This window comes from Arthrobacter sp. CAN_A6, from assembly GCF_015751715.1.
Taxonomy (GTDB): domain Bacteria; phylum Actinomycetota; class Actinomycetes; order Actinomycetales; family Micrococcaceae; genus Arthrobacter_D.
The window spans coordinates 1-111667 of the sequence record NZ_JADOUV010000002.1; the positions used below are offsets into that span (position 1 = coordinate 1).

Here is a 111667-nt window from a genome sequence, read left to right on the forward strand (position 1 = left end):
CATCACGGAACGCGGGGTCGTACGTCTTCTTACTATGAGCGGTCATCTGAAACGGAGGCTCCAATCAAGCTGTCTCACAAAACCATACGACCGCACAAGTCATCATCAACACCGCACGAGGCGACTACAACGGAGTCACCCTCAAACTCGCCACAGCGCAGATCTACCGGGAACGCAGGGCAACCGCAACGACCGCATACCAGCGCGAAGCCGTCCAGCCAACCAACCGCAAAGTCTTCGTCATGTAGTCCCTCGCGCCCGCGTGACAAAGGTTTGAGTTCTATACGGGCAGGCAAGCCCTATGCCGCTAGTGCAAGAGCGAGGGGGAGTGGAAGGGGCTACGGGGCCACGCATAAGTGCCACACGGCCTCAACTCACGAGCCATGGACCACCTCCAATGTCAGATAGGGCCTTCCAATGTCAGACCCGAGGGCGATGCACACACATTTGCCGCTTTGCCACGGGATGAACTGATGGCGGGGGTCACGCCCTCCCCCCACCCCCATCCGTCGCCCGTGGCAAAGACGGATTTCTCTCCCCGAACGTCAAACGGTTTGACATTCGGGATGGTTCTGACATTCAGGAGGTGTGCGGACCGTCCAGCAGTAAGCACCACAGAGGTTCAGCACGACAAATTTAGGGCCGTCACTTCCGGTGGTCCATCAAACTCAAATGGCTTAGGAGGCCACGAATGACGACTCGCACAAATCCCTATAACCTCCCGATCATCGCTACGCCCTATTACCTCACGTATAAGGAGGGAGTCGAGCAGGGTTTATATGGGCCGAACGGCTACCAGCCGCCCGGCCCTGGGGTCTTTGAGGTGCAGGAGAACATCAATACGCTCGCCAGGGCAACGAATGATGCCTTGACGGCCGAGTACGCGTTGAAGCACCAGGTCCGGGAGCAGACGGTGAAAGCGGTAGCGGGTGGCTCGTTGGGTACGGGTGGGCTTCCGTTCATCGTGTTGCGTTTCGATGACTACCATGCGGCGTTCCGCACCAAAGTGGTGGGTGTTCTTCGGGCCAACAACCTGCCCTGCATCATGGGTTGCACCGTCGATGGCATCGTCGCGGACTCCACGTACGCCGAAATTCAGTCGTGGCATATCAATGACGGGTTTCAGGTGGTGGGGCATTCCTACACGCATGGACCTGCCTCGACGGACGCGGAACTTGCCCGGGAAATTGTGGAATCCGCCGATGTCATGGAAGCGAACATGAACCTCCGGGTTCACGGGTGGGTGATGCCAGGGACCGGGACGGGGGTTCCTTACGGCGGGTACTACGGGGCCGAGGAAAAAGACTTCCACGGCACGACCGCCGGCAAACTCCTCATGTCCCGCTACGGAATCATCTACGGGGCACGCGGGGGACACCTCGCACCGCAGGGTGGCCACGTCCTCGGGCAGGGCCACTTGACCTACGAGAAATCAACACTCACTGCTTTCCAGGCTTCCGTCAACGCTGCGAAGAAGGGCGCGAACAGCCTTGTGATGATGCTGCATCCCGGCCAGCTCGACAACACTGCGGCCGGGTACATGACGACGGCGACGTTCACCGCGTGCATGGAATGGTTGGCCGCCGAACGGGACGCCGGGAGAATCAGGGTCGGAACAGCGAACGCAGTGCCGGCGCTGACCCCCGGGTCCACGTACCGTCACAACCTCCTGCCAGGGGCGTTCACAAGCCTTACCGGGTGGTTCGGTAGCGGGTGGACGGCTGCCGGCGGCATCGCGACTTCACCGGCCAGTACGGCGGCGCTGTCCACCAGTGCACGCTGGGACGCATCGAAGGCGTTGCAGGGCGGGACGCGGGAAACCCATTTCGTGGTTCGGTCCACGGCGGCTAATAGCGTGAAGGTACGTCTAGCGAGCGGGTCGATTATCACCACGGAAAAGACGTTCAGCGTTCCGGGGGACGGGGCGTGGCATGACGTGCGCAAGTTTTTCACCATCCCCGCCACAGGGCTAAATGGCGTCGATGTGTTCATCAACTCCGTCACAGGGATCGCCTTCGATGTCCGCGAAGCCAACATGTGGGCATCATGACAGGTTAGATGCTGGGCAAGCACGAAACTAGAAAGACCCCACTTTTCGAAGGTGTGGGGTCTTTCTAGCGCTTGAGCCTAGGCCCTTAGGCGCGGGACGCGGTGCCGGATCTCACTACACGGGCACCGAGCGGGGCGCGTGGCTGCCGGCGGCGTAGGGCCGCGTAATGCAACCCGCGAGGATGATGCATTTCATCCTGACCGACCGGCCGGGGTGCTTCCGCCGTGCAGTCCTCGCAGAACACTGCTTCCGCCACTTCGCCGCAACACTGACGTTTGTGCTCTGTATATCCCATAGAACAACGCTATGAGGGTGGCTGGCTGGCGTCCTGAGTAGTCACTACCTGTTCTCCCCAAGGCGAAAGCAAGTAGTCAGAGCCGGCGCTTACCCTGAGCCCATGGAACGCGACTACCCGGGATGGCACGGCATCCCACCATCAGCCGACAGGTTCATCCCACCAATACAGCTTGACGAGCCCGCCGAGCCGATCCACTGGACGAACGGGGACGCCCCCGCGGTTTGGTGTGACCTCACCTACCCGGACGGCGCCGAGGCTACGGCCAAGGGCTTCGCCAAAGCATGGACCACGGAACGGGTACTGGTGCATTGGGTGGAGTTCTCCGGCGCCAGGGAAGCATGGGTGAGTGCTAGTGCGTGCCGGCCACGGGAACTACCGAACCGGGCGCGCCACCGCGACGGCTAGTACGCCCACTCCCAACCGTGCATCGAGAACAGGTCATTGAAGACGAGGATCCCGCTGGGGCTTTCTACATCCAGGACTACTAGGCCGGTCGCTTTTTCGCCTGGTCCGATGCTCGATGGAAGCATCTGCGCTTCCTCATAGCAGTACATGGCCGCTATTGAGCTTGGGTCTGCGTTCGATGTTGTGCCGTTCGCGGCGATGGGCTTGAAGTTGTAGGGGTCCATGGAGAAGGACGACAGGCCGTCGTCCGTACCGACCGCGGGCGTGGTCTCTACGGACACGTCCAGTGTCACGAAATGCCCATTCTCGGGAAGCTCAGCATCCGGGCTCGTGCATGGTGCGTCAACAGTGATCGAATTGACGACGAAAGAAGCTTGCAATTCTCCCTCACCGTTTTCAATGCCGGTTCCCTCACCTGGAGTGAGGACGACATTGCCACGGGGAGACATCTCACCCTCAGGCGTAGCTTCCGCAGTTGGCGTGGCTGAGGTTTCGTCTGGCAGCGGTGACGGCTCTGACACGACCGGGGTTTCCGACGCTTCGGATGTGGCTTCTTCAATGATTTCGGAGGACGCTGATTCGCCGCCTGCGGGTTCAACGCTTGGGGCGTCGGTTGCGACTGGTTGGCTACAGCCGGCGAGCAGCAGTGCTGCGAGGCTGAGAGGTGCGATGTACTTCTTCAATGGTTCCCCCAGGTACGTAGTTTGAGATGAGGAAACTATGTCATACCCGCTGGGTGAAAGTAGCCCCTGCCGTCGTAGAGAACTACTTATGCGGGAGCGCCACGTTTACACCGTGGATGTCATCGGTTCGATCAGTGGATGATGTCCCAATGAAAACCAACGAAAAAGACCCTACCGGCGCAGACGCGGCAAGAGATCCGTTGAGAATCCTCACCGCGCAGGAAGCCGCGGCGATCCTCCACTGTTCACCTGCCACGTTGAAGGGCTGGCGGTACAAGCAGCTCGGCCCAAAGTTTGTTCGCTTGGGTTACCGGACGATCGGCTACCGGCCGGCAGACCTCGAAGACTTCATCAACCGGCCGACAGACTAACCCGTGCCCACATTTTGCCCACACTCGCCCATAAAACTACCTGATACGGCGCGATTTACAGTGATGTACTTTCCCTAGAATCTAGGATTTTCGTCGCTGACCTGCACCTTTGAGAGGTTTCGAATCCCTCATCTGCCACATCGCCGGAATAGCAGCGAAGTAAGACCCATCGGAACTTAGAAATAGGTCCCGGTGGGTCTTTTTTTGTCTCCTGTCGGGGAAAATTGTTGAGAAAGTGCATCGGAGCGTGCCTACAAGGCCGTCCCATCCTCCTCGCGCGGGTGGGTGCCTGTCGCGCTCAAGCGGCGCGTGGTGTTCCGAGGAAGACTTGGGAGAGCGGCGTCCGGTTCAGGATCATGGCGACTGCCCAAGGTAGGGCCACCGCGGCGATCAGCACCCAGTAGGATCGCCCCGTGTCCGGAATCGCGAGCAACCATAGAACGTACGTGTGGGTCAGCACTACCATCAGGCACCCGGCGGCGAGCCTCGTGGACATCGCATGAACCCATCCGGGCAGCCGGGAGAACACGCCCTCGAGAATCAGGAGGAGACCAAAGCCGATCAGCACCGCTGCGACAACACTGAGCACAGGTGTGCCGAGCTCGCCGTACTTCATGTCCAGTGGTGCTGACGTCCTGGCGAGGATAGGTGCGGTACCCACAAGGAGGCACGCCGCCCCGATCCGGATCGGCGCCTGCACCAGGGCACGGAAGTGCTGCAGTCCGTGACCCGCGAGCATGAAGATGAGCGCGGATCCGGCGACCCCGAGTGACATGGGCAGCAGGGCGAGAGCGTCCCCGAACAGGTGGGTGACGACTGTGATCCCGCCGATGATCGCTACCCGAGGGACAAGGGGAACACGCTCGACTGCCCGGAACATGATGGCCGAAATGAACAGTGCAGGCATGAACCAGTAAGCCCCGAAGGGCCCCGCATTGAGGGACCCGCCGATAAGAGGCAGGGTCACAGCTTCCGGAGTGAGCGTGCCGCGGTGGCTGTGGATGGCGACGTGAGCGAGGAGGGTCACGACCAACCATGCGACGTAGGGCGTCATGATGGTCCGGAATCGCTTTTTCGCTTCCGCTGCGACGGCCCGTCGGGCGTCCGGTTTCCTGCTCTTCCAGAGGTACCCGGATAGCAGGAAGAACGCGGGTACGTGCCACGTGTAGAGGCCGGCGTCGATGATGGGCCCCGCCCAGACGTGCCCGGTAACGATCCCGACGACAGCGACGACGCGGAGGGCATCGATGGCTCCGGATCGGGCCGCTGTGGCGGTTGGTGTTGTTGCGTGCAGGGTCGCCAAGCGTTCCTCCCAGGTCGAATTGGTCCGTATCAAGGGTATGCGAGGCCCCTTGGGTGATTCTTCGAACCTGGGTAGTCTCTTGAGTCTGCCTTTTGTCTGCCTATCGGGGAGGCCCTCTTCCGGTGCCCCGTCCCTTGCCCACATTCGCCCACACGTGCCGATGAAACAGCATGACTGAACGGAAGTAGCAGTGGACCTCCCCAGAATTCGGGAAGCGGCGGAGAACGGCGCCGCTACAGCTTCTTCGGACAGTCCGCGCAGGTGCCCACATACTGGTGGGGACAGGCTACTTGCTCGCCGACTTCGACGGGGAGGGTGATGATCACAATGTGTCTCCTAGCACTCGCGTCATTTCAAGGACGGTAAAAGGAGGGGTCCGCCCCTGTCTCCAGCACCGGACGGACCCCCCTGTTACTTCCTCGCACATTTCAGAGACCCGAAGCAGTAACAGCTGCCACATTATCCCCATCCGTAACGGCCGACAAGAGCGGAATCCGCAGTTTTGGGGCAGTTTTCCGTACAGACTTCCAGCCGATCTGCAGTGACTGGCCGGCCCGAGAAAGTTTCCGATTTCTCCCTTGGCGTACGCCGCCCGTGTGGGATTGACTGCTGTTAATGCTAAGCGCACTGTTTAACCGGGAGTAGTTCCCGCGGCGGCTACCCCAGCACCGCAGCGGTCGAGCTGCTCCTAGGCGGCTATAGACGCCGGATGGTCCCCCTGCCTCTTGAGACCGGGTTAGGGGGACCATTTCCTGTTGCAGAACACCTAGGCTGAAGAGCAAGAGCAAGAGGAACGGGCCGACGACGGGGAAGTGCGATCAAAGCAGCGACGGGCACGAGAATCGGTTGGCTCGACAGCCTGCGCGGAGCAGCGATCCTGCTGGTGGTCGTCCTCCACGCCGGAGAGGCACTGCGGTTCACGGAAGGGGGCATTCCCGCATCCATCGAGGCCTTCAACCAGTTCCTTGAACCCTTCCGCATCCCCGTGCTCATGTTCCTTTCCGGGCTCCTCCTGCCACGGTCCCTGAGCAAGCCTGCCGGTACCTACTTCGCCGGCAAGGGCGCCAGGGTCGGTTGGCCCTACCTCATCTGGTCGGTCATCATCCTTGGGGCAAGTGCCAACCTCACGCCGGCCAACCTTGCGGAAATTGCCTACTTCCCTCCCACATACCTCTGGTACCTCTGGTTCCTCCTCGTGTTCTACGCGGGTGCCTTCCCGCTGCGGAGAATTCCACCGCTGTACCCATCCTTCGCTGCTTTCCTTGCCTCCCTGGTGCTGCCGAACGGCGGAATGTTCGGGATGCTGATGTTCCTCCTCGGTTTTTTCTTCCTTGGAGCCTGGACTTCCCAGCACTGGGACGCGGCGCTGCGGTTCACCCGGAGCTGGTGGGTGGTCGCACTTTCCGCAGCGGCCGCCGCAAGCGTCGCGTGGCTCAGTACCATGGAGGTGGGGGTGCTGTACCAAACGCAGTTCGCCTGGGGCGTGGTGGGCGCGTTGGTGCTCGCAGCATGGCTCTTCCCCCTGATTCCTCGTGGCCGCGCAGTGCGCTGGCTCGAGTTCGTCGGCAGGAACTCGATCGTCTTCTATGTCACGCACCTCGCGCCGATCATGATCACCGTGGCACTTGCCGACGCCGTCGGGCTGTCCAGCCCCTGGCTGCTGTACCCGTTGCTGCTGATCCTGGGAGTCGGTATCCCGCTGGGCGTCGCCTACGTCTACAGCCGGGGCGATCATGCGTCGGTCACCCTGCTGTTCGAGTTCCCGCGTGTTCTGCGGTTCCCACGGGTGGGACGGGGCACGCGACGGGCCAAGGCCTAACCGGGCGGAAGCAGGTCGAGAACCGCCCGGGCGAAGGCGTCCGGCGCCTCCTGGGGGATGTTGTGTCCCACACCGGGTAGGTTCCGCAGTTCGTACCGTCCGCGGAAGTGATGCCGGTCCTCGGGGCTGGTCGCACCGCCGACGCCGTCGTTCCCGGCCTCGAGCACGATGGTGGGCACCGGAATGGCCGGCTGTGCCGCGATCCGATCCTCCAGCTCCTGGTAGCGGGGATCACCCTCGACAAGGCCGTAGCGGTGCCGGTAGGAGTGGATGACCACGTCCACGAAATCCGGATTGTGCAGACTCCGGGCGCTCGCGGGGAACGACGACGACGCGCCCCGCCAGTCAGGCGACCAGGTTCGCCACAGCAGTTCGCACAGTGCATCGCGATTCGCTTCGAGGCCGCGGCGGCCTCGCTCGGTGGAAAAATAGTACTGGTACCAGTAGGAACGTTCAACCTCAGGGTCCACCGGTTCCATGGCCCGGGCGATGTTCTGGACGTTGTAGCCGCCCGCGGTCACCAGCCCTGACGCGCGCTCCGGGGAAAGTGCGGCGACGATGCACGCCGCACGGCCGCCCCAGTCGTAGCCTGCCAGGACGGCGCTTCCGATCCCGAGGGCGTCCAGGAAGTCGAGGAGGTCCTGTGCAAGGGCCGCCTGTTGTCCGGACCGCGGGGCGTCCCCCTCCGGGACGTCTTCGTGGAAGTGCGTGGCACCGAATCCGCGGAGGTAGGGGGCCAGGACCCGGTGGCCGCGCTCCGCGAGGAGCGGGGCGACGTCGTCGAACGCGCGAACGTCGTAGGGAAAGCCGTGCAGCAGGACCACGGGCGGGCCGTCCACCGGCCCCGCCGTCTCGTACGCGATCTCAAGGACCGGTGTGGACACCCGGTCGGAGGCCTCAAAGCTCATGCGGCGGCGCTGGTGGATTCCGACGACGGAGCACGGTGGTCAGCAACTGGTCCTTCGCCGGCCCTTGGACATCCCAGGAGTACTCGACAACGTCCGGCGTGCGGACGGTGAAGCGGATCCGGTAGGCGTCCGGTGAACACCAGTGTTCCGCAGTGCAGGAGCCTGTTGAAAGGTCCAGGTCGTGGAACGGCCGCCTGTCGGGAAACAGTACGCGGAGGCTGGAAGGCACAGTTCCCGCTTCCAGAAGGTACTCCCGGAAGGCGGGTCCCCGGAAATCCTGCCAGGAGACCGTACCCGTTTCGGCCCAGGACAGGCAGCCGGCGTCGTCGGGCGTGAAGGTTGTGGTGCCGGTGAAAGTTCCATACCGGCCTCCCCAATTGTCCATCAGGGTGCGCTCGGCTTCCCAGGTGCCGAGGAGGAACGCTGCGGCATCGGCGACCGGGAAGCAGCGCTGCGTTTCGACGGGCAAGGGCGTCCTCCTGATCCTCGGCCCCCTTCATCCTCAGCGAACAGAGGGCGACATCGACGGGCATCTTCGCTAGCGTTAAAGCATGTCGACAATCAATATCACCGAAGCAAGCTTCCCCGAAACCATCGAAGGCAACGACATCGTGTTCGTTGACTTCTGGGCAGAGTGGTGCGGCCCGTGCAAGCAGTTCGCGCCGGTGTACGATGCCGTTTCCCAGCAGCACGACGACGTCACCTTCGCCAAGGTCGACACCGAAGCGGAGCAGTCCCTCGCCGCGGCAGCGGGCATCACCTCGATCCCCACCCTGATGGCTTTCCGAGAGAAGGTGCTCGTGTTCTCGCAGCCCGGAGCCATGAACGCCAGCCAGTTCACGGAACTCGTCGACGCCGTCAAGGGCCTCGATATGAAGACAGTCCACGAACAGGTTGCCCAGCAGGCGACAGCCGGCAATGGACAGGCCGCTCCTTCGCAGGAGAACTGAGCCGATTTCGAGGAAGCCCCTGCTGGTGAGCGGGGGCTTTCTCGTTCCTGGGCGGAACTGTCGTTCGCGGGCGGAACCGCCGTTCGCGGGCGGAACCGCCGTTCGCGGGTGTAAATCAGGAGTGTTCGTCCGAGCGCGTGACCTCGGCGGGCCTGGCCAGCAGCGCGCTGAGTGACTCCCCGAGGTCCTGAACCGCAGGGCCCCCGAGGTGCAGATCAAGCAGTTCCGTCGATTCCCACTTCTCCGTCAGCACGATGCGGTCCTCGGCGGCGTCGGTGATTTCGTACCGGATGCAGCCGGGTTCCTCGGCGACCCGCTCTACGGCGATCTCGAGCGCGAGTTTCACGCGGAAGAACTCGCCCTCGTTGGGGGTGAACACGGCAAGGACATCGACAGGTTTGCTCATTCCACGAGCTTAGCGGGAGTGATCCCTCACCTTCGCCGGTGGTCCTCCGGGGACAGCCTCGGGCCGAAGGTGGGCTTCCGGAAACCGCTTGCATACAGCATCCGCACCACGCGTTGCCGCTCGCCGGCCCACGGTTTCAGCAGGCGGACCATGCCGGCGTCATCCGTCCGTTTGCCGGTGAGGGCAGCGCCGACGTAGGCGGCGAGGTGGAAATCACCCACTGAAATCGAATCGGGGCACCCGTGTGTCCGCTGGAGCACTTCAGCCACCGTCCAGACGCCGATGCCCGGAACCGAGCGGAGTCCGGTTCGAAGTTCCTCCGCATTGGGAAGGCCCGCGAGCCGTTCGAGACCGGAGGCCACCAGCGCGGCTTTCAGGATGGTTCCCGAGCGCTGGGAGTCCACGCCTGCCTTGTGCCACTCCCACGAAGGGATGCGGCGCCACTGATCGGCGGTCGGGGGGAGCCGGAGCCCGGTCGGAGCGTAATCGCCGGCCCCGGGAGCGGGATTGCCGTAATGGTTCAACAGGTACCGCCACGACTGTTTCGCTTCGAGCGCGGTCACCCTCTGTTCGAGAACCGAGCGGGCGACGGCGTCAAGCATCCGGCCTGTCGTGGGCAGGCGCAGGCCGGGGTTGAGGTAGCGGCCCTTGCGGGCGAGCGCGGGCAGGGTCTCGCGGTAGGCGGGATCGTCGAACTGCGACCAATCGTCTACGGCTCCGAGGAGCCGGGGGAGGCTCTCCAGAGCGAGCTCCGATCCCGGGCCCCATGCCGCCGCTTCGATCCGCGCGGAGTTGAGCGTACCGCGCGGCAGCAGCCGGAGCGTGGTTGCGCCGTCGTCGTTCCGGAAAGCGAGCCAATGCGCGCCCCCGGTGATGATGTACGCCGGGTCCTGCGCTCCACATTGGAGGATCCCGATGGTTCGGGCGAGGTTGTACGCACCCTCCGGCTCCCACACCGCGGACAGGCCGGCGGCGCGGATGGAGGTGGGCAGGACGGTCACCCGTTAATCGTCCCACGGGATTGCGGAACAGGATCGGTGCTGCCGCAGGGCTTGCGGCCCCCCGCTCCGGCTCAGTCCTCGCTGACCTGGTGCCGGAAGCGGTCCCGTCGGATGTGCAGGTCCCACAGGATGCCGGCGAGGACGTCCGGATCCTTCTCGGGATCGCCGGCGATGATGCGCCCGCCGATGATGAGCTGGGACACCTGGATGCCCTCTTCGCCCAGCACCTCGTGCAGGAGCTCCGCGTAGGCGGCCTGCCCGGCGAAAGCCACCGAGGTGCCGGTCACGTTGCGGCCGGGCTTGACAGCCGAGCCGCCGTTGACGAAGAGGATGGTGCCGCGGTTCTCGCCGAGGAAGCGCATGCCCGGAACCACCTGATGCACCGCGGCCACGGGCCCGTAGATCGAGAATTCGATGGGTCCCACGAGATCCGCCGGCGTCGTTTCGAGCACGGGGCGCATGAAGTCCTTCTGCGGCAGCGGGCTGTACTGCAGCACCTCGATCGGGCCGAGGGTTTCGGTTGCCTGCTCGAGCGCACTGGAGATCGACGCCGGATTCCGCACATCGGCGGTGAAGCCCTTCGCGTGGACGCCGTCCTTCCCCAGTTCCTCAGCCAGCGCATCGAGGCGCCCCTGGTTCCGGGAAATGAGGGCCACAGAGAATCCTTCGGCGCCGAACCGCCGTGCTACTGCTGCTCCGAGACCTGATCCTGCTCCGATAATCGCGATAGTAGTCATAGTGGGTGCAAGTCGGCCGGGCGCCGTCGTATTCCACCGGTCCGCCTTATGGGCCGGTGGAATACGGCCGGCAGCCGCACCGGAAGTTGCGCGTTTCCCGGGAGGGCGGTCCGTGAAACGGTGTGTCTCGGAGGACACGCCGCGCATTGGCGGCAATGGCGTGATATGTCATGCAGCACGGCAGCCGGTGGCGGGAACGCGCCCACGTGCCGGCAGGCGTTTGTACGAATAACGGCGTGTTTCACTCGGCACGCCGAGGGGAGCGCGAATGGCATGAAAAGCGATGCAGGAGGCGCCGGAAAGGCCCGGAAACGTCCTCCGGCGTAACCTGTGGATCCCTGACATCGTGCCGCTTGGTAACTTTGTAGGCATGAAGTACGCAAATTCGATAGTCGACCTGATCGGCAACACCCCACTGGTCAAACTCAACACCGTGACCGAGGGGATCGCCGCAACGGTTCTTGCGAAGGTCGAGTACCTGAACCCGGGCGGATCGGTGAAGGACCGCATTGCATCGAAGATGATCGATGCAGCCGAAGCCGAGGGCAAGCTCAAGCCCGGCGGCACCATCGTGGAACCGACCTCCGGGAACACCGGCGTCGGCCTTGCCCTCGTCGCCCAGCAGCGCGGCTACAGGTGCGTCTTCGTGGTGCCGGACAAGGTGGGCGAGGACAAGCGCAACGTCCTCAAGGCCTACGGCGCGGAGGTCGTGGTGACCCCGACCTCCGTTGCTCCCGAGAGCCCTGAGTCGTATTACGGCGTCTCCGACCGGCTGACCCGCGAAATCCCCGGCGCCTGGAAGCCCGATCAGTTCTCGAACCCCAACGGACCCCTGAGCCACTACGAGACCACGGGTCCAGAAATCTGGAATGACACCGATGGGCGTCTGACGCACTTCGTCGCCGGGGTCGGCACCGGCGGAACCATCAGCGGAACAGGACGCTACCTCAAGGAGGTATCGGCCGGCCGCGACGGCGGCGCCGTGAGGATCATCGGCGCTGATCCGGACGGCTCCGTGTACTCCGGCGGTACCGGGCGCCCCTACTTCGTGGAGGGCGTCGGGGAGGACATGTGGCCCGATGCCTATGACCGCACTGTCGCAGACGAGATCCTCGCCGTCACCGATGCGGAGAGCTTCGAGATGACACGACGCCTTGCCCGTGAGGAGGGGCTTCTGGTCGGCGGATCATGCGGCATGGCCGTGGTGGCCGCCCTGCGGGTGGCCAGGAACCTGACGGCTGACGACGTCGTCGTGGTCCTCCTGCCCGATGGCGGCCGCGGCTACCTCGGCAAGATCTTCAACGATGACTGGATGAAGTCACTTGGCTTCTCGAACGGGGATGGCGGCGACAACACGGTGGGGAAGGTACTGGACTCGAAAACGGGGACCACCCCGGAACTGGTGTACGCCCGGCCGTCGGCAACGGTGCGCGACGTCATCGCCATGATGGGCGAGTACGGGGTATCGAGCATTCCGGTCCTCTCGCACGAGCCACCGGTCAAGATGGGTGAGGTGCTGGGCTCGGTGGATGAGCGCTCGCTCACCGCGAGAATCTTCCAGGGCACAGCGAAGCCGACAGACGTGATTTCGGAGCACATGGATGGCAAGCTTCCGCTGATCGGTTCATCCGAGGCCGTGGACGCGGCCCGCGAGAGGCTCCAGCACCATGACACCCTCATGGTGACGCAGATCGGTTCGCCGGTGGGAATTCTCACGCGCCAGGACTTGCTGACCTATATGAGCATCCAACCACCCCCATTCTCAGGAGCATCGTGACGCATTCTGACGCCCAGGGCTTCAACACCCGCGCCATCCACGCCGGCCAGACACCGGATCCCACTACGGGAGCGGTCATCCCGCCGCTCTACCAGACCACCACCTTCGCCCAGGACGGCATCGGCAAGCTGCGCAACGGCTACGAGTACGGCCGCGGCACCAACCCGACGCGCGATTCGCTGCAGACCCAGCTTGCCGCCCTCGAGGGTGGCAAGCACGCCTTCAGCTTCTCGTCGGGACTGGCAGCCGAGGACGCGCTGATCCGTGCAGCCCTGCGGCCGGGGGACCATATCGTGCTCGGCAATGACGCCTACGGGGGGACCTACCGGCTGATCGACCGTGTGCTGTCCGAGTGGGGCATCACCAACAGTGCGGTGGACATGGCCGACCTCGACGCCGTCAGTGCGGCGATCGCGAATGGCAATACGAAGATGGTCTGGGTCGAAACGCCGTCGAACCCGATGATGAAGATCACCGACATCGCCGCTGTCGCACAGCTCGCTCACGACGCCGGCGCGCTCCTCGTCGTGGACAACACCTTCGCCTCGCCCTACCTGCAGCAGCCGCTGATTTTCGGCGCCGACGTCGTGGTGCACTCGACCACCAAGTACATCGGCGGGCACTCGGACGCCAGCGGCGGCGCCGTCGTGGTGAACGACGACGATCTCGCCGAGAAGGTGGGTTTCATCCAGTTCGCCGTCGGTGCGGTGTCGGCGCCCATGGAAGCGTGGCTCACCACGCGCGGCCTCAAGACGCTCGGCGTCCGCATGGACCGCCACTCCTCCAACGCGACGGCAATCGCGCAGTGGCTCCTGGAGCAGGACGAAGTGGAGCAGGTGTACTATCCGGGCCTCGCCGACCACCCGGGCCACGACCTCGCCGCGTCCCAGATGAAGAGCTTCGGCGGCATGATCTCGGTGACGTTCAGGGGCGGAGCCGAGGCGGCGAAGAAGGTGGCCGAAGCCACCTCCGTGTTCACGCTGGCTGAGTCCCTCGGCGGCATCGAGTCGCTGATGAACTATCCGTCGGACATGACCCACGCGTCGGTCAAGGGCACGGAACTTGCCGTACCCGAAAACCTGATCCGGCTGTCGGTGGGCATCGAGGACGTCGAGGATCTCCTGGCGGACCTCGAGCAGGCGCTCACCGCACTGCGCAGCTAGGGCGATCCTCCGGAGCGACGGCCGCGAACTGTCGGGACAGCTCCGTCGCGACGGCTCGTTCGGTCACATCGCGCAGGGAAGGCGGTGAAACGGTACGCCGCCGGGGTCCTCCTCGATGGCGCCCCGGCCGTCACCGGCGTTTTGGCCGGTGCACCTAGTGGCTGAGTTTGAGCCCCACGACGCCGCCGACGATCATGGCCAGGAACACGATCTTCATAAGGGACGACGCCTCGGCGCCGGTGACCATGGCATACACGACGGTCAGGGATGCGCCGATGCCGACCCAGACGGCGTAAGCCGTTCCGGTGGGCAGGTCCCGCATCGCGTAGGCCAGACCAGCCATGCTGGCCAGAATCGACGGAATGAAGACGAGGGTGGGTCCGAGTTTGCTGAAGCCTTCGGATTTACCGAGGGCCGTGGCCCATACGGCTTCCAGCACACCGGAAATGACGAGAACGATCCATGCCATGACTTTTCTCCCATGGGCCGTCTTGTCGCACACCGGGTACGGCACCCATCGTCCGGGAGTTCCCTGATCAGGGACTCACCGCAATTTTTTCACGCATCGTGCGGGAAGGCCAATGAGGGCGGCCCACGCATGGCTCAATCACGAAAAGGGTGACTGCCGGTAGCGTTAGTGAGCCGGTCGGCGCGTCGGAACCGCGTCAACCCCGCTTCCACGGCAAGCGCAGTTTCTTCTTCGCCTTCGGCTCGGTGAGCTGGAAATAGTCGCTGCTCTGCGGCAGCCACATCAACAGCACCGCCACGAGCATCGCAACGGCGATCGCTGATAGGCCGGGGGTGCCGCGCACCAGGACGGGCACGCCCGCGATGATCCCCAGCGTGCTCAGGAGCTCCCGCGCGTTGCGCTTCCCCCGTCGCAGGCGCAGCAAGAGCGCCAACTGCACGACGGCGAGCACCGTGAGGACCGCCCCCAGGCCGAGGAACCCTGCGCGGTCCTCCTCCTGAGCCGCCGCGGAGAACAGGAAGGTGCCTCCCGCCACGAGGAGTAGGACGCCTACCACGAGCCACACTGCGAAGGCTGCGCGCAGTGTGAAAGGCTTCGGCGGAAGTGCGGGCCTGCGGCTGGGCATGATCGCTGTTAATCCCGGGCTGCGACGACGCCGCTGCGGGTGGCGGAGTCATAGCGGTAGACCTCACGGCCCCCGATCCAGACCTGCAGTGCGCGTTGCATGACATCGAGCGGGTCACCGCTCCACAGCACGACGTCGGCGTCCTTGCCCACGGCCAGCGATCCGAGGCGCCCGTCGAGACCCAGTACCTTCGCCGGGTTGATGGTGATCGAGCGGAGCGCCGTTTCGCGGTCCAGCCCCTCCTTGATGGCGAACGTTGCCTGGTGCACCAGGAAGTTGATCGGGATGACGGGGTGGTCGGTGATGATCGAGATCTCGACGCCGGCCGCCGCGAGCTTGCCGGGGTTGGCGATCGAGCGCCCGCGCAGTTCCACCTTGGACTTCGTGGTGAACAGCGGGCCGATCAGCACGGGCGTGCCCCGCTCGGCGAGCACATCGGCGAGCAGATGCGCTTCAGTGCCATGGTCGAGCACCAGGTCGTACCCGAATTCGTCAGCGAGACGGATGGCGGTGGCGATGTCGTCCGCCCGGTGGGCGTGCTGGCGCCAGGGGATCTCCCGGCGGAGCACCATGGCCAGTGCCTCGAGTCTCGGATCGCGCGCGTTCTCGTCGGCCTTGCCCATGTAGTTCTGTGCTTCCATGAACGCCTTGCGGATCACCATCGCGGTGCCGAGGCGCGTGGACGGGGTCTGCTTCTTGTCGCCGTACACACGCTTTGGGTTCTCGCCCAGTGCGGATTTCAGGCCGCTGGGGGAGCGCAGCAGCATCTCCTCGATATACCGGCCGTGGGTGTGGATGGCTACGGCAAGGCCACCGATGGGGTTGCCGGAACCCGGGTTGACGTTGACGGTGGTGACGCCGCCTGCGAGCGCGTCGTCGAAGCCGGGATCGTAGGGGTTGATGGCGTCGAGGGCACGCACACCGGCGGTATTGGGATCGGTCATCTCATTGGTGTCGTCCCCCGCCGAGCCCTCGCCTTCCTCATGAGTACCCAGGTGCACATGAGCGTCGACGAAGCCGGGCAGCAGCCATCTGCCGTCGGCATCGATCACGGCTGCACCCTCGGGCACCTCCACGTCCGCACCGAGCGCGGTGATCGTGCCGCCGTCGAACACCACAGTGCCGTCGAAGGGATCCCCATCGATGGGTACCACGTGCGCGTTGACGACTGCGGTCAGGGGGCGTGCGGCGGATTTTCCGAGCGGGGACGTGGTCATTGAGGAGGGCCCTTTCGCAGTAGGTGAGGAATTTCCAACATACCCGCTTGGTCGCGACCGCCGGGTGCCTGGCTACACTGGATGAGCCGCCGGGCGATGAATCGGATCATCAGGAGGGTCCCGCGGCAACCCGTCGACGAAGGATTATTCATGCGTTCGAGCAGCAGCCCACCGGTGGTCCGGGTGCTCACCCTCATTGCCGCCGTCGTCGTTTTCGCGGCACTTGTGCTGTGGTCGCTGGCGTGGGCCAACTTCATCGGCCTGGATTTCCGTGTCTACCGGATGGGCGGCCAGAGCGTGGCGGACGGCGACGGTTCGCTGTATACCCGCTCGTTCGGTGAGGGTGAGGGATCGCTCCTTTTCACCTACCCACCCTTCGCCGCCCTGCTGTTCACTGCGCTGACCCTGGTGACTGCCGAAACCGGCGCGGCGATTTTCGTGGCGCTCTCCGTCCTCACGGCGCTCACGACGGCGGTATACGTGGCCCGTTACCTGACGGGCCTTCCCGGCGTGCGTGCGGTGCTGGGCCATCCCGTGGCGTTGCCGGCCGCCATCGCCGGCGCCGGACTGATCTGCCTGCTGGGGCCCTGGCGCGAGACGATGGCCTTCGCGCAGGTCAACATCCTCCTGTTCGCGTTGATCATCGTGGACCTGCTGTCGGGGCCGCACCGCAGGTGGCCCACGGGGATGCTCACCGGAATCGCCGCTGGCATCAAGCTGACCCCGCTGGTCTTCGGCCTCTACTTCCTGATGCGGGGCGAGTGGCGCGAACTGCGGAACATGGCGGCCGGGTTCTTCGGGACCATCGGGCTCGGCTTCCTGCTGCTCCCCTCGGAATCCCGAATCTACTGGCTGCAGATGCTGCGGGACACGGGCCGGATCGGCGGGGAGGGGTACGTGGACAACCTGTCGGTGCGTGGAGCGATCCTGCATTTCGGTGGCCCTGATTTCCCGTCCTTCCTCCCGTGGCTCGCTGTGTCACTTGTGCTCGTCGGCGCGGCCGCGTACGTGATCCGTGGTGCCCGTGCGCGGAACGACCGTTTCATGGGGATGATGGCGACGGCGCTGCTCATGCTGCTCATCTCGCCCATCTCGTGGTCGCACCATTGGGTATGGATCGCGCTCATCCTTCCGGTCCTCGCTGCCCAGTTCTTCTCCCTGCCGGAGAGCCGGAAGGCATACCGCTACGCCGCCGGTGTGTTGTTCGTGGTCACCTTGCCCGTGTTCGTCTACTCGCCCAAGACCATCGGCACGTTGCTCGGTGCCGAGGACCTCAACTCCCAGCTGACCACCGGGTGGCTCATGGCTTCCAGCGCCGGCGTCTTCTGCGGCCTGGCGATTCAGGTGTTCTGGGTGCTGCTGACGCGGGCGCTCCGTCCAGCGGCAGACAGTTCCGCAGCCGACAAGCGGGCCACGGCGAGCACCGCCGGTGGGAACACCGGTGCGGCCCACGCGGCGCGTCCGGCACCGGTACCGACCACTCCGGCGCCATAGGATATCGGCATGACGACTGGTTCCGTGGTGGCAGTATGCAGAGTGCATGAACTCCTTCCCACGCGTGATTCCACGGGGGTCACCGCCATCGACAAGCGGCCGGTGAACGGCGAGGTGAACGTGCACGCCCTCGGGCTGACGGGTGATATCCAGGCCAGCCGCAAGCATCACGGCGGCCCGCTGAAGGCCGTCTACGCCTATTCGCAGGACGACGCCGACTACTGGAGCGCCGAACTCGGCCGCACCGTGGATCCCGGCCTCTTCGGGGAGAACCTTCGGGTAGCCGGCGTCGAGGCCAGCCGCGCGGTCATTGGAGAGCGCTGGCTGGTAGGGGACACCGTGATCCTTGAAGCCACCATGCCCCGGACTCCATGCGTGAACTTCGCGCGCCGCCTCGGCGAGAAGAATTGGGTGAAACGGTTCGCGGAGGCCAACCGGCTGGGCACCTACCTTCGAGTCGTCCAGCGGGGTGCCATGGCAGCGGGGGACAGCGTGCAGGTTCTCAGCGTGCCCGCCCACGGCATCACTGCCGCCCAGGTTTTTGCCGGGCTTGATGCGGTCTCCGCCCAGCGACTGCTCGACGCCGATGCGGCGAGGGAACCGGCCCTGTCGCCACAGGTGCGCAAATCAGCGCTCCAGGCCCTCCGGACCGGCTGAATCCCACCCTGCGGCTCGCTGGATCCGACCGAGTGACAGCCGACGTGGGGAAGGTCACCCGCCGTCGTCGGGCTTTCGAATGGTCCACGCGCCTTGCGTACAGTAGACTTGGAATATCCCCCACACCGGTATTCCCTTTATTTTCGCCCCTTCAAGGGCTGGATAGGTTGTGTTTGGGGCCCGCTGCAGAACAGGCGGGCAGATTCATCAGGGAGCGCCGGCTAGAAGAAAACGTCACACATCACTGCTGAGAGAGCAGCGAACCAGTTGTGACGAGAAGTCCTGCCGCGGGATTGAAACAGTGCCGGATTTCTATGTACATACGGCACCTGTAGGCTCCCGCCATCCGGGCCGTCCGGCATCTATCTGAAGGTTCTTCCCTCATGCCTGAAAATCTGTCCCTGGAAAACACCGAAAACAACTCAGCAATCGAGGCCCCGGCCGCTGCTGCCCCCGCAGCCGAGGCCCCCGCGGAGGACGACGGCGTCGACATCCGTTTCGCTGACCTCAACCTCGACAGCCGCGTACTCGCCGCACTGACCGACGTCGGCTACGAAAAGCCGTCACCCATCCAGGCCGCCACCATTCCGGCGCTTCTTGAAGGACGCGACGTCGTCGGTCTGGCCCAGACCGGTACCGGCAAGACGGCAGCATTCGCTATCCCTGCACTGTCGAAGATGGCAGAGCTCGCCGACATCAACGGCGGCCCCAGCAAGCACACGCAGGTCCTGGTGCTCGCACCGACCCGCGAGCTCGCGCTCCAGGTCGCCGAGGCATTCACCTCCTACGCACGCCACATGGACGGCTTCACTGTTCTTCCGGTGTACGGCGGATCACCGTACGGGCCGCAGCTCGCCGGTTTGCGCCGTGGTGCCCAGGTAGTCGTCGGTACTCCCGGCCGTGTCATCGACCACATCTCCAAGGGCTCGCTGGACCTTTCGAACCTCGAGTACGTAGTGCTCGACGAGGCCGACGAGATGCTCCGCATGGGCTTCGCCGAGGATGTTGAGCAGATCCTCTCATCGACGCCGGCAGAGAAGCAGGTTGCACTGTTCTCGGCCACCATGCCCGGTGCCATCCGCAGGATCGCCAAGAAGTACCTGAACGATCCCGCCGAGATCTCCGTCAAGGGCAAGACCACCACCGGCACCAACACGCGTCAGCGCTACCTGCAGGTCATGGGCCCCCACAAGCTCGATGCCATGACCCGCATCCTCGAGGTCGAGGAATTCGACGGCATCATCGCCTTCGTGCGCACCAAGATGGCGACCGAGGATCTGGCGGACAAGTTGCGTTCACGGGGCTTCTCGGCGGCAGCCATCAACGGAGACATTCCCCAGCAGCAGCGTGAGCGCACGGTCGAGGCCCTGCGTGACGGCAAGATCGACATCCTCGTGGCTACCGACGTCGCAGCCCGTGGACTTGATGTGGAGCGGATCTCGCTCGTCGTGAACTACGACATCCCGCACGACACCGAGTCCTACGTGCACCGCATCGGCCGCACCGGTCGCGCGGGCCGTTCGGGTGACGCCATCCTCTTCATCACCCCTCGTGAGAAGTACCTGCTGCGCTCCATCGAGAAGGCGACGCGCCAGCCCGTCGAGCAGATGCAGCTTCCCTCCACGGCGACCATCAACGAACTGCGCATGGTCAAGTTCGCGGGCAAGATCACCGAAACCCTGGCGGGCGAGGACGTCTCCGAATTCCGCGACCTGATCGCGAACTACGAGCAGGAGCACAACGTTCCCGCAGCGGAGATTGCTGCCGCGCTGGCCGTCATGGCTCAGAACGGCAATCCGATCCTCGTCAAGGACATCCCGGTTGCGCCGGCAGGACAGCGTGAGCGCTCCGAGGGACGCAAGGATGCCTTCGGTTCACGCGGACCGACACGCACCCTCACCGAGGGCAATGCCACGTACCGCATCGCCGTGGGACGCCGCCAGCGCGTGATGCCCGGTTCGATCGTGGGTGCCATCGCCAACGAGGGCGGACTCTCTTCCGCGCAGATCGGTGGCATTGATATCCGCGCCGATCACACCCTGGTCGAGCTCCCCGCGGATCTCAGCAAGGACCAGCTGCGTGCACTGTCGAAGACCCGCATCGGTGGCGAACTGATCCACCTCGAGCTCGACAAGGGCCGTAAGCCTGCCGGGGCCCGCGGTGCAGGCGAGTTCAAGAAGCCCTTCAAGAAGGACTTCAACAACGACTCCAAGAAGCGCGACGGCGACACCCGATTCAGCGGAGACGGTGCCCGCAAGGCCCGTACCGGAAAGGGTGCCGGAGCCGGCGCCGGACGGTCGAGTGCACAGACGGACCAGTGGTAGGAATTAGCTAGGCCGACCCCTCCGGATCCCTGCCATAGCGGGGATCCGGAGGGGAATCGGGATGTCGCCGACAAGGGCGGCTTTCGATTTCGCACCAGCGGTCGGGAACTGGTAAAGTTTCTTGCTGTTGCCCCCCTAGCTCAGTGGTAGAGCGCGTTCTTGGTAAGAACGAGGTCACCGGATCGATTCCGGTGGGGGGCTCGAAAATGAGGGGCCCGCATCCGGTAAAATGGTGGTTGCGGGCGAACTCATTTATGGCGGTGTAGCTCAGCTGGTTAGAGCGCACGACTCATAATCGTGAGGTCCCGGGATCGAGTCCCGGCACCGCTACAAATGAAAACCTCCGGAAGCCGATGGCTTCCGGAGGTTTTGCTTTCGGTTCCCGTTATGCCGGCTTCGCTGGTTGGAGTCGGCGGGGGTTCATCCCCTTCCGCTCCTGGCGCGGTTCGACCCTGAGCGGTGGGCTTCGATGTCTCCGTAGGACGTGCGGGCGCGGACCTCGACCGTCTCCTTCGATTCTCCGGGCCCCTCGGACGCGCTCAACGAGTTGCGTACCTTCCCGTACTGGGTGCTTGCATCGAGCCATGCCGCAGTGCCTTCCGGAATACCCACCGCCACATTCCCGGCGGCCGTTTCAAGGACGACGGAGCCGCGGACGACCTCGCCGACCCGGACGTTGCCGTTGGCGGACTTCGCGGCCACGGAGGCCTGTGCTCGGCCGACCGAGATATTTCCGTTCGCGGCCTTGATGGCGAGGTCCCCGGTGATCTCGCCCACATGGATGTCCCCGTCGGAGTTCTTGATGGTGGCAGAGCCGTCCACGTTATGAATGGTGATCTCACCCGACCCGGTCCTGGCCTCGACGTCGCCGACTGCCTGGGCCACGGTGATATCGCCGTAGCCGGTCTGTGCCCGTACCGCGCCGGTGCGGTCGAGCCGGATTCGGCCCAAGCCTGTCTTGAGGTCACATCGCCCAAGTGCTCCTTCGCATTCGAAGCGGCCCATTCCGGCGTCGCCCCGAATCTCGGAGTGGGAGGGCAGGTCGACTGTGACGTCGACGGAACCGTTCTCCCTCAGGATCACATACCGTTTCCGTTCTTTCGGCCCTTGGATGATCAGGGTGCCGTTGGAGAATTCGACGTGTGTCTGTTCTGCGGCCCTGATGTCGGACGCCCTTGATTCGTTGCTCGGCCGTACGTCGACGACGGCGTCGCTGCGGTCACTCGCCGTGATCCGGACCTCTCCGACGTTGAGGTCGACGATGAGGGAGATCGGCTCGGGGGTTGAGAAGATCGACATGGAAGTTCCCCTGATCGGGTTGGTTGATGCCTGGATGGAGGACGGGGGAGCCGCAGGGTCTGGCATCACTGCACCCATCCGCTGTACCGGCGTCCGCTGGACGGCTTCCGCTCACCTGCCCGCGAACCGCGGCCGGCCTGGTCGAGGGACGCGGTGACGGAACGGACGAGCCATGAGTTGACCGAGAGCCTCTCCCGGGCGGCGGCTTTCTCGATCCGCGATTTGAGCTGGTCCGGCAGTCGCAGGGTGAACCTTGACGTTCCTGTCTCCTCGGCGCCGGCTGCGCTGGGAGAGGAGGCATCGGAATCGTGGGAGGCGCCGTCGAAATCCGCGCTCGTTGCCGCCGGCGTCACCACGAACTCGGGGTTGCGTCCGCGGAGACGGACATCGACGGAGCCCGGCGCCAGTTCCCGTGTGATCTCACCTGCTGCCGCGGCCAGCGCCTCCAGCAGGACCAGCCGGGTCGCTGTTTCCAGCGGCGCGGTGAGGCGGTCGGCGAGCTCGCGTGCCTGCTGGCCGCCTGCTTCGGCCGCGACGCCCAGCTGTTGTTGAAGGTCTTCGACAAATCGCTGTAGATCCATGACACCACAATGACGTCACGTTGGTGTCATGTCAAGCATTCTTCCGCGGTGGTGCAAGCGGTGGGACAGTGGGCGGTCAGGCGAAGTACACGCCGATCCGGTTGCCGTCGATCTCCTCGATCCGGATGTCGATGTCGTAGATATCGTGCAGCACCTCCGGCTGCATGATCCGGGCCGGAGGTCCCTGATGGATGATTCGTCCCTCGCACATGGCGATGATGTCGTCGGAGTAGCAGGACGCGAAGTTGATGTCGTGGATCACCAGTACCACGGTCTTGCCGAGGTCATTGGTGAGGCGGCGCAGCAGGCGCATCATCTCCACCGAGTGCTTCATGTCCAGGTTGTTCAGCGGTTCGTCCAGGAGCAGGTAGTCGGTGTCCTGGGCGAGCACCATGGCGATGAAGGCACGCTGGCGTTGGCCGCCGGAGAGCTCGTCGACGAACCTGTCCGCGAGGCCCACCAGATCCACGTAGTCCATGGCCTGCTCCACCAGTGCCCGGTCGCCCGGTCCGGGGCGCCCGCCGTGATGCGGGTAGCGGCCGAATCCCACGAGGTCGCGGACGGTCAACCGGACCGTGAGCTGGTTGTCCTGGCGAAGGATGGCCATCTTCCGGCCCAGTTCCCGGCCCGGGGTGGCGGTGACATCCAGGCCGTCCACCGACACGACGCCGGCATCCATCGGCAGCAGCCTGCTGACCATGGACAGCAGGGTCGACTTGCCGGCTCCGTTGGGTCCGATGATCGAGGTGACGCCGCCCTCCCTGATCTCGCAGTTCACGTTGTCCACCACGGTGGAGGTTCCATAGCGTTTGGAGACGCCGGTCACGGAGATCATGCTCGAAGGCCTTTCTGGAGGCGGTGGGAATGCCCAGCAGTCGTGGTTGAACCGTGCCGCATCACTTCACGGCGCCCCTCAGCAGCAGGATGAGGAAGACGAGTCCGCCGACGAATTCGATGACGATGCTGAGCGCGGTATCGAACTCGAAGATGCGCTCCAGCACCAGCTGCCCGCCCACCAGCGCAATCACGCCCAGCAGGACGGCGATAGGCAGGACTGCGGCATGGCGGAAATTCGAGCACAGCTGGTAGGCAAGGCTGGCAACCAGCAGGCCGAAGAACGTGACGGGACCGACAAGCGCCGTCGAGACGGCCACCAGCACCGAGCAGATGACCAGGATGGCCGTCACCGACCGTTTGTGGTCCACCCCCAGATTCACCGCGGTATCACGTCCGAGGGCCAGCACGTCGAAGGAGTGCCGCATGCGCCAGGCAACGCCGCTGACCAGTGCGACGGCGGTGCCGGCACAACCCAGCAGCATGCCGTCCACGTTGTTGAAACTGGCGAAGAACAGGTCCTGCAGGATGAGGAATTCGCTCGGATCGATAAGCCGCTGCAACAGCGATGAGAACCCGCGGAACATGGTGCCGAAGACTATGCCCACCAGCAGCATCAGATGGAGCGACTTCCCGCCGCCGGTGAACAGCCACCGGTAGAGCAGGAAGGAGAATCCGATCATCAGCACTACTTCGATCCCGAACCGCAAGGGGTCACTGAGGGAGAGCAATGCGCCGCCGCCGAGCGCGATGACCAGCATCGTCTGGATCAGCACGTAGAGCGCGTCGAAACCCATGATGGAGGGGGTGAGGATGCGGTTGGAGGTGACCGTCTGGAACAGGACCGTCGAGACGCCGACGGCGTAAGCCACCAGGATCATCGAGCCCACTTTGATCGCCCTGCGCGGCAGGACGTAGCCGACGTCGCCCTGCAGCCCGATGGTCAGGGACGCTGCCACCAGGGCAGCGGCAAGAATGGCGAGTCCGAGGATCCAGGTCCGGGGAGGAATGCTGCGGACCGGGCGGCGGCGGTGCTGGCTGAGCGCGGGAGGAAGGGCTTCGGTGGACACCCCAGACTTAGGAATCCTCGGCATGGGAATCCTGGCCACGGGAATCCTAGGCATGGGAACCCCGCCGGCGAAGTAGCAGGTAGAGGAACAGGACGCTGCCGACGGCGGAAACGATCACGCCTACCGGGATTTCGTAGGGGTAACGGATGGTCCGGCCGATGATGTCGCAGACCAGGACGAAACCGGCACCGAAGACGGCAACCCAGGGTGCTGACCGGCGGACGTTGTCGCCGATCAGCAGGGAGACCAGATTCGGCACGATCAGGCCGAGGAAGGGAATGGAGCCGACGCTCACCACCACCACGGCGCTGATGAGGGACACGATCACCAGTCCGAGAGCCATCACGCGGTTGTAGTTCAGGCCGAGGTTGGTGGTGAAGTCCTGCCCCATACCGGCAACCGTGAAGCGGTCAGCGGCAAGGTAGCCGATCAGGGTCAGTGCGCCGACGATCCACAGCAGTTCGTAGCGGCCGCGCAGCACGCCGGAGAAATCACCGACCATCCAGCTGTTGAGCGTCTGCAGCAGGTCCGTACGGTAGGCGAAGAAGGTGGTCACGGCGGATATGACACCGCCGAGCATGATTCCCACGAGGGGGACCACCAGCGTGTTGCGCAGTGGGATCCGCCGCAGCACGAGCAGGAACAGTGCTGTTCCTGCGGCGGCAAAAACCGCCGCCGTGGTCATCTTCGTGAAGAGTGAGGCGGCCGGCAGGAATATCGTCACGACCAGGATGCCCAGCGATGCCGACTCCACCGTGCCGACGGTGGAGGGTTCTACGAATTTGTTGCGGACCATGAGCTGCAGGATGAGCCCGGCAACGCCGAGGGCCATTCCGGTCAGGATCACGCTCAGGGTGCGGGGTACCCGGCTGATCCAGAAGACGTCCCAGGCTACGGGGTCGCCTGCGAGCAAGGTGCTGACCGAGACGTCGCTGACGCCCACGAACATGCTCACCACGGCGAGGCAGAGGACTGCCGTAGCGGCAGCGGCCAGGCCGGCGGCGCGGGAGAAGCGCCGTCGTTCATCGGGAACGACGGCGGCGGTTCCTGAAGCCGGACTTCTGGTCGGCGCGGCGGTGGCTGTCATATCTCTGTCCGTTCCCCCGGAGTCGGCGCTACGGCGCCGACTCCAGGGCTGGGGGCCGTTAGGCCGTCGCGTCCTGGACAGCGGAAACCATGGCGTCCACGTTGTTCAGGCCGTATCCGACGATGTACCAGGCGGTGGAGTCGAGCATGGTGATGTTGTTATTCCTTGCGGCCTTGGTGCCGTTGACGAGGTCATTGTTCAGCACGGCAGATGCCGCTTCGCCGGCCTCGCCGACGGCGACATCCCTGTCGATGATGAACAGGTGGTCCGGATCCTTCTCAGCGATGAACTCGAAGGAGATGGACTCCCCGTGCCTGCCGTCCGCTGCAATGTCGGCGGCGGTTGCGACGCCAAGGACGTCATGGATGAGGCCGAAGCGCGAACCCGCTCCGTAGGCGGTCATTTCTCCACCGCTGGTCATCACGATCAGGCCGGTTCCGGCGTTGGCGGCGGCGGTGCTGGTCTCCTCGATGCGCGAGTCGAGGGCAGCCAGCTTTTCCTCCACCTCGTCCTCCTTGCCGAAGATGGTGCCGAGGGTGGTGGTGACTTCCTTGAAGGAAGGCATCGGCTCCGCAGCATCGACACTGAGGTCGATGGTCGGGGCGATGTCGCTGAACTCCTCGTAATAATCCGCGGTGCGGCCCGAAATGATGATCAGGTCGGGGTTCCCTGCGCTGATCGCTTCGAAATCAGGTTCCTGGAGCGTGCCGATGTTGGCGATGTCTTCGGAGCCGTACTGGGAGAGGGATTCGGGCAGGCTGGCCTGGGGGACGCCTGCCACCGGGACCGCGAGGGCATCGAGGGTGTCCAGCACGCCGAGGTCGAAGGTGTAGACGGTTTCCGGGTCGGAGGGGACCTCGGTGGTCCCCTGTGCGTGCTCCACCGAAATCGTCGATTCGGAGCTGGATCCCGCTTCCGCCTCCCGGGCGCACGCGCTGAGCGCGAGCATCGAAGCAGCGGCGGCGCCCGCCATCAGGCGGGACTTCAGGGGGGTCTTCATGATGTTGCTCCAGTTTTCAAGGGCCATCCCGCAGCAGGCGGGTACTTCGGCAAATAGGGCATGAAAGTGTTCTCTAATTCTGCGCGCCCTTGAAAACTATCTTGTTAGGTATGCCTTACACAACTCGGCCGACTGCTTGCGGAACGACAGCCCTGCAGGATCCCCGCGGTATCAGCTCTGGCGGGCTCAGGGGATGAGGTTGTCCGCCCGGTAGCGGTCGAACAGGTTGGTGAAAGAGTCGAGGGTTCTCCGGTACCCGGTGAATCCGGCCAGGCGGCTTTTACTCATGTCCGTCACCACCTCGATGTTCCGGCCGAGGTCGCCGTCAGTGTGCCACCACGACGCCACTCGGTCCAGGCGGGATTCCTCGAGTCCTCCGGTCTCGGCCAGTTGGTGCCATAACTGCTCCGTCCCGGCCATCTGGCCCTCAAGCGGCCTTGGCGCGTCCAGGTAACCCTGGGGCTCGACGCCGAAATACGCGGCAAGGCGCGGCCACATCCACCGCCACCGAAAGATGTCGCCGTTGACTATGTTGAAGGCCTCGTCGGCTCCGGCGGGAGTGGTCGCAGCCCACAGCATGTGGTCCGCGAGAAGGCCGGCGTCGGTCATGTCGGTCAGGCCGTTCCATTGGGTTTCCGACCCGGGAAAAATGAACGGTCGCCCTGCCGCCTTGCAGAGGGAGGCCTGAGCAGCGATGGTCAGGCCCATGTTCATGGCGTTGCCGATCGCGTGTCCGATCACGGTGTGGGCGCGGTGCACGGACCACGTGAAGCCCTGGGTGGCGGCCGCTGACCACAGTTCGTCTTCCTGGGCGTAATAGAAGTTCCGGACGGGCAGGCGGGGTTCCTCCTCGTGAAACGGCGTGTCGGCCATCTCTCCTGCTGCATAGGCCTCGAAAGGACCGAGATAGTGTTTCAATCCGGTCATGAGCGCTACGTGGGCGACCTGCTTGTTTTCGAGAGCTGCAAGGAGGTTCCGGAGCATGGCCGCATTGACCCGGATGTTCTCCTCCTCCGTGTCCTGGCGTGCCCACGCCGTGAAGAAGACGTGGGTGGGTAATTCAGGAGCCAGCGCCTCAGCAACGGATCGCGGGGATGAGAGGTCGGCCTGGACGTAGCGCACGTTCTTCCTCGGCTGACCGGCACTGCGCGACATCGCCAGCACCTGCCAGCCTTCACCTGTGAGCTTGTCCACCAGGGCCGAACCTGCAATACCGGACGCACCGACCACCAGCGCGGTCGGCTCCCCTCGATCGTCGGATTCCATGGTCGATTCAACCGAACTCACTGGCGTTCTCCTCACCGGTTCCTTTTGGCAACTTCATGCCTGTCCTACGGAAGCAAGCTTGCGGTGCCCCGAAAAATTCCACCTCGTTCGGCCGAGCCCTGAACTCCCGGACTTACCCGGCGCCACGGCCCCGGCTCCGGAATCGCGGTGTGGCGCAGCTACCAGGCCATTGGGTAGTGTCGCGTTGATGAACACTTGCACTCTTGTCACGGGAGCGGGCCGCGGTATCGGTGCCGCTGTGGCACAGGCCCTGGCCGCGATAGGGCACACGATAGCTGTGCACACCGGATCCGATGAGGCGGCTGCGATGCGCGTTCTGGCGAGCTTGCCAGGGGCGGGGCACGCTGTGGTGGTAGGGGACCTGAGTTCGCCCGAGGCATGCGAGCGGATCTTCGGCGAGGCGGTCGCCGAACTCGGGAATCTCGATGTCCTGGTCAACAACGCCGGGGTCTTCGAGGCACATCCTGTGGACAGCACCACCTATGCGGACTGGCAGCAGGCGTGGCGCCGCACCCTGGACGTCAATCTGCTCGGGCCGGCGAACCTGTCCTGGTTGATGGTCGATCACCTTCGGCACCGCACACGCGGCCCCGCAGGCGGCCGCCTGGTCAGCGTCGGCTCGCGGGGAGCGTACCGCGGAGAGCCGACCACCCCGGCCTACGGCGCAAGCAAGGCGGCAATGCACGCGATGACCCAGTCCCTCGCGGTTGCACTCGCCCCCTCCGGGATCTTCGCGGCCGCCGTCGCTCCCGGCTTCGTCGATACGGACATGGGCCGCTCCGTACTTGACGGGCCGGACGGGAATGCCGTTCGGGCCCAGAGCCCGTTCGGTCGGGTCGCCGAGCCGTCCGAGGTCGCTGCGACCGTCGCCTGGCTCGCAACCACGGCGCCGGAATGGGTCAGCGGCACGGTCATCGACGTCAACGGTGCATCCTACCTGCGCTGACCTTTGGCGTTCCCGGATGGACGTCCGCCCGGACAAGCGGGACCCGCCTCCTCTGCGGACGAACGGTGAAGTACAGCGCGGCTGTGCTTGCGAGGACAAGGACCGCAACGAGGACGGCGGTCAGTGGATCGTCGGCCAGAAGCCGTGGAATGAGCCGGTCGGGCAGGGTGGCGGCGAAGACGAACGCAATCAGAATGCCGAGGTAACTGCCGATCATGTTGAAAAGATGCCCCCGGACGTTCCTGCGGATCGCAGCGGCGAGGCCGAGGGACACCGTCACCAGGGTGAACGCGGACAATCCGTGGAGCCAGGTGAAGTGTCCGGAAGGGACAATCCAGAAGCTGCTGAGACACACGAAGAGCATGCCGGCAACCCAGGTGTAACCAAGGATGCGGTGCCTTCGGTCGCGACGTCGTCGGAGAATATTCACCGGCCCCAGCGCGAGCACGTACAGGGCGACGATCACATGGCTTGCCAGTAATGCGTTCCATTCCATGCTTGTAGGATAGGAGTACTATCCAATGGTTGTATATCTGGATATCGAACCACTGATGCGCTATCCAACCGGAAGGGCAGTACCTGGTGCAGCTAGCTGAACTCAGCAAGGCGTCCGAGGTCAGCGCGGCGAGCATCAAGTTCTACCTGAGGAGTGGGCTCCTGCAGCCGGGGGCGCGGCTGAACCCGACCCGCGCTGCCTACGGCCCGGAGCATCTGCAGCGACTCCGGCTCATCCAGGGGCTGCGGCACGTGGTGGGGCTGGGGCTTCGCGAGATCACGATCGTCGTGGACGTCCTCGACAAAGCCGACGGTTCGGCGGAGCAGACGCTTGAACTGCTGGGGGTTATCCAGTCAACCGTGCTGAAGCTCCAGGGCCCTGAGGTGCACACGGTTGAAGGTGATGCGGTTGTCGCTGAGCTGGGGTGGCCCGACGAGCCGAGCGAGGCGCGGAACGCCCTCAACGCGCATCTCACCGCGATGACCACGGCGGGGGTGTCGCTGGATCCAGGAACGCTCAGGACTTATGCCGCTGCCGCTGATTCGATCGCCGGCCTGAACCTGGACATCACGGGCTCGAAACCGACACTCGATGAACTGGCGCTCACCGCCGCTGTCGGAATGCACATGCATAGCCAACTCGTGCTGAAGATGCTCGCCCTCGCGCAGGCCAGCCATGCCATCCGGCGGTACGGCGGGCGTGATCTCCTGCGCGGGACCGAGGAATGAGCAGGACCGCGGCTAGCCGTGCCCGGTGCCGCCGCTCTCCGCTCGCGCAGTTCGGGTGGCGCCCGGTTGCCTGGCGACGGCTGCTTCGGGAGGGCTCTCCAGCGTGCGTGAATCGGTGTTCGCTCCGCAGATGACCACTGCTACGCGTTCCCCTGCGGAGGGAATGTAGGCTCCGGACGTGAGGGCGGCGAAAGCCGTCGCCGCTCCGTATTCGGCGGGGATGCGGTACTCGCTCCACAACTGCGACCGGGCGGCGACGACGGCTGTGTCATCGACGAGCACCGAGGCCGGTGGTATCCGCGACGCCATGCCGAAAGCGATCTCACCGACTCGTCGGGCACCCAGGGAGTCCGCTGCAATTCCGGACACGGGTACGTCGACCGGTCGACCGGCCTTCAGGGCCGCGTGCAGGGTGGGGATGCTGAAAGGTTCGACCGCGACGACGCCCGCCCGGCCCTCGGCCGCTGCCGCGACGCCCGCATACAGCCCGCCCCCGCCGACGGCGACGATGATCGTGTCGATGCCGGGCTCATCCTCGAGAATCTCCTCGGCAATGGTGCCCGCGCCCGCTGCGATCTCGAGCTGGTCGTAGGCGTGGCAGAACAAGGCCCCGCTCGCTTCGACATACTGCATCGCCGCTGTGTAGGCCTCCGCGTATTCCGCACCGACTTGACGGACAGTTGCCCCATACCCGAGGAGGCGATCCACCTTCACGCGAGGGGCAGTGGCCGGTACGAACACGGTTGCCGGAACACCGAGAGCCGCCGCGGCATAGGCATTGGCCAGGCCCGCGTTGCCGCCGGAGGCTGCCACCACCCCGACTGCGGGGTCGAGTTCGCCGCGCTCGCGTGCTGCCAGGAGCCGGTTGAAGGCCCCGCGGGCCTTGAAAACACCGGTGTGCTGAAGAAACTCGCACTTGAACCACAGCGGCACAGCCGCTGTGCCCGCGCGGAACAGGGGCGTGCGCCGAACATAGTCGCTGATGCGCTTCTCTGCCTCGAGTACGTCGCTTCGGATGATCACGGATTCTCCCTCTGCGTGCTCGTTGGTGCGATTCGTAAGAATAGCGCGTAGCTGGAGGGCTCGTTGTCCAAGGGCAAGGGAGATCCGATTCCGGCATGCGGACGACGGAGCGATGATCGTGGCCCGTTCGGACAGCGGAAGGCACTAGGTTGTCGCATAGGGAACCCGGGAAAGGGAACTGGTGATCGAGCCCGAGCGCACAGCAGTGATCATTGGAGGCGGCATTGCCGGCCTGACGGCCGCGGCGTCCCTTCTTCGTCAGGGCTGGGCCGTGACAGTGCTTGAGCAGGCGGACCGGATCACCGAAGTCGGGGCCGGCCTCAGCATCACCTCCAATGGTCTGTCCGCTCTTGCATCCCTCGGCATCGATTCCGCAGTTCGCAGCGCAGGTTATCCGCTGCGCCTTGCCGGAACGATGGACCACCGCGGGGACTGGCTGATGCGCATCCCCCGGAACCGCTCGGGGGAGCCTGCACAGGAGGTCTACGGGATTCACCGGCAGCAGCTGCATCGGCTGTTGCGGAAAGCCACCGACGGTGCATGCCTCGTGAGCGGGGCACAGGTATCGAGGATCTATCCCGGCGACCCGGACGGAGCCAGAGCCTCGGTGCAGTGCAGCACAGCACACGGCACCAGGAACTACGAGGCGGACCTTGTGGTGGGAGCCGATGGTTTGCGCAGCACGCTACGGAATCAAGTCGCACCTGCAACTTCGGCCCGCTACAGCGGTAAATCCGCGTGGCGGGGCATCGTCCAGGACGACTCCCTCGTATCAGGCGATTTCGCGGTGATCTGGGGGCCCGGCACCGAATTCGGCGCTGTCCGCATCAGCGCGGACCAGGTGTATTGGTATGTGTACACCCATACCGCCGAAAAGACGCGATGGCCGAACGAGAAGTCCGCGGCCGGAAACTACTTCTCAGGATGGGCGGCCCCGGTTCCCTCACTCATCGACGCCACGACGGCGGACCAGGTTCTGCGGCACAACGTCTACTCGCTCGCACCGCGACTCACGACCTACGTCCACGGACGCACGGTGCTCATCGGCGATGCCGCCCATGCCATGGTGCCGACCATGGGACAGGGCGCCAACTCCTCCCTGGAGGATGGGGTCTGCGTCGGCCTCCTGATCGGCCGTGCGGTCAATGCGGGTACACCGCTCGCAATCGCGCTCCAGCGCTTCGACGCACAACGCCGCCCCCGCACGCAGCAGATTGCGCGTCGTTCCCATGCCGCCGGACTGCTGGGAGCGGACGTCCGCGGGCGGTTCGCCGTCGCTGCCCGCAACGCCCTGATGAAGTCGGTCCCCGCCGGCCCCGCGGCCGCCGCAGGGGCTAAGATCCTGTCCTGGAGAGTTCCGCTCTGAAGGTCGAACCGTCGATGTCCAGCTAGATCAGCTCGAGAACGCCCTTGACAACCGCGGCTGCCCCGCCGAGGCCGGCGAGGGTGATCGCCAGCGTCCGGGCCACGGCGGGCGAAACCTTCCGCTCAAGCACGGTTCCGGCCAGGATCCCGGCGGCAACCACACCGACGACGGCGGGGACCACCCACCAGGGCGGAAGGGCGTCGATGCCTGTTCCGCCGATCGCGGTCTTGGCGATAACGGACATCGCCCCCATGCTCATGTAGATCGGCTGCAGGGACGCAGAAAAGGTCCGCTGCTCCCACCGGGTCAGCTGCGCATAGATCACCATGGCCGGGGCCGCGACACCGGCAGTCGCGTTCAGCAGCCCTCCGAGGGCGCCGGCAGTGAAGGTCACGCGTTTGCCGATCAGGTACGGCAGTCGCGGTGCGCCCAGCGTCAGCGCGAGACTGGCGAGGACCACCGTGCCGATGATTATCTGCAGCCAGGCGGCGGGGATGATCGCCACCAGACCCGCGCCGATGACGATGCCGACGGCCGCTGACGCGATCAACGCCGATGCCCGTCGCCAGACGACGCGCCGCCGCACGGAGAGCAGGATGAGGAACCCGGTCACGGTGGTCGTGGCGTTGGTGGCAAGGACCCCGAGGGATGGGCCGAGGAGCAGCGCGAGGACAGGGGAGACCACCAGCCCCACCCCCGTGCCGGAAATCCGCTGCAGGACGGTGCCGATGAAAATTGCCAGCCCCGCGATGACGGGAATCTCCATGCCGTCCTCCTTGCGCTGGATCGAAGCGGGATTCTCATCGTGGCACAGTCCGCGCCGTCGTCGTCGGTTATCGATCGGCTCCACGGAGACGGGACAATGGCCCGATGAGCGATCCTGCAGACTTCGTGGATGCCGCGCTGCAACGTGAGGGGTCGGAGGAGCGGGCGGCAGAGACGGAAGCGGAGCTCGGAAGCGGCCTGCGGTTCTATGGTTCGTCGGTCGGAGCAGTCCGGGGGACCGTCCGGGACGCCCTGCGCCGCTACCCGCGCTTGATGCACGACGAGGTGACGGCGTTGAGCTCCGAGCTATGGGCGGCCCCGGTGTTCGAACGACGCCTCGCGGCCGTCGTCCTGCTGCAATCGAATCTCCATCTGCTGAGGAACTCCGACCTGACGCGGATCGAGGGCTTCGTCCGCGAGGCTCGGCTGCAGGTGCTGGTCGACCCGCTCGCCGTCGATGTCACCGGGCCCCTCATGGAAAGGCTGGATCCACCCGCGCGGGCACGCGCCGACGTCGTCCTGGACCGTTGGGCGCACGACGACGACGCCTGGCTGCGGCGCGCCGCCCTGCTCGCGCCGCTTCGTGCGCTCCGGACGGGCGGCGGGAACTGGACGGCGTTCACCCGCTCCGCCAACGCCGTTCTTGCGCGGCCGGTCGACCGGGAAGATGACGGCGGTGGCGGCGTCGACCGCACGGCGGTCTCCCTGGTGCTCACGGAACTGGAGAGGACCAGGCCCGAACTGAAGCTGCCCTTACGGGACCGCTGACGGGAGGGTCTCAGTCGCCCTTCACGTTCACGATCTGCCGCAGCGTATGCCGGATGCCCACCAGGTCCCGAGCATCCTCCATGACCACGTCGATGTCCTTGTAGGCCCCGGGTATCTCGTCGAGGAAGGCATCGGTGTCGCGGAATTCGATGCCCTCCATCGCTTTCCGGAGCTGGTCCTGGGTGAAGTGTTTCCGTGCCGCGTTGCGCGAGTACTCCCTGCCCGCTCCGTGCGGAGCAGAATTCAGCGAGGGAGCGAAACCCTTGCCCGTCACCACATAGGACCGCGTGCCCATGGAACCGGGAATGAGTCCGGGGCGGCCCGCGTCAGCGGCGATGGCACCTTTTCGTGACAGCCACACCTCCTTGCCGAAATGGGTCTCCTTCGCCGTGTAATTGTGGTGGCAATTGATCCGTTCCCGTTCGTCGACCGGTCCGCCGACCCATTCCAGGAACTGATGGACCACGCGGTCCATCATCTCCTCGCGGTTCAGCAGTGCGAATCTCTGGGCCCACAGCAATTCCTTGATGTAACGGTCGAACAGTTCGCTTCCCTCGACGAGGTAGGCGAGGTCGGGGTGCGGCAGCTGGATCCCGTGCTGCCTGCAGTAGGCCTGGGCCGCCTTGATGTGATGTTGCGCGATCCGGTTGCCGATCCCGCGGGACCCCGAGTGGAGGAAGAACCAGACGTCGTCGTTCTCATCCAGCGAGACCTCGATGAAGTGGTTGCCGGACCCCAGCGTCCCGAGCTGCAGACGCCATCTGCCGACATGCGCCGCGGGGTCGAAGCCGGCCGCTGCGGCCTTTTCCTCCAGGATTCGGATCCGCGGTTCGGCCGTCACCGCCACCTTGCGGTTGTTGTTTCCCGCGGAGAGCGGGATGGCGCGCTCAATGGCCTTCCGCAGCGCCCTCCGGTCGAGGTGCTGAATGTCGCCCGCACTGTGGCCGGTGCGGACCGCGACCATGCCGCACCCGATATCCACCCCCACGGCTGCAGGGATGATGGCGCCGAGGGTGGGCAGGACCGACCCGACGGCGCAGCCTTTCCCGAGGTGAGCGTCGGGCATGGAGGCGAAGTGCGGGTAGATGAACGGCATGGTGCTCGTCATCCTGTTCTGCTCGAGCGTCAGCTTGTCGATTCCGCTGGCGAAGTTGAGGTACCGCTCGTTGACCTGTTCCATGGGTGGAGCCTATCCAGGGCGCCTGAGTCGGGGATTGGGCCGGTGTTGCGACAAACGTTCATCCTTCCCCCCTTGAGGCTTTCAGGCGGGCGCGCCGGCCCGCGAAGTAGGGCTCGAAATCGAGAACCCGCACCAGCTCGATCGCAGCGGGATCCGCACCCCGTACCTCGAGAACCAACCCGTACCCGTCGTGCGAACCCGCCGCCCACCAGCCGTTGCGTTCCTGCCACACCGTGAAGACGGTGCGGGTGCCGTCAACTGGAAGAACGACGTCGTCGCTCTTCTCCTCGCGCAACGCCTGCAGCCGGGCAGTCAGCTCCGGCCCGCTGCCGGGAAAGCGGCCCCTCATCCGCTTGAGGCATGCATCAGTCACGGGGTCCTGGGTGGTGGTGCGGACCGTTCCGTGCGGCGTTCCGACGTCCGGGCCATGGACAAGCGTGACGACCGATGGGGGAGTGGACCCGACATCCCACTCGCCGGCAGCTTTGTCTCCTCCGGGCCAGCCCGCCAACCCGAAAGCGGTGGCGCCGGCAGCTATGCGGCGCACCTGCTGTTCGCCGCCGTCGTACATGGCCCAGAATTCGTCCGGAGACAGCCGTTCGGGAAGATCCATGGCGCCAGTATGCCAGTGCGGTCAACTGCGCAGGGCCACCAGCACTGAATCGTGGATGGTCACGGATTCTCCTTCGGGGTCGGTGGTCGGGCGGGGGCGTGCTTCACACTCCGTGACCGTCCAACCTTCGTCGAGCAGTGAGGCAATCTCCTCGGGAGGATAGAACAGGTCGGCAGTTCGGGGCCGGTGCGCCGTCGTCTGGAGATCCGAGGGGTGGTGGCCCACGATCAGGAGCATGCCGCCGGGTGCCACCGACGCCGCCAGCCTTCGGAACAGGGGAGTTCGGGCCGCTGACGGAAGCTGCATAAACTGCACTGACACGAGATCGTAGGCGCGGGGCTCGGGTTCCCAGGACAACAGGTCCTCGGCGCGCCACTCGATGCGCAGTCCTCGATCGACCAGGTCCGCCTGTTCCCGTGCCCGGGCCAGGGCGACGGGGGAGATGTCGACGCCGGTGACCTGCCAGCCGCGTCCCGCGAGCCAGATGGCGTCGGCGCCCTCTCCGCATCCGACATCAAGTGCACGGCCCGGGGGCACCTCTTGGGCTTCGGTCACGAGTTGGGGATTCGGGTTTCCGCTCCACACCCGGTGCTGGCCGGCATACCGCCGATCCCAGAATTCCTGGTCGAAGACAGCGTGCTCGAACTCGTCGTGCTGGGATTCAGGATGCATGGTGCTCCAGGGTAGGGGTGAGTACAGTCTCGAGGCCGTGGCGCTTGTTGCCAAGAATCAGCTTCGAAATGCGCGCCTCGGTGGCTGCCGGAAAGCCGTTCTTCCGGGCCTCGACGGCGGCGGTGGTCTCCTCATCGATCAGGTCGGCATTGATGGCCGCACCGGCCGCGACGCCCCCTGCCGCCGAGCTGATGACCTGGGCGACAAGGTCGGTTGCGTTCCCCGCCGCCCACACCCCCTTGACTGCCGTAGCTCCCCGGGCGTCAGTCTCAAGGGAGGCGCCTACTCCCAGGGGATGCTCTGTGGTCAGCAGCCCGAGTGAGGCTGCCACGGCCGAGCGGGCGGCGAACCGGGGCCCGACCACCAGGGCGCCGAGCGCGAAAGCCCTGCCCGATTCCAGAACCACTCCGGTAACGCCATCCGCGTCGGCCTGGACTTCCCGCACGGCTCCTTCGACGACGCGGATCGACCGGGCCGCCAGCTTCTCCCACTCCTCTTCAGTAGGAGTTCCTGCGTCGTTGAGGAACAGGGTGATGTCGGTGCTCCACTGACGGAACAGCAGCGCCTGGTGTATTGCCATGGGCCCCGAGGCGAGGACTCCGATGGGTCGGTTCCGCACCTCCCAGCCATGGCAGTACGGGCAGTGCACCACACCATGCCCCCATTGTTCGCGGAGCCCCGGGATGTCCGGCAGTTCATCGACCAGCCCCGTCGTGAGCAGCAGGCGCTGCGCCGTGACGGGTCTGCCGTCCTCGAGCAGCACCTCGAATCCCGATTTCGATGGCTGTAGCCCGCCGGCCCGCGAATCCAGCGCTCGAGCGGACACGGCAGTTCCCTGCCGGATCACGCCGCCGTAGGTCGATACTTCCTCCCGGCCGATCGACAGTAGTTCCAGGGGGCTCATGCCGTCCCTGGAGAGGAATCCGTGCACGCCCGCGGCGGGCGCGTTTCGCGGTTGTCCCGCGTCAATCACGAGCACCGAGCGGAGCGCCCTGCCCAAAGTCACCGCGGCGCTCAGTCCCGCTGCCCCTCCGCCGATGATGACGACGTCGTACTGGAACTGTTGGTCCATCTCGATCTCCTGTGTGCTGATGCGGCAGTGGTGCCGACAGGATCAATTCTTGGCCGGCGGTAGTGGCGCTGGCAAACATTGTTGCCGGTATGGCAAACTAGGACAATGATTCCCAGTTACGACAAAGTGCTCGACGGCGTCGGGCCGCGGCTCCGAAGCGCCCGCCAGCGGCGCGAATTGACGCTTGGCGAAGTGTCCACTGCCACCGGAATCTCGGTCAGTACGCTCTCACGGCTCGAATCGGGCCAGCGGCGGCCGAATCTCGAGCTTCTCCTGCCACTCGCACAACTCTTTCGAACCCCGCTGGAAGAGCTGATCGGCGCTCCGTCGACCGGTGATCCCCGCATCCATCTTCGTCCGGTGAGCCATTCCGGCGCGACCGTCATTCCGCTCACGCGCCGACCGGGCGGGGTGCAGGCCTTCAAGATGGTCCTTCCCGGACGTGTCGGCAACGAGGCACCGACATTGCAGGTCCATGAAGGCTATGACTGGGTATACATCCTGAACGGCCGGCTTCGACTCGTCCTGGGGGATGAAGACTTCGTGCTGGTGCCGGGTGAGGCCGCGGAATTCGACACCCACACCCCCCACTGGTTCGCGAGCGCCGATGAGCATCCCGTGGAGCTCCTCAGCCTGTTCGGACACCAGGGCGAGCGCATGCACGTCCGGGCGAAACCGCGGGCCTGATTACCGTCACCATCTGGTCGGCTTGCCTGGAACCGGGGCGCTTCCTAGGCTTGCTGAATGCCGCCCTCCCCCCAGTACCTGTGCAGTGGCGTGACCTGGCGGGAGAACACACCCTTCCTGGCCCTCGAGGGTCCCGGCGGTGAGTCCGAGGATCTTCCGCTGCTGCCCGGAGCCCGCCTTGCCTACCGCATCGCCTCGCCTCCTGATGTTCGGTATTGCCTTGGCCACTACCGCGTGCACGACGCCGAAACGCGCACCCACTTCCGCTGCCCCGCGCAGGCAGCAGCCGAACGCGGATACCAGTGCGGGCAGTGTTTCGCTCGCGACGACCTACGGTTCATGCACGACATCCACCGCTCCGGGATAGCGCCCGAAGGGCTCAAACGCTATCTGGACCAACGCCATTGGCTTTATGTCGCCACTTTCGCAGGCGGTGCCACGAAGGTGGGAACGGCGTCGGACCTGCGGAAGCGCGCTCGCCTCGTGGAGCAGGGAGCGGTCGGCGCGCGCTACGTCGCGACGGCCGAGAACGGCCGCGTCGTGCGCATCCTCGAGGATGAGGTGACGCTCTCACTCGGATTGCAGCAGGCAGTGCGGTCCTCGGCCAAGGCGGCCGCCCTGTGCGCGCCGCTGAGCGCCGAGCGGATCGATGTCCTGAACAGGGAGCATGCAGACGCGACCCGGACCCTGTTGGCGAGCGGCATGGACATCGGGGGCTTCACGGTGGTGCAGGAGACGTTTCTTCCACCGTCTTCGTGGACTGCTGTGTTGACGGCCCGGCGGCCGCAGCTGTACCCGGGGGCCCTGAACACCGGTGAGCACGGGTTCACCATCGGGCCGATGATCGGTTCCTGCGTGCTCGCCACGCTTGACGGAACTGCGGTGCCGTTCCTTGCGGATCTGTCCCTGCTCAAGGGTCGGCGGATCGAGCGAGGAAGCTTCACGACAGCAATCCCCGCTGTGCAGGAGTCCCTGTTCTGAGCTGCGAGGTTCCGAAGCTTCCGCAAGGGCACGCGCCGGAACCAGTAGGCTTGGATCATGCTCAATACCCCGTGGGAGACCGGCTCGGCCCTGTACCGGAGGCTTCTGGTCGCCGCACTGGTGATCACCGGCGCCGGTATCCTTCTCGCCGTTTCCGGCTCGGCCTCCGGATCGAATGTGCTCGTCTTCGCAGCGATGCCCGTCATCGTCGCAGGCCTGGCATGCCACATCGCCGGCATGGTGGTGCGCGCAAGGGACGCGCGGCGCCGCTCGGGCGCCCGCCGCTGACCCCGTCGCTCGACTACCCTTGAGGCCTCGGCTTCATCACGCCCCTTTGGAGGAAATCCATGACCATCAATCCAGAACTGCAGGGGCGGAGCTACCCCACCGGGGACAGCTTCACCGTCGGGCGGGAAGCCATCCGGGACTTCGCCAGGGCGGTGAAAGCGGGCAACCGTGCACACTACGACGTCGAAGCCGCGCAGGCGCTCGGCCACCGCGATCTCGTCGCGCCCCCGACCTTCGCCATCATCGTGGCGCAGCGGGCGGATGCCCAGCTCATCGCGGATCCGTCCGCAGGTATCGACTTCACGCGCGTGGTCCATGCTGACCAGCGCTTCGTCCACCACCGCCCCATCGTCGCCGGTGACGAGCTCGTCGCCGAGCTGCACGTGGACCAGGTCCGCGCGATGGGGGGCGGCGCGATGATCACCACGCGCGCCGAGATCTTCACGGTGGACGGCGAAAAAACGGCCACCACGACGTCGTCCCTCCTGGTGCGCGGAGAGGAGCAGTAGCCATGACTATTCAGATCGAGACCCTTGAAGTGGGCCAGGAGATCGGGTCCGCCACCATTCCCATCACCCGTCAGGACCTCGTGAAATACGCGGGTGCATCCGGCGACTTCAACCCCATCCACTGGAACGAGGCCTTTGCGACGGGCGTCGGGCTGCCCGGCGTGATTGCGCACGGCATGTTCACCATGGGCGCCGCCGTTCAGCTCGTCAGTGACTGGATCGGCGACCCGGGCGCCGTCGTCGACTACCAGACGCGCTTCACCAAACCGGTGATCGTGGAGGATACGACGGCCGAGCCGGGCACGCCAGGAGCCGTCGTCGAGGTCCGGGGAGTCCTCGGAGCCGTCAATGCGGAGGAGAAGACCGTGCGGGTGGACCTCACGGTGATGTACGGGGGCCAGAAGGTACTGGTCAAGGCACAGGCAGTCGTGAAGCTTCCATGACGGAGCAGGTTGCAGGTGTGAGACTCGGTTCCCTCACCACTGCGGGCGTGGGCGGACCGGCGAGGAAGCTCGTCGAGGCCGGTTCCGAACAGGAGATCATCGACGCCGTCCGCGCGGCCGATGAGGCTGCGGAGCCGCTGCTCATTCTCGCGGGTGGATCGAATCTCATCATCTCCGACGAGGGATTCGAGGGCACGGTGGTCCGCATCACCTCCTCGGGCTTCACGGTGAACGACGACGACGCCTCGTGCGGCGGGGTGATGGTCAAGGTGCAGGCGGGCCAGGACTGGGACGAACTGGTGGAGTACACCGTCCTCCACGCTTTCTCCGGCCTCGAGACGCTGTCAGGCATTCCCGGTTCCACCGGGGCGACTCCGGTGCAGAACGTCGGCGCCTACGGTTCGGATGTGTCCCAGACGATCGCCACCGTACGCACCTGGGATCGCGAGACCCGCACCATCCGGAGCTTCACCAATTTCGAGTTGGAATTCGGCTACCGGACCTCGTTGCTGAAGCGCAGCACGGTGAACGGATCGCCCCGCTACGTTGTGCTGAGCGTCGAGTTCCAGCTCGGACTGGGACGAATGGGCAAGCCCATCAAGTACGCCGAGCTCGCCCGTGCGCTTGACCTCCCCATTGGCGGCCGTGCCTATGCGAATGATGTGCGGCGCGCGGTGTTGAAGCTGCGGTCCGCGAAGGGGATGGTGCTCGATCCACCGGACCGCGATACCTGGAGCACGGGCTCGTTCTTCACCAATCCCATTGTTCCGGAGTCGGTCGCGTCAGCCCTGCCCGTCGACGCACCGCGGTTCCCGGCCGGTGAGGAAGGAAAGGTCAAGCTCAGTGCTGCCTGGCTGATCGAGAATGCGGGGTTCGCGAAGGGCTTCGGCCTGGAAATTTCCCGGGACGAAAGTCCGGCCGCTCGATCGGACCCCCACGCCCGCCTCGCCGCGGTGGGCGGTCGGGCGTCGCTCTCCACGAAACACACCCTTGCAGTGACCAACCGTGGGGAAGCCAGTGCCGAGGACCTGCTGTGCGTTGCGAGGCTCGTGGCCGACGGGGTGGAGCGGGCGTTCGGGATACGCCTGCATCCGGAGCCGCTGCTGATCAATTGCTCCCTCTGAAGCCTGTCCGCCCACCTCACCGCGCCAACCCGGGCCCCGCTTTGTGGCGGTACGGCCAGGACCGTCATCAGCCGAGCAGGTGGTTCGGCAGCCGGTTCCCCGGAGCTCGTCCACGGATCTCGAGAAGCTCCCGGGCATGCTCCGCCAACCGCTTGTCCTCCTCCGAGCGGGGCGACCACGCCGGTATGGGAACAGCGGTGCCGCTGTCATCGCGGGCAACCATGACAGTGAGGCAATACGTGGTGAGGTGCATTTCGGTCCCGGTCGCTTCGCCTGACCGGACATGCACGGCGATGTGCATTCCTTTGTTTCCTGTATAGACAAGGCGTGCTTCGACTTCCACGACGTCGCCGATGAGCAACGGCCGGTAGAACCTCACCCCACCGGAGAACACCGCTACGGTGTGCCTGGCGGAGTACCTCGAGGCGCATACGTATGCCGCTTCGTCGATCCATGCCATCACTGTGCCGCCGTGGACTTTTCCACCCCAGTTGACGTCGGTGGGAGCGGCGAGGAAACGGAGGGTGACGCGTTCCGCTGTTCCTTCCTCGGTGTATTCCTGCTTGTTCATCGCCGCCACGATCTGCTCGCGGACCGCGATCCGGGCGACGGCGCTGTCCCTGCGCTGGATCTCCTCCGGCGTGGAGGGCTCGAAAGGCTGGACGGGATCCGGTTTTCCATCGGGACCCACTGCTACGAAGATCACCAGGCACTGGCTGCGCATGGTTGCCTCGTCGCCCTTGACGTCACCCGAGGAGACCACCGTCTGGATATGGATCGAGGACCGCCCGGTGTGGACGATGGTGGCCTGCACTTCCACCATGTCACCCACTTTGACGGGATCGGCGAAGTGGATATTGCCGACGTAGGCAGTCACGCAGTAGGACTTCGCCCAACCGACGGCCGCCGCATAAGCAGCCTTGTCCACCCACTCCAGCACCGTGCCGGCGTCGACCGATCCGCTATGGCCAAGGTCCGTTGGCGCAGCGAGAAAACGAAGGGTAACCGACTTGTTGGGTGTTTCTGTCATGGTGTTGTCTCCAATGGCAACGGACCCTGCTGGTGCGTCTCGTTACATTCCTACCACCGTTCAGGCGTCGCCTTCGATTGTTGCGCACCCCGTCCATTCCCGGGTGTGGATGGAAGAGGCCGCATGGTCGCAAGCGGAGCGGTGGCCCGTCCTTCAGGGCAGGTGCTGGCCTGGAGATTCTGGAATTCGGCAATTGGTGGCAACGACGTCCGGTCCGGCTTTGTAGGGTCGATCCCAGTCCATGCTTCAGTTCGACCGCGTAAGAGTCGGAAAGAGCAGCGCCGCAGCGCCTGCCAGGGAGAGCACGGTGCGTAGGTGGTTTGCCGTGGTCCATCGTTGTGCGTAGTCCAGCCATCTTCCGTCCCCTTCGGAGGTGCCGTGACGTGCGAGCCGGTTGTTGAGAGGCACGTTGATGGCCATGGTGGATGTCCACCCGACGAGGTAGGCGACGGATCCGATCATCTGGAGTGGCGTCTGGGGTTGGGGCTCCAGGATGGCCGCAAAAGCTGTCCCTCCACACGCGGCTGCTGTCCCGAAGAACATTGTCATGAAGGTCGGTCGCAGGGCTGCCTCGTTGATAGCGATCATTGCGGTGCATGCCTCATTCGCCTGTCGGTCGCGGAGGGCCGGCATGACCACAGCCGAGAATGCCAGGTAGAAACCGCCCACGACGGCAGATCCTGTCCCCGCGATGACTGGCAACCAGGGCATCATGCGCCGACCCCGAAGATTTCCGAAGGTGCACACCGGCGCTGGTCGTTCCCGTCGAAGGGTGTTGGTCCTTGCCTGGAAGCGATCTGAACGGGCACTTGCCGCTCGATGGGATGGCGAACCAGGCGGCAAACCGTGCGGTCGCTACCGCCGGTGGGAAGGACAGGGGTGCTGGAGGCGAGAGAAATCATGAACCCAGCCTGCGCTTCAAGACGTGGACGCTGAATACTTCAACGTCCACTTCTGATCTCTCATCGTCTACGTTGGTAGAAATGGACCCCCTGACGCAGTTCCTGGCCGGACCCCGAGCACGGAGTGCCTTTGCCCTGCGTGTCGTCATGGATCCGCCGTTCTCGATCGATGTGCGCGATGGGGCCGCTTTGACCCTGATCATTCCAGTGCGCGGAACCTCCTGGTTGGTGCACCACCAGGAGCCACCCCAACCGCTGGTTGCCGGGCAGGCTGTGACCGTTCGTGGTCCCGGCACCTATCGGGTGGCAGACACCCCGGAGCGGCCACCGACAGTGGTGATCGGGGCAGGCCAGGTCTGCAGCACCCCCTCCGGGAATCACCTGCCGACAACGATGAACCAGGGCGTCCGGACGTGGGGCAATGCTGCCGAAGGAAGCAACATCCTGCTGATCGGCACCTACCAGTCCGACGCTGCGGTCGGACGGCTCGTCACCGCCGCCCTTCCGGCCGTAGCTGTTTTCACGGCTACGGAACTGGATCCGGTGCTGTTGGAATTGCTTGAACGCGAGCTTGGCCGCTCTGCAATAGGACAGCAGAGCGCGCTGGACAGGATTCTGGACCTGTTGCTGCTCCATCTTGTCCGCGCCTGTGCGAATCGGACCGAGGTGCAGGTCCCAAGCTGGCTGGCGGGAGCTGGTGACCCGATCATCTGCCGGGCGTTGGCCCTGCTCCACGATGATCCACGCCATCCATGGACTGTCGCGGAACTGGCCCGGCACGTTCATCTCTCCCGCGCCAGCCTGGCCGCCCGGTTCTCCGCCTGCGTTGGACAACCGCCGATGGCCTATCTCACCGCCTGGCGCATGGCACTGGCGGCAGACCAACTTCTGGCTGGCACCGAAGCCACCTCGGTTATCGCCGCCGACGTGGGATACAGCACGGCGTTCACCTTCAGCAACGCTTTCAGCCGGGCCTACGGAACAAGCCCTACCGCCTACCGTCGGCGAGGGAGACCAGACGCATAAGCTCCTCACACTCAACGCCGGGCCCCACGTTGATCACGTGATCGATTCTGCAGGCGGACCCGAACGTGTTGCTAGTTCCTGTTCAGCAGCCAGTTCAACCCGTCGGTTTCGGAGGTGAAGTAGCGGGTGGTCACCGGAGAACGGTGGGAGAACGCGGCCATCACCTCGTCGACCTGATCTCCGCCGATCAGGGCGACATGGGAGAACCTCTTGTAGTTCATCATGCCCTCCCGCGCCTCAGGCGTCACCATGCTGATGCCAGTCATATTCACCAGCAACGGGAGTACCGAAGGGCCGTGAAGATCCGCGAGCGCCGAAGCGGCCGAGACACCGATTGCGTGGGTGATCACGGTTCCGGGCATCCAGCGGAGCCGAAGGAAATCCTCCTCGCGGGAGACACTGAACGGTTTTCCTGGTTCCTGCGGCACGGGCGTTCCTTCGTCGAACGGGGTGGGGTGAAGCTGAGGATACTGGCAAATGACCGCCGGGACTTCACGTCACCGCTGACCTGCGCGCGCGCTCCGCTGCTGCCCGGGTGAGGACCACATCCTCCCAGGACGACGTGCGCTCCACCAGTTGCCGGGAGCAGAGCCATTGGGCAAGCCGGGATGCCAGGCTGATTTGCGCCAGCCGGTCGTGGAAGTCGGGCAGCAGATGCGGTGAGGTGAGGAACGTGGGGAGGGCGTGCAGGAGCTCTTCAGCACCCATCACGCGCGCGTAGACCGAATCGGTCTGGAACTGCGCCTCAAGTTCGAGAAGCTGTGCGCTCGGGGTGTTGAGCAGGGCAACGCCGTCGTTCTCCAGGAAGGACCGCAGATGCTTCTGTACCCGCGCGTAGCGCAGCTGTGTTTCCGGATGCCTGGTCTGGCCGCTTGCGGCGAAAAAGCGCTTGAGGATCGAATCTACGTTCGCGGGGTCCATGCGCACATCATCCCTGCGCCCTCTGACATTCCGGGATCCTCCGGTGGAGGCCGACGCGGAACCGGCGGGCGGACTGGATCGGGCTCGGATGCAGAAAGAGTCAGAGGTTGCCCGTGGCGATCAGCAGCATGCGGCGCAGCGGCTCCGCGGCACCCCAGAGCAGCTGGTCGCCGACGGTGAAGGCACTGATGTACTCCGGTCCCATGTCGAGCTTGCGGATCCGGCCGACCGGGATGTCGAGGGTTCCTGTCGCCGCAACCGGTGTCAGCTTCGCCACGGTGGCTTCCTTGGTGTTCGGCACCAGCCGCACCCATTCGTTGTCCGCTGCGATGAGTTGCTCGATCTCGCTCACGGGAAGGTCCTGGGTCAGTTTGAGTGTGAGCGCCTGCGAGTGCGAACGCATCGCTCCGACCCGCACGCACAGGCCATCGAACGGAATCCGCCCGCCGGTGAGATCCGTGCCGAGGATCTTGTTCGTCTCACTGCCGGCTTTCCATTCCTCCTTGGATTGCCCGTTCCCGAGGTCGGCGTCGATCCAGGGAATCACTGATCCGGCCAGCGGAACGCCGAACTGGGTGGCGTCCAGCTCCGGGTGCCGCTGCTGCGCCAGCACTGCGCGGTCGATATCGAGGATGGCAGACGCCGGATCGTCGAGGTTCACCGCTACGCTCCGGTGGATGGCCCCGAACTGGGTCAGCAGTTCCCTCATATGACGCGCGCCGCCGCCGGATGCGGCCTGGTAGGTCATGGACGTGCCCCACTCGACGAGCCCGTTGCGGAACAGTCCGCCGAGGCCCATCAGCATGCAGGAAACCGTGCAGTTGCCTCCGATGAAGTCCCGAACCCCGCGGGCGAGGCCGGCGTCGATGGCATCCCGGTTCACGGGGTCGAGCACGATGATGGAGCTCGGCTCCATCCGCAGCGTCGACGCCGCATCGAGCCAGAGGCCGTCCCAACCGGCGTCGCGCAGCTTCGGGTACACCTCAGCCGTGTAGTCGCCGCCCTGCGCCGTGACGATGATGTTCAGTTTGGCGAGGGTTTCGACGTCGTACGCATCCTCGAGCGGCCCGGCGCCGGCGGCGAACGACGGCGCCGCTCCGCCGGCGTTCGACGTCGAGAAGAAGACGGGGTTGACGAAGTCGAAGTTGCCTTCGTCCTGAAGCCGCTGCATGAGGACCGAGCCCACCATGCCGCGCCAGCCGACGAACCCTACTGAGGGCAGGAGCGAGGGCAGGGAGGAAAGTTCTGCTGAAGTCATGCCTCCAGTTTACGGGGGGTGGTCCGGCGGGCCGGAGTTCATGACGTTCCCTCGTCCGGCGGACGAAACTAGGAAGCCCGCGTCCAGAGGCTGATCCGGTATCGCGTCCCGTTCTCCGCGGTGAGCCAGCCCGTCTCGGGCGTCAGTGCACTGAGCTTCCAGTCGGAGTCGAGCAATGGAGCGAAGGTATCACCCTCCACCTCGGCTTCGATCACCGTGACGAAAGCCGCATTGGCGCGGGCGAGAGCAGCCTCGTACACCTGGCCTCCGCCGATGATCCACACTTCCTCCCCGCCGGCACTTTCCAGCGCAGTGTCGATCGCGTCGTCGACCGAGTCGACGACGACGGCGCCCCCGATGGCACCGGCGCTCGTCACCACGATGTTCGTGCGTCCGGGCAGCGGCCTGAACCGATCGGGGAAGGATTCCCAGGTCCGCCGTCCCATCACCACGGGATGACCCGACGTCGTGCTCTTGAAATGTGCCATGTCCTCGGGGACGTGCCAGGGGATTCCGCCGCCCCTGCCGATCACGCCGCCCTCGGTCTGTGCCCAGATCATGCCGATGACAGGACCCGAGCCCACCACGTCCCGTGCGTTCAGTTGCCCGCTCATACGGCGATCGGCGCCTTGATGGTGGGGTGGTGCTGGTAGTCGATCACGTCGAAGTCCTCCAGTGAGTAGTCGAAGATGCTGTCCCGCTTGGTCCTGATGCGCAGTCGCGGGTAGGCGTAGGGCTCCCGTGACAGCTGCTCGTTCACCTGGTCCACGTGGTTGTCATAGATGTGCACGTCGCCGCCGGTCCAGATGAATTCACCAGGCTCCAGGCCGGTCTGCTGGGCCACCAGAAGGGTCAGCAGGGCGTAGGAGGCGATGTTGAAGGGAACGCCGAGGAAGGTGTCGGCGGAGCGCTGGTACAGCTGGCAGGAGAGTCTGCCCGGGCCGCCGTCCTTCCCGGGGGAGACGTAGAACTGGAAGAACGCGTGGCACGGGGGCAGGGCCATGTCGGAGAGCTCTGACACGTTCCATGCCGAAACCAGGTGGCGCCGGGAATCCGGGTTGGTCCTCAGGCCCTCGATGACCTGGGCGATCTGATCGATGTGGCCACCGTCCGGGGTGGGCCAGGACCGCCACTGGACGCCGTAGACCGGACCGAGTTCGCCGTCGTCGTCCGCCCACTCGTTCCAGATGGACACGCCCTGGTCCTGGAGCCACGACACATTCGATTCACCGCGCAGGAACCACAGGAGCTCGAGGGCCACGGACTTGAAATGGACCCGTTTGGTGGTGATCAGGGGAAAGGATTCACTGAGGTCGAAACGCAGCTGCCGGCCGAAGACGCTGCGCGTCCCCGTTCCCGTGCGGTCGCTTTTCGCTGCACCGTTCGCCAGAACGTCGCGCAGCAGGTCTTCATAGGGGGTGGGGAAGGAATTGCTCACCCTGCCAGTCTAATGACGGTTGTCCTCAGTCGTCGTAGGCCCGGAACTGCTCCAGCGAGACGATCCGCCCCTGGTTGGTAACGCTGACCTGGCAGATGATGGCTTCCCCGGGGGACAGGTAGGGGTCCGCGGTGGGAAGGAGCGCCGAGAGCCGCGCCGGCATGCGGGTGCGAAGCACCTCGAACACCAGGGGCAGCACCGGGCGGTGGGTGCAGATCGCCACGGATTTCCGCTTGTCGAAGATCTTCTCCACGGCAGCGCGCGCCCGTCCGGGCCTGCGGGCGGCATCACTCTCGGTGAGGGCGTCCACCAGTTTCAGCTTTGCCTCACGCTTCGTGACGTAGGGCGAGACGGTCTGGACGCAACGCACCCAGGGGCTGCTGATCACCCGTTCGGGACTCCACGCCTGAAGCAACCGGCTGACCGCCACCGCCTGACGGCGGCCGGTGGCGGCGAGCGGCCGCTCACCCTCCGCCCGGCTCCAGGAGGACCGTGGTTTGGCCTTGGCATGCCGCACCACGAGGAGGGGCCAGGTGAGGAGATCCTTGCGGGTGTGCGCGTCCACGAGCGCTTCGAGCGGCTCGACGTCGGACGGGTTGCTCAGCAGTTCGCGGGCGTTGTCGGGAGTGCACCACTGGATCTCGTCCACTTCACTGCCGTCGGGCACCGGCATGGAACGGTCCGCACGGGCAGCCCAGTAATGCACCACCTTCAGGCCGGATGGAACGGCGTACCAGATCGAGGGCAGCGGAATTCCGAGCTGGACCTGCAGCCCGATCTCTTCAAAGGTTTCACGGACCGCGCACTCCGGGGTGGTTTCGCCCGGGTCCAGCTTTCCCTTCGGCCAGGACCAGTCCTTGTACCGGGGACGGCGGATCAGGAGAACCTCCAGCCTGCCCTTTTCGGTGCGCCAGCAGAGTGTTCCGGCAGCGACGACGTCGGGGGTCCCCCGGGGCGTCGCGACCGCCGGCCGGGCCTGCTCCGAAAGCGCCATCAACGCCGGGAAATCGCGCGCTGGCGCGAGCGGGACGCCAGCAGCCAGGACTGGACGTCGTTCAGGGCCGAGCCGTCCTCGTTCTTGTGGTGGCGGGACCAGCACCCGGTGTCGTCGAGATGCCAACTCGACGTCATCGGATCCATGTACCGGTCCATCAGTGAGATGAGGTACGCAATGTCCTCGGGAGCGCTGAGCTGGACCAGGGCCTCGACGCGTCGGTCGAGGTTGCGGTGCATCATGTCGGCGGATCCGATGAACACCGCGGGGTCCCCGCCGTTCGCGAAGGCGAAAACGCGGGAGTGCTCGAGGAAGCGGCCAAGAACCGACCGGACGGTGATGTTCTCGCTGAGCCCGGGAACACCCGGGCGGACCGAGCAGATACCGCGGACGATCACGTCGACCCGCACACCCGCCTGCGAGGCGCGGTACAGCGCGTCGATGATGGCTTCGTCCACCATCGAGTTCACCTTGATGACCACACGGGCGGCCAGCCCCGCATTGCGGTTCGCGATCTCCTTCTCGATGCGGTCGATCAGCCCCGAGCGCACGGAGCGCGGCGCCACGAGGAGGCGCTTGAACGTGGACTTCGGCGCGTAGCCGGACAACTGGTTGAACAGGCGCGAGAGATCCTCGCCCACCTGGTCGTTGGCGGTCAGCAGCCCGAGGTCCTCGTAGTACCGGGCGGTGCGCGGGTGGTAGTTGCCGGTTCCGATGTGGCAGTAGCGGCGCAGTCCGTCGATTTCTTGGCGCACGACGAGCGAAAGCTTGCAGTGCGTCTTGAGGCCCACGATCCCGTACACCACGTGGACGCCGGCCTGCTCGAGTTTCCGTGCCCAGGAGATGTTGGCCTGCTCATCGAAACGGGCCTTGATCTCCACCAGCGCAAGCACCTGCTTGCCCGCCTCGGCCGCATCGATCAAGGCATCGACGATGGGGGAATCACCCGAGGTGCGGTACAGCGTCTGCTTGATGGCCTGCACCTTCGGGTCATTGGCGGCCTGCTCGAGGAACGCCTGCACCGAGGTGGAGAAGGAATCGTAGGGATGGTGCAGGAGGATGTCCCGCCGCCTCATTGCAGCGAAGACATTGGCGGCCTTGGAGGTTTCGCTCTCATTGAGGTGGCGGCTCGTATGCGGGACGTGCTTGGGATAGTGCAGGTCTCCGCGGTCGATCTTCCCGATGACGCTGAGGCCGCGGAGGTCGAGGGGCGCCTGCAGGTTGAAGACCTCGTCCTCCTCCACACCCAGCTCCCGGGACAGGAGGGCTCGGATGCTCGGGTTGATGTCCGTGGTGACCTCGAGGCGCACGGGCGGTCCGAAACGGCGCCGCAGCAGCTCCTTCTCGAGCGCCTGCAGGAGGTTCTCGGCGTCGTCCTCCTCCACCTCGAGATCCTCGTTCCGCGTCACGCGGAAGGTGTGGTGCTCGAGTACTTCCATGCCGGGGAACAACTGGTCGAGGTGGACGGCGATGATCTCCTCGAGCGGGATGAAGCGGGCGGTTCGGCCGGCCACGTTGCCGGCACGCGGGCCATCCACCGAGACCAGGCGGGGAAGCTGGTCGGGAACCTTCACCCTGGCGAAGAACTCCTTTTCGCTGATCGGGTTGCGGACCACCACGGCCAGGTTGAGGGAGAGTCCGGAGATGTAGGGGAAGGGATGGGCCGGGTCCACGGCGAGCGGCGTCAGGATGGGAAAGACCTTCTCCGCGAACAGCCTGTGCAGCTCTTCCCGGGCCGGGCCGTCCAGTTCCTCCCAGGTGGTGAGGTGGATTTTCTCCTCGGCCAGCGCCGGCCGGATCTGGTCGGCAAAGACTGCCGCGTGGCGCTGCTGGAGGCGGTAGCCGTCGCCCATGATCTTCTCGAGCTGCTCGATCGGGCTGAGGCCGCCTGCCGAGGGAACCGCTAGCCCCGTGGCGATGCGCCGCTTGAGGCCTGCCACGCGGACCATGAAGAATTCGTCGAGGTTCGAGGCGAAGATCGACAGGAAACCCACACGCTCCAGGAGGAAAAGATCAGGGTCTTCGGCCAGCTCGAGGACCCTCGCGTTGAAGTCGAGCCAGCTGATTTCCCGGTCGAGGAAGCGATCCGGGCCGATGTCGCCGGAGGGCAGCAGGCTGGGAGCGAAGTCGGGGATGTCGATGCGGTCCTGGGTGGCTCGCGCCGGTGACGTTTCGGAGGAACCGTAGCGTGAGGGGACTCGGACGGTGATCTCGGATTCCATGCTGTCTCCTGCGATTCTCAACTTGCCTGTTGCGGTGTCCGTGGCGGGCTGAGGCGGGCATCCCCAGCTCGAACCAACCTTACAAGCTGGGGATGCCTTCGCCGCCTGCGTACATGACGTCGACGTCCCAGCGGGTGAAACCCAGCCTGCGGTAGAGGGCGACGGCGGCAGTATTGTCGGCGTCGACGTACAGCATGATGGCCTGGAGTCCGCGCTGGTGGAGGTGGTTGATGCCGGCGACCGTCAGTGCCTTCCCCAGACCGATGCCCTGGGCCTCCGGTGCAACCCCGACGACGTAGACCTCGCCCATCGACGGATGCGCGCCCACCACCGGGTGCACCTTGGTCCAGTGGAAGCCGAGCAGGCCGGGAACGCCCGGGCGCTCGGCAAGCAGGAACCCTTCCGGATCGAACCAGTCCTCGGCCATCCGGGCGCGAAGATCCGCCAGTGTGGTCGATCCCTGCTCGGGATGGTGGGCGAACGCCGCCCGGTTCGTCTCGAGCCACGCTTCCTCGTCCTGGCCGGGAAGGAAGGCGCGGAGGCGCACGCCGTCGGGGAGGGTGAGTTCCGGTGCCGCTTCTTCGAGGGCGGCCCGCGTCAACCGCATCCGCCACAGCTCCCGGACGGGCGTCAGTCCGAACCGGGCCGCCAGGTCCACTGCGGCAGGATGGCTCCCATGGGACCACGCCTTGAGCCCAGGGATGTTCTCCGCATGGACGGCCTCGGCCAGGGCGGTGCCCACTCCTTCGCCGCGGCAGTCAGGGGCGACCACCAGTTCCATGACCCCGGAGTCCACGGTGCCGCCGGCAATCCCTGCGAGGCTCAGGACCGCGACCCCCGCGAGTTCGCCGTCGTCGTCGGTGCCTCCGGCGCCTGCCGCACCGGGCCGGGCGGTGAAGACCATCACACGCGATGCCTCGCCGGCGTGGGCGCGGAGATTGACCAGGGTCTGCTCCGACAGGGGCGGGTTGCCGTCGGCCTCCGCCGATGCCGAGGCGAGCGCAAGGATTTCCTCGAGTATCCGGGATCCGGGTACCCCTTCGTTCCGGGTGACGGTCCAGGTGGGGTTCGAAGCAGTGGCGGTCATGCGCCCAGCCTAGTGCCCCTCACGGCGCCGCAGCGGGCCGGTTTGGAAGAGGCTGAACATCTGGGGTAACGTGGCTTCTCGTTCAGGGGGGATGCACCAGTGGGGTGCCCGCGATACGTTCGACCCGTATGTCCTCCACCAAGGCCGCAAGGCAACAGAAGAACCCCTCCACCCCCGGTGGAGGGGTTCTTCTGTTGTTCAGGACCTCGGGTCGTCAGGCGTTGACGTTGGAGTTCCGGCCCTCCGGGGTACGGGTCAGGGTGAAGCGGTATCCGACGTTACGCACGGTGCCGATGAGCTGCTCGTGATCGGTGCCGAGCTTGGCCCGCAGGCGCCGGACATGGACGTCGACGGTCCTCGTGCCTCCGTAGTAGTCATAGCCCCACACCTCGTGGAGCAGCTGGTCCCTGGTGAAGACCCGTCCGGGATGCTGCGCAAGATACTTCAGGAGCTCGAATTCCTTGTAGGTGAGGTTGAGCGGTTCACCGTTGACGCGTGCCGTGTAGCTGGCCTCGTCGATCACGACGCCCGACGCGTGGATCTCGGTGCTCACCTCCCCACCCGCGGCGGACCGCGCGATGATCAGGCGCAGGCGCGCCTCGACCTCGGCGGGACCCGCGGAGTCGAGGACGACGTCGTCCGCGAGCCAGTTGGCTGCGACGGCCGCCATTCCGCCCTCCGTGAGGACGAGCAGAAGCGGTGCACTGAGGCCTGTCGCCTTGAGGAGCTGTGTCAGCGAGCGCGCACCCACGAGGTCGCGGCGTGCATCGACCATCACGACGTCGCAGGGCGCCGCGTCGAGGAGTGCCGTCGGCTCTGCCGCAAGGACATGGACCTTGTGGTTGAGGAGCTCCAGGGCCGGCAGAATGTCCACCGAGGATCCGGTGGTATTGGTCAACATCAGGATGTGCGGCATGAATCCTCCACTTGTCGGAAAACGCGCATCATCGGGCGATGAATTCCTCCGGGCGGTTCGGGAACACCCGGCTAAGAATTTGACCAAGTATACCCGTAGCCTTCCGACACTTCCGGGTAGCAGCAGTCCTCCGGGCCGGGGGAGTGTGCCGTCAGGTTTCCCAGGGGTTCCCGCGATAGGGCAGTATTGCAGGGTGGAGATGCGGAGTGCGGCCCTGGCGGCAGGGGCGGCTGGGCTTGCGGTCGTCGGGCTGGTGGGCGCGTCGTACGTCTCGGCAGTGTCGGTTGCGGTTCTCTCCGGACTGCTCTGCGTGGCCGCAGCCATCGGATGGCCGCACGTCCTGGGAGTCCCCGCCAAGAAGAGCCAATCTGCGGCAATCGGCCTGAGTGCCGTGCTTGCCGTCACCGCGGCCGCGTCTTCTGCGGGCCCGAACTACATGGTCTGGTTCCCGGCAGCGGTGGCCCTCGGGGTGGGGGCCGTCTTTCTGATCCAACTCCTCCGCGGAACAGGGCAGAGCCTCCGCCTCGAATCCACCTTCGGAGCCAGCTCCGGTGTCTTTGCCATCACGCTCGGCTCGGGCTGGGCTGCGGCCGACCGGTTGACGGTCAATTCGACCAACTCCGGGATGATGCTCGTCACCGGGATCAGCATTCTGGCGGCGCTCGCCGTTTCGCTGCTGCCCTGGCCCGACCGGCTCACTGCGCCGCTGGGCCTTGCTCTCGCCGTCCTGGCCGGACCTTTGGGCGCACTGCTCTTCACCAGTGTGCCTGCAGTGCCCGCGGCCGTGCTCGGCGCTGTGTGCGGCGCCGTGATCGTCAGTGTCCGACGCCTGCTGGTGGTGCGCGATGCACCGTTGAACGCACTGGCCGCACTCTCGGTGGGGCTCACCCCGGTCCTCTCGGTGGGTGCCATCGTCTACTTCCTCGACAAACTGCTGTTCGCCTGAGCTTCTCTTCGCCTGAGGCAACCGGCTCCGTGTCTTCCCGGGCCCGGCGGCGGGATAGGATGAGGGTATGTCGATCCTCGCACTCGAAATCTTCTTCATCGCCCTGCTGGTCGTGGCGGGCCTCGGCATGGCCGGGTTCGCCGCGCTCGTCGTCACGCGCCTGTACAAAGGCCAGAAGTAGCCGGTCGGACCAGCCAGACCGATGTCGATCGAGCTACCCACCGACCTGACCCCCGAGCTTGTTCCCCTCTCGTGGCTTCTGGGCACCTGGGAAGGAACCGGGATGCTCGGTGAAGGCACCGCCGACTCCGAACGTTTCGTCCAGCAGGTGTCCTTCGCCCAGCACGGCCTTCCCTACCTCCAGTACACGGCCGAAAGCTGGCTCGTCGACGAGCAGGGCGCCCGGCTGCGCCCCCTGTCCGTCGAGACCGGTTTCTGGGCGCTCGACCGCAGGCTCAACGACGCCGACGTCGGGCCCGGTCTGTCGCCGGCCGACATCGTCCCCGCGCTCAAGACCGCGGACGAGGTGGAGCAGTTCCGTAACGCGGCGGGCGGTTTCGATATCACCGCGACGATCGTCCACCCGGGCGGGATTGCCGAGCTGTACTACGGCAGCATCAAGGGCCCGCAGATCCAGTTGTCGACCGACCTCGTGATGCGCGGCCAGAACTCCAAGGAATACACAGCTGCCACCCGGCTCTTCGGGCTGGTGGAGGGCGATCTGTACTGGCGCTGGGACGTCGCCTCCAACGGCAAGGCGCTCGAAGCCCATGCCTCGGCCATCCTCAAGAAACTCTCCTGATCCGGATGACATACACCAGCCCCCTGCTCGACCTGCCCGGTGCCGTTGAAGGCGGAGGTCCCGATGCGGGCGTGGCCGCCCACTACGGCGACCCGTTCCGTGAGCAGCGGAGCCTTGCACAGGGCACCGCGGTCGTGGACCTGTCCCACCGTGGTGTCGTCACCGTCTCCGGACCGGACCGCCTCAGCTGGCTCAACTCCCTCACCTCCCAACTCCTGCTGGACCTTCCGCCCGGACGCAGCACCGAGACGCTGCTGCTCACGGTGCAGGGACGCATCGAGTACGGCGCACGGCTGCTCGACGACGGCGCCACCACGTGGCTGATCGTCGAGGGATCCGAAGCGCAGGGGCTGGCCGAATGGCTCCAGCGGATGAAGTTCATGCTGCGTGTCGAGATCGCCGATGTCTCGGCCGACTGGGCAGTGGTCGGATCGGTGGGGCCCGCCGCCGGACTGGCTGACCACGCCGTCTGGGTGGACCCCTGGCCCGACGTCACTGGCGGCGGATTCCCCTATTCGGCGGTGCAGGAAGAGGCGCACCCCGGACGGGATCGTCCCTGGTCCGAATACCTCGTCCCGCAGGACTCCCTGTATGCGGCGGTCACCTCCCTGGGGAATGACCGACCGGCCGGCACCATGGCATCCGAGGCGCTTCGGGTGGCCGCCTGGCGCCCCCGGATAGGGTTCGAAACAGACGACAAGGCTATCCCGCACGAGCTCGACCTGCTTCGAACGGCAGTCCACCTCACCAAGGGCTGCTATCGGGGCCAGGAGACCGTGGCCCGCGTCCACAACCTCGGGCACCCGCCCCGCCGGCTCGTTTTCCTCCACCTCGACGGCAGCCAGCACACGCTTCCGAAGGTGGGTAGCGCCGTCGTCCTCGACGGCCGGGTTGTGGGCCGTGCGACGTCGGTGGCCCACCATTGGGAGATGGGGCCCATAGCCCTCGCCGTCATCAAGCGGTCGGTGGATCCAGCAGCCACCCTGATGGTGCAGGACGACGATGAGTTGTATGCGGCGGCGCAGGAGGTCATCGTTGCGCCCGATGCCGGGCAGGTGGTGGGCCGTGCCACCGGCTTCCTCCGGGGCCCGCGATGACCGCGGATGAGCCCGGTGCGGAGGCCGCGTTCGCCCTTGCCTCAGTGCTGTTCGATGCCGCCCGCGAGGGTGACGCCGGAACGCTGAAGCGATATCTCGACGCCGGAGTGCCGCCCGAACTGACGAATTCCGCCGGGGACACGCTGCTTATGCTGGCCTCCTACAACGGACACCCGGCCCTGGTGAGGGACCTCGTCGACCGCGGTGCGGACGTCGATCGGGAGAATGACCGCGGCCAGACCCCGCTTGCTGGCGCCGTCTTCAAGGGGCACATCGACGTCGCGCGCATCCTGCATGCCGCGGGAGCGGACCCCGATGCTGGAACGCCGACGGCCCGCGCGGCTGCGGGGATGTTCGGAAGGACCGAACTGGAGCAGCTGTTCGGCTGAGCGGCCGTTCGAACGCCCGTTTCGCGCCGGCATGGCCGGATGCGCCGACAGCGCTATGCGCCGAGAATCACCGAGGTCTGCGTGCCGGCAAAACTGAAGCCCGCCCGCCGCGCAGTCCGCTGGGACGCAGTGTTGTCCGTCCGCACGCGCCACTGCGGAATGAGCCCTGAGGCCATGGCCTCCTCCACCGCCACCGCCACGATGCGCTGGGCGAAACCGCGCCGGCGGTGCTCCGGAGGAGTCAGGACGCCGAGGTGGGCGAGGATCCCGCTCCAGACGTCGTACCCGGCTCCCGAAAGGGGCGCCGGGTCCCCGTCACCCGAGTCGTCCACGAGGACGAAGGGATGCTCGGCGGAGGACAGCCCGGCCTCGGCGGAGTCATCCGGCGGACACATGCGTTCCAGCTGCGCAACGAACGCGGGCTCGCTGGACACTGCGGCCGACGGGTCGGGTTCGAGAGCGGGAAGCGCATCGCAGAAGAACAGCTGCGCCTCGCCGAGCCCGCGCCCACCGTACGCGTGGCTGAGCGTGAGGAGGGTCGAATGCTGCCGGAGGACCGTGCCGGGCAGGTCCTGTGCGGCCGCCACCGCCCATTCGGGGCCGACCAGGGCTTCCTTGCCAAACAGCGTCACGAATGTCAGCACCGGCGCGTCATTGGTCGATCGGTACATCCGCACGGTCGCTTCGTCGGCGAACGCCGTGTCCTCGAAACCGAGCACCCTCGACCACGCGAGCTGGATGATCGCGACGGTTCCGGGATCAAGTTCGGCCGGTTCCATCAGCCGAAGAGGATCGCGGCTTCGTCATACCGGTGCTGCGGCACGCACTTCAGGTTCCCCAGTGCAGCCTCGAAGCCCACATGCGCGATCTCGGTACCGTTGAGCGACACCATGGTGCCCCACAGTTCGTCCTTGACCGAATCCACGGCTGCCATGCCCAGCCGGGTGGCAAGAACGCGGTCGAACGACGTCGGAACCCCGCCGCGCTGAATGTGCCCGAGGATGGTTGCCCGGGTCTCGATGCCGGTGCGTGCTTCGAGTTCGGGGGCGAGCTGGTCCGATATGCCGCCGAGGCGCGGCCTGCCGAACGTGTCGAGACCCCGCTCGGAGTGGGCCTGCTCCATGTGCAGCGGCACGAAGCCCTCCGCCACGACCACCAGGGGCGCGCGGCCGCGCGCGTTCGCCTCCGACACCCAGGCGGCGATCTGCTCGATGCTCGTCTGCTGTTCGGGAATGAGGATGGCGTGGGCGCCGGAGGCCATTCCGGCATGGAGGGCGATCCACCCCACGTGACGGCCCATGACCTCGGCGATCATGCAGCGGCTGTGGGATTCACCCGTGGTGCGCAGGCGGTCGATCGCTTCGGTGGCGATCTGCACCGCGGTATCGAACCCGAAGGTGTAGTCGGTGGCGTCGAGGTCGTTGTCCACGGTCTTCGGGACTCCGACGATCTTCAGTCCGGCGTCGGTCAGGCGTTTGGCGGCTGCCAGCGTCCCCTCGCCGCCGATCGCGATCATCGCGTCGATGCCCAGCCGGGCCAGCGTGTCCTTGATCGCATCGGGCCCCCCGTTGCCGTCGAACGGGTTGGTGCGTGATGTTCCGAGGATCGTTCCACCCTGCTTGGAGATGCCACGGACAGCGTGACGCGGAAGGTCGATGATGTTCCCCTCCACCACCCCGCGCCAGCCGTCACGGAATCCCACGAACTCCTGATCGTGGGTCTTGATGCCCTTGAGCACCGCACCGCGGATCACCGCATTCAGACCGGGGCAGTCGCCTCCGCTGGTGAGAATTCCGATCTTCATGGGGGGATACGTTCCTTCAGCGTTGGTGGACAAGTGATCGCTGAGCGCTTCGTCGGGCCCACGTATGATTCTAGACACATCCTCCCTCCTGGCCGGTTGGGCCCTGGCCGCCGGGCCTGCACGTAGGGTTGCGTTACCAGTGTTGCAACCGACACTCCGACTTCGATTCCGGGAGGAACGCCGCCGTGCCCCAGGCAGGACTAGTGCCAGCAGCCCGCCGGATGGTCCATATCTCCCGGCCGGTCCTCTGGATCAACACCCTCGGAACCGGCGTGGTGGGCATGTGGCTGACGGGCAGTCTCTGGCAGTGGGAGGCGGCTGCCCTGCTGATCTGGCTGACCCTGCCGTTCAACCTGCTCATCTACGGCGTCAACGACATCTTCGACCAGGACACCGATGCCCTGAACCCCCGCAAGGGGTCCCTTGAAGGCGCGCGCATCCGGTCGGCGGAGGTACGGTCCATCTGGTGCTGGGTCCTCGCCACGAACCTGCCGTTCCTCCTCTACTTCGTGATGACCCTTCCCGCAGCAGCACTGCTGTGGATCGCCCTGTACGTGCTGGTCTTCGTCTTCTATTCGGCGCCGCCGTTCCGCTTCAAGGCCCGTGCCTACCTCGACTCGATCAGCAACGCCGCCTACGCGTTTCCCCTGGTCTTCCTGCCCTATGCGCTGGGTGCGGGGCCCGTCTGGCCGGCGGCCCTGGGACTCATGGCGTGGAGCGCCGCGAAACACACCTTCGACGCCGTACAGGACATCGAGGAAGACCGGGAAGCGGGAATCACGACGACGGCGGTGCGCCTCGGTGCCCGCGGCGTCGTTGCCTGGAGCGGAGCCTGGTGGCTTCTTTCCACGGTGTGTTTCGCGCTGGTGAACCTGCCCGTCGCCGTCGTGAATGCGCTGATCGCCGGCTGGCTGCTCGTGTCGCTGCTGCGCTCGCCGTCGCCCGCGACCGGCCACCGGCTGTACCGGTACTCGATCGCGTTTCCCTACGTAGCGGGAACGGTCGCGGGTATGCAGCTCGTCATCGCGCTGACCCTCGGACTGTACCCATGAGCCGGGTAGTGGTGGCAGGGGCGGGCATCGGAGGGCTGGCCGCTGCCGCGCTACTCGGTTCCGCGGGCCACTCGGTCATCGTCATCGAGGCGGAGGACCACCTCGGCGGAAAGAGCCGGCGCATCGAGAGCGCGGGTCAACGGATGGACACGGGGCCCTCGCTGTTCACCTTCCCTGCCGTGTGGGATGAGCTCCTGCGCCGTATCGATGCCGTTCGGGCGGACCCAGGCGTCGATGCGCGCCGTACCGCCGGTCTTGAACTCGAGCGCCTTGAGGAAGTGGGCACCTACTACTACCGCGGCCGTGAATGCTCCCTTCCCGTTCCACCAGGCCATCCCTGGCATGCGGCCTGGGAACGCTTCGCTGCCCTGCACGGTGGACTGGGCGCCGACGTCGCCCGGCTGCTGACCACCGGTCCGCTCGAGAGCGCGTCCCGGCCGGCACTGGCGAAACTCGCCGGGCTGTACGGCCCACGGCTGACGACGAGGAGCTACCTCGACAGCCTGCCGTGGCTGCCGGAGGGCCTGCGGGAGATCATCGCCATCCATACGCTCAATGCGGGCGTGAGTCCCACTCGGACGCCGGCGCTCTACGCCAGCATGCCCGCGGTCATGGCCGAGGACGGCGTATGGGTGCCGAAGGGTGGCATCTACGAGCTGGTGGAGGCGCTGCAGAGGCTCGCCGTCGCTGTGGGCGTGGAAATCCGCACCGGAGAACCCGTCACCCGGATCCGGGCACACAGCGTCACGACACCGCTGGGCACCTACCCGGCCGACGCCGTCGTCAGCGGCCTCGACGCGAACCGGCTCGGCGCGCTGCTCAGCGGTCGGCCGCCGCGCAGGCCGCGGAAACTCACGTGTTCGGCCATCGGCGTGTACGCGGTGCTGAAGCGGGAGCTTCCCGCCGGAACGCCGCGGCACGGCGTCCTGCTGCCCGACGAACCACAGGAACTGTATTCGAGCCTCGAGGCGAACCGTGAACCGGAGCAGACCATGGTTTTCGCCAACTACTACCCGGCCGGCCAGGTGTATCCCAACAGCTCCGGGACACTGGCGTTGCTCCTGACGGCGCCACCGAACGGTCGGGCGTATTCGCTGAAGGATGCCTTCGTGGAGCGAGAGCTGGACCGGGTGACGCGGGTGATGGAACTCCCGGAGCCGCTCGCGGACTACTTCTCGAGCTATGAGATCCTCGATCCTGGCTACTTCAGCGAGGCGGGATCAGCGGGCGGTGCGCTGTATGGGGCCATTCGTCCGTCGTGGATGAGCGGGCCCTTCCACGCTCCGGCCCACACCAGCCCGCTGCGGCCCTGGCTGTGGCGCGTCGGTGCGTCGGTGCATCCTGGGGGAGGGCTTCCGGCAGTGCTCGGCGGGGCGATGATGTCCACGGAGAAGCTGCTGCAGTACTTGGCGCGCACCCCGGTCTAGGCTTGCGTCGCCTCAATGGCCTGCTGAACCGGCTACGGAGTTTCGCGCCCGGGACGGCAAGCCATCAGACTGTCCTCATGGAGTGGACGCGTGCGAAGGACTGGCTGATCGGTGCTACCGGGATGCTCCTCGTCCTGGGTGTCGCGCTTGCGATTTCCTGGTGGGTGGTGAGCGATCCGGTAGGCCAGGGCGAGGCAGGGCCTGTGCCGGCGCCGACGGTGGGCGCCGAGCGCCTACCGGGCGCGGGACCTCCCGCCGACCTGCGCGAGGACGAGGTGTGGCTCGCCGACCTTGCGCTGGACGCAGGGACAGTGGCGACCGCGGGTTCGATGCTCCGTGACGTCCGGGCCGTCGGGCAGGACGTGGTCACGGGGCCGGACGGGCTGGTCGCTGCACGGCTCGCCGTGGACGCGACCGTGCCGTTCGAGGTCGTCGCCGACGAGCTCGGTGACGGGACCGAGGTCCGTGCCGCCGACGACGGCCGGGCCACGGTGGTTCGCACCGTCGAGGTCCTGGGCCGCGAATTGCGCGTCGTCGCCACCGGCACGGTCGAGGTCGACGCCGGCAGGCTCGTCGTCGAGCCACGCTCCATCGACTTCGGTGGGCCGGACTTCCTCTCCGACGCTGTTGCCGGCGTCGTTCGCAGGCTCGTGACCATCGAGCACGACATCAAGGGCCTGCCCGAGGGACTCGTGCTCCAGGACGTGGCCGTCCAGGGCGACGGTTTCCGTGCCAACCTCCGGGGCGAGGATGTCGAACTCGTCCCGTGACTTCAGACGGGCAGGGAAACCTGACGGGGACGACGCAGGGCGCGGACCAACTGAGCCCGACGGCCGACCAGGAACACGAGCAGTGCCGCTGCGAGGACAGCCGGGAACACGAGGCCCGAGAAGACCGTTACCCCCAGCCACAGGCTCAGGGACAGGATAAGACTGTCCAGGAGTCCGGGGCGGATCGGTGAGGTGCCGAATCGGGCGCCGCCCACCGCGGTGAGTATCGCCGAAGCCAGCAGGCCCGAAATCAGCCAGCCGCCGTAGTTGGACAGCGGCACGCCATAGTAGGGGCCGCCGTCGGGCCACACCCAGAACCCCAGCGAGACCGCGCCGGGGTCCAGGACGCCGTCCACCGCCACGAGGAGGAGAGCGGAAGCGATGATCCGGCGCAGCGTGCTCCCAGGGCCGGCGAAGACGGCGACCGTCCCGATGACCAGGGGAACGTAGGAGAGGGGGAGGAGGAAGGGCACGAGATCGAAGGCCTTGGGGCCAAGCGGATCTCCGTAGTAGAACTCACCGTAGGGAAGGCCGGTTGCCACACCGAAGCCTTCGATGAGGTACCCGAACAGTGAGACGGCGACGAGTGCGAGGACTGCCGGCGCCGCTCCCAGCTGCTGCCGGAGAGCCACGAAGGCCGGCAGGGCAATCAGTACGTTGAAGACGTAGGACCCCACGCTCGCGCCGGGGACGTCGGGAAACTCCACCACGAAAAAGCCCGAGAGGAACAGGAAGACACAGGCGGCGATGAGGATCCGAGGGACAGGGCGGGCGACTGCGGTTTTCGGCACGGTTCCCATCCTCGCAGGTGGGGTCACCGCCTCAAACCACAGGCCCGCCCGGGTCGGCGCCCGCCGCTCGCCTGCCGGGTATCTAACGGCCGAGCAGCTTTTCCAGGGCGAGGGTGCCGTCCGTCTTCGGAAGCAGAAGCCAGAGGACGCCGTAGAGCGGGAGGCTGACCACCGGCAGGAGGAAACTCAGGAGCATCCCGATGCGCACGTACGCCACGGGCCAGTTGAAGGAGAGTGCGATTCCGGAGGCGATGCCGCCGGCAAGGCCTCCGGGGGCCCGTTTGAGGGGAGAGGAGCGGAGGACGCGGTAGAAGGTATCCATGATCTCAGGCTTCCTGATAGGCGGTAGGTGTGCAAAGCCGGGGGCGGAGGATGGGCACTCACGACGGCGGTCCGGTCCGGTCCTTCCGGGCCATGGCCAGTGCGCCGCCGATCACGAGTGCGGCCCCGGTTCCCACCAGCAGGCCCATGAGGACGATACCGGTGTCGAACTGGATATCGGTGAGCTGGTTCAGGAGGACGAGCGACCCGATGGCAAGGATCACTGCGCCCCAGACGATCGTTCCTGGCCTGGGGCGCCGGGTGGAAGGGGCTTCCTGCGGACTCATGGTGTGGTTCCTCTCTCCTGGGCGGTCACGGTGACGTCGCTGACGGCGCCGCTGACTTCTAGAACGATGGTTGGTTCGGAGGATTGTCCGTCGAGTTCAAGGGTTTCCGGCTGCCACACGCCCTCCGACGTGGAACTGTCGACACCGTCCGTCAGCTGGGTTGCTCCGAGGAACAGCCGGGACCGGACCTCCACCGGGACCCCGCTGGGAACGACGATGTCGACGTCGGCGGCGACCGAATGGATCGGAATCACAACGTCGTTCCGCAATTTTCCGAGCCCGGTCAGGTCGATGGCGCTCTCGGCCGCCACGGCGGTGTAACCGCGCTCCGCCGTCGTTATATCGGCAGCCGCGGTGCTCCCGGAGGCCCCGACGATCCACCGCCCCTGCGGTAGCTCCAGAGGAAGCACGACGGCGGCGAGGGCCGTCAGGAAGCCGGCAAGGCCCATGAAACCCGAAGTGCGGCCCAGGATTCCCAGGATCAGGATCCCGATACCGAGGGTCATGGCACCTGCTGCGAGTGCTACGGCCACCGCTGAGTCGCCGAGGTCGAGGACTCCCGTGTAGTCGAGCGCGAGGATGATGCCGACCACCGTGAGGGCTCCGCCGAGGTGGAGTGCGGTTTCGCTGCCGGAGGGTCGCGGAACGGGGCGTCTCGGAGTGCCGGGCACGCGGGGAGGTGGCGGTAGATAGGGCCGGGTGCCGGTTGGGAGGGGACCCATCGGCATCGGGTGTGTGTGCAGCGGTGGTGTCGATATCGGAGCCGTATCCATGGGCCCCACCTGTGATCCTGGAGGAGGTGCGGCGTAGGCGCCCGGCTGCTGGAAACCGGCGGCAGGATAACCGGCTGCTGGAGATCCGGCTGCCGGATTCTCACGATTGCGTGATTGGCTGACGGCCCAGTAGATGATGAATCCCACCCCTCCCACCCAGGCGATCGTCCAGAGGAACGGCCCGGCTCCGCTGTCACCGAAGAAGGGCAGGTTAGGACGCCACAGCCCCATCACGGAGAGGACCACCGCTCCCGTCATGCCACCGGTCCAAACACCACGCCCGGCCTGCTCGGTGTGGATGCGTCCGTCGGGTTCAGGCAGGAGTGCCCAGGCGAGCCCGTACAGCAGCACGCCGATCCCCCCGAAAACAGCGAGGATCACCAGCATGCCTCGCACGAGGACGACATCGAGCCCCGTCCGCTGGGCAAGGCCGCCGGCCACGCCGCCGATCCAACGGTCGGGAGCCCGGACTATGCCGAGACCCCGCAGCCAGGCGAAGAACGAATTCGAGGCCGGAAGGGCGCTGGAAGCGGCCGGCCCGGACTGGTCCTGCCCGCCCGTTCTGCCGGAGGCATGCGCTCCTGCGTAGCGGGGTTGTCCTTCTGGTGCGGGTTCTGAGGTCATCTTCCGATCCTGCCAGCAGCAATCCGGCCACGGAATCGGGGCCAGCCCTGAGTTCTCCCTGAGTGTCCCCCGGCATTCGAGGGACAACCCCTGAGAAGGATGGGGAGGGCCATGAAAAGACTGGTGGACGTGCTTTTATTGAGCCATGAGACCTCCACTGCTGCGCTCGCCTGACGGCGTGATTGCAGGTGTGTGCGCGGGTCTTGCAGTACATCTCGGTTTCTCCATCCGGTTCGTGCGGATCGCCATGGTGTTGCTGACCTTCGCGTCGGGAGCCGGGGCCCTCCTGTATGCGTGGCTGTGGATCTTCGTGCCGTCTTCAACGGACAGCGCAGCCGCGGTGAAGGTGAGGAACGGGCCTGCACGGTTCATGAACGATCATCCTGCGCGCCGGGCGGGCCGCAAGGAATTCCTTTTCGGCGCGGTGATGCTGTTGCTTGCGGCGGCCTTCGCCGCCCAGCAGTTGGGCCTTCCGGTGGAGTGGGGCACCCTCCTTCCCCTGGGGGTGGTCGCTGCGGGCGCAGCGCTGGCCTGGGCACAGCTCGACGACGTTCGTCGGGCCGGTCTGATGGACCGGGCCGGCGCGCACCGGGCGAGTGGACTGGCGCGGCTCCTGGTGGGTCTTGTCCTGGTGATCGTCGGCGTGCTGGTCATGGTGTCTGGGTCCATTCCGTGGTCCCTGACCTGGGCCACCCTTGTTGCGACTGCTGCAGTCCTGGGCGGGGTGGGCCTCGTTCTCGCGCCGTGGGGCCTGAAGTTCTGGCGCGACCTCGAGGTGGAACGGGCCGGCCGCGTGCGTGAGGCAGCACGCGCCGAATTCGCTGCTCACCTCCATGACTCGGTGCTGCAGACCCTGGCGCTGATCCAGAACCGGGCCACGTCGGAATCGGACGTCATCCGGCTGGCCCGGGCGCAGGAGCGCGAGCTGCGCCAGTGGCTCTATTCGGACCATGCGGACCAGGCCGGCACCCTCGCGGAACGGATCCGCGCCTTCGCAGCCGAGGTGGAGGACGCCTACGGCTATTCGGTGACGGTGGTGGCGGTGGGTGACGCCCCGCTGACGCCGGGAAATGAGGCCCTCGCGCAGGCAGCACGGGAGGCGATGCTGAATGCCGCCAAACATGCGCGTGTTCCGGTGTCGGTGTACCTTGAACTCGGCGCGCATGGCTCGGATGTGTTCATCCGCGATCGCGGCACGGGCTTCGACGAGACTGCGGTGCCGCCGGACCGCCTCGGGATCCGGGAGTCCATTCATGGACGGCTTTCCCGGCACGGCGGCCATGCCTTGATCCGCAGCGGGCCGGACGGCACCGAGGTCACGCTGAGCATGCCGGAACACACTGCAAAGGACCGCTGGGAGAGCAATGGACAGGGTTCCTGAAACAACCGCCGGCACGAGGATCGGCGTCGTCGTCGTCGATGATCACGCCATTTTCCGCTCGGGCCTCAAGTCGGACCTCGGGCCGGGCATTGCCGTGCTCGGTGAAGCAGCGACCGTGGAAGAAGCGATAGCCGTGATCCAGGAGTGCCGCCCGCAGGTGGTGCTGCTGGACGTGCACCTCCCGGGAGGCAGGGGCGGCGGCGGCGCCGAAGTGATCCATGGCTGTTCACGCCTGGGCAGCGACACCCGGTTCCTCGCGCTGAGTGTCTCGGATTCAGCGGAGGATGTGGTCGCCGTCATCCGTGCGGGGGCGCGGGGCTACGTCACCAAGACCATCTCCGGTGCTGAGATCACCGACGCCGTCCAACGGATCGCCTCGGGGGACGCAGTGTTCTCCCCGCGGCTTGCCGGCTTCGTCCTCGACGCTTTCGGCACAGCCGCGGTTGCTTCCGTCGATTCCGAACTCGACCGCCTGTCCGCCCGAGAAGTGGAGGTGATGCGGCTGATCGCACGCGGCTACAGCTACAAGGAAGTGGCGAAGGCACTGTTCATCTCGGTGAAGACCGTCGAAACCCACGTCTCCGCTGTGCTGAGGAAACTCCAGCTCTCCTCGCGTCATGAACTCACCCGATGGGCGGCGGAGCGGCGCCTGCTCTGACTGGTCCGGGAGCCGCTCCGGTTCCCCTCAGCGGGCCGAGGACAGGAATTCCTGCAGCCTGCCGACCCCCACGGCGAGGTCCTCGTCGCCCAGTGCATACGACAACCGGAGGAAGCCGCTCGGCCCGAACGCCTCTCCCGGCACCACCGCAACCTCCACCTTCTCAAGGATGAGGGTGGCAAGTTCCGCCGACGTCGTCGGGGTGGAACCGCCCAGTGAGCGCCCGAGCAGGGCGCGCACGTCGGCGTAGGCGTAGAACGCGCCGTGCGGCGTGGGACATTCGACGCCATCGATCGCATCGAGACCGGCCACCATCGCGCGCCGCCGCCGGTCGAACGCGACCTTCATCTCCTGCACGGCCGTCAACGGACCGGAGACCGCGGCGAGCGCGGCCATCTGCGACACGTTCGCGACGTTCGACGTCGCATGGGACTGGAGGTTGGTGGCCGCCTTGATGAGGTCTTTCGGCCCGATCATCCAGCCGACACGCCAGCCCGTCATGGCGTAGGTCTTCGCGACGCCGTTCACGATGACGAGCTTGTCTCCCAGCGCGGGGGCGGCCGTGGCGATCGAGGTGAAGGGGACGCCGTCGTAGGTCAGGTGTTCGTAGATCTCATCGGTGACCACCCACAGTCCGCGGGCCGCAGCCCACTCACCGATGTGCCTCACCTGGTCCGGAGCGTAGACGGCGCCGGTGGGGTTCGAGGGCGACACGAACAGCAGCACCTTGGTCCGGGGGGTGATCGCGGCGTCGAGCTGCTCGGGAGTGACGAGGTAGCCCTGCTCGGGGCCGGCGAATACTTCGACGGGGACGCCACCGGCAAGCCGGATCGCCTCGGGGTACGTGGTCCAGAAGGGTGAGGGAACGAGGACCTCGTCCCCGGGATCGAGCAACCCCGCGAACGCCTGGTAGACGGCCTGCTTCCCGCCATTGGTCACGAGGACCTGCGCCGGGTCGACGCTGTAGCCGGAGTCGCGCAGCGTCTTGTCCGCGATCGCCTGTTTGAGCTCAGGAAGCCCGCCGGCAGGGGAGTAGCGGTGGAATCGGGGCTGCCGCGCGGCGTCGATCGCGGCCTCGACGATGTAGTCGGGAGTCGGGAAGTCGGGCTCGCCCACCCCGAAGCCGATGACCGGCCGGCCGGCCGCCTTGAGCGCCTTCGCCTTGGCGTCGACGGCAAGAGTGGCGGATTCCGCGATGGACGCGATCCTGCGCGAGATACGCGGAAGGCTCTGGCGCGTCGAATCGTCTCGCGTCGAATCGTCGGTGGTCGCGTTCATCGGGTCCCGTTTCTTCAAGAGGGTATTGCCGCACCCAGTTTAGGTGGTCGCCCACCCGGAGAAAGGAAAATGACATCGGACGATGCTCGACGGCGCCTGTCCCGGGTGTCTGGAGTGTCCGGTTCGACGGAAGCGCGGCGAATGCGTAGACTTGATCCTCGGTGTTCGAACACCGGAATGCACTGCGCCCGGGATAACCTCTGGCGCAGAGTAGGAAACCTGCGTCGCGAGGTGCAGGAGTGCAAGTGCAGCACAAAGGGTAGTGGCGCAATTGGTAGCGCAGCGGTCTCCAAAACCGCAGGTTGCAGGTTCGAGTCCTGTCTGCCCTGCGCATAGCCGACGCAGTAGATGCGGCGGTGCGGCAGGAAAAGATCACGAAGCTTCGGAGCAGGCAGCGGTTCTGCCCGGCAGTACACAGAACCAGCTGGGGGCGCTTTCAGTGGTCCGGCTGGGAAACCACACAGATTGATGAGGTTGAAGGTGACCGATACGGCTGCGAGCAGCTCCAAGGGAAGCCCTTCCGAAAAGGAAGCCCCCAAGCGCGGGTTCTTCGGGCGCATCATCCTCTTCGTTCGCCAGGTGATTGCCGAGCTCCGGAAGGTTGTCACACCCACGCGCCGGGAGCTGGTGAGGTTCACCATCACCGTGCTCACCTTCGTGGTGATCATGATCCTCATCGTGACCGGGCTCGATTTCCTGTTCGGCACCGGCGCCGTCTGGGTGTTCGGAGACAGCTGACGCTGATCCGGCCCCGCGGCGTCCCGGCGTGGCTCAACGAGTACAAGCAATGCAAGGCTGAAGATTTCCAGAAAGCAGGCGGCTAGGTGTCCGAGCAAGAACTCGAACGGCAGATCACAACTGAAGATGATGGTCTGGAGAACGAGGATCAGGTAACGGAGGCGGATGTCGACATCGACGCCGCTGATACCGACGCGACGGCGGAAGCTCCTGCGGATATTGATCCGGACGCCCTTGTCGATCCCGACGTCGACGGCGTTCCAGACGCCGACGAGGGCGTCGACGAGGCAACTGATGCCGAGGCAACTGACGTCGAGGTGGCTGACGTCGAGGTGGCTGAGGACGCCGAGGGAACCGAGGCCGAGGCCGAGGTTCCGGCGCAGGAAGATCCGGTTGCCGCCTTCAAGGCCAAGCTTCGGCGCCAGGACGGTGACTGGTATGTCATCCACTCCTACGCTGGCTACGAGAACCGGGTCAAGGCGAACCTCGAAACCCGCATCCAGACGCTCGACATGGAGGATTTCATCTACGAGATCCAGGTGCCCATGGAAGAGGTCGTGGAGATCAAGAACACGGCACGGAAAATCGTCAACCGCGTCCGCATCCCCGGCTACGTGCTGGTCCGGATGGAACTCACCGACGAATCGTGGGGCGCCGTGCGCCACACGCCGGGCGTGACCGGTTTCGTGGGCAATGCCCACAACCCCGTGCCGCTCAGCCTGTCGGAGGTCTTCTCCATGCTTGAACACACGGTGGTCCACACGGACGCCGAATCGGGCAAGCCGATCAAGCCGCAGTTCGCACCGGTCACGGTCAACTTCGAGGTCGGGGAGTCGGTGACGGTCAACGAAGGACCGTTCGAGACCCTGCCCGCGACCATCTCCGAGATCAAGCCCGAATCGCAGCAGCTCGTCGTGCTGGTGTCGATCTTCGAGCGCGAGACCCCGGTCACGCTTTCCTTCAGCCAGGTCACCAAGATCCAGTAGGACCTGCGAATTCCAGCTTCGCTTTCCTCCGCCCTGCTTTAGCCGGGGGACGGCGGTTGGTCATCACGCCATGATGACCTAAAACCCACGGGACGCTCCTGTCCCGGGGGACGTAATGCAAGAAAAGGACCCTTTCATGGCCCCCAGAAAAAAGGTCACCGGCCTCATCAAGCTGCAGATCAATGCAGGTGCCGCCAACCCGGCACCCCCCATCGGTCCTGCGCTTGGCCAGCATGGTGTCAACATCATGGAATTCTGCAAGGCGTACAACGCTGCCACTGAATCCCAGCGCGGAAATGTCATCCCCGTGGAAATCACGGTGTACGAGGACCGTTCATTCACCTTCATCACCAAGACCCCACCGGCCGCCGAGCTCATCAAGAAGGCTGCCGGCGTCCCCAAGGGTTCCGGTACCCCTCACACGGTCAAGGTCGCCAACCTGACCAACGCCCAGGTCGAGGAAATCGCCACCATGAAAATGGAGGACCTCAACGCCAACGATGTGAAGGCTGCAGCGAAGATCATCGCCGGCACCGCCCGCTCCATGGGCATCACGGTAGAGGGCTAGCACCTTCCTACCCGGACGGGGTGGCACCGCTGCCTCATCCTCAATTTCATTCATAGAACGACGCCGGTTCCACCTCGAGTGGACGGCGGCGTGTGGCAGGGCCCAGCGCGGTCCGCAGACCACGACTGCATAAGGAGAAAAAGCAGATGGCACAGCGCAGCAAAGCATACCGGGGAGCTGCCGCGAAGATCGAGGCGGATACCCACTACGCCCCGTACGACGCAGTAGTTCTCGCGAAGGAAACCAATCCGTCGAAGTTCGACGCCACCATCGAGGTAGCATTCCGCCTCGGCGTCGACCCCCGCAAGGCCGACCAGATGGTCCGCGGCACGGTCAACCTGCCCCACGGTACGGGTAAGACCGCCCGCGTCCTCGTGTTCGCCACCGGTGATCGCGCCGAAGCAGCCATCGCTGCCGGAGCCGACTTCGTCGGCTCGGACGACATGATCGAAAAGGTTGCCGGCGGCTGGGTCGACTTCGACGCCGCCGTCGCCACCCCTGACCTCATGGGCAAGGTGGGACGCCTGGGCAAGATCCTCGGCCCTCGTAACCTGATGCCGAACCCGAAGACCGGAACTGTCACAGCAGACGTTGCGAAGGCAGTGACCGACATCAAGGGCGGAAAGATCGACTTCCGCGTGGACAAGCACTCCAACCTCCACTTCATCATCGGCAAGGTGTCCTTCGACGTCCAGAAGCTCGCGGAGAACTACGCCGCGGCGCTTGAAGAGGTACTGCGTCTGAAGCCTTCCGCTTCGAAGGGCCGGTACATCCAGAAGGCCACGGTATCGACCACCTTCGGTCCGGGCATTCCCGTCGACCCGAACGTCACCAAGGTTCTGGCAGTCGTCTAGTTCCAGCTCCTGGAGAAAGCCCGCACCGGTTCCCGGTGCGGGCTTTTTTCTTTTTGCGCCCTCCCTCTAGTAGTTGGCAGTTCCCAATCAGTGGGCCTACGCTGGTGGAATGACGACGCCGGAGCTGCTGATCGAACCGTTGGTCATTCCCGAAAGCCTCGATGGGCCCGGCAGGGAAGCCTTCATCGCGTTTAGTGAACTGTGCAATACCGTCCAGCGTGACACCTGGGGCAATGACGATTTTCGTTACGGCCACGCGCGCAGGCTCGAATCGTACAGGCCGAACGATTATGAAGAGCGATACGTGTTCCTGGCGCAGAGCGATGGCCGGCTGGTGGGCTGCGCCGTGCTCGACGTCCCGCTGACGGACAACCTCTCCACGTGCTATCTCGATATCCTCGTGCATCCCGCGGAACGCCGGCAGGGTGTGGCCAAGGCACTGTCTTCAATGGCGGACGCAAGGGTACGGAGCCTCGGCCGTACGGTGATCATGGGGTGGAGTGAGGTGCGGCTTCCCGACACGCCTGAGGCCGGGGAGCCTGTTGTGCCGGACAGCGGCGCAGGAGGCTATCCAAGGCATAGTGGGTCAGCGGCGCTTGCCCTGGCGGAAGGCTACGGGCTGGCGCAGGTGGACCGGGTGAGTCTTCTCGAGCCGGGTGATCCCGATCCGAGGCGCGGCGAGGCGGTCGCGGAGGACGGCTATTCGCTGGTCTTCTGGGGCAACAGCGTTCCGGATGACCTCATCCACCACTACGCCGTCCTACGACGGTTCATGAGTACTGATGCACCACTGGGCGGCTTCCTCCTCGAGGAGGAGGTGTGGGATGCGGAGCGGATCCGCGCCGATGAGTACCGCCACGCCGCCGGCGGTGGGTTCAGCCTCGTCTGCGCCGCCGTCGAGAAGGAAAGCGGCGCGCTCGTCGGGCATACCGTGCTTCACTCAAGCGCTGAGGCGCCGCATGTTGCCTATCAGGAGGACACCCTGGTTCTCCGCCGTCACCGTGGACACCGGCTCGGATATCGGATGAAGGCTGCGAATCTCGAGCGGCTCCGGGACGAGTGGCCCGAGGTCAAGCGCCTGTATACCTGGAATGCCGCGGAGAACACCTTCATGCTTGCGGTCAACATCGAGCTCGGATTCCGGCCCGTAGGTGCTACTGCCGGCTGGCAGAAGAAGCTGCAATAAGCGGGCATGAGTGGGGGTGAGCGGCTCGATTTGGGAAGTCCATGCCCAGTCGCGTAGGCTGGAAGCACCAAAGACCGTCGGTCGATGTCCTCCAACTTTTCCTTCACAGCACTCTTGTGGGAAAAGTAAGGAGATACATCCGAATGTTCCCGTAAGGGACGGCCAGCGCAGGTGAACGAAGCTCTTCTCCGCGAAGGACCAACGCGTCTTTTGTGTCGAGTAGCCCCGTGCATCTGCGCGGGGCGTTTTTTATTGGGCTGTAAAACCGGCCAATATTCCCCGGAAGGAGGGTTATGGCAACGCCAACAAAGGTAACTGCGGTGGAGGAACTGACGAATGATTTCAAGGAGTCCACGGCTGCTGTCCTGACCGAATACCGTGGGCTCACAGTTGCACAACTCAAGGATCTCCGCCGTTCACTCGGTGGGGAAACCAAGTTTGCCGTCGTCAAGAACACCCTGACAGGCATTGCGGCCAAGGAAGCCGGCATCGACGCGTTCGAAGGCCAGCTCGCCGGACCCACCGCAATCGCTTTCATCAAGGGCGACGCAATCGCTGCAGCGAAGAGCCTGACGGATTTCGCGAAAGCCAACCCCAAGCTCGTCATCAAAACTGGAATCTTCGAGGGCAAGCCACTCGACGCTTCCGAGGTTGCCGCACTGGCAGCCCTCGAGTCGCGTGAGCTCCAGCTCGCCAGGGTTGCCGGTGTGCTGAAGGCACCAATGGCCGCCCTTGCCCGCACGGTTGACGCCCTGCGCATCAAGCTCGAAGAGGGCAGTGCTGCACCAGCTGAAGACGCCGGTGCTCCCGTTGCCGCTGAGGAGGCCGCTGCACCCGCAGAGGCGCCCGTTGAGGAAGCCGCAGCACCCGAAGAGAAGTAGTTCTCTTCACCCATCACACTCCGGTGCAGTGCACCACCAAAGAAAGGATGCTTAGCCATGGCCAAGCTCACCAACGAAGAGCTCATCGCAGCCTTCAAGGAACTGTCCATCATTGAGCTCTCGGACTTCGTCAAGCTGTTCGAAGAGACCTTCGATGTCACAGCAGCCGTTGCAGTTGCAGGCCCCGCCGGTGGCGGCGCAGGTGCCGAGGTCGAAGAGGAGAAGAATTCCTTCGACGTAGTCCTCGAGGCTGCCGGCGACAAGAAGATCGCAGTGATCAAGGAAGTTCGCGCCCTGACCTCGCTGGGTCTCAAGGAAGCCAAGGACGTCGTCGACAGCGCTCCCAAGGCTGTCCTCGAAGGCGCAACCAAGGAAGCTGCGGAGAAGGCAAAGGAAGCTCTCGAAGCTGCCGGCGCCACCGTTTCACTCAAGTAGTCCGTTTGGGCGGCCTGGCTGCCTCGACACAGGAACGGCCCTGACTCCGAAGAGTCAGGGCCGTTTCTGCGTCCAGTGCCAGTTCGGCCGGTCGCCCCCGTGGAAAACGCGGCGTCCTGTCCGGTTCGTCCCATCAGGGACGCGGTCGACCAGCGTGATGCATGGCGATCCTCAGCGTCGACCAAAGCCGGACAGAACGCTACGCGTCAGCCGGGAAGCGTCCTGGCTACTTCTCGAGCCAGAGCAGCAGCGCCTCGCCCTGGCCGCCACCGCCGCAGAGTGAAACGGCTGCCTTACCGCTGCCGCGCCTACTGAGCTCGAAAGCAGCATGCAGGGCAAGCCGCGCCCCTGAGGCCCCGATCGGATGGCCGAGGGCGATCGCCCCGCCGTGGATGTTGCACTTCTCCAGCGGGTAGTCGAGGTCCTTGAGGGACTGGCAGGCGACCGATCCGAACGCCTCATTGATCTCGATGAAGTCGAGGTCCGACGTCGACCACTGGGCCCGCTGCAGCGCCTGCGCGATAGCGTGCGACGGCTGGGAGTGCAGGCTGTTGTCGGGGCCGGCGACCTGGCCCGGCGCGCCGACGACCGCCATCACCGAGAGCCCGGCTTCCTCGGCCTTCTGCCGCGTGGTCACGATCACCGCTGCGGCACCGTCGGACAGGGGTGAGGAATTGCCTGCGGTGATCGTGCCTTCCCGATCGAACGCCGGACGCAGACCGGCGAGCGTCGCCGTCGTCGTGGTGGGCCGAATACCTTCATCCGTGGTCAGGACAAGATCCTCGCCCTTGCGCTGGGGTACCGAGACGGGAACGATTTCGTCGGCGAACACCCCTGCCTCCGTTGCTGCGGCTGCGCGCTGGTGCGAGATCGCAGCCACGTTGTCCTGTGCGGTGCGTTCGATTCCGAGGACCGTGTTGCCGCGTTCGGTGGAAGCGCCCATCGACTCGTTGTCGAAGGCGTCCGTCAGCCCGTCGTTCGCTACGGAGTCGAGCGCCTGGATGTTGCCGTAGTTCCAGCCCTGGCGTGAGCCCGGGAGAAGGTGAGGGCCGCGCGTCATGGATTCCTGGCCGCCTGCGACCACCATGGTCGCCTCGCCGCTGCGGATCAGTCGTGCGGCGTCGATCACGGCAGTGAGGCCGGAAAGGCACACCTTGTTGATGGTCACGGTCGGTACGTCCCAGCCGATTCCGGCCTTGATCGACGTCTGTCGCGCGGGATTCTGGCCGCAGCCGGCCTGCACCACGTGTCCCAGGATGACGGCGTCGACGTCGGCTGCGGCTACGCCGGCATGTGCCAGGGCGCCGGTGATGGCGAAGGCGCCGAGTTCAACGGCGGTGAAGGGGGAGAGCTGGCCATTGAGCCGGCCCGTCGGTGTGCGGGCACCGCCCACGATGACGACGTCCTGGGGAGTGGGTGTTGGAGTTGCCATGGGCTGCAGTGCTCACTTTCGTCTTCGAAAACTGACCTCTTCAAGGCTAGCGGGTTACCGACGTTCCAGCTAATGTCTGCTAACCGAAATTCTGTCCGGCAGGCGCGGGCCCCGAGGGATAGAGGAGCGGCAGCTGCAGCGTCAGCCAGGGGCTGAAGGCCCAGGGCGCGGCGGTGACGGCGGACACCAGCTGCGCCGGTTCCACCCATTTCCAGTCCATGACCTCATCGGGCGAGGGAGCCAGGTCGCCGTCGATGACTGCAGTGAAGACCGGGCACACCTCGTTCTCCACGATGCCCGACGCGTCGGTGGCGCGGTAGCGGAAGTCGGGCAGGGCGGGCGTGATGTCCGCGACGCTCATGCCCAGCTCCTGGGAGGCGCGTCGGACGATGGCCTGCTCCGTACTCTCGCCCGGGCCGGGATGGCCGCAGAAGGAATTCGTCCAGACACCGGGCCAGGCCCGTTTGGACATCGCCCGACGCGTGACGAGGATCTGCCCCTCCCCGTTGTACACGTGGGTCGAGAAAGCGAGGTGGAGCGGCGTGGAGTCGGAATGGACCGTCGCCTTCTCCTGCGTTCCGGTGGGGCTGCCGTCCTCGGCCAGCAACACCACCAATTCCACCGACTCCGTCTCCGGTCCGCTACCGCCTGAAAGCCGTGCCATGCTGCCTTCTTCCACTTTTCCTGCCGCATCCGCGAACCCGGACCGCGCCTCACCCGGACTTCCCGGCGGAGGCTCGTTTCGTCAGCGGCGTTCTGTCCGTGTTTACTTTACCTATGGACATGGACAGCCTGCTGGTTGAGCCCGGAGGGCTCGAGCAGGTTGAAAGCGTGCTCCGGCGCTTCTTCGATGAGTCTAAAGTGCGGGCTGCGAAGATCGGCCCCGGTTACCTCGGGCTCTGGGAGACCCTCGAAGGATGCACGGCCGGCGGCAAACGGTTCCGGCCGCGCATGGTGATGTCCGCCTACCGGATGCTCGGCGGGCTCGACGACGGCAACGCCGCCGTGGTGGGCGCGGCGTTCGAGCTGCTCCACACCGCACTGATCGTGCACGACGACGTCATCGACCGCGACTTCGTCCGCCGCGGCATCCCGAACGTCTCCGGCCGCTACCGCAGCGTCGCGGAGGCTGCCGGTGCGCCGGCTGCGACGGCGGAGCACATAGGCTTTTCCGCCGGCGTCATCGCCGGAGACCTTGCCCTGTCCAACGCCTACCGGCTGCTGGACTGGGTCGTGGCCGACACCGGCACCCGGCGGAGGCTCAACGAGATCCTTGACGAAGCCGTCTTCGCCTCCGCCGCAGGTGAGTTCCTCGACATAGAGACGGCGCTCAGTTCCACAGTTCCGCCGCTCGAGGACATCGTACGGATGGCGCGGCTCAAAACCTCGGTCTACTCCTTCGAGGGCCCGCTGCAGGCCGGTGCCGTGCTCGCGGGAGCGGGGGAGGACGTCATCGCAAGGCTGGGGGACTTCGGGCGGGACGCGGGCATCGCCTACCAGATCGCCGATGACCTCCTCGGAGTGTTCGGCAACGAGACCCGAACGGGCAAGACGAACTGGGGCGACCTCCGCGAGGGCAAGCGCACGGCACTGCTTTCCTTCGTCGCTGCCCGTCCGGAATGGGACAGCATCTCCTCATTGATCGGGTCCCCGCGGATGTCGGCGTCCGACGCCGAATTCGTCCGCAGGGTGCTCGTCGACTCCGGAGCCCGGGACTACTCGGTGGGACTCGCCGAAGATTACGCCGGGCGGGCCCGCAGGCACCTCGAAACGGATGGCGTCCCGCCGGCGCTCCGCTCAGCGCTCGAACCAGTTGTCAGCGCCGTCGTCAACCGGGTCCGCTGACATGGGCGTCGAGGATTCGCTTGCACGCTACAACGCCGCAGCCCTGAGGACCTCGGGGGAGGTCATCCGGTGCTACTCCACGTCCTTCGGCCTCGCCTCGAAGCTGCTCGAGCGCGGGACACGCGGCTCCATCGAAGCCGTCTACGCGCTGGTCCGGGTGGCGGACGAGATCGTCGACGGCGCGGCCGCCGGCGCCGGCCTGGACCCCGTCGCGGTCCAGGCGCTCCTCGACGCCCTCGAGCGTGAGACAGAGGCGGCGATGGAAACCGGCTACAGCGCCAACCTCGTGGTCCACGCCTTCGCCGTCGCGGCCCGGAAGAGTGGCATCGATGCCACCCTCACCCGGCCGTTCTTCGCATCGATGCGCGCCGATATCACGCAGACCGAGCACACGCAGGAATCCTTCGACCGGTACGTCTACGGATCGGCCGAAGTCGTGGGTCTCATGTGCCTGAAGGCCTTCCTGGTCGGCCGGACGGTCCCGCCCGAGGAGGAGCGGGTACTGGTGGACGGAGCGAGGCACCTCGGCGCCGCGTTCCAGAAGATCAATTTCCTCAGGGATCTGGCCGAGGACTTCTCCGCACTGGGCCGCAGCTACTTCCCGGGAATTCGGCCGGGACACTTCAACGAGGCTGACAAGCACCGGTTGCTCGACGACATCGACGAGGACCTCCGCATCTCCGCGGCGGCCCTTCCCGGTCTGCCCGCTTCCCCCCTGCGCGCCGTCGCCCTCGCGCAGGGCCTGTTCACCGAACTTGCCGCACGGCTGCGGGAGACCCCGGCCGAAAAGCTGCTGCGCGCGCGGATCCGCGTGCCCAATCCCGTCAAGCTGCGCATCCTGGCGCGGGCTCTCACCGGAAGCGCGGTCCCGGACCCGGCCGTGCAGGAAGAGGCATCATGACTCAGCAGCAGGGCAGCACCGGACCTCGCGTGGCAGGCAGGCGCGTCGTCGTCGTCGGCGGTGGAATCGGCGGGCTGGCGTCGGCCGCCCTGCTGGCAGCCGAAGGCCACACCGTCACATTGCTGGAGAGGCGGGAGCAGGTGGGCGGCCGCGCAGGGTCGTGGGAGCAGGACGGCTTCCGCTTCGACACCGGCCCGTCCTGGTACCTGATGCCCGAGGTGATCGATCATTTCTTCCGGCTCCTGGGCACCAGCGCGGGAGAGCAGCTGGACCTCGTCAAGCTGGACCCGGGGTACCGGGTCATCTTCGAGCAGGGCCTCGACACCGTCGACGTTCCCGCCGAGCGCGAGGCCGTCACCAAGCTTTTCGAATCGATGGAAGCCGGTGCGGGGAAGGCGCTGTCCGACTACCTCGACTCGGCCGAGGACGCCTACTCGATGGCGAAGAAACGCTTCCTCTACTCCACCTTCGAGTCCTTCTTGCCGTTCCTCCGGCCGGACGTCCTGTCGCGGCTGCCCCGCATCGCCCGGTTGCTGCTCCAGCCGCTGCACGGGTTCGTGGCGAAGCGGTTCAAGGACCCCCGGCTTCAGCAGATCCTCGGTTATCCGGCGGTGTTCCTCGGCAGCTCCCCGTTCGAGGCCCCCAGCATGTACCACCTGATGAGCCACCTCGACCTCGACGACGGCGTGCTCTACCCGATGGGCGGTTTGACCACCCTGATCGAGGCGATGAGAACGGTCGCCGAGGGAGCGGGCGTCGACATCCGCACCGGCGCCGACGTCGTATCGATCGACGCCGCTCCGGTGCGGCGTACCGGGTGGGCGCCGTCCCGCCGCTCGGCGCAGGTGCGGGGCGTGACCTACCGGACGGGGGAGGGAGTCCACACTGTGGACGCCGACGTGGTGGTGTCGGCGGCTGACCTGCACCACACCGAGACGACACTGCTTCCGCCCGCGCAGCAGACGTACCCCGAAAAGTACTGGCAGAAGCGGGTGCCCGGCCCCAGCGCGCTGCTGCTCTACCTGGGAGTGAAGGGCGGACTGCCGCAGCTCGAACACCACACCCTCCTCTTCACCAGCGACTGGCGGGACAACTTCGGCCGCATCTTCGGGGCGGAAACGTCCATTCCGTCCCCGGCGTCGCTCTACGTCTGCAGGCCGAGCGCAACGGATGCGTCGGTGGCGCCGGAGGGCTCCGAGAACGTCTTCGTCCTCGTCCCCATCCCGGCCGACGTCTCCATCGGCAAGGGCGGCCTCGAAGGCGGGGGAGACGCGCGCGTCGAGGACCTGGCCGACGAGGTCATCGCGCAGATCGCCGGCTGGGCCGGTATCCCGGACCTCGCCGAGCGGATCGTCGTGCGGCGCAGCTATGGACCACAGGACTTCGCGGACGACCTCAACGCCTGGCGGGGAACCTCGCTGGGACCGGCGCACATCCTGAAGCAGAGCGCCTTCTTCCGCGGGTCGAACCGGAGCGCGAGGGTCGAGGGGCTCTACTACGCGGGAAGCTCGACCGTCCCCGGCATCGGCATCCCCATGTGCCTCATCAGCGCCGAGCTGATCATCAAACGGCTACGGGGCGACACCAGCACCGGGCCATTGAAGGAGCCGCGGGTCGGGCGGAGTTGAGGTCGGTGGGGTTGACGCGGCATTGGACATTGCGGTAGCCGTACCGTAATGTAGTGATTTGCGTCTTCCCTCTAAACCTCAGCCTTCATATAGCGGTGGGCTTTGTTCTGCTCTCGTCGTTTAACGGGCCATTCGGTTCTCGATGGCGGGACTGGACACAGGTTAGCACTAAGATCCCCGCACGTACCTGCGGTGGCGGTGCTGAGTGCGGAGCGCTGACAAGCCTGACGGTCTGTGGAAGGATCCCTCTTGGTCGCCCCGAGCACCTCTAATAATGCAACCGCTACCAGCCAGGTCGACGCCGACGGCGCCGCACCCCGGCTCTCATTCGCAAAGATTCACGAACCGCTTGATGTTCCCAATCTTCTCGCCCTCCAGACGGACAGCTTCGACTGGCTCGTCGGCAACGAGCGCTGGAAGGCCCGCGTTGAGGAAGCGCTGGAGAAGGGACTGCAGGGTGTAGCCACCAGCTCCGGTCTGGCTGACATCTTCGAAGAAATCTCCCCCATCGAGGACTTCCAGGGCACCATGTCCCTGAGCTTCTCCGAGCCGGAGTTCGCCGACCCGAAGTACACCATGGCCGAGTGCAAGGATCGCGACGCGACCTACTCGGCTCCGCTGTACGTCAAGGCCGAGTTCATGAACAACAACACGGGCGAGATCAAGCAGCAGACCGTGTTCATGGGCGACTTCCCCCTGATGACCGACAAGGGAACCTTCGTCATCAACGGCACCGAGCGTGTCGTCGTCTCCCAGCTGGTTCGTTCGCCGGGAGCCTACTTCGAGCGCACCGCCGACAAGACCAGCGACAAGGACATCTTCAGCGCGAAGATCATCCCTTCACGCGGTGCCTGGTTCGAGCTCGAGATCGACAAGCGCGACCAGGTCGGCGTCCGCCTCGACCGCAAGCGCAAGCAGTCGGTCACCGTCCTCCTGAAGGCCCTCGGCTGGACCGAAGGCCAGATCCTCGAAGAGTTCGGCCAGTACGATTCGATCCGCGCCACGATGGAGAAGGACGCCACGGAAACCCGTGAGGACGCCCTGCTCGACATCTACCGCAAGCTCCGTCCGGGAGAGCCGCCCACGGTCGAGGCAGCCCAGACGCTGCTCGACAACCTGTACTTCAACTCGAAGCGCTACGACCTCGCGAAGGTCGGCCGCTACAAGATCAACCGCAAGCTGGGCATCGACAAGAACCTCACGGACTCCGATGCGTCGGTCCTGAACATCGACGACATCGTCGCGATGATCAAGTTCCTCGTCGCGCTGCACGCCGGTGAGAAGACCCTCGGCGGCAAGCGCGACGGCGGCGACGTCGAACTGCGCGTCGAGGTCGACGACATCGACCACTTCGGCAACCGTCGCATCCGCGCCGTCGGCGAGCTCATCGAGAACCAGGTCCGCACGGGCCTGTCCCGCATGGAGCGCGTTGTGCGCGAGCGCATGACCACGCAGGATGTCGAGGCGATCACTCCACAGACGCTGATCAACATCCGCCCCGTGGTCGCCGCGATCAAGGAGTTCTTCGGAACCTCCCAGTTGTCGCAGTTCATGGACCAGAACAACCCGCTCGCCGGACTGACGCACAAGCGCCGCCTTTCCGCGCTGGGCCCGGGTGGACTCTCCCGTGACCGCGCAGGCATGGAAGTCCGTGACGTCCACCCGTCGCACTACGGCCGCATGTGCCCCATCGAAACCCCTGAAGGCCCGAACATCGGTCTCATCGGTTCGCTGGCGTCCTATGGCCGCATCAACGCGTTCGGGTTCATCGAAACCCCGTACCGCAAGGTCGTCGACGGCCTCGTCACCGAGCAGATCGACTACCTGACCGCCGACGACGAGGTGGAGCGCCTGATCGCCCAGGCCAACGCCCCGCTGGCAGCCGACAACACGTTCGTCGAGGACATGGTCCTCGTGCGTACCCGTGGTGGTTCCGGTGAGCCCGTGCTCGTCACACCCACCGAGGTCGAGTACATGGACGTCTCCCCGCGCCAGATGGTGTCGGTCGCGACGGCCCTGATTCCGTTCCTGGAGCACGACGACGCCAACCGCGCCCTCATGGGTGCGAACATGCAGCGTCAGGCTGTTCCACTGCTGCGCTCCGAGCGTCCGCTCGTGGGTACCGGCATGGAGAAGAACGCGGCAGTCGACGCCGGAGACGCAGTCACGGCGACGAAGGCCGGAGTGGTCAAGGAGGTCTCCGCCGATCTGGTGGCGATCCTCAACGACGACGGCACCGAGACGAACTACCCCATCATGAAGTTCGCCCGATCGAACCAGGGCAACGCGTACAACCAGCGCGTGCTGGTCGCCGAGGGCGATCGCGTCGAGTACAACACGATCATCGCCGACGGCCCGTCCACCGATCAGGGCGAGCTGGCTCTGGGCAAGAACATGCTCGTGGCGTTCATGTCCTGGGAGGGTCACAACTTCGAGGACGCGATCATCCTCTCGCAGCGCATCGTCTCCGACGATGTCCTGACCTCGATCCACATCGAGGAGCACGAGGTCGATGCCCGCGACACCAAGCTCGGTGCCGAGGAGATCACCCGCGACATCCCGAACGTCTCCGAAGAGGTGCTGGGTGCGCTCGACGAGCGCGGCATCATCCACATCGGCGCCGAGGTCGAGGCCGGGGATATCCTCGTGGGCCGCGTCACCCCCAAGGGTGAAACAGAGCTCACTCCGGAGGAGCGCCTGCTCCGCGCCATCTTCGGTGAGAAGAGCCGCGAGGTCCGCGACACCTCACTGAAGGTTCCCCACGGCGAATCGGGTACCGTCATCGGCGTCCGGATCTTCGACCGCGACAACGACGACGAGCTTCCCCCCGGCGTCAACCAGCTGGTCCGTGTGTATGTCGCGCAGAAGCGCAAGATCACCGACGGCGACAAACTGGCCGGCCGCCACGGCAACAAGGGTGTCATCTCCAAGATCCTGCCGATCGAGGACATGCCGTTCATGGAAGACGGAACCCCGGTCGACATCGTCCTCAACCCACTGGGTGTCCCGGGACGCATGAACGTCGGGCAGGTCCTCGAAATCCACCTCGGCTGGGCTGCCAAGCAGGGCTGGAAGATCGAGGGGGATCCCGAGTGGATGAAGAACCTCCCGAACCTGCCCCGCGAGGTCACGACGACCACGGTCTCGACCCCCGTGTTCGACGGCGCCACCGAGGATGAGATCGTCGGTCTGCTGAACTCGACCAACGTGACCCGCGACGGCGACCGCCTGATCGGCGAATCCGGCAAGGCGCGCCTGTTCGACGGCCGCTCCGGCGAGCCGTTCCCGGACCCCATCTCGGTCGGGTACATGTACATCCTGAAGCTCCACCACCTGGTGGACGACAAGATCCACGCCCGCTCCACCGGACCGTACTCGATGATCACGCAGCAGCCGCTGGGTGGTAAGGCACAGTTCGGCGGACAGCGCTTCGGTGAGATGGAAGTATGGGCGCTCGAAGCCTACGGCGCGGCGTACACGCTCCAGGAACTGCTCACCATCAAGTCCGATGACATCCATGGACGCGTGAAGGTCTACGAGGCCATCGTCAAGGGCGAGAACATCCCCGAGCCGGGTGTTCCCGAGTCCTTCAAGGTGCTCATCAAGGAAATGCAGTCGCTCTGCCTGAACGTGGAAGTCCTTTCCACCGACGGTACGACGATCGAAATGCGTGACTCGGATGAAGAAGTCTTCCGGGCCGCGGAAGAACTGGGCATCGACCTCTCGCGGGCCGAGCCGAGTTCTGTCGAGGAAGTCTAGGCATCACGTACCGGTTCAGTCCGGTGCCCGGAACGGCGGCAACGAAATTCCTTCGGCCGCGGGCGGCCTTGAAATATTAAAGCCGCCTTCCTCCGGGCACCTCCCTGAACCGGTGCGGGCCTGACTGCCCACCGCACCCCATAAGACTTCAAGAATTTAGAGAACAAAGAGAGAACAGGGACCATATGTCCAGCGAATCCTCCTTCGGCCTCATGCGAATCGGCCTTGCCACCGCGGATGAAATCCGCGGCTGGTCTTACGGCGAGGTCAAGAAGCCGGAAACCATCAACTACCGCACGCTCAAGCCCGAGAAGGACGGCCTCTTCTGCGAGAAGATCTTCGGCCCCTCACGGGACTGGGAGTGCTACTGCGGCAAGTACAAGCGCGTACGCTTCAAGGGCATCATCTGTGAGCGCTGCGGCGTCGAGGTCACCCGTGCCAAGGTGCGCCGTGAGCGTATGGGGCACATCGAGCTCGCCGCTCCCGTCACGCACATCTGGTACTTCAAGGGCGTTCCCTCACGCCTCGGCTACCTGCTCGACCTGGCCCCGAAGGACCTCGAGAAGGTCATCTACTTCGCCGCCTACATGATCACCTCGGTCGACGAAGAGAACCGTCACGCCGAACTGCCGAACCTCCAGGCCGAGCACGACCTCGAGAAGAAGCAGATGATCGACCAGCGCGACTCCGACATCGCCACGATCGCCAAGGACCTCGAGGACGAGCTCGCCCGCCTCGAGGGTGAAGGCGCGAAGGCTGCCGAGAAGAAGAAGGCCCGCGACTCCGCCGATCGCCAGATGGCGAACGTCCGCAAGCGTGCCGACGCCGACATCGAGCGTCTCGTCCAGGTATGGGAACGCTTCAAGACCCTCAAGGTTGCAGACCTCGAGGGCGACGAAGGCCTCTACCGTGAACTGCGCGACCGCTACGGCCTGTACTTCGAAGGCTCAATGGGCGCCGAAGCCATCAAGAAGCGTCTCGAGAACTTCGACATGCCGGCAGAGGCCGAGATGCTCCGCGACATCATCCAGAACGGTAAGGGCCAGCGCAAGACGCGTGCCCTGAAGCGCCTCAAGGTCGTCAACGCGTTCCTGACCACCACCAACAGCCCTTTGGGCATGGTGCTCGACGCCGTACCGGTCATCCCACCGGAACTGCGCCCGATGGTCCAGCTCGACGGCGGCCGCTTCGCGACGTCGGACCTCAACGACCTGTACCGTCGCGTCATCAACCGCAACAACCGCCTGAAGCGACTGCTGGATCTCGGTGCCCCCGAGATCATCGTGAACAACGAGAAGCGCATGCTCCAGGAAGCCGTCGACTCCCTGTTCGACAACGGCCGTCGCGGCCGTCCCGTCACCGGGCCGGGCAACCGTCCGTTGAAGTCGCTCTCCGACATGCTGAAGGGCAAGCAGGGCCGCTTCCGCCAAAACCTCCTGGGCAAGCGAGTCGACTACTCGGGCCGTTCGGTCATCGTCGTCGGTCCGCAGCTGAAGCTGCACCAGTGCGGTCTGCCCAAGCAGATGGCGCTGGAGCTCTTCAAGCCCTTCGTGATGAAGCGTCTGGTCGACCTCAACCACGCGCAGAACATCAAGAGCGCCAAGCGCATGGTCGAGCGTTACCGCCCCCAGGTCTGGGACGTCCTCGAAGAGATCATCACCGAGCACCCCGTGCTGCTGAACCGTGCACCCACCCTGCACCGTCTCGGCATCCAGGCGTTCGAACCGCAGCTGGTCGAAGGCAAGGCCCTTCAGCTCCACCCGCTGGTCTGTGGTGCATTCAACGCCGACTTCGACGGCGACCAGATGGCAGTGCACCTTCCGCTGAGCCCCGAGGCCCAGGCGGAGGCGCGCATTCTGATGCTCTCCTCGAACAACATCCTGAAGCCGTCCGACGGCCGTCCTGTGACCCTTCCGTCCCAGGACATGATCATCGGCCTGCACCACCTCACCACCAAGCGTGAGGGAAGTGCCGGCGAGGGCCGCGTCTTCACCAATGTCGCCGAGGCGATCATGGCATTCGACATGGGTTCGCTCCACCTGAACTCGGTGGTCCGGATGCGCGTCGACAACTTCGTCCCCAGCAGTGACGTAGCAGCCCCCGAGGGCTGGGAGCCGGGTACGCCTGCGCTCATCGAGACCTCGCTCGGACAGGTGCTGTTCAACGAGACGCTTCCCGACGATTACCCCTGGGTCGAGAAGGTGGCTGACAAGGGCCAGCTCTCCACGATCGTCAACGATCTCGCCGAGCGCTACCCCAAGGTCATCACCGCCGCGACCCTGGACAACCTGAAGGATTCCGGTTTCTACTGGGCAACCCGCTCGGGCGTCACCGTCGCCATCTCCGACATCTCGGCCCCGATCAACAAGGCCGGCATCATGGAGGGCTACGAGACGCAGGCCGCCAAGGTGCAGTCGCAGTTCGACAAGGGCCTGATCGCCGACGACGAGCGCCGCCAGGAGCTCATCGACATCTGGAACAAGGCAACCAACGAGGTGGCCGCCTCGATGCGCGCCGCCATGCCGAAGGACAACACCATCAACCGCATGGTGTCCTCAGGTGCACGTGGTAACTGGCTGCAGGTGCGCCAGATCGCCGGTATCCGTGGTCTGGTGGCGAACCCCAAGGGTGAGATCATTCCTCGTCCGATCAAGTCCTCCTACCGTGAAGGCCTGTCGGTCCTTGAGTACTTCATCGCAACACACGGCGCCCGAAAGGGCCTGGCCGACACCGCGCTGCGTACGGCGAACTCGGGTTACCTGACCCGCCGCCTCGTGGACGTGTCCCAGGACGTCATCGTCCGCGAGGACGACTGCGGCACCGAGCGCGGGCTGAAGGTCACCATTGCCGTACCGGACGCCAACGGCGAACTGGTGCTGGACGAGCAGGTCGAGAACGCGGCGTACGCACGTACGCTGGCGACCGATGTCGTCGATTCCAAGGGTGAGGTGCTGGCTCCTGCCGGCTCCGACGTCGGGGATGTGCTGATCGATGAACTGTTCGCCGCCGGTGTCACCGAGATCAAGGTCCGCTCCGTGCTCACCTGTGAGTCGAGTGTCGGTACCTGCGCCCTCTGCTACGGCCGTTCGCTGGCCACCGGCAAGACCGTGGACATCGGCGAGGCCGTAGGCATCATCGCTGCGCAGTCCATCGGTGAGCCGGGTACCCAGCTGACCATGCGTACCTTCCACACCGGTGGTGTTGCCTCGGCCGAGGACATCACCCAGGGCCTGCCCCGTATCCAGGAGCTCTTCGAAGCGCGTACCCCCAAGGGTGTCGCTCCGATCTCCGAGGTTGCAGGGCGCGTGACCATCGAGGACGCTGAGAAGCAGCTTCGCCTGGTCGTCACCCCGGACGACGGCTCGGAGGAGATTGCCTACCCGGTACTCCGCCGCGCACGCCTGCTGGTGTCCGATGGCGAGCACGTCGAGGTCGGGCAGCAGCTCGTCTTCGGTGCCGTCGACCCGAAGCAGATCCTGCGTATCCTCGGCCCCCGCAAGGCCCAGAAGTTCCTTGTGGACGAGGTACAGCGCGTGTACCGCAGCCAGGGCGTGGGTATCCACGACAAGCACGTCGAGGTCATCGTCCGCCAGATGCTGCGCCGCGTCACGGTGATCGAGTCCGGCGAGTCGACACTCCTTCCGGGAGAGCTGGCCGAGCGCCGGCGCTTCGAGGACGAGAACCGCCGCGTGGTTTCCGAGGGCAAGAAGCCGGCCTCAGGCCGTCCCGAGCTCATGGGCATCACCAAGGCGTCGCTCGCCACGGAGTCCTGGCTGTCCGCAGCCTCATTCCAGGAGACCACGCGTGTCCTCACGCAGGCCGCCATGGAAGGCAAGAGCGATCCGCTGCTGGGCCTGAAGGAAAACGTGATCATCGGTAAGCTGATCCCGGCCGGAACCGGCCTGGACCGTTACACGAAGGTCACCGTCGAGCCCACCGAGGAAGCCAAGGCCAACCTCTTCACCGGGCCGAGCGCGTTCAGCGACTTCGACTACGCCGGTGTCGAGGGCGGTATGGCCCCCGAGTTCCACGCCATCCCCCTGGATGACTACGACATGGGCGGAGACTTCCGCTAGGACCTCCTAGTGCGGATCAGCTGAACAGAAGAGCCCCGGACCTCATCGGTCCGGGGCTCTTCTGCGTCGGGGGTGCTCTCGAGTTCGGGGCCCTCGCGAGCCGGGGCCCTCGCGAGCTGTGGACACTGAGCGCCGGGGTCCTTTGGCGCTCAGTGACTGCGAAGACCGGCGTCTGGCTCCAATTGAACGCGGCTGAGCCTCCCTTGGCGGGGCTTCGGCCATTTCGGCGCAGGGGAACTGCCGCCTTTGAAGGGGTAACGCTCTAACAAGCGGCGTGTCGCGGGCCGACACACCCTCTCGGCGGCCAATGGCGTGAAAAGCGGTGCACTCGTGGACGCTTGGTCGGCCCTTCTGGCAGCGGGTCCTCGAGTGCCGGAGTGTGCAGGATCCGCGGCCCGTAGAACCATCGTCCACCGGCACTGAGGTCTGCAAGAACCGGGGTTCGCAAGAATCGTGGTCGGTGAGAATCAGGGTTCGCAAGGATGGTGGTCGGCGAGAACCGGGGTGCGGGATCTGTCGGACGCGGCGGAGCCTCCCTTCGCGGGAGCAAGGCCGTCCTGGTGCATTGGAATTGCCGCCTTTGGCGGAGCAACGCTCTGGTGAGCGGCGTGTCACGACACGACACGCCCTCCTCACCGCCAATGGCGTGAAAAGCGATGCGCTCGTCGTCGCCGCCGGCCTCGGAGGCGGCGCCGGGGCAGGCAGCGGCGGGGGAGTGCCGCGCCGTCGGCAACCCACCAGGCAGCGCCGGGGCGGCGGCGGCGGGGGAGGCAGCGGCCCCGCAGAGCCCGGCGGGGGAGCCTCCTCGATCAGGCGGCGAGTCAATCTCTGATAGACTTGACATCAATTGTTTGTGTGGCAGTGGATTGGCGTTGCGAAACGTATCTCCGTGTTGTAGGGATCTTGTACAACGAATGCCACATTTTCGCACGCCTACGGTCGTTTTGCGGCAGCTTGTTTCGGTAGGTGAAGCGCCAAACGACTGATAGCTCCCGCCTCCGGGTGGTTCGCAGCCCGAAAGGGGCGGGCCGCCGCAGGATCGGGCAAACAGAGAATCTTCTCGAGACATTACGGAGAACACGAAAGTGCCTACGATTAACCAGCTGGTCCGCAAGGGCCGGTCACCTAAGGTCTCCAAGACCAAGGCGCCCGCACTGAAGGGCAGCCCGATGAAGCGCGGCGTTTGCACCCGCGTCTACACCACCACGCCCAAGAAGCCGAACTCGGCGCTCCGTAAGGTTGCCCGCGTGCGCCTCAACGGCGGCATCGAAGTCACTGCGTACATTCCCGGTGTAGGTCACAACCTTCAGGAACACTCCATCGTGCTGGTGCGCGGCGGACGTGTGAAGGACCTCCCCGGTGTCCGCTACAAGATCGTCCGCGGCGCACTCGACACGCAGGGCGTCAAGAACCGCAAGCAGGCTCGCAGCCGCTACGGCGCAAAGATGGAGAAGAAGTAATATGCCACGTAAGGGCCCGGCCCCGAAGCGGCCGCTCGTACTAGATCCCGTATACGGTTCCCCCCTGGTCACGCAGCTGATCAACAAGGTACTCGTCGACGGCAAGAAGTCCACCGCCGAGCGCATTGTCTACGGCGCCCTCGAAGGTGCACGCGCCAAGTCCGGCGGCGATCCCGTGGCAGCTCTCAAAAAGGCCATGGACAACGTGAAGCCGAGCCTCGAGGTTCGCTCACGCCGCGTCGGCGGTGCTACCTACCAGGTTCCCGTCGAGGTCAAGCCTGGGCGTTCAACCGCCCTCGCCCTCCGCTGGCTCGTGGGTTACTCCAAGGCCCGTCGCGAGAAGACCATGACGGAACGCCTGCAGAACGAGATCCTCGATGCCTCGAACGGCCTCGGCGCGGCTGTAAAACGCCGTGAAGACACGCACAAGATGGCCGAGTCGAACAAGGCCTTCGCACACTACCGCTGGTAATAGCGCTGCAGGCCGGGAGCCTTCCCCACAGGGAATCTTCCTGCCTGCAGTCCAGCAGAACTCCATCTTCGTAAAAAGGGAGACACCGTGGCACAGGACGTGCTTACCGACCTTAACAAGGTCCGCAACATCGGCATCATGGCGCACATCGATGCCGGCAAGACCACTACTACCGAGCGCATCCTGTTCTACACGGGTGTAAACCACAAGATCGGCGAGACGCACGACGGCGCCTCGACGACCGACTGGATGGAGCAGGAGAAGGAACGCGGCATCACCATCACGTCTGCCGCCGTGACCTGCTTCTGGGAAAACAACCAGATCAACATCATCGACACCCCCGGGCACGTCGACTTCACCGTCGAGGTGGAGCGCTCCCTGCGCGTCCTCGACGGCGCCGTCGCAGTGTTCGACGGCAAAGAAGGCGTCGAGCCGCAGTCGGAGACCGTCTGGCGCCAGGCCGACAAGTACGAAGTACCGCGTATCTGCTTCGTCAACAAGATGGACAAGCTGGGTGCGGATTTCTACTACACCGTAGATACGATCATCAGCCGCCTCGGCGCCAAGCCGCTGGTCCTCCAGCTGCCGATCGGTGCCGAGAACGACTTCATCGGCGTCGTCGACCTTCTCTACATGCGCGCCCTCGTGTGGCCCGGCGACTCCAAGGGTGACGTCACCATGGGTGCCAAGTACGAGATCCAGGAGATCCCCGCTGATCTCCAGGCCAAGGCCGAGGAATACCGCGCACGTCTCATCGAGACCGTCGCCGACTCCTCCGAGGAACTCATGGAGAAGTACCTCGAAGGCGAAGAGATCAGCATCGACGAGCTCAAGGCCGGCATCCGCAAGATGACGATCAACTCTGAGCTGTACCCGATCCTGTGTGGATCCGCCTTCAAGAACCGTGGCGTGCAGCCCATGCTCGACGCCGTGATCGACTACCTGCCGTCGCCGCTCAACGTTCCCCCGATGATCGGTCACGATCCCCGGAACGAAGAGGTCGAGCTGACCCGCGCGCCGACCACCGAGGAGCCATTCTCGGCGCTGGCGTTCAAGGTTGCCACGCACCCGTTCTTCGGACAGCTGACCTTCATCCGGGTGTATTCCGGGCACGTCACTGCCGGTACGCAGCTGGTGAACTCGACGAAGAACAAGAAGGAGCGCATCGGGAAGCTGTTCCAGATGCACGCCAACAAGGAAATCCCCGTCGACGAGGCCTTCGCCGGTCACATCTACGCGGCGATCGGACTGAAGGACACCACAACTGGTGACACCCTGTCGGATTCAGCCAACCAGATCGTCCTCGAGTCGATGAGCTTCCCGGCGCCCGTGATCTCGGTGGCCATCGAGCCGAAGACCAAGGGTGATCAGGAGAAGCTGTCCACGGCCATCCAGAAGCTCTCCGCAGAGGATCCAACCTTTCAGGTGTCCCTCAACGAGGACACCGGTCAGACGATCATCGCCGGCATGGGCGAGCTCCACCTGGATATCCTCGTGGATCGCATGCGCCGCGAGTTCCGCGTCGAGGCCAACGTGGGCAAGCCCCAGGTCGCCTACCGCGAGACCATCAAGAGCAAGGTGGCCAAGCACGACTACACCCACAAGAAGCAGACGGGTGGGTCGGGCCAGTTCGCCAAGATCCAGATCGCCATCGAGCCGATGGAGGTCGAAGAGGGCGTGATGTACGCGTTCGAGAACAAGGTCACCGGTGGTCGCGTACCCCGCGAGTACATCCCCAGTGTCGATGCAGGCATCCAGGATGCCCTCAATGACGGCGTACTGGCCGGCTATCCCGTGGTCGGCATCAAGGCGACTCTGCTCGACGGCGCATACCATGACGTCGACTCCTCCGAAATGGCGTTCAAGATTGCCGGCCGGATGGCGTTCAAGGAAGCTGCGCGGATGGCGAAGCCCGTCCTGCTCGAGCCGCTGATGGAGGTCGAAGTACGGACCCCGGAGGAATACATGGGTGAAGTCATCGGTGACCTCAACTCACGTCGCGGCCAGATGCAGTCCATGGAGGATGCAAGTGGCGTCAAGGTCATCACGGCGCACGTGCCCCTCTCGGGAATGTTCGGCTACATCGGCGACCTGCGGTCGAAGACCCAGGGCCGTGCTGTCTACTCGATGAAGTTCGACAGCTATTCGGAAGTTCCGAAGGCAGTAGCTGACGAGATCATCCAGAAAACCCGCGGCGAGTAGCTTCGGCTGATTCCCCGCCATGCGGGGAATCACCGGGCGGGACCGGCCTGCTACCCAGCCGGCCGGTCCCGCCTTCCAGCCGACGGTCCATCCCGGGCCCGACGCACAGAGCAATTTCATCAAAACCAAAAGCCCCCAGTAGACTTGCATGAGTTTCAGCTGCGAACAGCGCGGCTGGGAAGCAAATCTTCTCAAACGTTCTAGGAGGAACCCGTGGCGAAGGCAAAGTTCGAGCGGACTAAGCCGCACGTTAACATCGGAACCATTGGTCACGTTGACCATGGAAAGACCACGTTGACGGCTGCCATTTCCAAGGTGCTGTACGACAAGTACCCCACTCTCAACGAGCAGCGTGACTTCGCGTCGATCGACTCGGCTCCCGAGGAGAAGCAGCGCGGCATCACCATCAACATTTCGCATGTTGAGTACCAGACTGAGAAGCGCCACTACGCACACGTAGACGCTCCCGGTCACGCTGACTACATCAAGAACATGATCACCGGTGCGGCACAGATGGATGGCGCCATCCTCGTTGTCGCAGCTACCGATGGTCCGATGGCACAGACCCGCGAGCACGTTCTGCTCGCCCGCCAGGTCGGTGTTCCCTACCTGCTGGTCGCGCTGAACAAGTCCGACATGGTCGACGACGAAGAGCTCCTCGACCTCGTCGAGATGGAGGTCCGCGAGCTGCTCAGCGCGCAGGGCTTCGACGGCGACGAAGCCCCAGTGGTCCGCGTCTCGGGCCTGAAGGCTCTGGAAGGCGACCCCGAGTGGGTCAAGTCCGTCGAGGACCTGATGGCTGCCGTCGATGAGTCCGTTCCGGATCCCATCCGCGACAAGGACAAGCCGTTCCTCATGCCCGTCGAGGACGTCTTCACCATCACCGGCCGTGGAACCGTTGTCACGGGCCGCGCCGAGCGTGGAACCCTGAAGATCAACTCGGAAATCGAGATCGTCGGAATCCGTCCGGTCCAGAAGACCACGGTTACCGGTATCGAGATGTTCCACAAGCAGCTCGACGAAGCATGGGCCGGCGAGAACTGTGGCCTCCTGCTCCGCGGCATCAAGCGCGAAGACGTAGAGCGCGGCCAGGTCATCGTGAAGCCGGGTTCCATCACCCCTCACACCGACTTCGAGGCCAACGTCTACATCCTGGCCAAGGACGAGGGCGGGCGTCACAACCCGTTCTACTCGAACTACCGCCCGCAGTTCTACTTCCGCACGACTGACGTCACCGGCGTCATCACCCTCCCCGAGGGCACGGAAATGGTTATGCCAGGTGACAACACTGAAATGTCAGTGGCGCTCATCCAGCCCATCGCCATGGAAGAGGGCCTCGGCTTCGCTATCCGCGAAGGCGGCCGCACGGTCGGTTCAGGACGCGTCACCAAGATCAACAAGTAGTCTTTCGACTACCGACTGATTCTCGGAGAGGGCCCCGCTGCTTCGGCAGCGGGGCCCTTTCTATGTGTCCATGTGTCTCCGTATGCCGTGTCGACACGCCGCAGAACACACAGTAGTTCCCCGCCGATTGGCGTAATTGAGGTATCTCTGCCAGACTGGATAAGTTGTTCAAGTGCTCGCGCGTGCGGTTTGAGACTCCATCCCGGTCAGGATAATGCCTGGTGCAGGGTTCGGATTCACCGGTCCGCGTGGCCCAAATATAATCCACCCCGTTCGGCTCGGCCGAATCTGCGGACTGTGTGTGTCACGAATTATGCGACACGCCCGAGCGCGGGGGTCGGAGCTCCAGCAGGGTGAGGAACCCGGATTCTTCCGGATTCAGTCTGCGCGGGGAGCGTCGTACAACGGACGCGGCAATGTACGTACCGGAACTGCCCAGCAGTTTTCATGTAGAGAGAGAGTCGAGACGCCATGGCGGGACAAAAAATCCGCATCCGGCTGAAGTCATATGACCACGAGGTCATTGATGTTTCAGCCCGGAAGATCGTTGAGACGGTGACGCGCGCAGGCGCAACGGTTGTCGGCCCAGTGCCACTGCCCACGGAGAAGAACGTTTTCGTTGTTATCCGGTCGCCGCACAAGTACAAGGACAGCCGTGAGCACTTTGAAATGCGCACACACAAGCGTCTGATCGACATCATTGATCCCACGCCCAAGGCCGTTGATTCGCTGATGCGTCTCGACTTGCCTGCGGACGTGAACATCGAAATCAAGCTGTAAGGGAGAGCGGATACACATGTCTACTTCACTTACGCGCCAGGTCAAGGGCCTGCTGGGCGTCAAGCTCGGCATGACCCAGGTCTGGGACGAGAACAACATCCTCATCCCCGTCACTGTGGTCCAGGCTGACTCGAATGTTATTACGCAGCTGCGTTCCGCGGACAAGGACGGCTACTCAGCCGTGCAGATCGGCTTCGGCCAGATCGATCCCCGCAAGGTAACCAAGCCGCTGGCCGGCCACTTCGAAAAGGCTGGGGTCACCCCCCGCCGCCACGTGGTCGAGTTGCGTACCTCCGATGCCGATTCCTACTCGCTGGGTCAGGAGCTCTCCGTTGAGCTCTTCGAAGCCGGCCAGCAGGTCGACGTCATCGGCACCACCAAGGGCAAGGGCTTCGCCGGTGTGATGAAGCGTCACGGCTTCCACGGCGTGGGAGCTTCGCACGGCGCACACAAGAACCACCGCAAGCCCGGTTCGATCGGTGGCGCTTCAACCCCCAGCCGCGTTTTTCGGGGAATGAAAATGGCAGGCCGTATGGGTGCCGTTCGTCAGACCACGCTGAACCTCCGCGTTCATGCGGTCGACGCCGAGAAGTCGCTGCTGCTGATCAAGGGTGCCGTACCAGGCGCCCGCGGCCAGGTCGTCCTCGTACGCACCGCCGTGAAGGGAGCATGACCAGATGGTCACGAACTCAGTCGTCAACACAGTGAGCGTCGATCTCCCCGCTGAGATCTTCGACGCACAGACCAACGTCCCACTGCTTCACCAGGTTGTTGTGGCCCAGCTTGCGGCTGCCCGTCAGGGTACCCATAAGACGAAGACCCGCGCCGAGGTGAGCGGTGCAGGCCGCAAGCCGTTCAAGCAGAAGGGAACCGGCCGCGCCCGCCAGGGCTCGATCCGCGCACCGCACATGACCGGTGGTGGGGTGGTCCACGGGCCTACGCCCCGCGACTACAGCCAGCGCACCCCCAAGAAGATGAAGGCTGCGGCTCTCCGCGGCGCTCTCTCCGATCGGGCACGCAACGGCCGTATCCACGTCCTCGAGTCCCTCGTAGCCGGCGGCAAGCCGTCCACGAAGGGCGCCATCGACACGCTGCGCGCCATTTCCGAACGCCCTCGCCTGCTCGTCGTCATCGAGCGCGCAAACGACGTCGCAGCACTGTCCGTGCGCAACGTACCCCAGGTCCACGTCCTTTATGTGGACCAGCTCAACACGTATGACGTGCTGGTCTCCGATGACGTCATCTTCACCAAGGCTGCCTACGACCAGTTCGTCGGATCGGCTGACGTAATCTCCGAGGAGGATGCCAAGTGAGCGGCACTATCGCAAAGGATCCGCGCGACGTCGTCATTGCACCCGTCGTTTCGGAGAAGAGCTACGGCCTGATCGACGAAGGCAAATACACCTTCCTGGTCGACCCACGCTCGAACAAGGAAGAAATCAAACTGGCAGTCGAGAAAATCTTCTCAGTGAAGGTCGACTCGATCAATACCATCAACCGGGTTGGCAAGCGCAAGCGCACCAAGTTCGGCTGGGGCCAGCGCAAGGGCACCAAGCGTGCCATCGTGTCCCTCAAAGAGGGCTCGATCGACATCTTCGGCGGTCCGCTCTCCTAGGGAGCGGAGACCACTTTAACGAGGAATTGAGTTATGGGAATCCGTAAATACAAGCCGACAACCCCGGGCCGTCGTGGCTCGAGCGTTGCCGACTTCGCAGAAATCACACGATCGACGCCGGAGAAGTCCTTGGTACGTCCGCTCCCGAAAAAGGGTGGCCGTAACAACACCGGTAGGATCACGACCCGCCACAAAGGTGGTGGACACAAGCGTCAGTACCGTCTGATCGACTTCCGCCGCCACGACAAGGACGGCGTCGACGCCCGCGTTGCCGAGATCGAATATGATCCCAATCGCACCGCGCGCATCGCCCTCCTGCACTATGTCGACGGCACCAAGCGCTACATCATCGCGCCGAACAAGCTCAAGCAGGGCGACTTCGTCGAGGCAGGTGCCGGTGCCGACATCAAGCCCGGCAACAACCTTCCGCTGCGCAACATCCCCGTCGGTACGGTCATCCACGCGGTGGAGCTCCGTCCAGGCGGCGGTGCGAAGATGGCCCGCTCGGCCGGAGCTTCGACCCAGCTCGTCGCCAAGGAAGGCCGCTTCGCCCAGCTGCGACTGCCTTCCGGCGAAATCCGCAACGTCGACGTCCGCTGCCGTGCAACGGTGGGCGAGGTCGGCAACGCCGAGCAGTCGAACATCAACTGGGGCAAGGCCGGCCGTAACCGCTGGAAGGGCATCCGCCCGACCGTCCGCGGTGTAGCCATGAACCCTGTCGACCACCCCCATGGTGGTGGTGAAGGTAAGACCTCCGGTGGACGCCACCCGGTCAACCCAAACGGCAAGGCAGAGGGACGTACGCGTCGCCAAAACAAAGAGAGCGATTCACTCATTGTGCGTCGCCGTCGTTCCGGCAAGAACAAGCGATAGGAGCCTGGGAACATGCCACGCAGCCTGAAGAAAGGCCCCTTCGTCGATCAGCACCTTTACGTAAAGGTCGCTCGCGAGAACGAATCGGGTACGAAGAACGTCATCAAGACGTGGTCCCGCCGCTCCATGATCGTCCCCGACATGCTCGGGCACACGATCGCGGTGCACGACGGGCGCAAGCACATTCCGGTGTTTGTCACCGAGTCGATGGTCGGGCACAAGCTCGGCGAATTCGCTCCTACGCGGACTTTCCGCGGCCATGTTAAGGACGACCGCAAGGGCAAGCGCCGCTAGGCGCTTAGCTCTTACGGCTAAGACGAGAGAAGGAAAGCAATGGAAGCCAAGGCAATTGCGCGTCACATCCGCGTAACGCCTATGAAGGCCCGGCGCGTCGTCAACCTTGTTCGTGGTAAGCAGGCGAATGAGGCTCTGGCTATTCTGAAGTTTGCCCCACAGGTTGCTTCAGAGCCGGTTTTCAAGGTAGTTCAGTCGGCAATGGCCAACGCACGTGTCCTCGCGGACCGTGACGGCCTCGCCTTCGACGAGGACAACCTCATCATTAGCGAAGCATTCGTTGATGAAGGCCCCACGATGAAGCGGTTCCGTCCGCGTGCCCAGGGCCGCGCGTTCCGCATCAACAAGCGGACAAGCCACATCACGGTTGTTGTAGCTACCCCTGAGAAAGTGGAGGTCCGCTAGTGGGACAGAAAGTAAACCCGCATGGGTTCCGACTCGGCATCACCACGGACCACAGGTCGCACTGGTTTGCCGACAGCAACAAGCCGGGCCAGCGCTACAGGGACTTCGTCCGTGAGGACATCAAGATCCGCCAGCTCATGTCCACGGGCATGGACCGCGCCGGTATCGCGAAGGTCGAGATCGAGCGCACCCGTGACCGCGTCCGTGTGGATATCCACACTGCGCGTCCCGGAATCGTCATCGGCCGCCGCGGCGCGGAAGCGGACCGCATCCGCGGCGAGCTCGAGAAGCTCACCGGCAAGCAGGTCCAGCTGAACATCCTCGAGGTCAAGAACCCCGAGATGGAAGCTCAGCTTGTTGCCCAGGGCATCGCCGAGCAGCTTTCCTCACGCGTGGCTTTCCGCCGCGCCATGAAGAAGGCCATGCAGTCGGCGCAGCGCGCAGGAGCAAAGGGCATCCGTGTCCAGTGCTCCGGCCGTCTGGGCGGCGCTGAGATGAGCCGCTCGGAGTTCTACCGTGAAGGCCGTGTGCCGCTGCACACCCTCCGCGCGAACATCGACTACGGGTTCTTCGAAGCCAAGACCACTTTCGGCCGCATCGGCGTGAAGGTCTGGATCTACAAGGGCGACATCACCGCCAAGGAACTCGCAGCCCAGGCTGCAGCGGCTCCTTCGCGCGGCCGTGGCGGAGACCGTCCGAGCCGTGGACCCGCCGCCGGCGCGGACCGCGGTGGCGAGCGTCGTCGTCGTACGCCTGAGCGCGCCGAGGGCCAGGGCGCTTCGGCTCCCCAGGGAACTTCGGCTCCCGCTGAGAACTCCGCAGCACCCGCTGCGACTGAAGGAGGACAGGCTTAAATGCTTATCCCACGTCGAGTCAAATTCCGTAAGCAGCACCACCCGGGTCGTTCCGGCGCTGCTACCGGTGGTACCGAAGTGAGCTTTGGCGAGTGGGGTATCCAGGCTCTGAGCCCGGCATACGTCACCAACCGCCAGATCGAATCTGCGCGTATTGCCATGACCCGCCACATCAAGCGTGGCGGCAAGGTCTGGATCAACATCTATCCGGACCGCCCGTTGACCAAGAAGCCTGCTGAAACCCGCATGGGTTCCGGTAAGGGCTCGCCCGAATGGTGGGTGGCCAACGTCAAGCCGGGACGGGTTCTCTTCGAACTCTCCGGTGTAACCGAAGAGGTAGCTCGCGAAGCGCTGCGCCTCGCAATTCACAAGCTGCCGTTGAAGGCACGCATTGTGCGACGTGAGGGTGGTGAATAGACATGGCACTGGGTTCAAAAGAACTAGCATCGGACCAGCTTGACGGTTTTGACAAGGACCGTCTGGTGGAAGAGCTCCGAAAAGCCAAGGAGGAGCTGTTCAACCTCCGTTTCCAGTCGGCCACCGGCCAGCTGGAGAGCCATGGCCGCCTCCGCTCGGTGAAGCGCGACATCGCCCGCATCTACACGGTGCTGCGTGAGCGCGAGCTGGGCCTCCGTCCCGAGGTGATTGCTCCCGTCGAGGAAGCAAAGCCGGAGAAGACTGAGAAGGTCAAGAAATCCAAGAAGGCCTCCACTAAGGACGCCGCGTCCGTGGACACCGAGGCTTCTGAGGAGGACGCCAAATGAGTGAGCAGAAGAGCGAAGATGTAACTGCAGGAACCGAGAAGGCAGTGCACGACGCCGACTCCCGCGGCTACCGCAAGGTACGCCGCGGTTACGTGACCTCCGACAAGATGAACAAAACCATCGTGGTCGAGGTCGAGGACCGTGTGAAGCACGCGCTGTACGGCAAGGTTCTGCGCCGCAGCTCGAAGGTCAAGGTCCACGACGAGGAGAACGCCGCTGGCATCGGCGATTCCGTTCTCATCAGCGAGACCCGCCCGCTGTCGGCCACCAAGCGGTGGCGCCTTGTCGAGATCATCGAGAAGGCCAAGTAGGCACCAGCTCTACCGAGGATGCCCTGGACGCGATTTCGTGTCCAGGGCATTTTCGCGATAGGATGAAAACCTTGTCTGTCTGGTGGGCTGGCGCATGCCCTCACACCGACAAATAGGCAAAAGCCCGATAATCTTGTTCATCACATCATCCATTGAGGATGTCGCGTGCCCCGGCGCGCGGTTCGTGGCGAGTACCAGTATTACGGGGCCACCCATATCCGTTCCGCAAGGCTCGTATCGAGAACCGGCGCGACGACAGGAGTAATAAGTGATTCAGCAAGAATCGCGGCTGAAGATCGCCGACAACACGGGGGCCAAGGAAATCTTGACCATCCGCGTTCTCGGAGGGTCAGGGCGCCGCTACGCAGGTATCGGGGACGTCATCGTCGCCACCGTCAAGGATGCAATTCCCGGCGGAAACGTCAAGAAGGGCGACGTCGTCAAGGCGGTCATCGTCCGTACCAAGAAGGAACGCCGCCGCGCGGACGGTTCCTACATCAAGTTTGATGAGAACGCAGCAGTGATCCTGAAGAACGACGGCGACCCCCGCGGTACCCGTATCTTCGGCCCTGTCGGTCGCGAGCTGCGCGACAAGCGTTTCATGAAGATCATCTCGCTGGCGCCGGAGGTGCTTTAAGTCCATGGCACAGAAGACAGTAAAGCTTAAGATCAAAAAGGGCGACCTCGTCCAGGTGATCACCGGAGCCAAGCAGGAGCGCGGCGGCGACCGCGGCAAGCAGGGCAAGGTGCTGAAGGTGTTCCCCGAGTCCAGCCGTGTCCTCGTCGAGGGCATCAACCGGATCACGAAGCACACCAAGGCCGGCCAGTCGCAGGGCGGCACCAAGACCGGTGGCATCGAGGTCGTCGAGGCGCCCTTGCACATCAGCAACGTAGCCGTTGTCGATCCCGAGACCAAGAAGCCTACGCGCGTCGGCTACCGGACCGAGACCGTCGAGCGCGACGGCCGGGAACGCGTAGTCCGCATCCGCTTCGCCAAGTCATCAGGGAAGGATCTGTAATGACTGTTGAAACCGCAGAGACCAAGGTCCTCCCCCGGCTGAAGGCCCGCTATGCCGCTGAGATCAAGCCTGCCCTGCAGGAAGAGTTCAGCTACTCGAACGTCAACCAGGTTCCCCGCCTGGTCAAGGTCGTCGTCAACATGGGTGTCGGAGATGCCGCCAAGGACTCCAAGCTCATCGACGGTGCCGTCAAGGACCTGACGCAGATCACGGGCCAGAAGCCCCAGGTCACGAAGGCCCGCAAGTCCATCGCACAGTTCAAGCTTCGTGAGGGCATGCCCATCGGCGCCCACGCGACGCTGCGCGGAGACCGTATGTGGGAATTCACCGACCGCCTGGTATCACTCGCACTGCCCCGTATCCGCGATTTCCGCGGCCTCAACGGCAAGCAGTTCGACGGCAACGGCAACTACACCTTCGGCCTCACGGAGCAGTCCATGTTCCACGAGATCGACCAGGACAAGATTGACCGCGTGCGTGGCATGGACATCACCGTCGTCACCACAGCCAAGACCGACGCCGAGGGCCGCGCGCTCCTCAAGGCGCTTGGTTTCCCGTTCAAATCCGAAGATTAATCTAACTACGTTGCAGGTCCGCTCTGATCGCACCCAGGTGCAGTGGGAATTCGGAAACCGTTACGAGGAAGGGCTGAAGCCCACATGACAATGACAGATCCTGTCGCAGACATGCTCACGCGTCTGCGCAATGCAAACTCGGCTTACCACGATTCCGTGTCCATGCCGTACAGCAAGTTGAAGGCACGCGTTGCCGACATCCTGAAGGCCGAAGGCTACATCGCCGGCTGGAAGGAAGAAGAAGCCGAGGTCGGCAAGAAGCTTACCCTCGACCTCAAGTTCGGCCCGGACCGCCAGCGCTCGATCGCCGGTATCCGCCGCATCTCCAAGCCGGGACTGCGCGTGTACGCGAAGTCCACTAATCTGCCGCACGTACTCGGCGGACTCGGTATTGCCATCCTGTCCACGTCCTCCGGTCTGCTCACAGACCGCCAGGCATCCAAGAAGGGTGTAGGTGGGGAAGTCCTCGCCTACGTCTGGTAGCGGGAAAGGGAAAGAAAAATGTCACGTATTGGACGTCTCCCCATCACCGTTCCCGCAGGTGTCGAGGTCAAGGTGGACGGCAACCTGGTTTCCGTCAAGGGTTCGAAGGGTGAACTGAGCCACTCTGTGCCCAGCCCCATCGAGGTCACCCTCGACGGCTCCACGCTGACCGTCACCCGGCCCAACGACGAGCGCGAATCGCGTTCGCTGCACGGTCTCACCCGCACGCTGGTCTCCAACATGATCGTCGGAGTCACCGAGGGGTACAAGAAGAACCTTGAAATCGTGGGCACGGGTTACCGTGTCCAGGCCAAGGGAACCGACCTGGAGTTTGCGCTGGGCTACAGCCACTCGGTGGCCGTCAAGGCTCCCGAAGGCATCGTCCTGACCGTCGATACCCCGACCAAGCTCTCGGTGTCAGGCATCAACAAGCAGCAGGTCGGCGAGGTTGCTGCAAACATCCGCAAGCTGCGCAAACCCGACCCCTACAAGGGCAAGGGAATCCGCTACGCAGGCGAGATCATCCGCCGCAAGGTCGGAAAGGCTGGTAAGTAACCATGGCAATCAGCATCAATAAGAAGCGCTCGTCCAAGAGTAAGTCCGCCGCCCGTGGACGCCGTCACCTCCGGGTACGCAAGCGCGTTTCGGGAACAGCCGCACGTCCGCGTCTGGTCGTCAACCGATCGGCCCGCCACGTATTCGTGCAGGTCGTCGATGACACCAAGGGCATGACTGTTGCATCCGCCTCCACCCTCGAAGCCGATCTTCGCGCTTTCGATGGTGACAAGACCGCCAAGGCCACGCGAGTCGGCGAACTCGTCGCACAGCGCGCCCTGGCTGCCGGCGTCGAAGCAGTTGTCTTCGACCGCGGCGGCAACAAGTATCACGGCCGTGTTGCAGCAATTGCAGACGGCGCCCGGACGGGTGGTCTGGCACTGTGACCGAGGAAAACAAGGCAAAGGAAGCCCCATTGAGTACGGGTACAGAGCAGCCAGCAACCGAAGCCCCGGCTGCAGGCGCAACTGACGCCGCAGCTACCGACGCCAACCGGGGTGGACGCGCAAGCGGACGCGGCGGGGAACAGCGCGGCGGCAAGAGCGACCGCGGTGGCCGTGGTGGCCGCGACGGCGGGCGCGACGGTGGACGGGACGACAAGGACAAGTTCATTGAGCGCGTCGTCACCATCAACCGTGTCGCCAAGGTCGTCAAGGGCGGCCGCCGGTTCAGCTTCACCGCACTCGTTGTGGTCGGCGACGGCAACGGCATGGTCGGTGTGGGCTACGGCAAGGCGAAGGAAGTTCCCTCGGCAATCCAGAAAGCCGTCGAGGAAGCCAAGAAGACCATGTTCCGCGTGCCCCGCATCGGTGGCACCGTTCCGCACCTGGTTCAGGGCGAAGCGGCAGCCGGAGTTGTTCTCCTCCGCCCTGCATCACCGGGTACCGGCGTTATCGCCGGCGGTCCGGTGCGTGCTGTCCTCGAATGCGTCGGCATCCACGACGTCCTCTCCAAGTCGCTCGGATCCTCGAACGCCATCAACATCGTTCACGCGACCGTCGATGCGCTCAAGCGCCTTGAGGAGCCTCAGGCAGTAGCAGCCCGTCGTGGACTGCCCCTGGACGAGGTCGCGTCACACCAGATGCTGCGCGCAATCGCAGCTCAGAAGGTAGGTGCGAAATGACAGCTATCACCCCCAAACGCGTTGTCGTGAGCTCAGCGCAGCTTCGAATCACGCAAATCAAGTCGATCATCGGCGAGAAGCAGAACCAGCGCGACACCGTGCGCTCCCTGGGGCTCAAGCGGATCGGCCACACAGTGGTTCGTGAAGCCGACGCCGTCACCGTGGGCATGGTCAATACGGTTCCGCACCTCTTGAAGGTTGAGGAGGCCAACTAATGGCAGAGAACAAAACGGTGGCACCTGCCACCGAAGAGAAGGCGCCGCGCGTCCATGCGCTCAAGGTCCACCACCTGCGCCCCGCACCCGGAGCCAAGACCGCCAAGACCCGCGTGGGCCGTGGTGAAGGTTCCAAGGGCAAGACCGCTGGTCGAGGTACCAAGGGAACCGCAGCGCGCTACCAGGTCAAGGCAGGATTCGCGGGCGGGCAGTTGCCGCTCCACATGCGTCTGCCCAAGCTGCGTGGCTTCAAGAACCCGTTCCGTGTCGAGTTCCAGGTGGTCAACCTGGACAAAATCTCGGAGCTGTACCCCGACGGCGGCGACGTCACGGTGGAGAACCTCGTAGCCAACGGTGCGGTTCGCAAGAACCAGCCCGTCAAGGTGCTGGGTACCGGAGACATCACGGTGGCCGTGAACGTAACAGCCAACCGCTTCTCCGCCAGCGCTGCTGAGAAGATTGCAGCAGCAGGCGGCTCGACCACCAAGGTCTGAGCCGTTCCGGTCCCTCCCCGAGCCTCTTGGGCGCGGGGGAGGGGCTTGCTGTGATACGCAGCACTTAGGAACTAGACTCTTGGTGGGCCGGTACTCAACCGGCCCACCAAGAGTTTTCCGGCTTAAGGGCCGTCATCTATCCCTTGGTGCCAACGCACCGATCGCCAACCGTTAGACTCGGTTGTTGTGGACTGTCCGCTTCGGACAATCAAGACCTTCAGGAGGACGCTTGCTAAGCGCTATTGGCCGGGCATTCCGGACGCCAGACCTGCGGCGCAAGCTGTTGTTCACGCTGGGAATCATCACCATCTTCCGCCTCGGTGCCTTCATCCCCGCACCCGGCGTCGACTACGGGAACGTTCAGCAGTGCCTGCAGCTCGGTAACACCGAGGGCGGCCTCTACCAGTTCGTCAACCTGTTCAGCGGTGGCGCACTCCTCCAGGTGTCCATCTTCGCCCTCGGAATCATGCCCTACATCACGGCAAGCATCATCACCCAGTTGCTGCGCGTGGTCATTCCCCGCTTCCAGGAGCTTCATGAGGAAGGCGCGCAGGGCCAGTCGAGGCTCACGCAGTACACGCGCTACCTGACAATCGCCCTCGGGCTGCTCAACGCCACCACACTGGTCTCGTTGGCGCGTTCCGGAGCGCTGCTGGGCGACTGCCCCGTACCGCTTATCCCGGACGACTCCCTGATCACGATCATCCTCCTGATCCTCACCCTCACCGCGGGCACCGGCCTCATCATGTGGATGGGCGAGCTCATCACGGAGAAGGGCGTGGGCAACGGCATGTCCCTGCTCATCTTCACCGCCATCGCCGCCGGCTTCCCCACCTCCCTCGGCGAGATCCTCCGCACGCAGGGCGCCACGGTGTTCAGCTTCGTCCTGCTCATGGGTGTCGTCGTCGTCGCCCTGGTCATCTTCGTCGAGCAGTCGCAGCGCCGGATCCCCGTGCAGTACGCCAAGCGGATGATCGGCCGACGCACCCTCGGCGGCAGCAGCACCTACATTCCCATCAAGGTGAACATGGCCGGCGTCATCCCCGTCATCTTCGCGTCCTCGATGCTGTACCTGCCCTCGCTCGTCGCCCAGTTCAACACGCCCAACGACGGCCAGACGCCGCCGCCCGAGTGGGTCAACTGGATTACGACCTACCTGGCCACCGGCGACCACCCGCTGTACATGGCGCTGTACTTCGCCATGATCGTGTTCTTCACCTACTTCTACGTCTCCATCACCTTCAACCCGGACGAGGTGTCCGAGAACATGAAGAAGTATGGCGGCTTCATCCCCGGCATCAGGGCAGGGCGCCCGACGGCGGAGTACCTCCAGTACGTCCTGTCCCGGATCACACTGCCGGGTGCCATCTACCTGGGCCTCGTGGCGCTGATCCCGCTGATCGCACTGGTGGCAATCGGTGCGAACCAGAACTTCCCGTTCGGCGGCACCTCGATCCTGATCATGGTGGGCGTCGGCCTGGAGACAGTGAAGCAGATAGATGCCCAGCTACAGCAGCGTCACTACGAAGGGTTGTTGCGATGACACGGATGCTCATTATCGGACCTCCCGGGTCGGGGAAGGGCACGCAGGCCGCCCGCATCTCCGAGCGGCTCGGCGTCGTCGCCATCTCCACCGGCGACATCTTCCGGGACAACGTCAAGCGTGAGACTCCGCTCGGCGTCGAGGCGAAGAAGTACATGGATGCCGGGGACTTCGTTCCGGACAGCGTCACCAATCTGATGGTGAGGGACCGCCTTGCTGCCGACGACGTCCAGGAGGGTTTCCTGCTCGACGGCTACCCGCGGACCGCGCCGCAGGTCGCCGAGTTGGACGACATCCTGCGGGAGAACGAACTCGCCCTCGACGTCGTGCTCCAGCTCACTGCCGACGACGAAGAGCTGGTCCGCCGGCTCCTCGGGCGGGCGAAGCTCGACGGACGCTCCGATGACAACCAGGAAGTGATCCGGCACCGCCTGAGCCTCTACCACTCCCAGACCGAGAGTGTGGTGTCCCAGTACAAGGAGCGGGGCATCGTGACCCAGGTGGACGGACTCGGCCCGATCGACGAAGTAACCGAGCGCGTGATGGCTGCCCTCAAGGTAGCGAGCTAGGTTCCGCGCGTGTTCCGCGAGCCGAAGATCGAGTACAAGAGCAACAGCCAGATCCTGGCCATGCGCAGGGCGGGCATCGTCCTGTCGGCAGCGTTGGACGCAGCTGTAGCCGCCGCGAAGGTCGGAGTGACCACCGATGATCTCAACACCGTGTTCGAGGCCGTGCTGAAGGACGCCGGAGCAACCTCCAATTTCCTTGGTTACCACGGGTTCCCGAAGAGCATCTGCACCTCGGTCAACGCCGAGGTGGTTCACGGGATTCCCGGCGGATACATCCTCCAGGACGGCGACATCCTTTCGATCGACGGCGGCGCCGTGGTGGACAAGTGGCACTCCGATTCGGCGCGCACCGTCATTGTCGGCTCGGCCCGTGCGGAGGACGTCAGATTGTCCGACGCCACGGAGTCGGCCATGTGGCACGGTATTGCAGCTCTGGCGTCCGCCAAGTTCGTCGGGGATATCGGCGCGGCGATCGACGACTATGTCTCGGGGCTGCCGGGCAAGCGGCTCGGGATCCTGCAGGACTACGTGGGCCACGGTATCGGCACCCAGATGCATCAGGCCCCGGACGTCCTGAACTACCGCAGCAAGCACCGCGGACCGAAGGTCCGCCCCGGTCTCTGCTTGGCCATCGAGCCGATGCTCGTGCTCGGCGGGCTTGAGACGAAAGTGCTCGAGGACGACTGGACCGTGGTCACGCTCGACGGCAAGCGGTCGTGCCAGTGGGAGCACACGGTGGCAGTGCACGACGGCGGCATCTGGGTGCTGAGCGCGGCCGACGGCGGCGCGTCCGCCCTCGCGCCCCTCGGCGTGACGCCGGTGCCGCTGCAGGCCTGAGCAGAACCGGTTGCCCGGACTGTGGGGCCGGCCGCTCCCTCTTGGCGTATGGCGGGGCTCACGGCGTGCGGAAAGTGCCGCCATTCCGCGCCGGTGTCACCGATAACCGGCGTGTTGCGGGGCGACACGCGGTTCAACAGTCCAACGCCGGAGAAAGTGGTGCACCCGCGGGCAAAGACGAGCGGTCACTGCAGCCGCGAGGCTCTGGGAGCTGCAATGACCGCTCTATTTCCCTTGAAGGAGAACATCTGGACTCGAACTCGGGATGAGCTCCGGATTTAGGTCGGCCCGGCCCCGGCTAAGGGCCGGGCCGACCGAAACCATCAGGCCAGGTTCGGTTCCACGTCACGCTGGTACATCGACTCCAAGGTGCCCTTCAACTTGGTCATCTCCGCCTGGACATCGCCCGGCTGGGTCAGGACCGCAGCAGCCGTCTTGGCGATTTCCAGGTCGGCTCCGGGGATGAAGACCCGTGCGTAATCCTGCGGGCGGGTGACGTCGAGCTGGTCGATGGCGGTCTTGATCAGCGGACTCGTAGCGAGCACTGCCGTCATATCGGCTGATGACCGCACCGGCATGTAGCCGGTTGCGGCCGAGAACTCGGCAGTGTTCTCCGGTTCGCCCATGAATTTCAGGAACATCGCCGCCGCGAGTTGCTCCTCCTTGGTGACCCCGCTGGGGATTCCGAGTCCCGCACCGCCCGTCGGGCACACCCTGTCCATCGACTCCGGGCCGCCGGGCAGGAAGCCGACACCGACGTCGAACTGTGCCACTTTCAGCACACCCACCAAGGACCCGGTCGAGCTGACCGTCGCCGAGACGGCTCCCGACGAGAGGTCGGCCGAGGCATCGGTGGAGGACACGCCGGCCCACTTGTGCTTGAACACAGCATCCTGGCACCACTGAATGGCAGCCACGGATTCGGGGGAGTCAGCCGTCATGGTCCATTCATCGGACCAGCCGCCGCCGTAGCCCCAGAGGTGGTTCTGCAGGGACCAACCCGCGTAGCCGGCAAGGGCGGGGAACTGGTAGGCGGTCTGCAGGCCGGGAATCCCAGCGCTCATCAGCTTGGGTGCCCATTCGCCGAACTCGTCCCAGGTGGTCGGGGAACGGTCCGGAAGGCCGGCGGCTTTGAAGTGGTCCCGGTTGTAGTAGAAGAGCGGAGTGGACCGGGCGTACGGCACCGCCCACTGCTTGTCCTCGTACTGGTAGTCGGCCATCAGCGATTCGCGGTAGTCGGCCTTGTCGACTTCGAGCTGGTCGAGGAGGCCGTCCAAAGGGATGATCGAACCGTTGATGTAGTAGCGGAACCACCACACATCAGAGAGGAGCACGACGGCGGGCAGCTTGCCGCCCTGCTGGGCGGTCTGGAACTTCTGGGCGATCTCCTCGTAGTCGGCGCCCGCCGTGACGAGCTTGACGTTCACATCCGATTGGGAGGAATTGAACTTCTCGATCAGGGACTTCTCGACGTCCTGCGACTGCCCGGGATGGGTGGACCAGAATTCGATCTCAGCCGCAGGAGTGACGCCCTCGAAGTCGAGGTCCGCAGCCTCGGCTTCAGCGGGCGGCGCCGTCGAGGGCCCGCCACATGCGGCAAGGGCAACTGTGCCCGAGCCGAGGGCTGCGAAGGAGAGGAAATGGCGCCGGTTCAGCGGCGGCAGGGGGATGGAATTCATCTAGGAGCCTTTCACAGGAGGTGGGAGATTGGGAGGTTAGGAGGTTGGGAGGGTCATCAGCCGGTGACCGACCCCTGGGTCAGCCCCGCGACGATGTAGCGCTGCAACGCGGCGAAGATGATGAGGACGGGAACAATGACCATGACTGCACCGGCCATGAGGATGCCCCAGGCTGCGTCTCCCTCGGAGTTCCGGAGCAGCGTCAACCCGACGGGCAGGGTCATGTAGCGGGGATCATCCACGATGATCAGCGGCCAGATGTACTCGTTCCACTCACTCACGATCGTCACCAGGGCAACCGTGGCGATGCTGGGCACTGACACGGGCGCGACGATCCGCCACAGGCGCCGCCAGTGCCCTGCGCCGTCGATCTCGGCGGCTTCGAGCAGCGAGGCCGGGAGCGTGAGGAAATGCTGGCGTAGCAGGAACGTCCCGAAGGCGGTGCCCAATCCGGGAAGGATGATGCCCCACAGGGTGTTTCTTCCGCCCAGGCCGCTGATCAGGATGTAGTTGGGAAGGATCGACACCTGGGGCGGCACCATCAGGGCCACCAGGATCAGCACGAAGATCAGCCGCTTGAAGGGGAACCTCACGAAGACCAGGGCATAGGCCGTCAGCAGGGCGAGGACAACCTTGATGGCCGCGCCGGTGACGGTGACAATGGCACTGTTGAGGAAGAACCGGCCGAACGGCACCTTTTCCGCGGCCGCGGAGTAGTTCTCAAGAGTGAACTGGGCCGGGAGTACCGCGAGGTCGGTGGTCACGATCTCGTTGGGCAGCTTCATGCTGGAGAGGATCATCCAGAGCAGTGGAAGGAAGACGACGGCGGTGGCCAGGATGAGGGGCACGTATCCGCCGGCGATGGTGGCGACGAGGTTGCGGCGCGACAGGGCCCGCTCGGGGCGGGAAAGGGTGGTGCTCATGAGTAGTGGACCTTCCGCTCGACGAACCGCAATTGCAGCACGGTGGCGATAAGCAGGATGGCGAAGAGAACGATGGAGATCGCGGCGGAATACCCGGCCCGGTTGAAGGCCCCGAATGCCTGGAGGTAGGCCTCGTAGACGAGCGTCGAGGTACCCGACCCGAGCGGCGTCATGATTCGGATGAGGTCGAACGCCTGGAGCGAGCTCAGCAGGCACGTGATGAGGAGGAAGAAGGTGGTGGGCGAGATCAACGGAAGCTTGACGTTCCAGAAGGTTCGAATGGTTCCGGCGCCGTCGAGCTGTGACGCCTCGAGGATGTCCTTCGGCAGCGACTGCAGCCCGGCGAGGTAGACAACCGCGCAGTAGCCGAGGTTCTTCCAGACGTACACGATGATCACCATGGTCAGTGCGAGATCAGGATCGTTGACCCACTGGGGGCTTGCTGCGCCGAAACCACGCAGGATCCACGCCAGCACCCCGTATACCGGATCGAAGATGAACAGCCACACCAGCCCTACCCCCACGCCGGAGAGGACATAGGGGGCAAAGACCGCGGACCGGGCGAAGGTGGTTCCGCGGATTCTCTGGTTGAGTGCCAGCGCGACCAGCAGGCCGAGCACCATCGAACCGCCCACTGTGACGAGGGTGAACACCGCTGTGGTTCCCAGCACCCGGGGAGCGTCGCCCGAGGTGAAGAAGGTGACGTAGTTCCCCAACCCGACCACCGTCGCGTTGGTCGAACCGAGCGTCCAATTCAGCGTGGAGTAGTAGAGGTTGTTGAGCAGCGGCAGGTAGGTGAACACACCGATAAGCGCCAGATTCGGCAGCGCGAGGGCGAGGAAGACAAGGCCCTCGCGCCGGGCCCGCGGCGTGAACCTGCGCTTCGGCGTAGCGGACGCCGTCCGTCGGGTCGGCTCTGCCCGCCCTCCGGACGGCGGACCGGGAGGGTCCGCCGAGGGCGGAAGTGGCTCAGTGTGGACCCGACTCATGCAAGTGACCTCGAAGCGTTGGAAGAAATATCAACACTTCACCACAGAAAGCAGGCTTACGGGGCGATTCCCGCCTGCTTTTCCAGCGAGGTTCGCGAACAGTTCATCCGAGGTTCACCCGACACCTTTCGCCGATTTAACTTCTACGCGCCCGTGGCGTAGGGTTGGCTGTTGGTTGTCTCTGCTTTTGTGCCCATTTTGGGCCGTGCGGCCTACCGCCGCGAGTGCTCGGGTGAGGTCAGACAATCAAAACCCAAACCCGCTCACCGTGCAAGTGGTGGGCACAGACGTTAGCGGAGGATATGGCCAAGAAAGACGGTGTCATTGAGATTGAAGGCACTGTGAACGAGGCGCTGCCCAACGCGATGTTCCGCGTTGAGCTTGCCAACGGACACATTGTTCTCGCCCACATCTCAGGGAAGATGCGTCAGCACTACATTCGAATCCTTCCTGAGGACCGGGTAGTAGTGGAACTGAGCCCGTACGACCTCACCCGGGGCCGTATTGTCTACCGCTACAAATAAGAACCGACGCAAAGGAAAACCATGAAGGTCCAGCCGAGCGTGAAGCGGATCTGCGAGAAGTGCCAGGTGGTTCGCCGCAAGGGCAACGTTCTCGTAATCTGCGAAAACCCACGTCACAAGCAGCGTCAGGGCTAAGTACCTCTCCTCGAGGTCCTGCTCCACGCGTAGTAATTCATTTATAGGCAAAGCAGCGTTCCCTGATAAGGAGCGCACACCCCCGGCTCGGAGGCCGGGGACCGGAGATATCCTCCGGGCACGCTTTGTCTCAGACCTCCGGTATTCCCAAAGGAGAACCGCCGATATGGCACGTCTCGCTGGCGTAGACATCCCCCGCGAAAAGCGGGTTGTCATTGCGCTTACCTATATCTACGGCGTGGGCAAGACCCGTGCAGAAAAGACGATCGTGGACACGGGCATCTCCCCGAACACGCGCGTCAAGGACCTCAGTGACCCGGAGCTGCTTCAGCTCCGTGACTACATTGAAGGCAACTTCAAGGTTGAGGGTGACCTCCGCCGCGAGGTTGCAGCCGACATCCGCCGCAAGGTGGAAATCGGCAGCTACGAAGGCATTCGGCACCGCCGCGGCCTTCCCGTACGCGGACAGCGTACGAAGACCAACGCTCGTACCCGTAAGGGCCCGAAGCGTACCGTCGCCGGCAAGAAGAAGGTTCGCTAGATCCCCACTGGCTCCCTAACGTGACTCGCTAGCGCTCGTCACACCAGGGAACCCTCGCCAGCGGAGGCCCCTGTCATCAGGAGTTCCGGTGGGATCTCGATTCGAATCACCTGCTTAATCCAATACCTTCGTAGGAGAAGTAATGCCCCCCAAGACTCGTGGAGCGGTGCGCAAGCCGCGTCGCAAGGATAAAAAGAACATCGCGCTCGGACAGGCGCACATCAAGAGCACCTTCAACAACACCATCGTGTCCATCACGGACCCCAGCGGAGCAGTCATCTCCTGGGCCTCCGCCGGTGAAGTTGGATTCAAGGGCTCACGCAAGTCCACTCCGTTCGCTGCGCAGATGGCTGCTGAAGCCGCCGCGAAGCGTGCCCAGGAACACGGCGTCAAGAAAGTCGACGTCTTCGTCAAGGGCCCGGGATCAGGACGCGAAACCGCAATCCGGTCACTGCAGGCCACCGGCCTCGAGGTTGGCTCCATCTCGGATGTCACCCCCAGCGCCCACAACGGCTGCCGTCCCCCGAAGCGCCGCCGCGTCTAATCAGCTTTTTCCGGTGATCGACCGCCCTGCGGAAGCAGTTTGCTTCCGCAGGGCGGTTCGGCGCCGTTATCAAAAAGCTTTTGAGCCGGCTCACCAGCCGTCCCGCCCATTTGTGAAGCGTCATATAGCGGATGCTCCCTGAAAGGAAATGTAAGTGCTTATTGCACAGCGCCCCACCCTGACTGAAGAAGTAGTCGCCGACAACCGCTCACGGTTCGTGATCGAACCCCTCGAGCCCGGCTTCGGTTACACCCTTGGAAACTCCCTTCGCCGTACGCTCCTGTCCTCGATCCCGGGTGCTGCTGTCACAAGCATCCGCATCGATGGAGTGCTGCACGAATTCACCACCGTTCCGGGTGTGAAGGAGGATGTCACCGAGATCATCCTCAACATCAAGAACCTTGCCGTCTCGTCCGAGCATGACGAGCCTGTCGTTGCCTACCTGCGCAAGCAGGGACCCGGCGTCGTCACTGCTGCGGACATTGCACCTCCCGCCGGCGTCGAGTTCCACAACCCCGACCTGCAC

122 protein-coding genes, 3 tRNA genes and 1 riboswitch (1 of these 126 cut by a window edge) are annotated in these 111667 nt (G+C 64.8%); of the genes, 78 read left to right on the forward strand and 47 right to left on the reverse strand.

What is annotated here, in order from left to right:
- Positions 1-691: 691 nt before the first annotated feature.
- Positions 692-2050, forward strand: a complete 1359-nt coding sequence (locus IWX75_RS03435; RefSeq protein WP_196820876.1) for a polysaccharide deacetylase family protein — start codon at positions 692-694, stop codon at positions 2048-2050.
- A 397-nt stretch (positions 2051-2447) separates the two neighbouring features.
- Positions 2448-2753: a hypothetical protein gene (locus IWX75_RS03440; protein WP_196820877.1), complete on the forward strand. Its 306-nt coding sequence runs from the start codon at positions 2448-2450 to the stop codon at positions 2751-2753.
- Here IWX75_RS03440 and IWX75_RS03445 read toward each other — a convergent pair.
- Positions 2750-3046 carry a hypothetical protein gene (locus IWX75_RS03445; protein WP_196820878.1) on the reverse strand — a complete coding sequence of 99 codons (297 nt, stop codon included), beginning with the start codon at positions 3044-3046 and terminating at the stop codon, positions 2750-2752. The two genes, IWX75_RS03440 and IWX75_RS03445, sit on opposite strands and share 4 nt — an antisense overlap.
- 539 nt (positions 3047-3585) lie before the next feature.
- Here IWX75_RS03445 and IWX75_RS03450 point away from each other — a divergent pair.
- A complete protein-coding gene (locus IWX75_RS03450) occupies positions 3586-3807 on the forward strand; it encodes a helix-turn-helix transcriptional regulator (protein WP_196820879.1) in 222 nt (73 codons plus the stop codon).
- A gap of 298 nt (positions 3808-4105) precedes the next feature.
- Here the strand turns inward: IWX75_RS03450 and IWX75_RS03455 are convergent, their stop codons facing one another.
- Positions 4106-5110: an acyltransferase family protein gene (locus tag IWX75_RS03455; protein ID WP_196820880.1), complete on the reverse strand. Its 1005-nt coding sequence runs from the start codon at positions 5108-5110 to the stop codon at positions 4106-4108.
- Between the two features lie 841 nt (positions 5111-5951).
- Between IWX75_RS03455 and IWX75_RS03460 the strand changes: the two genes are divergently transcribed.
- Positions 5952-6929: an acyltransferase gene (locus IWX75_RS03460; RefSeq protein ID WP_334684143.1), complete on the forward strand. Its 978-nt coding sequence runs from the start codon at positions 5952-5954 to the stop codon at positions 6927-6929.
- Here IWX75_RS03460 and IWX75_RS03465 read toward each other — a convergent pair.
- Both IWX75_RS03465 and IWX75_RS03470 read right to left on the reverse strand, forming a co-directional pair.
- A complete protein-coding gene (locus IWX75_RS03465; protein WP_196820882.1) occupies positions 6926-7837 on the reverse strand; it encodes an alpha/beta fold hydrolase in 912 nt (303 codons plus the stop codon). The genes IWX75_RS03460 and IWX75_RS03465 overlap by 4 nt on opposite strands.
- The gene (locus IWX75_RS03470; RefSeq protein ID WP_196820883.1) at positions 7827-8306 is read right to left on the reverse strand and encodes a DUF6314 family protein; all 480 of its coding nucleotides are present in this window, start codon (positions 8304-8306) and stop codon (positions 7827-7829) included. Before IWX75_RS03470 ends, IWX75_RS03465 begins: the two co-directional genes overlap by 11 nt.
- 82 nt (positions 8307-8388) lie before the next feature.
- On the opposite strand from IWX75_RS03470, the gene trxA reads away from it, so the two are divergent.
- Positions 8389-8787 (forward strand): thioredoxin, encoded by a 399-nt coding sequence (trxA, locus tag IWX75_RS03475; protein WP_026532551.1) that lies wholly within the window; start codon positions 8389-8391, stop codon positions 8785-8787.
- Positions 8788-8902: 115 nt separating this feature from the next.
- On the opposite strand, the gene IWX75_RS03480 is transcribed toward trxA, so the two are convergent.
- The 3 genes from IWX75_RS03480 to IWX75_RS03490 form a co-directional block, all read right to left on the reverse strand.
- Complete coding sequence (locus tag IWX75_RS03480; RefSeq protein WP_196820884.1) at positions 8903-9193, reverse strand: putative quinol monooxygenase; 291 nt, start codon at positions 9191-9193, stop codon at positions 8903-8905.
- A 26-nt stretch (positions 9194-9219) separates the two neighbouring features.
- The gene (locus IWX75_RS03485) at positions 9220-10194 is read right to left on the reverse strand and encodes a DNA-3-methyladenine glycosylase family protein (protein WP_196820885.1); all 975 of its coding nucleotides are present in this window, start codon (positions 10192-10194) and stop codon (positions 9220-9222) included.
- 71 nt (positions 10195-10265) lie between these two features.
- Complete coding sequence (locus tag IWX75_RS03490; RefSeq protein WP_196820886.1) at positions 10266-10931, reverse strand: SDR family NAD(P)-dependent oxidoreductase; 666 nt, start codon at positions 10929-10931, stop codon at positions 10266-10268.
- Between the two features lie 370 nt (positions 10932-11301).
- Between IWX75_RS03490 and IWX75_RS03495 the strand changes: the two genes are divergently transcribed.
- On the forward strand, positions 11302-12708 hold the full coding sequence (locus IWX75_RS03495; protein WP_196820887.1) for a cystathionine beta-synthase: 1407 nt from the start codon (positions 11302-11304) through the stop codon (positions 12706-12708).
- Complete coding sequence (locus tag IWX75_RS03500; protein WP_196820888.1) at positions 12705-13871, forward strand: cystathionine gamma-synthase; 1167 nt, start codon at positions 12705-12707, stop codon at positions 13869-13871. Before IWX75_RS03495 ends, IWX75_RS03500 begins: the two co-directional genes overlap by 4 nt.
- Before the next feature lie 154 nt (positions 13872-14025).
- Here IWX75_RS03500 and IWX75_RS03505 read toward each other — a convergent pair whose 3' ends face one another.
- The 3 genes from IWX75_RS03505 to IWX75_RS03515 form a co-directional block, all read right to left on the reverse strand.
- Entirely contained in the window at positions 14026-14340 is a 315-nt protein-coding gene (locus tag IWX75_RS03505; protein WP_196820889.1) for a DMT family transporter, read from the reverse strand.
- Between the two features lie 11 nt (positions 14341-14351).
- Positions 14352-14419, reverse strand: a riboswitch (guanidine-III (ykkC-III) riboswitch).
- Between the two features lie 117 nt (positions 14420-14536).
- Positions 14537-14965, reverse strand: a complete 429-nt coding sequence (locus IWX75_RS03510) for a hypothetical protein (protein ID WP_196820890.1) — start codon at positions 14963-14965, stop codon at positions 14537-14539.
- Positions 14966-14973: 8 nt separating this feature from the next.
- Positions 14974-16182, reverse strand: coding sequence for an amidohydrolase (locus IWX75_RS03515; RefSeq protein ID WP_196820891.1), 1209 nt, complete (start codon positions 16180-16182; stop codon positions 14974-14976).
- 150 nt (positions 16183-16332) lie between these two features.
- On the opposite strand from IWX75_RS03515, the gene IWX75_RS03520 reads away from it, so the two are divergent.
- The 5 genes from IWX75_RS03520 (at position 16333) to IWX75_RS03540 (ending at position 20987) form a co-directional block, all read left to right on the forward strand.
- Positions 16333-17676 (forward strand): glycosyltransferase 87 family protein, encoded by a 1344-nt coding sequence (locus IWX75_RS03520; protein ID WP_196820892.1) that lies wholly within the window; start codon positions 16333-16335, stop codon positions 17674-17676.
- Between the two features lie 9 nt (positions 17677-17685).
- On the forward strand, positions 17686-18333 hold the full coding sequence (locus IWX75_RS03525; RefSeq protein ID WP_196820893.1) for an MOSC domain-containing protein: 648 nt from the start codon (positions 17686-17688) through the stop codon (positions 18331-18333).
- Positions 18334-18716: 383 nt separating this feature from the next.
- Positions 18717-20657, forward strand: a complete 1941-nt coding sequence (locus tag IWX75_RS03530; protein WP_196820894.1) for a DEAD/DEAH box helicase — start codon at positions 18717-18719, stop codon at positions 20655-20657.
- Positions 20658-20786: 129 nt separating this feature from the next.
- A tRNA-Thr gene (locus tag IWX75_RS03535) sits at positions 20787-20858 on the forward strand.
- A gap of 55 nt (positions 20859-20913) precedes the next feature.
- Positions 20914-20987 (forward strand) — tRNA-Met (locus IWX75_RS03540).
- A 90-nt stretch (positions 20988-21077) separates the two neighbouring features.
- On the opposite strand, the gene IWX75_RS03545 is transcribed toward IWX75_RS03540, so the two are convergent.
- From IWX75_RS03545 to IWX75_RS03575, 7 genes are all read right to left on the reverse strand, one after another.
- Entirely contained in the window at positions 21078-21956 is an 879-nt protein-coding gene (locus IWX75_RS03545; protein ID WP_196820895.1) for a DUF4097 family beta strand repeat-containing protein, read from the reverse strand.
- 65 nt (positions 21957-22021) lie between these two features.
- Complete coding sequence (locus IWX75_RS03550; RefSeq protein WP_196820896.1) at positions 22022-22537, reverse strand: Arc family DNA-binding protein; 516 nt, start codon at positions 22535-22537, stop codon at positions 22022-22024.
- 76 nt (positions 22538-22613) lie between these two features.
- Positions 22614-23372 (reverse strand): iron ABC transporter ATP-binding protein, encoded by a 759-nt coding sequence (locus IWX75_RS03555; RefSeq protein WP_196820897.1) that lies wholly within the window; start codon positions 23370-23372, stop codon positions 22614-22616.
- 61 nt (positions 23373-23433) lie between these two features.
- Positions 23434-24441 (reverse strand): iron chelate uptake ABC transporter family permease subunit, encoded by a 1008-nt coding sequence (locus IWX75_RS03560; RefSeq protein WP_334684096.1) that lies wholly within the window; start codon positions 24439-24441, stop codon positions 23434-23436.
- Positions 24442-24487: 46 nt separating this feature from the next.
- Positions 24488-25528, reverse strand: a complete 1041-nt coding sequence (locus IWX75_RS03565) for an ABC transporter permease (RefSeq protein WP_196820899.1) — start codon at positions 25526-25528, stop codon at positions 24488-24490.
- Between the two features lie 58 nt (positions 25529-25586).
- A complete protein-coding gene (locus IWX75_RS03570; protein ID WP_196820900.1) occupies positions 25587-26528 on the reverse strand; it encodes a siderophore ABC transporter substrate-binding protein in 942 nt (313 codons plus the stop codon).
- A 186-nt stretch (positions 26529-26714) separates the two neighbouring features.
- Positions 26715-27794: an SDR family oxidoreductase gene (locus IWX75_RS03575; protein ID WP_196821350.1), complete on the reverse strand. Its 1080-nt coding sequence runs from the start codon at positions 27792-27794 to the stop codon at positions 26715-26717.
- A gap of 208 nt (positions 27795-28002) precedes the next feature.
- Between IWX75_RS03575 and IWX75_RS03580 the strand changes: the two genes are divergently transcribed.
- A complete protein-coding gene (locus IWX75_RS03580) occupies positions 28003-28761 on the forward strand; it encodes an SDR family NAD(P)-dependent oxidoreductase (RefSeq protein ID WP_196820901.1) in 759 nt (252 codons plus the stop codon).
- On the opposite strand, the gene IWX75_RS03585 is transcribed toward IWX75_RS03580, so the two are convergent.
- Positions 28736-29257, reverse strand: coding sequence for a DUF2306 domain-containing protein (locus IWX75_RS03585; RefSeq protein ID WP_196820902.1), 522 nt, complete (start codon positions 29255-29257; stop codon positions 28736-28738). The genes IWX75_RS03580 and IWX75_RS03585 overlap by 26 nt on opposite strands.
- 86 nt (positions 29258-29343) lie before the next feature.
- Here IWX75_RS03585 and IWX75_RS03590 point away from each other — a divergent pair, with 86 nt between their 5' ends.
- A complete protein-coding gene (locus tag IWX75_RS03590; protein ID WP_196820903.1) occupies positions 29344-29985 on the forward strand; it encodes a MerR family transcriptional regulator in 642 nt (213 codons plus the stop codon).
- A 12-nt stretch (positions 29986-29997) separates the two neighbouring features.
- On the opposite strand, the gene IWX75_RS03595 is transcribed toward IWX75_RS03590, so the two are convergent.
- Positions 29998-31008, reverse strand: a complete 1011-nt coding sequence (locus IWX75_RS03595) for a threonine/serine dehydratase (protein WP_196820904.1) — start codon at positions 31006-31008, stop codon at positions 29998-30000.
- 181 nt (positions 31009-31189) lie between these two features.
- On the opposite strand from IWX75_RS03595, the gene IWX75_RS03600 reads away from it, so the two are divergent.
- Positions 31190-32374, forward strand: a complete 1185-nt coding sequence (locus IWX75_RS03600) for an FAD-dependent oxidoreductase (RefSeq protein ID WP_196820905.1) — start codon at positions 31190-31192, stop codon at positions 32372-32374.
- Positions 32375-32396: 22 nt separating this feature from the next.
- Here IWX75_RS03600 and IWX75_RS03605 read toward each other — a convergent pair whose 3' ends face one another.
- Complete coding sequence (locus IWX75_RS03605) at positions 32397-33140, reverse strand: TSUP family transporter (RefSeq protein ID WP_196820906.1); 744 nt, start codon at positions 33138-33140, stop codon at positions 32397-32399.
- A 104-nt stretch (positions 33141-33244) separates the two neighbouring features.
- Here IWX75_RS03605 and IWX75_RS03610 point away from each other — a divergent pair, with 104 nt between their 5' ends.
- Positions 33245-33907, forward strand: a complete 663-nt coding sequence (locus IWX75_RS03610) for a DNA alkylation repair protein (protein ID WP_196820907.1) — start codon at positions 33245-33247, stop codon at positions 33905-33907.
- 10 nt (positions 33908-33917) lie between these two features.
- On the opposite strand, the gene IWX75_RS03615 is transcribed toward IWX75_RS03610, so the two are convergent.
- From IWX75_RS03615 to IWX75_RS03630, 4 genes are read right to left on the reverse strand one after another with little or no spacing between them, the layout of a single operon-like run.
- Positions 33918-35087 (reverse strand): RtcB family protein, encoded by a 1170-nt coding sequence (locus tag IWX75_RS03615; protein WP_196820908.1) that lies wholly within the window; start codon positions 35085-35087, stop codon positions 33918-33920.
- Positions 35088-35145: 58 nt separating this feature from the next.
- Positions 35146-35700, reverse strand: a complete 555-nt coding sequence (locus tag IWX75_RS03620) for a hypothetical protein (protein ID WP_196820909.1) — start codon at positions 35698-35700, stop codon at positions 35146-35148.
- A 21-nt stretch (positions 35701-35721) separates the two neighbouring features.
- Positions 35722-36372: a class I SAM-dependent methyltransferase gene (locus IWX75_RS03625; RefSeq protein WP_196820910.1), complete on the reverse strand. Its 651-nt coding sequence runs from the start codon at positions 36370-36372 to the stop codon at positions 35722-35724.
- Positions 36362-37444, reverse strand: a complete 1083-nt coding sequence (locus IWX75_RS03630) for an NAD(P)/FAD-dependent oxidoreductase (protein WP_196820911.1) — start codon at positions 37442-37444, stop codon at positions 36362-36364. The genes IWX75_RS03625 and IWX75_RS03630 overlap by 11 nt, the downstream gene beginning before the upstream one ends.
- Positions 37445-37549: 105 nt before the next feature.
- Between IWX75_RS03630 and IWX75_RS03635 the strand changes: the two genes are divergently transcribed.
- From IWX75_RS03635 to IWX75_RS03660, 6 genes are read left to right on the forward strand one after another with little or no spacing between them, the layout of a single operon-like run.
- Complete coding sequence (locus IWX75_RS03635; RefSeq protein ID WP_196820912.1) at positions 37550-38131, forward strand: helix-turn-helix domain-containing protein; 582 nt, start codon at positions 37550-37552, stop codon at positions 38129-38131.
- A gap of 57 nt (positions 38132-38188) precedes the next feature.
- Positions 38189-39112, forward strand: a complete 924-nt coding sequence (locus tag IWX75_RS03640; protein WP_196820913.1) for a DUF2797 domain-containing protein — start codon at positions 38189-38191, stop codon at positions 39110-39112.
- Positions 39113-39169: 57 nt separating this feature from the next.
- On the forward strand, positions 39170-39400 hold the full coding sequence (locus tag IWX75_RS03645) for a hypothetical protein (RefSeq protein WP_196820914.1): 231 nt from the start codon (positions 39170-39172) through the stop codon (positions 39398-39400).
- A 59-nt stretch (positions 39401-39459) separates the two neighbouring features.
- Positions 39460-39909, forward strand: a complete 450-nt coding sequence (locus IWX75_RS03650) for an FAS1-like dehydratase domain-containing protein (protein WP_196820915.1) — start codon at positions 39460-39462, stop codon at positions 39907-39909.
- A 2-nt stretch (positions 39910-39911) separates the two neighbouring features.
- Positions 39912-40352 carry a MaoC family dehydratase gene (locus IWX75_RS03655; RefSeq protein ID WP_196820916.1) on the forward strand — a complete coding sequence of 147 codons (441 nt, stop codon included), beginning with the start codon at positions 39912-39914 and terminating at the stop codon, positions 40350-40352.
- Entirely contained in the window at positions 40349-41476 is a 1128-nt protein-coding gene (locus IWX75_RS03660; protein ID WP_196820917.1) for a UDP-N-acetylmuramate dehydrogenase, read from the forward strand. Before IWX75_RS03655 ends, IWX75_RS03660 begins: the two co-directional genes overlap by 4 nt.
- A gap of 67 nt (positions 41477-41543) precedes the next feature.
- Here IWX75_RS03660 and IWX75_RS03665 read toward each other — a convergent pair whose 3' ends face one another.
- Complete coding sequence (locus IWX75_RS03665; RefSeq protein ID WP_196820918.1) at positions 41544-42506, reverse strand: acyl-CoA thioesterase; 963 nt, start codon at positions 42504-42506, stop codon at positions 41544-41546.
- A 246-nt stretch (positions 42507-42752) separates the two neighbouring features.
- Complete coding sequence (locus IWX75_RS03670; RefSeq protein WP_196820919.1) at positions 42753-43220, reverse strand: anthrone oxygenase family protein; 468 nt, start codon at positions 43218-43220, stop codon at positions 42753-42755.
- Positions 43221-43489: 269 nt separating this feature from the next.
- On the opposite strand from IWX75_RS03670, the gene IWX75_RS03675 reads away from it, so the two are divergent.
- On the forward strand, positions 43490-44434 hold the full coding sequence (locus tag IWX75_RS03675; protein WP_196820920.1) for an AraC family transcriptional regulator: 945 nt from the start codon (positions 43490-43492) through the stop codon (positions 44432-44434).
- 71 nt (positions 44435-44505) lie between these two features.
- Here the strand turns inward: IWX75_RS03675 and IWX75_RS03680 are convergent, their stop codons facing one another.
- From IWX75_RS03680 to IWX75_RS03720, 9 genes are all read right to left on the reverse strand, one after another.
- A complete protein-coding gene (locus IWX75_RS03680) occupies positions 44506-44862 on the reverse strand; it encodes a DUF7793 family protein (RefSeq protein ID WP_196820921.1) in 357 nt (118 codons plus the stop codon).
- Between the two features lie 64 nt (positions 44863-44926).
- Positions 44927-45355, reverse strand: a complete 429-nt coding sequence (locus IWX75_RS03685; protein ID WP_196820922.1) for a hypothetical protein — start codon at positions 45353-45355, stop codon at positions 44927-44929.
- A 100-nt stretch (positions 45356-45455) separates the two neighbouring features.
- Entirely contained in the window at positions 45456-46613 is a 1158-nt protein-coding gene (gene asd, locus IWX75_RS03690) for an aspartate-semialdehyde dehydrogenase (protein ID WP_196820923.1), read from the reverse strand.
- Positions 46614-46681: 68 nt separating this feature from the next.
- Positions 46682-47227, reverse strand: coding sequence for a dihydrofolate reductase (locus IWX75_RS03695; RefSeq protein ID WP_196820924.1), 546 nt, complete (start codon positions 47225-47227; stop codon positions 46682-46684).
- A complete protein-coding gene (locus IWX75_RS03700) occupies positions 47224-48051 on the reverse strand; it encodes a thymidylate synthase (protein ID WP_196820925.1) in 828 nt (275 codons plus the stop codon). The genes IWX75_RS03695 and IWX75_RS03700 overlap by 4 nt, the downstream gene beginning before the upstream one ends.
- A gap of 25 nt (positions 48052-48076) precedes the next feature.
- On the reverse strand, positions 48077-49045 hold the full coding sequence (locus tag IWX75_RS03705) for an NUDIX hydrolase (RefSeq protein WP_196820926.1): 969 nt from the start codon (positions 49043-49045) through the stop codon (positions 48077-48079).
- Positions 49045-51267: an RNA degradosome polyphosphate kinase gene (locus tag IWX75_RS03710; RefSeq protein WP_196820927.1), complete on the reverse strand. Its 2223-nt coding sequence runs from the start codon at positions 51265-51267 to the stop codon at positions 49045-49047. The genes IWX75_RS03705 and IWX75_RS03710 overlap by 1 nt, the downstream gene beginning before the upstream one ends.
- Before the next feature lie 79 nt (positions 51268-51346).
- A complete protein-coding gene (mshD, locus tag IWX75_RS03715; RefSeq protein WP_196820928.1) occupies positions 51347-52354 on the reverse strand; it encodes a mycothiol synthase in 1008 nt (335 codons plus the stop codon).
- A 214-nt stretch (positions 52355-52568) separates the two neighbouring features.
- Complete coding sequence (locus IWX75_RS03720) at positions 52569-53270, reverse strand: winged helix-turn-helix transcriptional regulator (protein ID WP_196820929.1); 702 nt, start codon at positions 53268-53270, stop codon at positions 52569-52571.
- 199 nt (positions 53271-53469) lie between these two features.
- Between IWX75_RS03720 and IWX75_RS03725 the strand changes: the two genes are divergently transcribed.
- The 4 genes from IWX75_RS03725 to IWX75_RS03740 all read left to right on the forward strand — a co-directional run bounded on the left by IWX75_RS03725 (position 53470) and on the right by IWX75_RS03740 (position 56504).
- The gene (locus IWX75_RS03725; RefSeq protein WP_334684144.1) at positions 53470-54216 is read left to right on the forward strand and encodes a hypothetical protein; all 747 of its coding nucleotides are present in this window, start codon (positions 53470-53472) and stop codon (positions 54214-54216) included.
- A 202-nt stretch (positions 54217-54418) separates the two neighbouring features.
- The gene (locus IWX75_RS03730) at positions 54419-55018 is read left to right on the forward strand and encodes an FABP family protein (RefSeq protein WP_196820930.1); all 600 of its coding nucleotides are present in this window, start codon (positions 54419-54421) and stop codon (positions 55016-55018) included.
- 5 nt (positions 55019-55023) lie between these two features.
- A complete protein-coding gene (gene ygfZ, locus IWX75_RS03735) occupies positions 55024-56115 on the forward strand; it encodes a CAF17-like 4Fe-4S cluster assembly/insertion protein YgfZ (protein WP_196820931.1) in 1092 nt (363 codons plus the stop codon).
- On the forward strand, positions 56112-56504 hold the full coding sequence (locus IWX75_RS03740) for an ankyrin repeat domain-containing protein (RefSeq protein ID WP_196820932.1): 393 nt from the start codon (positions 56112-56114) through the stop codon (positions 56502-56504). The genes ygfZ and IWX75_RS03740 overlap by 4 nt, the downstream gene beginning before the upstream one ends.
- Before the next feature lie 53 nt (positions 56505-56557).
- On the opposite strand, the gene IWX75_RS03745 is transcribed toward IWX75_RS03740, so the two are convergent.
- Both IWX75_RS03745 and IWX75_RS03750 read right to left on the reverse strand, forming a co-directional pair.
- Positions 56558-57283 carry a GNAT family N-acetyltransferase gene (locus IWX75_RS03745; RefSeq protein WP_196820933.1) on the reverse strand — a complete coding sequence of 242 codons (726 nt, stop codon included), beginning with the start codon at positions 57281-57283 and terminating at the stop codon, positions 56558-56560.
- On the reverse strand, positions 57283-58308 hold the full coding sequence (locus IWX75_RS03750) for a 6-phosphofructokinase (RefSeq protein WP_196821352.1): 1026 nt from the start codon (positions 58306-58308) through the stop codon (positions 57283-57285). Before IWX75_RS03750 ends, IWX75_RS03745 begins: the two co-directional genes overlap by 1 nt.
- Before the next feature lie 221 nt (positions 58309-58529).
- On the opposite strand from IWX75_RS03750, the gene IWX75_RS03755 reads away from it, so the two are divergent.
- From IWX75_RS03755 to IWX75_RS03765, 3 genes are all read left to right on the forward strand, one after another.
- On the forward strand, positions 58530-59360 hold the full coding sequence (locus IWX75_RS03755; protein WP_334684145.1) for a UbiA family prenyltransferase: 831 nt from the start codon (positions 58530-58532) through the stop codon (positions 59358-59360).
- Positions 59357-60787 (forward strand): phytoene desaturase family protein, encoded by a 1431-nt coding sequence (locus IWX75_RS03760; RefSeq protein WP_196820935.1) that lies wholly within the window; start codon positions 59357-59359, stop codon positions 60785-60787. Before IWX75_RS03755 ends, IWX75_RS03760 begins: the two co-directional genes overlap by 4 nt.
- Positions 60788-60864: 77 nt before the next feature.
- Entirely contained in the window at positions 60865-61557 is a 693-nt protein-coding gene (locus IWX75_RS03765; protein ID WP_196820936.1) for an LmeA family phospholipid-binding protein, read from the forward strand.
- Between the two features lie 2 nt (positions 61558-61559).
- On the opposite strand, the gene IWX75_RS03770 is transcribed toward IWX75_RS03765, so the two are convergent.
- The 4 genes from IWX75_RS03770 to IWX75_RS03785 all read right to left on the reverse strand — a co-directional run bounded on the left by IWX75_RS03770 (position 61560) and on the right by IWX75_RS03785 (position 64353).
- Positions 61560-62348, reverse strand: a complete 789-nt coding sequence (locus IWX75_RS03770) for a carotenoid biosynthesis protein (protein WP_196820937.1) — start codon at positions 62346-62348, stop codon at positions 61560-61562.
- Positions 62349-62430: 82 nt separating this feature from the next.
- On the reverse strand, positions 62431-62670 hold the full coding sequence (locus IWX75_RS03775) for a PspC domain-containing protein (protein WP_196820938.1): 240 nt from the start codon (positions 62668-62670) through the stop codon (positions 62431-62433).
- Positions 62671-62728: 58 nt separating this feature from the next.
- The gene (locus IWX75_RS03780; protein WP_196820939.1) at positions 62729-62956 is read right to left on the reverse strand and encodes a hypothetical protein; all 228 of its coding nucleotides are present in this window, start codon (positions 62954-62956) and stop codon (positions 62729-62731) included.
- On the reverse strand, positions 62953-64353 hold the full coding sequence (locus tag IWX75_RS03785; protein WP_196820940.1) for a PspC domain-containing protein: 1401 nt from the start codon (positions 64351-64353) through the stop codon (positions 62953-62955). Before IWX75_RS03785 ends, IWX75_RS03780 begins: the two co-directional genes overlap by 4 nt.
- 145 nt (positions 64354-64498) lie before the next feature.
- Here IWX75_RS03785 and IWX75_RS03790 point away from each other — a divergent pair, with 145 nt between their 5' ends.
- Positions 64499-65734, forward strand: a complete 1236-nt coding sequence (locus IWX75_RS03790; protein ID WP_196820941.1) for an ATP-binding protein — start codon at positions 64499-64501, stop codon at positions 65732-65734.
- On the forward strand, positions 65718-66392 hold the full coding sequence (locus tag IWX75_RS03795; protein ID WP_196820942.1) for a LuxR C-terminal-related transcriptional regulator: 675 nt from the start codon (positions 65718-65720) through the stop codon (positions 66390-66392). The genes IWX75_RS03790 and IWX75_RS03795 overlap by 17 nt, the downstream gene beginning before the upstream one ends.
- A 27-nt stretch (positions 66393-66419) precedes the next feature.
- Here the strand turns inward: IWX75_RS03795 and IWX75_RS03800 are convergent, their stop codons facing one another.
- Positions 66420-67670, reverse strand: coding sequence for a pyridoxal phosphate-dependent aminotransferase (locus IWX75_RS03800; RefSeq protein WP_196820943.1), 1251 nt, complete (start codon positions 67668-67670; stop codon positions 66420-66422).
- Positions 67671-67926: 256 nt separating this feature from the next.
- Here IWX75_RS03800 and IWX75_RS03805 point away from each other — a divergent pair.
- The 8 genes from IWX75_RS03805 (at position 67927) to rplL (ending at position 73318) form a co-directional block, all read left to right on the forward strand.
- Positions 67927-67999: transfer RNA gene (locus IWX75_RS03805), tRNA-Trp, on the forward strand.
- A gap of 151 nt (positions 68000-68150) precedes the next feature.
- Positions 68151-68408, forward strand: a complete 258-nt coding sequence (secE, locus tag IWX75_RS03810; protein ID WP_162149037.1) for a preprotein translocase subunit SecE — start codon at positions 68151-68153, stop codon at positions 68406-68408.
- 86 nt (positions 68409-68494) lie between these two features.
- Entirely contained in the window at positions 68495-69394 is a 900-nt protein-coding gene (nusG, locus tag IWX75_RS03815; RefSeq protein ID WP_196820945.1) for a transcription termination/antitermination protein NusG, read from the forward strand.
- A gap of 136 nt (positions 69395-69530) precedes the next feature.
- A complete protein-coding gene (gene rplK, locus IWX75_RS03820) occupies positions 69531-69962 on the forward strand; it encodes a 50S ribosomal protein L11 (protein ID WP_196820946.1) in 432 nt (143 codons plus the stop codon).
- 146 nt (positions 69963-70108) lie between these two features.
- Positions 70109-70816 (forward strand): 50S ribosomal protein L1, encoded by a 708-nt coding sequence (rplA, locus tag IWX75_RS03825; protein WP_196820947.1) that lies wholly within the window; start codon positions 70109-70111, stop codon positions 70814-70816.
- Positions 70817-70925: 109 nt separating this feature from the next.
- Positions 70926-72002, forward strand: a complete 1077-nt coding sequence (locus IWX75_RS03830) for a GNAT family N-acetyltransferase (protein WP_196820948.1) — start codon at positions 70926-70928, stop codon at positions 72000-72002.
- Between the two features lie 293 nt (positions 72003-72295).
- On the forward strand, positions 72296-72883 hold the full coding sequence (gene rplJ / locus IWX75_RS03835; RefSeq protein WP_196820949.1) for a 50S ribosomal protein L10: 588 nt from the start codon (positions 72296-72298) through the stop codon (positions 72881-72883).
- Between the two features lie 57 nt (positions 72884-72940).
- Positions 72941-73318 (forward strand): 50S ribosomal protein L7/L12, encoded by a 378-nt coding sequence (gene rplL / locus IWX75_RS03840; protein ID WP_196820950.1) that lies wholly within the window; start codon positions 72941-72943, stop codon positions 73316-73318.
- 226 nt (positions 73319-73544) lie between these two features.
- Here rplL and IWX75_RS03845 read toward each other — a convergent pair whose 3' ends face one another.
- Together IWX75_RS03845 and idi are read right to left on the reverse strand one after the other, a co-directional pair.
- Entirely contained in the window at positions 73545-74750 is a 1206-nt protein-coding gene (locus tag IWX75_RS03845; protein WP_196820951.1) for an acetyl-CoA C-acetyltransferase, read from the reverse strand.
- A gap of 79 nt (positions 74751-74829) precedes the next feature.
- A complete protein-coding gene (idi, locus tag IWX75_RS03850; protein WP_196820952.1) occupies positions 74830-75414 on the reverse strand; it encodes an isopentenyl-diphosphate Delta-isomerase in 585 nt (194 codons plus the stop codon).
- Positions 75415-75527: 113 nt separating this feature from the next.
- Here idi and IWX75_RS03855 point away from each other — a divergent pair, with 113 nt between their 5' ends.
- The 33 genes from IWX75_RS03855 (at position 75528) to map (ending at position 105806) form a co-directional block, all read left to right on the forward strand.
- Complete coding sequence (locus tag IWX75_RS03855) at positions 75528-76595, forward strand: polyprenyl synthetase family protein (RefSeq protein WP_196821353.1); 1068 nt, start codon at positions 75528-75530, stop codon at positions 76593-76595.
- 1 nt (position 76596) lies between these two features.
- Positions 76597-77496, forward strand: coding sequence for a phytoene/squalene synthase family protein (locus tag IWX75_RS03860; RefSeq protein ID WP_196820953.1), 900 nt, complete (start codon positions 76597-76599; stop codon positions 77494-77496).
- The gene (crtI, locus tag IWX75_RS03865) at positions 77493-79124 is read left to right on the forward strand and encodes a phytoene desaturase family protein (protein WP_196820954.1); all 1632 of its coding nucleotides are present in this window, start codon (positions 77493-77495) and stop codon (positions 79122-79124) included. The genes IWX75_RS03860 and crtI overlap by 4 nt, the downstream gene beginning before the upstream one ends.
- Positions 79125-79373: 249 nt before the next feature.
- On the forward strand, positions 79374-82883 hold the full coding sequence (gene rpoB / locus IWX75_RS03870) for a DNA-directed RNA polymerase subunit beta (RefSeq protein ID WP_196820955.1): 3510 nt from the start codon (positions 79374-79376) through the stop codon (positions 82881-82883).
- A gap of 185 nt (positions 82884-83068) precedes the next feature.
- The gene (locus IWX75_RS03875; protein WP_196820956.1) at positions 83069-86959 is read left to right on the forward strand and encodes a DNA-directed RNA polymerase subunit beta'; all 3891 of its coding nucleotides are present in this window, start codon (positions 83069-83071) and stop codon (positions 86957-86959) included.
- A gap of 580 nt (positions 86960-87539) precedes the next feature.
- A complete protein-coding gene (locus IWX75_RS03880) occupies positions 87540-87791 on the forward strand; it encodes a hypothetical protein (protein WP_196820957.1) in 252 nt (83 codons plus the stop codon).
- Positions 87792-88044: 253 nt separating this feature from the next.
- Complete coding sequence (gene rpsL, locus IWX75_RS03885; RefSeq protein WP_026545668.1) at positions 88045-88419, forward strand: 30S ribosomal protein S12; 375 nt, start codon at positions 88045-88047, stop codon at positions 88417-88419.
- A 1-nt stretch (position 88420) separates the two neighbouring features.
- The gene (gene rpsG, locus IWX75_RS03890) at positions 88421-88891 is read left to right on the forward strand and encodes a 30S ribosomal protein S7 (protein ID WP_026531948.1); all 471 of its coding nucleotides are present in this window, start codon (positions 88421-88423) and stop codon (positions 88889-88891) included.
- Positions 88892-88978: 87 nt separating this feature from the next.
- Positions 88979-91093 (forward strand): elongation factor G, encoded by a 2115-nt coding sequence (gene fusA, locus IWX75_RS03895; RefSeq protein ID WP_196820958.1) that lies wholly within the window; start codon positions 88979-88981, stop codon positions 91091-91093.
- Between the two features lie 213 nt (positions 91094-91306).
- Entirely contained in the window at positions 91307-92497 is a 1191-nt protein-coding gene (tuf, locus tag IWX75_RS03900; RefSeq protein WP_196820959.1) for an elongation factor Tu, read from the forward strand.
- A 471-nt stretch (positions 92498-92968) separates the two neighbouring features.
- A complete protein-coding gene (gene rpsJ / locus IWX75_RS03905; RefSeq protein ID WP_026531952.1) occupies positions 92969-93277 on the forward strand; it encodes a 30S ribosomal protein S10 in 309 nt (102 codons plus the stop codon).
- 16 nt (positions 93278-93293) lie between these two features.
- Positions 93294-93950 (forward strand): 50S ribosomal protein L3, encoded by a 657-nt coding sequence (gene rplC / locus IWX75_RS03910; protein WP_026531953.1) that lies wholly within the window; start codon positions 93294-93296, stop codon positions 93948-93950.
- 4 nt (positions 93951-93954) lie between these two features.
- On the forward strand, positions 93955-94590 hold the full coding sequence (gene rplD / locus IWX75_RS03915) for a 50S ribosomal protein L4 (protein ID WP_196820960.1): 636 nt from the start codon (positions 93955-93957) through the stop codon (positions 94588-94590).
- Positions 94587-94892, forward strand: coding sequence for a 50S ribosomal protein L23 (gene rplW, locus IWX75_RS03920; RefSeq protein ID WP_026531955.1), 306 nt, complete (start codon positions 94587-94589; stop codon positions 94890-94892). The genes rplD and rplW overlap by 4 nt, the downstream gene beginning before the upstream one ends.
- A 33-nt stretch (positions 94893-94925) precedes the next feature.
- A complete protein-coding gene (rplB, locus tag IWX75_RS03925) occupies positions 94926-95765 on the forward strand; it encodes a 50S ribosomal protein L2 (RefSeq protein ID WP_026531956.1) in 840 nt (279 codons plus the stop codon).
- A 12-nt stretch (positions 95766-95777) separates the two neighbouring features.
- The gene (gene rpsS / locus IWX75_RS03930; protein WP_026549122.1) at positions 95778-96059 is read left to right on the forward strand and encodes a 30S ribosomal protein S19; all 282 of its coding nucleotides are present in this window, start codon (positions 95778-95780) and stop codon (positions 96057-96059) included.
- Between the two features lie 39 nt (positions 96060-96098).
- Positions 96099-96464, forward strand: a complete 366-nt coding sequence (gene rplV, locus IWX75_RS03935; protein ID WP_196820961.1) for a 50S ribosomal protein L22 — start codon at positions 96099-96101, stop codon at positions 96462-96464.
- Entirely contained in the window at positions 96464-97318 is an 855-nt protein-coding gene (gene rpsC, locus IWX75_RS03940; protein WP_196820962.1) for a 30S ribosomal protein S3, read from the forward strand. Before rplV ends, rpsC begins: the two co-directional genes overlap by 1 nt.
- A complete protein-coding gene (gene rplP / locus IWX75_RS03945) occupies positions 97319-97735 on the forward strand; it encodes a 50S ribosomal protein L16 (RefSeq protein ID WP_087030089.1) in 417 nt (138 codons plus the stop codon). It begins immediately after the preceding gene.
- Between the two features lie 2 nt (positions 97736-97737).
- Positions 97738-98082 (forward strand): 50S ribosomal protein L29, encoded by a 345-nt coding sequence (gene rpmC / locus IWX75_RS03950; protein WP_196820963.1) that lies wholly within the window; start codon positions 97738-97740, stop codon positions 98080-98082.
- Positions 98079-98393 carry a 30S ribosomal protein S17 gene (rpsQ, locus tag IWX75_RS03955; protein WP_196820964.1) on the forward strand — a complete coding sequence of 105 codons (315 nt, stop codon included), beginning with the start codon at positions 98079-98081 and terminating at the stop codon, positions 98391-98393. The genes rpmC and rpsQ overlap by 4 nt, the downstream gene beginning before the upstream one ends.
- 268 nt (positions 98394-98661) lie before the next feature.
- Positions 98662-99030, forward strand: coding sequence for a 50S ribosomal protein L14 (gene rplN / locus IWX75_RS03960; protein WP_026549116.1), 369 nt, complete (start codon positions 98662-98664; stop codon positions 99028-99030).
- 4 nt (positions 99031-99034) lie between these two features.
- Positions 99035-99412 carry a 50S ribosomal protein L24 gene (gene rplX / locus IWX75_RS03965; protein ID WP_196820965.1) on the forward strand — a complete coding sequence of 126 codons (378 nt, stop codon included), beginning with the start codon at positions 99035-99037 and terminating at the stop codon, positions 99410-99412.
- The gene (gene rplE, locus IWX75_RS03970) at positions 99412-99987 is read left to right on the forward strand and encodes a 50S ribosomal protein L5 (protein ID WP_026549114.1); all 576 of its coding nucleotides are present in this window, start codon (positions 99412-99414) and stop codon (positions 99985-99987) included. The genes rplX and rplE overlap by 1 nt, the downstream gene beginning before the upstream one ends.
- An 84-nt stretch (positions 99988-100071) precedes the next feature.
- The gene (gene rpsH / locus IWX75_RS03975; RefSeq protein ID WP_136453991.1) at positions 100072-100470 is read left to right on the forward strand and encodes a 30S ribosomal protein S8; all 399 of its coding nucleotides are present in this window, start codon (positions 100072-100074) and stop codon (positions 100468-100470) included.
- A gap of 18 nt (positions 100471-100488) precedes the next feature.
- Positions 100489-101025 carry a 50S ribosomal protein L6 gene (rplF, locus tag IWX75_RS03980; protein ID WP_196820966.1) on the forward strand — a complete coding sequence of 179 codons (537 nt, stop codon included), beginning with the start codon at positions 100489-100491 and terminating at the stop codon, positions 101023-101025.
- A gap of 2 nt (positions 101026-101027) precedes the next feature.
- A complete protein-coding gene (gene rplR / locus IWX75_RS03985; protein ID WP_196820967.1) occupies positions 101028-101411 on the forward strand; it encodes a 50S ribosomal protein L18 in 384 nt (127 codons plus the stop codon).
- Positions 101408-102148 carry a 30S ribosomal protein S5 gene (rpsE, locus tag IWX75_RS03990; protein ID WP_196820968.1) on the forward strand — a complete coding sequence of 247 codons (741 nt, stop codon included), beginning with the start codon at positions 101408-101410 and terminating at the stop codon, positions 102146-102148. The genes rplR and rpsE overlap by 4 nt, the downstream gene beginning before the upstream one ends.
- Positions 102145-102363 carry a 50S ribosomal protein L30 gene (gene rpmD / locus IWX75_RS03995; RefSeq protein WP_026549109.1) on the forward strand — a complete coding sequence of 73 codons (219 nt, stop codon included), beginning with the start codon at positions 102145-102147 and terminating at the stop codon, positions 102361-102363. Before rpsE ends, rpmD begins: the two co-directional genes overlap by 4 nt.
- On the forward strand, positions 102363-102857 hold the full coding sequence (gene rplO / locus IWX75_RS04000; RefSeq protein WP_196820969.1) for a 50S ribosomal protein L15: 495 nt from the start codon (positions 102363-102365) through the stop codon (positions 102855-102857). The genes rpmD and rplO overlap by 1 nt, the downstream gene beginning before the upstream one ends.
- A gap of 229 nt (positions 102858-103086) precedes the next feature.
- Positions 103087-104400, forward strand: coding sequence for a preprotein translocase subunit SecY (gene secY, locus IWX75_RS04005; protein ID WP_196820970.1), 1314 nt, complete (start codon positions 103087-103089; stop codon positions 104398-104400).
- Complete coding sequence (locus tag IWX75_RS04010; protein WP_196820971.1) at positions 104397-104969, forward strand: adenylate kinase; 573 nt, start codon at positions 104397-104399, stop codon at positions 104967-104969. The genes secY and IWX75_RS04010 overlap by 4 nt, the downstream gene beginning before the upstream one ends.
- Positions 104970-104978: 9 nt before the next feature.
- The gene (gene map, locus IWX75_RS04015) at positions 104979-105806 is read left to right on the forward strand and encodes a type I methionyl aminopeptidase (protein ID WP_196820972.1); all 828 of its coding nucleotides are present in this window, start codon (positions 104979-104981) and stop codon (positions 105804-105806) included.
- Between the two features lie 323 nt (positions 105807-106129).
- Here map and IWX75_RS04020 read toward each other — a convergent pair whose 3' ends face one another.
- The 3 genes from IWX75_RS04020 to IWX75_RS04030 are packed head-to-tail and all read right to left on the reverse strand — an operon-like array spanning position 106130 to position 109397.
- Positions 106130-107485 carry an ABC transporter substrate-binding protein gene (locus tag IWX75_RS04020; RefSeq protein WP_196820973.1) on the reverse strand — a complete coding sequence of 452 codons (1356 nt, stop codon included), beginning with the start codon at positions 107483-107485 and terminating at the stop codon, positions 106130-106132.
- 56 nt (positions 107486-107541) lie between these two features.
- Positions 107542-108408 carry a carbohydrate ABC transporter permease gene (locus IWX75_RS04025; protein ID WP_196820974.1) on the reverse strand — a complete coding sequence of 289 codons (867 nt, stop codon included), beginning with the start codon at positions 108406-108408 and terminating at the stop codon, positions 107542-107544.
- Positions 108405-109397 (reverse strand): carbohydrate ABC transporter permease, encoded by a 993-nt coding sequence (locus tag IWX75_RS04030; protein ID WP_196820975.1) that lies wholly within the window; start codon positions 109395-109397, stop codon positions 108405-108407. The genes IWX75_RS04025 and IWX75_RS04030 overlap by 4 nt, the downstream gene beginning before the upstream one ends.
- A gap of 302 nt (positions 109398-109699) precedes the next feature.
- Between IWX75_RS04030 and infA the strand changes: the two genes are divergently transcribed.
- The 5 genes from infA to IWX75_RS04055 all read left to right on the forward strand — a co-directional run.
- The gene (infA, locus tag IWX75_RS04035; RefSeq protein WP_019481515.1) at positions 109700-109921 is read left to right on the forward strand and encodes a translation initiation factor IF-1; all 222 of its coding nucleotides are present in this window, start codon (positions 109700-109702) and stop codon (positions 109919-109921) included.
- Between the two features lie 21 nt (positions 109922-109942).
- Positions 109943-110056 carry a 50S ribosomal protein L36 gene (rpmJ, locus tag IWX75_RS04040; protein ID WP_026531446.1) on the forward strand — a complete coding sequence of 38 codons (114 nt, stop codon included), beginning with the start codon at positions 109943-109945 and terminating at the stop codon, positions 110054-110056.
- Positions 110057-110222: 166 nt separating this feature from the next.
- Positions 110223-110597 (forward strand): 30S ribosomal protein S13, encoded by a 375-nt coding sequence (gene rpsM, locus IWX75_RS04045; RefSeq protein WP_026531447.1) that lies wholly within the window; start codon positions 110223-110225, stop codon positions 110595-110597.
- Between the two features lie 142 nt (positions 110598-110739).
- Positions 110740-111141 (forward strand): 30S ribosomal protein S11, encoded by a 402-nt coding sequence (gene rpsK, locus IWX75_RS04050; RefSeq protein ID WP_026531448.1) that lies wholly within the window; start codon positions 110740-110742, stop codon positions 111139-111141.
- 154 nt (positions 111142-111295) lie between these two features.
- Positions 111296-111667: the start of a DNA-directed RNA polymerase subunit alpha gene (locus IWX75_RS04055; protein WP_026531449.1), read on the forward strand. It continues 639 nt past the right edge of the window; 372 of the gene's 1011 nt are visible here — the first part of the coding sequence; its start codon is at positions 111296-111298; its stop codon lies off the right edge, out of view.

Excerpts from the sequence above, each read along its gene's own strand:
- IWX75_RS03435 (WP_196820876.1), top strand. The coding sequence starts at position 692 with ATGACGACTCGCACAAATCCCTATAACCTCCCGATCATCGCTACGCCC.
- IWX75_RS03440 (WP_196820877.1), top strand. The coding sequence starts at position 2,448 with ATGGAACGCGACTACCCGGGATGGCACGGCATCCCACCATCAGCCGAC.
- IWX75_RS03450 (WP_196820879.1), top strand. The coding sequence starts at position 3,586 with ATGAAAACCAACGAAAAAGACCCTACCGGCGCAGACGCGGCAAGAGAT.
- IWX75_RS03465 (WP_196820882.1), bottom strand. The coding sequence starts at position 7,837 with ATGAGCTTTGAGGCCTCCGACCGGGTGTCCACACCGGTCCTTGAGATC.
- trxA (WP_026532551.1), top strand. The coding sequence starts at position 8,389 with ATGTCGACAATCAATATCACCGAAGCAAGCTTCCCCGAAACCATCGAA.
- IWX75_RS03480 (WP_196820884.1), bottom strand. The coding sequence starts at position 9,193 with ATGAGCAAACCTGTCGATGTCCTTGCCGTGTTCACCCCCAACGAGGGC.
- IWX75_RS03490 (WP_196820886.1), bottom strand. The coding sequence starts at position 10,931 with ATGACTACTATCGCGATTATCGGAGCAGGATCAGGTCTCGGAGCAGCA.
- IWX75_RS03495 (WP_196820887.1), top strand. The coding sequence starts at position 11,302 with ATGAAGTACGCAAATTCGATAGTCGACCTGATCGGCAACACCCCACTG.
- IWX75_RS03505 (WP_196820889.1), bottom strand. The coding sequence starts at position 14,340 with ATGGCATGGATCGTTCTCGTCATTTCCGGTGTGCTGGAAGCCGTATGG.
- IWX75_RS03510 (WP_196820890.1), bottom strand. The coding sequence starts at position 14,965 with ATGCCCAGCCGCAGGCCCGCACTTCCGCCGAAGCCTTTCACACTGCGC.
- IWX75_RS03515 (WP_196820891.1), bottom strand. The coding sequence starts at position 16,182 with ATGACCACGTCCCCGCTCGGAAAATCCGCCGCACGCCCCCTGACCGCA.
- IWX75_RS03520 (WP_196820892.1), top strand. The coding sequence starts at position 16,333 with ATGCGTTCGAGCAGCAGCCCACCGGTGGTCCGGGTGCTCACCCTCATT.
- IWX75_RS03525 (WP_196820893.1), top strand. The coding sequence starts at position 17,686 with ATGACGACTGGTTCCGTGGTGGCAGTATGCAGAGTGCATGAACTCCTT.
- IWX75_RS03530 (WP_196820894.1), top strand. The coding sequence starts at position 18,717 with ATGCCTGAAAATCTGTCCCTGGAAAACACCGAAAACAACTCAGCAATC.
- IWX75_RS03545 (WP_196820895.1), bottom strand. The coding sequence starts at position 21,956 with ATGTCGATCTTCTCAACCCCCGAGCCGATCTCCCTCATCGTCGACCTC.
- IWX75_RS03550 (WP_196820896.1), bottom strand. The coding sequence starts at position 22,537 with ATGGATCTACAGCGATTTGTCGAAGACCTTCAACAACAGCTGGGCGTC.
- IWX75_RS03555 (WP_196820897.1), bottom strand. The coding sequence starts at position 23,372 with ATGATCTCCGTGACCGGCGTCTCCAAACGCTATGGAACCTCCACCGTG.
- IWX75_RS03565 (WP_196820899.1), bottom strand. The coding sequence starts at position 25,528 with ATGACAGCCACCGCCGCGCCGACCAGAAGTCCGGCTTCAGGAACCGCC.
- IWX75_RS03570 (WP_196820900.1), bottom strand. The coding sequence starts at position 26,528 with ATGAAGACCCCCCTGAAGTCCCGCCTGATGGCGGGCGCCGCCGCTGCT.
- IWX75_RS03575 (WP_196821350.1), bottom strand. The coding sequence starts at position 27,794 with ATGGAATCCGACGATCGAGGGGAGCCGACCGCGCTGGTGGTCGGTGCG.
- IWX75_RS03580 (WP_196820901.1), top strand. The coding sequence starts at position 28,003 with ATGAACACTTGCACTCTTGTCACGGGAGCGGGCCGCGGTATCGGTGCC.
- IWX75_RS03585 (WP_196820902.1), bottom strand. The coding sequence starts at position 29,257 with ATGGAATGGAACGCATTACTGGCAAGCCATGTGATCGTCGCCCTGTAC.
- IWX75_RS03605 (WP_196820906.1), bottom strand. The coding sequence starts at position 33,140 with ATGGAGATTCCCGTCATCGCGGGGCTGGCAATTTTCATCGGCACCGTC.
- IWX75_RS03610 (WP_196820907.1), top strand. The coding sequence starts at position 33,245 with ATGAGCGATCCTGCAGACTTCGTGGATGCCGCGCTGCAACGTGAGGGG.
- IWX75_RS03615 (WP_196820908.1), bottom strand. The coding sequence starts at position 35,087 with ATGGAACAGGTCAACGAGCGGTACCTCAACTTCGCCAGCGGAATCGAC.
- IWX75_RS03620 (WP_196820909.1), bottom strand. The coding sequence starts at position 35,700 with ATGGATCTTCCCGAACGGCTGTCTCCGGACGAATTCTGGGCCATGTAC.
- IWX75_RS03625 (WP_196820910.1), bottom strand. The coding sequence starts at position 36,372 with ATGCATCCTGAATCCCAGCACGACGAGTTCGAGCACGCTGTCTTCGAC.
- IWX75_RS03630 (WP_196820911.1), bottom strand. The coding sequence starts at position 37,444 with ATGGACCAACAGTTCCAGTACGACGTCGTCATCATCGGCGGAGGGGCA.
- IWX75_RS03635 (WP_196820912.1), top strand. The coding sequence starts at position 37,550 with ATGATTCCCAGTTACGACAAAGTGCTCGACGGCGTCGGGCCGCGGCTC.
- IWX75_RS03640 (WP_196820913.1), top strand. The coding sequence starts at position 38,189 with ATGCCGCCCTCCCCCCAGTACCTGTGCAGTGGCGTGACCTGGCGGGAG.
- IWX75_RS03645 (WP_196820914.1), top strand. The coding sequence starts at position 39,170 with ATGCTCAATACCCCGTGGGAGACCGGCTCGGCCCTGTACCGGAGGCTT.
- IWX75_RS03650 (WP_196820915.1), top strand. The coding sequence starts at position 39,460 with ATGACCATCAATCCAGAACTGCAGGGGCGGAGCTACCCCACCGGGGAC.
- IWX75_RS03655 (WP_196820916.1), top strand. The coding sequence starts at position 39,912 with ATGACTATTCAGATCGAGACCCTTGAAGTGGGCCAGGAGATCGGGTCC.
- IWX75_RS03660 (WP_196820917.1), top strand. The coding sequence starts at position 40,349 with ATGACGGAGCAGGTTGCAGGTGTGAGACTCGGTTCCCTCACCACTGCG.
- IWX75_RS03665 (WP_196820918.1), bottom strand. The coding sequence starts at position 42,506 with ATGACAGAAACACCCAACAAGTCGGTTACCCTTCGTTTTCTCGCTGCG.
- IWX75_RS03670 (WP_196820919.1), bottom strand. The coding sequence starts at position 43,220 with ATGATGCCCTGGTTGCCAGTCATCGCGGGGACAGGATCTGCCGTCGTG.
- IWX75_RS03675 (WP_196820920.1), top strand. The coding sequence starts at position 43,490 with ATGGACCCCCTGACGCAGTTCCTGGCCGGACCCCGAGCACGGAGTGCC.
- IWX75_RS03685 (WP_196820922.1), bottom strand. The coding sequence starts at position 45,355 with ATGGACCCCGCGAACGTAGATTCGATCCTCAAGCGCTTTTTCGCCGCA.
- asd (WP_196820923.1), bottom strand. The coding sequence starts at position 46,613 with ATGACTTCAGCAGAACTTTCCTCCCTGCCCTCGCTCCTGCCCTCAGTA.
- IWX75_RS03695 (WP_196820924.1), bottom strand. The coding sequence starts at position 47,227 with ATGAGCGGGCAACTGAACGCACGGGACGTGGTGGGCTCGGGTCCTGTC.
- IWX75_RS03705 (WP_196820926.1), bottom strand. The coding sequence starts at position 49,045 with ATGGCGCTTTCGGAGCAGGCCCGGCCGGCGGTCGCGACGCCCCGGGGG.
- IWX75_RS03710 (WP_196820927.1), bottom strand. The coding sequence starts at position 51,267 with ATGGAATCCGAGATCACCGTCCGAGTCCCCTCACGCTACGGTTCCTCC.
- mshD (WP_196820928.1), bottom strand. The coding sequence starts at position 52,354 with ATGACCGCCACTGCTTCGAACCCCACCTGGACCGTCACCCGGAACGAA.
- IWX75_RS03720 (WP_196820929.1), bottom strand. The coding sequence starts at position 53,270 with ATGCCGCACATCCTGATGTTGACCAATACCACCGGATCCTCGGTGGAC.
- IWX75_RS03725 (WP_334684144.1), top strand. The coding sequence starts at position 53,470 with ATGCGGAGTGCGGCCCTGGCGGCAGGGGCGGCTGGGCTTGCGGTCGTC.
- IWX75_RS03730 (WP_196820930.1), top strand. The coding sequence starts at position 54,419 with ATGTCGATCGAGCTACCCACCGACCTGACCCCCGAGCTTGTTCCCCTC.
- ygfZ (WP_196820931.1), top strand. The coding sequence starts at position 55,024 with ATGACATACACCAGCCCCCTGCTCGACCTGCCCGGTGCCGTTGAAGGC.
- IWX75_RS03740 (WP_196820932.1), top strand. The coding sequence starts at position 56,112 with ATGACCGCGGATGAGCCCGGTGCGGAGGCCGCGTTCGCCCTTGCCTCA.
- IWX75_RS03745 (WP_196820933.1), bottom strand. The coding sequence starts at position 57,283 with ATGGAACCGGCCGAACTTGATCCCGGAACCGTCGCGATCATCCAGCTC.
- IWX75_RS03750 (WP_196821352.1), bottom strand. The coding sequence starts at position 58,308 with ATGAAGATCGGAATTCTCACCAGCGGAGGCGACTGCCCCGGTCTGAAT.
- IWX75_RS03755 (WP_334684145.1), top strand. The coding sequence starts at position 58,530 with ATGGTCCATATCTCCCGGCCGGTCCTCTGGATCAACACCCTCGGAACC.
- IWX75_RS03760 (WP_196820935.1), top strand. The coding sequence starts at position 59,357 with ATGAGCCGGGTAGTGGTGGCAGGGGCGGGCATCGGAGGGCTGGCCGCT.
- IWX75_RS03765 (WP_196820936.1), top strand. The coding sequence starts at position 60,865 with ATGGAGTGGACGCGTGCGAAGGACTGGCTGATCGGTGCTACCGGGATG.
- IWX75_RS03775 (WP_196820938.1), bottom strand. The coding sequence starts at position 62,670 with ATGGATACCTTCTACCGCGTCCTCCGCTCCTCTCCCCTCAAACGGGCC.
- IWX75_RS03780 (WP_196820939.1), bottom strand. The coding sequence starts at position 62,956 with ATGAGTCCGCAGGAAGCCCCTTCCACCCGGCGCCCCAGGCCAGGAACG.
- IWX75_RS03785 (WP_196820940.1), bottom strand. The coding sequence starts at position 64,353 with ATGACCTCAGAACCCGCACCAGAAGGACAACCCCGCTACGCAGGAGCG.
- IWX75_RS03790 (WP_196820941.1), top strand. The coding sequence starts at position 64,499 with ATGAGACCTCCACTGCTGCGCTCGCCTGACGGCGTGATTGCAGGTGTG.
- IWX75_RS03795 (WP_196820942.1), top strand. The coding sequence starts at position 65,718 with ATGGACAGGGTTCCTGAAACAACCGCCGGCACGAGGATCGGCGTCGTC.
- IWX75_RS03800 (WP_196820943.1), bottom strand. The coding sequence starts at position 67,670 with ATGAACGCGACCACCGACGATTCGACGCGAGACGATTCGACGCGCCAG.
- rplK (WP_196820946.1), top strand. The coding sequence starts at position 69,531 with ATGGCCCCCAGAAAAAAGGTCACCGGCCTCATCAAGCTGCAGATCAAT.
- rplA (WP_196820947.1), top strand. The coding sequence starts at position 70,109 with ATGGCACAGCGCAGCAAAGCATACCGGGGAGCTGCCGCGAAGATCGAG.
- IWX75_RS03830 (WP_196820948.1), top strand. The coding sequence starts at position 70,926 with ATGACGACGCCGGAGCTGCTGATCGAACCGTTGGTCATTCCCGAAAGC.
- rplJ (WP_196820949.1), top strand. The coding sequence starts at position 72,296 with ATGGCAACGCCAACAAAGGTAACTGCGGTGGAGGAACTGACGAATGAT.
- rplL (WP_196820950.1), top strand. The coding sequence starts at position 72,941 with ATGGCCAAGCTCACCAACGAAGAGCTCATCGCAGCCTTCAAGGAACTG.
- IWX75_RS03845 (WP_196820951.1), bottom strand. The coding sequence starts at position 74,750 with ATGGCAACTCCAACACCCACTCCCCAGGACGTCGTCATCGTGGGCGGT.
- idi (WP_196820952.1), bottom strand. The coding sequence starts at position 75,414 with ATGGCACGGCTTTCAGGCGGTAGCGGACCGGAGACGGAGTCGGTGGAA.
- IWX75_RS03855 (WP_196821353.1), top strand. The coding sequence starts at position 75,528 with ATGGACATGGACAGCCTGCTGGTTGAGCCCGGAGGGCTCGAGCAGGTT.
- IWX75_RS03860 (WP_196820953.1), top strand. The coding sequence starts at position 76,597 with ATGGGCGTCGAGGATTCGCTTGCACGCTACAACGCCGCAGCCCTGAGG.
- crtI (WP_196820954.1), top strand. The coding sequence starts at position 77,493 with ATGACTCAGCAGCAGGGCAGCACCGGACCTCGCGTGGCAGGCAGGCGC.
- IWX75_RS03875 (WP_196820956.1), top strand. The coding sequence starts at position 83,069 with ATGTCCAGCGAATCCTCCTTCGGCCTCATGCGAATCGGCCTTGCCACC.
- rpsG (WP_026531948.1), top strand. The coding sequence starts at position 88,421 with ATGCCACGTAAGGGCCCGGCCCCGAAGCGGCCGCTCGTACTAGATCCC.
- rpsJ (WP_026531952.1), top strand. The coding sequence starts at position 92,969 with ATGGCGGGACAAAAAATCCGCATCCGGCTGAAGTCATATGACCACGAG.
- rplC (WP_026531953.1), top strand. The coding sequence starts at position 93,294 with ATGTCTACTTCACTTACGCGCCAGGTCAAGGGCCTGCTGGGCGTCAAG.
- rplD (WP_196820960.1), top strand. The coding sequence starts at position 93,955 with ATGGTCACGAACTCAGTCGTCAACACAGTGAGCGTCGATCTCCCCGCT.
- rplB (WP_026531956.1), top strand. The coding sequence starts at position 94,926 with ATGGGAATCCGTAAATACAAGCCGACAACCCCGGGCCGTCGTGGCTCG.
- rpsS (WP_026549122.1), top strand. The coding sequence starts at position 95,778 with ATGCCACGCAGCCTGAAGAAAGGCCCCTTCGTCGATCAGCACCTTTAC.
- rplV (WP_196820961.1), top strand. The coding sequence starts at position 96,099 with ATGGAAGCCAAGGCAATTGCGCGTCACATCCGCGTAACGCCTATGAAG.
- rplP (WP_087030089.1), top strand. The coding sequence starts at position 97,319 with ATGCTTATCCCACGTCGAGTCAAATTCCGTAAGCAGCACCACCCGGGT.
- rpmC (WP_196820963.1), top strand. The coding sequence starts at position 97,738 with ATGGCACTGGGTTCAAAAGAACTAGCATCGGACCAGCTTGACGGTTTT.
- rpsQ (WP_196820964.1), top strand. The coding sequence starts at position 98,079 with ATGAGTGAGCAGAAGAGCGAAGATGTAACTGCAGGAACCGAGAAGGCA.
- rplX (WP_196820965.1), top strand. The coding sequence starts at position 99,035 with ATGGCACAGAAGACAGTAAAGCTTAAGATCAAAAAGGGCGACCTCGTC.
- rplE (WP_026549114.1), top strand. The coding sequence starts at position 99,412 with ATGACTGTTGAAACCGCAGAGACCAAGGTCCTCCCCCGGCTGAAGGCC.
- rpsH (WP_136453991.1), top strand. The coding sequence starts at position 100,072 with ATGACAATGACAGATCCTGTCGCAGACATGCTCACGCGTCTGCGCAAT.
- rplF (WP_196820966.1), top strand. The coding sequence starts at position 100,489 with ATGTCACGTATTGGACGTCTCCCCATCACCGTTCCCGCAGGTGTCGAG.
- rplR (WP_196820967.1), top strand. The coding sequence starts at position 101,028 with ATGGCAATCAGCATCAATAAGAAGCGCTCGTCCAAGAGTAAGTCCGCC.
- rpmD (WP_026549109.1), top strand. The coding sequence starts at position 102,145 with ATGACAGCTATCACCCCCAAACGCGTTGTCGTGAGCTCAGCGCAGCTT.
- rplO (WP_196820969.1), top strand. The coding sequence starts at position 102,363 with ATGGCAGAGAACAAAACGGTGGCACCTGCCACCGAAGAGAAGGCGCCG.
- IWX75_RS04010 (WP_196820971.1), top strand. The coding sequence starts at position 104,397 with ATGACACGGATGCTCATTATCGGACCTCCCGGGTCGGGGAAGGGCACG.
- IWX75_RS04020 (WP_196820973.1), bottom strand. The coding sequence starts at position 107,485 with ATGAATTCCATCCCCCTGCCGCCGCTGAACCGGCGCCATTTCCTCTCC.
- IWX75_RS04025 (WP_196820974.1), bottom strand. The coding sequence starts at position 108,408 with ATGAGCACCACCCTTTCCCGCCCCGAGCGGGCCCTGTCGCGCCGCAAC.
- IWX75_RS04030 (WP_196820975.1), bottom strand. The coding sequence starts at position 109,397 with ATGAGTCGGGTCCACACTGAGCCACTTCCGCCCTCGGCGGACCCTCCC.
- infA (WP_019481515.1), top strand. The coding sequence starts at position 109,700 with ATGGCCAAGAAAGACGGTGTCATTGAGATTGAAGGCACTGTGAACGAG.
- rpmJ (WP_026531446.1), top strand. The coding sequence starts at position 109,943 with ATGAAGGTCCAGCCGAGCGTGAAGCGGATCTGCGAGAAGTGCCAGGTG.
- rpsM (WP_026531447.1), top strand. The coding sequence starts at position 110,223 with ATGGCACGTCTCGCTGGCGTAGACATCCCCCGCGAAAAGCGGGTTGTC.
- rpsK (WP_026531448.1), top strand. The coding sequence starts at position 110,740 with ATGCCCCCCAAGACTCGTGGAGCGGTGCGCAAGCCGCGTCGCAAGGAT.